Origin of the sequence: Burkholderia sp. MSMB1588 (assembly GCF_001546925.1) — a bacterium.
Classification (GTDB): Bacteria; Pseudomonadota; Gammaproteobacteria; order Burkholderiales; family Burkholderiaceae; genus Burkholderia; species Burkholderia humptydooensis.
Window position 1 is genome coordinate 1 of sequence record NZ_LNJS01000004.1, and the last position, 115,343, is coordinate 115,343.

Genomic DNA, 115,343 nt, shown 5'->3' on the forward strand with positions numbered 1-115,343 from the left:
ATGATGACGTTCTTCACGCCGGCCGATCACGACGCAGCCGTGCAGGCCATGCTCGCGCACCCCGATATCGGCAGCCGCCACCTGCGCGGCCGGATGAGCGGCATCAAGCGGCGCGCCCGGGCCCGCGCGGTGATCGCCTTCATCCACGCGATCGCCCCGCCCCCGCCCGATACCACGATCACCACGACGCGGCAGCTGATGCGCGTGCTGTTCGGCCACGCGGTCTCGGTCAACGACCTGCACCGGTACTTCGCGACACCGGGGCGTCGGGCGAACGATCGGGCCGACCGTGAGGCGCTGGCCGCCTGGCTGGCGGTCCACCAGGAACGGCTGGCGGCCGACGCCGAGGCCCGGATGCTCGAGCTGGAGAGCGCCTGGCAGCGGTTCACGGCGGCAGCCGCGGAGGCGGCCGGCGAGATCCGCACCGCCAGCCGGCCCGAACGGCACGGCAACGCGTAGGCGGTCATGGCCCATGCTGTACAGAGATATATCTTTATACAGCATGGGAAAGTCCATGAAAAACCCGGCCGGGGCCGGGTTGCGGAAGCATTTGCATGATCAAGCTGGCTGTCTTGGCATGCCGATAATGGGAGTGAGCGGCATGGACGATGCGCCAGAAAAAACCGGCCAGAGTCGGATCACGCTTGGTGCCGAAGCGCCGTTCAATGGTCCACGATCACAAAGACCACCGGCGGCCAGCGGACCTCGCGCTCCAGTCCGGTCACCGCAACCTGCATCGTGGCGGGATTCCATGGACGTGACCCCGAGTCGCTCACTCTCCCCTCCCCTAGGTTCACCCAGAGCTCGGCCGAGCCCCGCTTGAGCGTCACGCTGCGCAGCACCGCCTTGCCCTGCAAAGCGGCGCGATTGCCGCTCGATACGCCCACGCTGCTCGGGCCGACCAGCACCTGGATAACCTGGTTGGGATGCACCGCCTCGAGGGCCTCTACCTCGGCCTTGAGCCGTTCACGTACGGCACGATTTCTCCTGTTTGGTCGGTAGCCCGAGTTTGCCGACGGCGCCCTGGCCGGATCTCCCTGCGCGTTCGGGCTCGCGTTACGTCGCAGGGCGCAACCAGTTTTCGACTGGCAGCCCCGCGACCCGAGTAAATTCCGCCGTATTGTCGGTGACCAGGACGGCGTCCACGGCCAGCGCATGCGCGGCGATTAGCATGTCGTTGGCGCCGATCAACTGGCCTTGCTTCTCGAGCTCGGCCCGCAACCGGCCGTAGCAACGGTCTGCGTCAGGCTGCAGCGGCAACACGGTCAAGCTCGCGAGCAGTTGCTCGACGCGCTGCGCGAGCGTCGACGATCCGCGCTTCCAGACGCCAAACCGGAGTTCCGCGGCCACGATGATCGAGGTGCACACTTGTTCGGGCGGTGTTTCTCCGATGCGGGCGGCGCATGCGCCGCGCGGGTCTCGGATCACGTTCGACAAAATGTTAGTGTCGAGCAGATACAGCGTCATTCGATGTCGACCGGTTCAGCCGGCAGGTTATCGATATCGGGAAAGGTTTCGTCCAGCGGGGTCCATTGGGCGAACAGCTCACGCAGGGGCGCGGCCTCCACGGGCTCGATAATCAAGCGCCGGCCTTCCCGGTGGATAGTGACTTCCGAGACCGGTAGCTCGAACTCGCGCGGGATCCGCACGGCCTGGCTTCGCCCATTGCGAAACAGGCGCGCGTGGCGGGTGTCATGAGTTGGCATGGGAGTGGCTCCTAATCGGATTGCATATGCCACAGCATATACACACTGAAGTGAATTCGCAAACAGCTGCCGCAATGTCACCGCTACTGGCCCGCCTACGCTGCGCTGGTCGCCTAGTTCGCACGGCGGTCGCTGCTGGTGCCAACCCAGTCAGGGATTGTGACCCACCCGGACCACCGAGTGCGCCGTGGCGACCGCTAAGGAGTCGACGCGGTTCGCTACGGACTGGCGCGCAGCGATTGAACCGCATTTAATTGGGGGCCGTTATATTCTGGCGTGGAAGACGATCCCTTCAACCATCTGTCGGAGTTTTGTGTCTGAAGCGCCCCCGAAAACAGCCAGCCTCTGTATTGGCTCCACATCCCGCTGGCCGCGCCCCGCGGCCATCTTCTTGGTCGTGCGTATGAGCACGGGCCCGAGCCTCAGCCTGTCTCCGTACTGGGTAAGCGGACCGTATTACATACCCGTAAGCCGTTTCCGCAGCCACACGCGGCCGTCAGCTCGTCGGCGGTTCACCAGTGGCTTCTTTTCGATCCGATGCCTTCGGCCGAAGCCGAGGCGCTGTACAAAGAGTTCATCACGAAATTGCCTGTGTTGTCCCTACGCATGAGCGCATCGTTCAGGATCGGCCCGTGGACCGACCTGAGCGTCGCCCGCCAGGACACCTACAACGGCCCAATGCCGACGCTGATTGCAGCTGAACATGTGCCGGCCCCCTTGTGGGCGGAGACGTCGATCAGTAACAGCAAGGTCGGAGGGAGGCTTGGCTGGATAGTTGTCCGGTGGTCGAAGACCCTCGCTTGATCGCTGCCCTTGAGCTGTACGTCAGTGCAAATGATGATTCGATGGCCTGTTCCCAGTTCTTGACGTACCTCACTATCCTCGACTCGCTTGCCGAGCAGTGGCCGCGCGAAGCAGCCGCAATCCAGTGGATTGAAGACCGGCTGAAGGATGCCGCTGTCGTCGCTGATCGGGGGTTGGGCGACGCGCTGAGGAATCTCAAGAGGATTTACCACAGTAAAGCGGTCCGCGAGTTGGTAGGCCGTGCCGCAATTGCTAAGGGTCTGGATACCGCCACCACGAAAGCTCTAATGAAGAAGGCGGGTGATCTCTACACAGTGCGGTCGCAGTTGTCGCACGCGGGGAACACCGACATTCCCGATGTACAGTAGTCTGCGAGGAACCTAGCCGAAGTCGTCCTCAACCAGGCGGTCCTGCAGCCGTCTCTTCTCGACGTCCCGATGGATTCGGACGCCAGCACCGCGACTTAAGGCTGCGGGCATCCGCCTGAATGTGAGGGTGATCGAGCATTCGCATAGTCGCTCACGCGCTCAAGCACTATAGCGTTCTCATTAACCCTGGTGTCCCCAATGGGGACACCAATTACCCCCTCGCAAAGCGTGTGTCCCCATTGGGGACACGGAACCGCTAGTAAAAAAGCCCGCGCGCGGCGGGCTTGTGTGAGGGACTCAGTCTGGCTCAGAAAATAGCTGTGAAATAAGCGCCCGTATCTTCTCTTCCTTTTCCGTCGTCAGCATCCTCGCTTTGATCTTCACCGTAAAGTTGCCTGCGTCCCGCGTGATCGAGCCAGCCTGGCTCTTTCCCGCAAAAATCTTTTCGATCGTTCGATCGCTCACGGCACCTGCCTTACCGTCATTCTCGATTGCGAGCTTAATTGCGTTCGCAAGCTTCGTCTGATCGAGCTCACCAGCAACCACCTGTGCCCATAGCTCCCCGGCAATCTCGAATGCGCGCCCCTCACGATTTCGTAGTACCGCAACAACATCCTCGGCCGCATGGGCGCCAAGTAGGCGAGGCTGAAGATCGAGATCCTTGATAACGAATTCGGGCAAATCGCCGAAGGCTAAATACCGATAGAGCTCCGAACGAGAAATCCCGAGCGCCTCCGCCATACGCTTCCGGTTCGGAAATTCCTTCTCTGTGTTCCGGATAGAGCGCGCAATCTCGTAGTCGGTCAGACCGTCTCGAACGACGTTTTCGACCAATGCGAGCACCGCCATATCTCCGTCCGAGACGTCGGCGATCACCGCCTTGATCGCTTCTTTCCCGATCATCTTGTGCGCACGCCACCGTCGCTCGCCAGCCACGATTTGATAGCCCGACACCACCTTACGAACGACAATCGGTTCAATCAGACCCGACTCGCGGATTGATTCCGCGAGCTCGGTGAGCTTCGCCTCATTGAAAATCCGGCGAGGCTGCCACGGATTGGGCACGATATCCGCGACAGGCAACTCGTGCGAAGTGGTGCTCCGCTCAAGCTCCAAGATACGCGCCTGCGCGGTCGCCAGTGCCCCCGCCATTCCAGGAGCAGTTCTTGGGGTAGCGGGCTTCTCCGGTTGCTCTGTGAGCTCAATGTCCTTGGCCGCACGCAGACCCGCCGTCTTGCTCATCATCCGTTCTCGCAGATTACTCATGCCTCCGCCCTCCAACGTGCGACCGACTGATTGTCGATCCATTTACAGTGGTCCATCAACGGTTGTTTCACGCGCGCCAAGGTCTTCGCGACGCCATCCGATCTCGAGAGATCGAAGACCGTCGACAGGGCAAGCGCCCCATTGCTCATCACTGAGCTAGCGGGAATTTCGGTTGCCGAAAGCCAGTCGCCGTATGCCCGCTGAGCCCACACTCGGACCGCCGGCGCAGACGACACCGCCCCGTAGTCCACCTTCGAGAGCAATACGGAAATGAAGTCATAAGTCTTGTCGAGCTCATGGTCAACAAAGCCCGCTGCAATCTCGGAAAACAGCGACCAGAACGACACCGAAGAGATGAAATCTAGACTTTCCGGAACCAGAGGCATGACCATCGCGTCGGCAGCCATGAGCCCGTTCAGCGTTAAATAAGACAGGGACGGAGCAGTGTCGAGGATGATGTAGTCGTACTCAGAACGAAGTGGCTCGATACCGCGACGAAGAACTGACCAGAATTCGTACTCGGGATTCTCCTTCTGAGCTGTCGGCAGGTGGAACTCTGCATCATGCAAATAGTTGTGTGCGGGAATGACGTCGATCCCATCCCAGTAGGTCGATTGGACCATTGAGGCGAGCCCCCCCTCAATGGAAGGATCGTAGATAAATGGAAGCACTGTGTCTTCCCACGTCACATCCTTCTCTGCGTACAACCCACAAAGCTCCGATAGGGAGGCTTGGGGATCGAGATCAATGACGAGGACCCGGCGACCACGCAAGCTAAGTGCCTGCGCCTCGCACATCGTGATTGTCGTCTTAGTCGAACCGCCCTTGAAGTTTGCCGTGATCAGGACCCGGCCGCGATGCTTACCCTTCCCAGTCACGAGCGCGGTCTGAAAGATGTTCGAAGCCTTCTGTACCCATATGCGTGCTTCAGCCAACGTGAAGATGCGAGCACGTCCCGAACCATGCGCTTCGCCAGGAGGCAATTCACCGCCTCCCTTCGTTGCCATGTAGTTGATCTTCTGGCGATCAAGGCCACACATCTCGCTCAATTCGCCGATCGTAAATACCGGCGGATTTTTGCGGGGCCGCGGCGCCAAGATGTCCTCACGAAGCTCGTCGGTCATCACGGACAATCGCTTTGCGAACTCGCCGAGTTGAGATAGCTTCACCTGCCGCTCGACAGCGGGCAACTCGCTCACTTTCATTAGATGCTTCCTCTTGAGTTCAATGGTGAGGTGTTTTTTCTACGCTCACCGCAGATTTATACGGTTCTGCAGTTTTCCAACATGAACCGTAGAATACCCGCTAGACCGAAGAATGGCTATGTAATTCGCGTCTGGATCCGAATATCCGCCAGCTTGGCTCCAAATCCCGGCGCTCGTGGGCTTTTTGAGCCGTCCAACGGCACGAGGGCGGCTCACGGTGAGGTGAATTGTGGGGCGACCCGCAGACGTAACGCCTTGCTTGCCGCGCCATAACGCACAGTTTTCCTCACCTTGGGCCGCCGATGTTGGAGGCAAGTTGTCCGCGCTAAGACGGCCGCACAATACACCTCACCATCGATTGCGGTATGTAGACCTCGCTAACCCTTGAAAGATCAGGTAGCGCAGGTCTTCAGGTCTGTGCCGCACTCGCTCGCCCAGCCTGGCTCTTTTCTAGTACGGGAGGCGTTCTTGTTTGCCCGGTTAGTTGTTGTTGTAGTTAAACAAAACCCACCAACCACAAACAGCGCGACTGCATTCGTTATAAATCAATGCCTTGGGCACGCAAGGTGAGGGATTATGTGCTGAAGGCGCTGTGGATTGAGAGTCAAGGTGAGAAGAAGTCCACAGAATGGTGAGAGAAATTGGCGGCTATGGTGAGGTGTTTGGGCGGAATGGTGAGGGGAATGGGCTCAAAGGTGAGGTGATCTGTGGGTCTTCCATGGCGAAGGTGAGGTTGTATGTGTTGACAGGTCACTTTGTCACCGGTACCTTACGCGCCAATATGACAAATGCAGCGTGATGGCGGAGGACGGCATGGCGGAAAGAGGGCAATTGGCGACGTCTCAGCAGTTGGCGCTTGCCCTGTTCGACGATGCGTCGGCCGAAGGGCTGCCGGTCGATAGCGCTCGGTCAGACATTGGTTTTTCCCGCAATAACGTCCTCATTCGTATCGTCGACCTAGGCGTGGCCGCCCGCCGCTTGATCGACGCAGCATACTTCATTGTCGCCTACGACGACCGGCCCCGTGACCTCTACGACGTGGAGCTGGACTATTTCAAATGGCTCATGCGCTACTCGAGCCGCAACAACACTCACCTGGAGCAGGTAATCACCGAGGCGCAAAAAGCCCTTATTCAAGCGACGGCACCGGCGGAGCCAGACGGTGAACGGCCCTTCGGCTCAACACAACTGATCGGCCGGATCTCCTACCAGGGCGGCCGCTTTCAATTCCGTGTTCCGCCCGATCTGATTGGAATTATCCGAGGGAAGGGTAAGTCGCACTGGTTGAGCCTGCGTATCACCTCGATGTTCACCTTGTCCTATGCACGCGTGATGTACGACCACTTGCTGCCGCACGCAGACGAAGGACAGACCGACTGGATCCCGCTTGATGAACTGCGTGGATGGCAGGGAGAGATGGGCGCGAATGCGCAGGTGTTCAAGTACTTTAAACGGGACTGGCTCGAACCCGCAGTGCAGCAGATCAACGAGGTTTCTGACCTCTCGTTGGCGTACGAAACGCGGAACCTGCCGGGCTCGCGAAAAATTGGCAGTCTCCGATTCCGTATGAGCCGCAAAGATCTCGCCGAGCGGGTGCTGCATACGCACGAGCACGCAAAGGAGATTTATCAAACTCTAAAGCAAGAGTTTGGCCTTTCGACAGCGCAGTTCAATCAGATCGTTGGCGATCGAGACACCTACACCGATGAACGTCTCGAGCAAGCGATCGACCGTACTCGCTTCAGCTTGAAGTTGGGCAAGGTGACGAAGAGTCCGGCAGGCTTTTTCATGAAGGCCCTCAAGGAAGGTTGGGCGGTCTCCGATGCTGAGCGCGAGATGGTGCAAGTTCAGCAGTCCTTCATCGAGCGTGAGCAACAAGAGACTGAAGCGAAGGCGCAAGCTCAAAGCCGTATGGCACTGCAGGCCGCGGCACAGGAGGTGAGCGCGCAGGAACGGATGGGCGAGGAAGTTCGGCAGGGCTGGGACGCATATGAGGCCGCGACGCCGGAGCAAAGAGAGGATTGGCGTCGAAACTACAAACGCTCACCAGCAGCGAAGCTCACGCTGCGTCGCTTGAGTATCGATCCGATGGCCGACTTGAATGAGGCCTCGCTCTCGCAACATGAGGCTCTCCGAGCAGCATTCTCCCTCTACGTTTTTATGCAAACGCGCGCGATCCGTGCAAACGCCGGCTAAGGGCGCGGTGAAGGTAAGGGATAGCCGAAGCCGTAGAGCGCAACAAATGTGTCAATCCAGAATCCCCGCGGCGTAAGGAAGTTGCCTCTCGGATTGACAGTTTTATTTCCGGTCCGAACGAAAGAAAAGTGTCACTTCGCCTGAGTTCGGATTGAACTTGTCAACTCGCATCGCCGGCCGCTTCGCGGCTCCGAGAGGGTTCAAGGCTTGTATAACGTACATTTCTAACGCTAGACAATACGTTTTGCGACGGCTCGTGGACAGCTATCCACGAAAATTCATATGATCGCCGCTAAACAGCCCGGACGGGTCCTGGCCGCCGGGCCGGTCGTCGGCCCGCCCGCGGCCGGCCGGGCATCGGCTGCGCCATTCAGACCAGTCAGGAAGTCGTTGATTCGATGGGCGATTGTTTGAGGGGCAGACCGCTAACCCTTGTCGCGCCGAGGCCACTCTACCCCGGGAAACGGCACGACAATCACTGGGCCTTACCCATTGGCGGCTTTGCGCGGTCGCCCACCCTTGCGTCCGTTCTCGCGCGCGGCATTCGCCTTTGCAGCGCTGCGCGCGCGTCCGCCGGCCATGCCGAGTTCGCGCGCCATCCAGTTCTTCGAACCGAAGACCCCTTGCAGCAGCGCCGGCACGTAGATGTCGGCGTCGAGCCGCGGCCAGTGCAGACCAAGCCCGGCCGGGCTGATCTCGATGAGCGCCAGATCCTCGGGCGTCGCACCGCTCAGGCCTTCGGCCAGTGCCGCCGGAAAGGCAATCTGCACGCCCGTGTTCAGCTTCACCACCACGCGGGCGCTGCGGCGATCGTAGCGGGCCGCCACGGCATAGCCGTGCTCGCGCAGCGCGTGCATTCGCGCCTGCGCTTGCTCGAATTCGCGATCAGTAACGGCCATGAAGGTCTCTCCATTCATTGCAAAGGGCGAGGAGGACGTCCGTGAGGGTAGCCTCGATGCGCGTGACCTCGGTTCGGCTGAAGCCGTAGCTCTCACGCAACCGGGGCGGGCCATCGGGGCAATGCAGGACGAACACCGCTTCGCCGTCCGCTCCTCTGACGTGGACATGCGCGGGTCGATGATCGTTCGGGTAGATGACCACGCGCAGGCCATCGAAGCGGTGTACGGTCGGCATGACGTCATTTTACACAAACCCAACCGCCTGGGATAGGCGCCGTGCCGATCCAATCAGCCCCGAGTTGACACCTGCGGAGAAGCGCGCCGGTGACGACTTTAATTCGCTTGCCCAACCATATGATTTTTACGAATTTTTCCAAGCCGACCCTCGCTGGGCCTGCCAGTTGACATCTTTATTTCGGAAACGGTGACGACTTTATTTTGGTCTACGCGAACAGCTCGGTGAACAGCGGCTGCTGGACACTCACCACCATGTCGTGCGCGACGTTCGCGAGCAGCACCGAGCAGATCACGATCCAGACGGTCGCGCGCCTCGCGCGCGACGAAGAACGGCACCGCGCACGCGAGCCCGACGAGCGCGCCGGCGATGTAGACGCGGCGCAGCCCGAAGCGGTCGGCGAGCCACGCGAAGCACGGGATCGTCACGCCGCTCAGCGCGCCGGTGAGCAGGCCGATGTTCAGGAACAGATCGCGCGACATGCCGAGGTTCGACGTCGAATAGCTGAGCGCGAACGCGGTGACGATATACATCGTGAACAGCTCGGCGAGACGCAGCGCGACGATGTAGACGAACGCCTTCAGATGACGGGTGAGCGCCTCGCGCACCGGCAGCTTCAGCCGGCGGCGGCCGTGCTCGACCTGCTCGACGAATGCCTGCGATCCGTCCATGCTCGCGCGCACCCACAGGCCGATCAGCACGAGTCAAGCGCCAGCCCGGCGAGATCTTCTTCGAGATCGTCCAGCGGCAGGGGCATCAAGGTTTCGGCGAGGGCAATCTGCGCGCGCTCGCGCGAGGCACGGCGCGCGCGGTTGGCGTCTGCGGCTGCCGCGCTCAGACCGAGCGCGGCAGCGGCGCGCAGGCGTCGCCCGGCGCGCCGTTCAGCGTGCGCGCGAGCGTATCGGCGAAATCGCCGATGCACGCGCTGTTCAGCAGCAGGTGCGGCGCGATGTCCGCGCAGAGGCGGTGCTGGAGCTGCGCGACCACGCGCTGCGCGGCCTGGAGCGAGCCGCCGATCGACAGGAACGCGTCGTTCATCGCGGCGTCCGGGCGATCGAGCACGGCCCGCACGACGGCGAGCACCGCGTGGTCGATACGCTGGACGTGCGGAACTTCGACGTGGGGCGTCATGGTCTTCCTCCGAAGAAAAAACGGGGAGCGGCGGCTCCCCGTGGGCGGTTTTCCGTCTTCGCGCCGCGGCCGTGCCGGGCTCGCGCCGGATTACGCGCCGGCGTGGCGCACGAACGGCACGCCGCGCGCGTTGCGTTCGACCCGGCGGTTGTGCCGGAAGCCGTCCTCGCCCGACACGAGCACGACGCCGTACTTGTCGAGCTTCACTTCGCTGCCGTATTCGCTGACGGTATCGGTATCCGGATAGATCTGGACCGCTGCGGGCACGTATCGGCATGCGTAGCCGAGGCGGGTGCGATCCTTCGTCGAGTTCGGGAACGACGAGTGCATCAGCGTCGACCAGAAGATCACGAACTCGCCCGGCTTCATCTTGATCGACACCGCGTTGCGCTCGTCCGGCTTCCAGTCCGGGTCCTTCTGCAGGCTGCGGTAGTCGTAGCCGAAGAAGCCGCGCTTGATGCCGTCCTTCTCGAGCGCGTTGATGTTCGTCGGATCGAAGGTCATCTTCTTCGATTCGTCGTAGAACATTTCCTCATGCGTGCCGGGCATGAAGCGCAGGCAGCCGTTTTCTTCATCGCAATCGGTGAACGCGGTCCACACCGTCACCGCGCCGCCGAAGCGGCCGTCGCCGGGCCACACCACCTGCGGCTTGCCCGACGCGTGCGCGAACGTGTCGGCCTGGTGCCAGTCGGTGCCTTCGTCGCCGGGGTATTTCGGGAACATCTCCGAGCGCCAGCAGATGAGGTCCGGGCCCAGGATCGCATTGAGCTTGTGGACGATCTCCGCGCGCATGATGTGCTCGCTCAGCAGATTCACGTCCAGATGCCGGTCGTAGTTCGCGATCGGGCTGTTCGGCGGCAGCTCGTAGATCGCGTATTCGCGGTCGAACAGTTGCGCGCGGATCTGCCGGTAGCGCTCGCGCGCTTCGTCCTCCGAATAGAGTTTGAACGGTCCGATGTAGCCCTGCTCGCGGAAGCGGGCGATTTCGTCGGGCGTCAGCTTGAATTGCGACATGGTGTTGTTCCTCTGGATCCTGGTTGTGGCTCGTTTGGCCTGTTCGTGCTTGCGCTCGTGCGCGTGTCGAGCGGCCGGCGCCGGCGCGATGCGCGGGCATGCCGTCGCGCGCCGCTGCGCCGCGTCGCTCGTCACGACGCGGCGGCCGCGGCCTCCCGATAAACCTGCGACCACCCTTGAACGGTGGGCGCCGCCATCAGCTTGCTCGTCGGCACCTGGCGCTGCACCAGTTGCTCGATCTGGATCTGCAGCTCGACGATCGTGAGCGAGCTCACGCCGCGCTCGAAGAAATCTTCGTCAGACTGAAGATCGGGAATCCCGAGCACGCTGCGGCAGGTGTTGTGAATCGTTTCGGTGATGTCTATCGTGTGGGTCATGGCTTCTATATGAACGCGTCCCGTTTGCAACAGTTTTCGTGTGTTTTAACGGACAGGATGGGCTGCAGCTCTATATCCGGCCTTGTTGCAGCCGGTCCTGCCGCTGCGGGCCCCTATGAAATACGCTGACTCGCACCTCATTCTCCTGGCGAGCTTTCGGAGCTCTTCAAGCCATTCAGGTTTAGCGAGTCCCGGTCCTACCTGATTTGTCATCACACTCGATTGCTGCGCAACCTTTCGACGTTCACCCTGTGTTAAGCGTTGATCTTTCTACTCTTGCGTGAGCCACTCAAGCTGGCTTCACGCTCACGTAGTCCTTCCGGTACGGCCGGTCATGAGCGAGCACCGCCCAGATCGTCCGCGCCATCTTGTTGGCCAGCGCCACGATCACCCCATTCGCTGGCCGCCGTTTCTTCATCTGCTCGACCCACGGGCCGGGCTCCTTCGCATGACTCAACACGCTTCGCGCGCCGTGAATCAGCAGTGTTCGCAGATAGGTGTCGCCGCGCCGGCTGATCCCGTGCAGGTTCACCTTGCCGCCCGAGCCGGTCTGCTTCGGTACCAGGCCGGCCCACGCCGCAAACTCGCGCCCCGAACTGAATGCCTTCGGATCGCCCATCATCGCCACCGCCGCTGTTGCCGTCAGCAGCCCCACGCCGGGAATCTCGCTGATCGCCGCAACCGCTTCATCCTCCTTCTTCCATTCACGCATCCGGCGTTCGATCTCGGCGATCTGCCCGTCCAGCCTCGCCAACCCGCTCCACTGCTCCCGCGACGTATCGATCAGCGCCGCCGGCAGGCGCTCCGCGAGCCGGTCAAGTGCCGCCGGGATGGCCTTGTCCAGTTTCGCTCGCCCCCGGCTCATCACCTCGCCGTATTCCGTCAGTAACCCGCGCAGTCCGTTGCCCTGCATCGTGCGGAACTTCACCAACTGCTCGCGCATCCGGTGCAGCGCCAGCATCGCCTGCTGCATTTCCGTCTTCATCGCCACCGGCTTGCCCGGCTGCTGCACCGCCAGCCAGATCGCCCGCGCGTCCGCCGCATCATTCTTGTTGCGGATGTTGAATGCCTTCACGAACTCCGCTGGCATCAGCCTGACCTCATGACCCAGCCGCGTCAGTTCCCGCGCCCAGTGGTGTGCGCCGCCGCACGCCTCCATCCCAATCAGGCACCGCGCACGGTTCGCGAAGTGCTCCAGAAACTTCGCCCGCTTGATCGGCTTGTTGACGATCTCTCCGCTGCCCTGAGCGACGTAATGCACCTGGAACACGTTCTTGGCGATATCTACGCCCACTGCCATACTGTTCATCGTGGATCCTCCGGTTGCCGGGAAATGCGTGCATTTTCCACTTGGGCACTTCGATGCCGTTGGCCCGTGAGGATCCACCCACTTCCTCTGCTCTCACGGTTTCGGGTGGGACGCGTTCATTTCAATTCTCCGAGGGTCGAGGTCTCGCTGACCGGCAGCCGGTGGCGATCGAGCTTGCCGTTCGCGTTGAGCGGGATGTGCTGGAAAATCCGGATGTCGTCGGGAATCTGGAACGGCGGCACGCGCTTGGCCAGTTCGCGGCGAACGTAGGCCTTCATGTCCGGTTCGGCGCGGCCGGATTGGACAATCGCGCTGAGGCGCTTCTCGCCGGTCGCTTCTTCGGATACCTTGACGAGCGCCTCCTCGACGCCGGGAATGCCGGCGAGGACGGATTGCAGCTCGTCGAGCGACACGCGGTAGCCGCGTATCTTCACGAGCAGGTCGCTGCGGCCGAGGAACTCGATCACGCCGTCCGCCCGGCGCCGCGCGCGGTCGCCGGTGCGATAGAGCCGGCTGCCCGTCGCCGGGCAGTCGACGAACGCGGCGCGCGTCGCGTCGGGCGCGTTCAGGTAGCCGAGCGCGACGCCGAGGCCGCTTGCGCACAGCTCGCCTTCTTCGCCGTCAGGCACCTCGCGCAGCGCGGCGTCGAGAATGCGAACGTCGGTGCCCGCGATCGGCCGGCCGATCGGCACCGTACCGGTCGGCCGCCGGTCGGCCGTCATCACGTGGCAGCACGTGAACGTCGTGTTCTCGGTCGGGCCGTAGCCGTTGATGACGGTGATCGACGGGAACGCGTCGAACACCGCGCCGATCGCGGCGGCGCTCAGCACGTCGCCGCCCGCGAGCACGACGCGCAGCCCCGCCAGCATGCCGACGAAGCGCCGCGCGACCAGATGGAACAGCCCCGCGGTGAGCCACATCACGCTTACTTGTTCGCGCGCGATGAGCCGGCTGACGGCGTTCGGATCGAACGTGGCGTCCTCGTAGATCGCGAGCCGCGCGCCGTTGAGCAGCGCGCCCCAGATCTCGAACGTCGATGCGTCGAACGTGATCGGCGAGAGCAGCAGCAGCGTGTCCTCGCGCGTGATCCGGATATAGTTCGTTTCCCTGACGAGCCGCGCGACGCCGCGGTGCGCGACGATCACGCCCTTCGGCCGGCCGGTGCTGCCGGAGGTGAACATCACGTACACCGGCGTTTCCCCGTCGTGCCCCGCATCGACTTCGGGCCCCTCGTCATCGCGTGCGGCCGACAGATCGTCAGCGTCGATCACGCACAGCGCGCCGCCGCGAAACGCCGCGGCGTCGGCCGCGCGCGCGAGCGCGTGCCGCGCGCCGCTGTCGCTCGCATAGCCGCGCTTGATCGCGTCGGAATACGCGGGATCGACCGGCACGAACGCCGCGCCGGTCTTCATGATCGCGAGCATCGCGATCACCGCGTCGACCGAGCGCGGCAGGCAGAGCAGGACCCGGTCGCGCGGCCGCACGCCGCTGTCGAGGAGGCGTCGGGCCAGGCGGTTCGCGCATCGTTCGAGCTCGCCGTACGTGAGGCGCGTGTCACCGCTCGAGAGCGCGAGCGCTTCGGGCGCAAGGCGGGCTTGCGAAGTGAACAGACGATTGACGCTGGTTGAGGTCACGGATTCTCTCGCGTTCGGGAAGGCTAATGCCCGCCGGGCCGGGGGCGATGGCGTTCGGCGTCGGCCGCTCACGAATGGCGCAGCGCGCCGGCGGCCGAATCGGCGGCCGGCTCGATGTCGAGCGCTTGGAGCGTGATGTCGTCCACTTCGATCCAGCACGCGAACACCGGCTTGCCTTCGATCAGCCGCGGCGGACCCGCGCGGTGAATATGGACTTTCAGACGGTTGAGCAGCCGCTCGACCGCGAGCGGCGAAACGGTGATCAGCCGTTTCACGCCGGCCGCCTGCGCAAAGCGGACGATTTTCGCGAGCAGGATGCGCGTATTGCGGTGAGCCTGCCGCAGCGCGTCCGGCCCTCCGGAGAGGATCGACGACGAAAATCGCGAGATTTCCCACACGTGCGCCGAGCAGGGCGGCGCCGCGTCGCCCATCAGATCGGGGAACACCTCGCCGAGCAGGTAGGGCCTCGTCGTGGGCAGCAGGCGAGCGCATCCGCAGATATCGCCGGACTCCGTTTTGCCGACCACGTAAATCGTATCGGGACGATCGAATTGATCGATCTCGAGCCCATCGACCAACGGCAATGGCCAGCCGAGTTTCTCGATGAATATCGCCCGACGATAATTGCCGAGTGCTGCCTTGACGGTGGAATCCAGTCGCGCAGCGCTTATGACGGTCGTATCGATCATGTGTGCGTACTCTCTTTAGATGCGCACATTAGAGACGATGTGAGAATTTTGCAAAACTACGATTTTCTACAGGTTTCGAATTTCAATCATGAATCAGCGGGACGAGCAATCCGCGCCAATCGAATTTGGTCAGCCAATCCAATAGACATTGCCGGGTATTTGCCGGGCCGACGTCATAGCCTTTGGCGCTGATAATCATCAGATTCGATGTCAGGCTGTCCGGGACGATTCGCCAAATCTTCTCGACGTCGACGAACCACGACCAGCCGAGCGTCGTCGGCGCGGCCCCGTGCGCGTCGATCCATTCGCAATAGCCGGCGCGCAGCGCGCAAGTGCCGAGGTCCCAGAGCTCGGAGAGGATCTGATCGTCCGCGGCCGCGCAGATCGGCGCGAGCGACACGCGCGCCAGTTGCGGCAGCGACAGGCGAACGTATCCGTCCCGGTCGGCGGCCGCCGGTGCGGATGAAGCCGGAGCTAGGCGTTGGGCCACGTAATACCTCCTTCCGACGCGCGGGGTGCGGTGCATTGCCTGCCCGCGCCGGTGGTTGAATGAGCGGCGAGCTGCCGCGCATGCGCGGCGGCCGCGGCATACCGGGACACAAGCCCGCGCGGCGTGCCGCGGACATCGGCGCCGCGGCGCGAACGTGACGGAACGGCGTCCATGCCGCATCGTGGCGGGCGTGAATGACGGACGGACATATCGCGTGACGCCGATCGGCCCGGCGTAGCGCGGCGGCAATGTCGTCAATGCGGTGGCAATGCGGCGATAAAGCGTTTTGTTCGGCGGATTCTGCCTAATCGATGATCGATGCGCAAGCAATTAATTGCGTCTGAAATGCGGTCCGCGCGGAATTGAACTGGCATTCGGCGAGACGGTTTTCATGGGAATACGATATGAATTCATGGCGTAACGCGCCGCTATCCGTATTGCTTTAACCAATCTCCATTCTGGCGTTTCACGATGTTCGATATAAAAGAAGCCGACCGACTATCAGATTTGATAGTTGTTCCGGCCGAGGCTTTGCATTGTACTGACGCGGCTTTGGCGGCCGAATGTCGGCCGGGACACGAACGCTGTCGGATCGCCCGCCATCATGCCGGTCGAGCCGAGGAGGATCCGGATGGTTATGTGGTTATTGCAGCTCGCGGCGATCATCGCCGCGTGCGCCTGCTTCGGTTGGCTCGCGCAACGCGTCGGGCAAGCGAAAGTGGTCGGCGAGCTGGCCGCGGGCATCGTGCTCGGCCCAGCCGTGCTCGGCGCGATCGATTCGAACTTTCATGCGATGATCTTCGGCCCCGCCGCGTCGTCGGGCATGGCGCAACTGGGCGAGGTCGGCGTGATCGCGCTGATGTTCCAGATCGGGCTGCACATGAATCTCGGCGGCGCGCCGACGCTGCGTTCGCTGAGGAAGATGCCGCCCGCGGTGGTGGTGGCCGGAATCGGCATGCTGCTGCCGCTGGCGGGCGGCATGGCGATCGGCTATCTGTCGCACGACGCGCTCGCGCCGCGAATCGCCGCGTGGCCTTACGTGCTGTTCTGCGGCGTCGCGCTGTCGGTCTCCGCGCTGCCGGTGATGGCGAGAATCGTCATCGACATGGAGCTCGTCGATGCGCCGCCGTCGCTGCTCGCATTGTCGGCCGCGATGCTGACCGACCTCGCGGGCTGGATCATGCTCGCGTTCGTCTCGGCCATCGCCGTCGCCGGCGCGGATGCCGCGGGGCCGTCGCATATCGTCGTCGGCATCGCCGCGTTCCTGCTGCTGGCGAAGCTCGCCGCGCGGTTCGTCGTCACGCCGCTCGCCGCCGATGCGGCGAAGCGGGCGTCGCCCGCGAGGCTGATGAGCGTCGTCGTGCCGTACGTGCTGGCTTGCGCGTGGGCGACCACGGCGATCGGCGTGCACAGCGCGTTCGGCGCGCTGCTCGCCGCCGTGATGCTGCGCGGCGTGCCGGGGCTGCAGGCGCAATGGGAGCGCCAGATGGAAGGCTTCGTGAACGCGGTGCTGCTGCCCGTGTTCTTCGTCCATTCGGGACTGCGCGTCACCTTCGACAGCTTCGACGGCGCCTCGCCGTGGCTGTGGCTCGTGCCGTTCCTGTGCGTCGCGTTCGTCGGCAAGTTCGGCGGCGCGTATCTCGGCGCGCGCCTCTGCGGAATGAACCGGGGCGACGCGGCGCTCGTCGGCTCGCTGATGAACACGCGCGGGCTCGTCGAGCTGGTCGTGCTGTCGGCGGGGCTGCAGATCCATGCGCTGTCGCAAAGCGCCTATGCGGTGCTTCTGCTCGTCGCGCTGACGACGACGGCGATGACGACGCCGTTCGTCCGGTTGTGGCGGCGCGCGGTATTGCGCCCCGCCTGACGCCGCGACGCTCGGTTGCGGCGGCCCCTCATCCTGAACGGCTTTCTCACATGAACAGAAGATCGATCATCGCCGACGACGGGCGCGAGCTGAACGCGTTCGTCGCCTGCGCCCATCCCGATGCGCCGGTTGTCGTGGTCGTGCTGCCGTTCGGCGCGCGGCACGCGATGCTGAACGGGTTCTACGACGCGCTTCGGTCCCGCTTCACCGTCGTGACGTGGGAGTCGCGATTCGTGCTGGACGTCGAGCGCGACGACGACGAGGCCGGCATCGCCGCGCTGACGCACGCGCGCGATCTGGCGAGCGTCATTCGGGCGACGGCGCGACGCGGGCGGCACGACCCCGTCGACGTGATCGCCTATTGCTCGGGCGCCGGTGTCGCGCTGCTGGCGGCGCAGCATTATCCGGACGCGATTTCGCGCCTCGTGCTCGTGAGCGGCGAATATCTGTTGCCGGCTTCGGTCGCCGCGCAGACCGACATCCAGCGCCAGATGGACATCTTCCTGTCGCTGGCGGCGAAGAGCCGTTCGGTCGCCGGCTCGATTCAGGAGAAGATCGCCGCGGCGCAGGAGCGCGGGCAGACCGGGTTTCATACGCATCTGCGCGAGCCGTTTTCGTCGGCGCTGCATCTGCACCGGTATGGGATCAACTACCTCGCGTACCGCGGCGTCGACCTCAGGGAGGTGGCGAGGCAGGTCGCGCATCCGGCGCTGTCGATCGTGTCGACGGCGGACATGCACGTCGATCCGGCCGGATCGCTCGACATATCCCGCCTGTTGCGTCGTTGCGCGCGCAACGTTTGCGTGACGGGCGATCACTACGAAATCTGCCGGGGCAATGCCGATATCGTCGACAGCGTCGTCGCGTTCCTGGTCACCGGCGAGGCGACGCTTCGCGAGGCGCTCTGATGCGGATTCGGAATGTTCCGATCGAATGAGCGTGCGAGCCGGCCGGGTCCGGCACGCGCGAAGCGCGGGGGGCGTTCGGGGGCGAGGCCGAGGTCGCGGTCGTCATGACGAGGCCGTCACAGCATCCCCATCAACGCGGCCTTGGCCACGGCCTGTATCTTGTTCGTGGAGCCCAGCTTGGAGACGATATTCTTCACGTGAAAATTGACGGTGCTCTCCGAGATGCTGAGAATCAGCGCGATTTCGTACGCTGTCTTTCCGTCGGCGGTCCATTTCAGCACATCGGTCTCGCGGCGCGTGAGGTCCGGATCGAACTCGTCGGCGGCAGGCAGGAACGGCGCCATCGACGCATGAGCGACATTGGCGAGCCAGTGCACGATGCTCTCGTTGCGAAGCTTCTCCGCGGTGTCGATCGGGCCCTGCGTTCTCGACAGCGACAGCACGCCGATCGCGCCGTCCGCGCCCCGCGACGCGGACGACCAGCCGTGGGCGATGCCGAACGACAGCGCCTCCGCCCAGAATGCGCTTTTCGATGCGTTGGCGGGCGCGCTCCAGGTCACGGGCCGGTCGCTGCCGAGCGCGGCCTTCACCGCGCCGTCGACGTTTGCGAATCGCGCTTCGATATAGCGTTCCTGCCATCGGGCGGGATAGTTGGACACCATGAGAATCTGTGGATTGCTGATCGGAAAGGGGCGGCGCATGCCGTAGGCGGCATATTCGTAGCCGAGCGTCGCGGCCGCGCGGGTCAAGACGGAAATGACGTGCTTTGGGTTCTCACTGCGGGAAAATTCGTTTAGCCAAAATTGAAGAAAGTCGTGCATCTCCATATCCTCGCATTGAAATACTGAGAAAAAACAGTATTCAGATGCCGACCTCGATGAAGGTCTGCAGTCCGGTGTGGATTATTTTTGGTTCACTCTGGTGGTGAAATGATGTCGGGGGGAGAAGAGGGTCTCCATCCCGACTGCGAAGATATTGCCACAACAATTACGGTTTTGAGCACTCCTGTGCATTGATCGGGTATCCGATAATTTTCCAAATTAATTGTTGGAATTTTCGGAGATGTTCCGATTTGCAGCCCGTGACGACTAATTTGAGGGGTAAACATTTTACTAGTCCGGTTAGGCGAAAAAATGACGCATGCCGCAACAATTCTGTGTATTTTTTGTGAGCCTCGACGCGCGATCGCCGCACGGCCGCGGTCATTCGCCCCGGCCGCGCGGATGCGCCCGACGCGTCCGGCCGAGTGATCGAAGGCTGAGGGAGACTCGCGGGCGACTTCGGCGGCAGCGGCCGCACCGGGCTTTCATGTCCGCCGGGCCGCTCGCCGCTGGAGGCGCCGGAGACGACGCACCGGCGGCGAGCTCCGGGATGAGGCGGCTAGCGGTCTATCCGGCAGTGCCGCAGCAGCGCGTCGAGGCTCGGCGCGCGGCCACGGAAGGCGACGAACGAGTCGAGCGCGGGCCGGCTGCCGCCCGGCTCGAGCACTTCCTTCCGATAGCGCATGCCGGCTTCGCGCTTGCCCGCGTCCGCGCGCTCGGCGCAGGCTTCCTCGACGGCCGCATACGCATCGGCCGCGAGCACCTGCGCCCATTGATAGCTGTAATAGGTCGCCGCATAACCGCCGGAGAAGATGTGGCTGAATGTGTTCGCGCTTCGCGCCCGCCGATCTAGCGGCGTAAATTCATATTTTTGATAAATTTCATGCATCGTGTTTTGCATTGAATTGACTGATTCTATTGATTCGCCGGAATGCAAAGCGATATCGAGCATCGACAGCGCGATCTGATGGGCCATTTCAATGCCCTGGTTGAAATGACGCGCCGCGAGCATGCGCTCGAACATCGCGTCCGGTAATGGCTCGCCGGTGTCGACATGGGCGCTGAGCGTGGAAACGACCTCCGGATCCCAGCAGAAGTGCTCCATGAATTGCGACGGAAATTCGATTGCATCCCATTCGATGCCGTTCGTGCCGGATATCGCGCTTTCGGCCACGCCGGTCAGCATATGGTGGAGACAGTGGCCCATTTCATGGAACAGCGTCACGACCTGATCGAACGCGAAGCACGCGGGCATGCCGGCGGCGGGCGCGGCCACGTTGCACATCAGATAGGCGACGGGCGTGCGTATCGCGCCGTCGGCGCCGGTGCCGCGCGAGCGGCCGCTCGCCGCCCACGCGCCTTCGCGTTTTCCGTCGCGCGCATACAGATCGAGGTAGAGATGCGCGACGGGTTCGCCGCGCAGGGTCTGGAGCCGGTATCGGCGCACGTCCTGATGCCACACGCTGCCTTCGTCGGCGCGGATCCGGATGTCGAACAGCGTTTCGACGAGCGCGAATAGCCCGCGCAACACCGCGTGTTCGGGGAAATAGCGGCGAACGTCCTGCGTCGAAACCCCGAAGCACCGCTCGCGCATGCGCTCGGCGACGAACGCGATGTCCCAGGGCTGCACGTCGGCGAGGCCCAGCTCGCCGCGCGCGAACGATTGCAGCGCCTGCCACTCGAGGCTCGCCTTAGGGCTCACTCGCCGATGAAGGCGCTCGAGAAACGCGCGCGCGCGCGCCGGGGTGCGCGCCATCTTGTGTTCGAGCGACATCTGAGCAAAATCGCGATAGCCGAGCAGCGCGGCTTCCTCGCGCCGCAGTTTCAGAATTTCCGCCATGACGGGCGCGTTGTCCCGCTGCGCGGCGTCGTTCGCGCCCGCCGCGTCGAATTCCGACGCGCGAGTCGAGCGCGCCCGATACATTTCCTCGCGCAACGCGCGGCGCGTCGAGAACTGCATGACCGGCTGGTAGGACGCGAAATCCAGCGTGAATTCGAAGCCCTCGGCCGCGCGTCGGGCGGCCGCCGCGCGCGCGTAGTCGGGGATGCCGTCGAGCTCCTCGTCTGTCGTCACGATGCGCGCGAACGCGCGGGTGGCGTCGGCGATGTTGTCCTGGTACACGGCGGCGAGCTGCGCGATGCGCTCGCGCAGCTCGTTCAGCCGCGCTCTCGGGCCCGGCGGCAATTCGGCGCCGGCGAGCCGGGCGTCGCGTATCAGGTTCCGCACGACCTGGCGCCGCTCGGGCGAGAGGGCGCGAAAGCCTGCCGACGCGGCGACCGCGCGATAGCGATCGAGCAGCGCGCCGTTTTGCCGAAAGCGCGACAGCGCCGCTGACACCCGTCCCGCACACGCTCCGTACGCGGCGCGCAACGGCGCGCAATCGCGCACCGATACGAGATGCGCGACGGCGCCCCACGCATAGTCGAGCGATTCGAGCGCGAGACTCACCGGCTCAATCACATTGACCCAATTCGGCGACAAATTTTTTGCGCTGGCACGCGATATCGCGTTATCGAGATCAATCAGAAGCGCGTCGATGGCGGGGCGCACATGGAAATCGCGAATTGATTCAAAGCGGGGTAATTGAGAACGATCCAGAAGGGGATTGGCTAATGTTATCTGTGTCACGAATCCGCTCCTCTTTCAATGTCACTGAACGATAGCGATGATTGTATGAAGACGCAAGGAGTGCGATACGTTGCTTTACCTATTAGTTCTTGCAGTTACTGATGCGAAGGGGCCAAGTTATGCTTTTCGCGAAATAATTCAACGAATTCAATAGCCGGAATTCGATTTCGTCACGCAAACTTCAGGAATGCCGCATGCTCCAAGCTGTCAATGACACATTGCCGCTCACGAACAGCCAGATGGCAATGTGGTTGCAATGGAAATACGCGCCTGACGACCCCGCCTATAACAATCCGCTGCTTTTCGAGCTCGACGGAGATATCGATGTCGAGCGGTTAAAAGATGCATTTGCCGCGGTGGCCGATGCGCATCCGGCCATTCGCATGCGCTTTATCGAGCGCGCGGGCGTGCCGCTTCAATACGGCGCATCGCATCCGCACGGGCCGCTCGAATTCATCGATCTGTCGGACGTCGAACCCGCGGCGCGCGCGCCGCGGATCGACGCCGCAATCGGCGCCTGCCTGCTCGAACCGTTCGATTTGCTAACCGAGCCCGTCTACCGGTTCGTGCTGGTGAGGACTCGGCCGCGCGGCTATCTGCTGGCGCTGAACATCCACCACATCTGCGTGGACGGCGCATCGGCGCTGATCCTGCTGGACGACATCTCGTCCGCCTACGCCGATCCCGCCGCTTACGCGGCCGCGTCGGCCGCGCGCACGGGCGAGGGGTTCGGCGACGTGCTGGAGGTTGAGCGGCGGCGCTGGGCGGACGGCGTTCATGCGCAGGCCGAAGCGGCGTGGCGCGCGCATCTGGCCGATCGGGTGTGCAGCGTCGAGTTCGGCAAGCTCGCCTTCGACGGCGAGCGTGCGGCGGGCGGCGGCGCGGGGCAATATCGATGGACGCTGCCCGATACGCTGCCGGCGAAGATCAAGGCCGTCAACCGCCTGACGCGAACGACGCCGTTCGTCATCCTGATGAGCGCGTTCGGCGTGCTGCTGCACCGCTATCTGCAGCAGGACGCGCTCGCGATCGCCTATCCGGTCGATACGCGGCCTTCCGGGTTTGCGCGGATTTTCGGCTCGTTCATCAATTTCGTGCCGGCGTTCGTCGACGTCTCGCCGGACCTGACGGCCGGCGCGCTCTTCGACAAGGTGCGCGAGCAGCGGCGCCAAACGAAGGCGATCGCGGATTTTCCGCAGGTCGATCTGATGCGGCTCGCGCGGCGAACCCTGGCTGACGCGGCTTCGCCGTGCCTCAACGTGGCGCTCGTGCCCGCGCGTTTCGCGCTCGATTCGCTGAAGCTCGGCGGCGTGCGCGTCGAGCAGCGGCACTTTTTCACCGGTGCGGCGAAGCAGGATCTGGCGCTGCTTTACGACGGCGACGAGACGCTGAGCCTGATCCTCGAATACCGGCACGGCTTGCTGAACGAAGCGATCGCGCGCCGGATGGCGAGCGACTTCAACGTCATCGTCGAGCGGATCGTCGAGCGGCCGGATCTGCGCCTCGGCGATCTGACGCTGTCGGATCACCGCGCGTTCGCCGAGCGCTACGCGACGCTCGCCGACGCGGCGCCCCGCACGCCGGCCCTCGAGGCGATCGAGCGCGAATGGCGCGAGCAGCCCGAGCGAATCGTCGCCGGCGAGCCGGGCAACGCGGTGTCCGCCCGGCAGTTGCTCGATGCGTCGAACCGCGTCGCGCGCCGGCTCGCGGCGGCGAACGTGAAGCCGGGCGAGCGCGTCGGCGTGCGGATGGACCGCGGCGGGGCGCTGCTGGCGGCGCTCGTCGGCATCTGGAAGCGCGGCGCGGTGTACGTGCCGCTGCCGACGGATCTGCCGGGTGCGCGCCGCGTGCACATCGCGGACGACGCGCAGCTTGCGGCGTGCCTGCATCGGGCCGAACCGGCCGACCCGACGCCGCGCGACCTCGTGCTGGCCGACGACATCTTCGATGCATCGGACGCCGAAGCGCTCGCCGACGTCGCCGTCGATCCGGACAGCGTCGCATATCTGATCTACACGTCGGGCTCCACCGGCGCGCCGAAAGGCGTCGAGGTGACGCATCGCAATGTCGCGAGCTTCCTGCTCGCGATGGCGCGCGCGCTGCCGATGGGCCGCGACGATCGCCTGCTCGCGACGACGACGATCGGCTTCGACATCTCGCTGCTCGAGTTGCTGCTGCCGCCGACGGTCGGCGCGGCGGTCATCGCGTGCCCGGAGCACATGCGCATCGATGCGAAGGCGCTCGAACGCGTGATCGCCGACGAGCGCGTCACGTGGCTGCAGGGCACGCCGTCGTTCTTCAACGTGCTGCGCGCGGGCGGCTGGCGCGGCGACAAGCGCCTGAACATTCTGTGCGGCGGCGAGCCGATCGACGCGTCGACCTACGGCTTCCTGCGCGAGACGTGCGCGGCGGTCTGGCAGGTCTATGGCCCGACCGAAGCGACGATCTGGTCGACGATCGCGGGGCCCGACGCGGATGGCGTCGAGGGGCTGGGCGAGCCACTTCGCAATACGACGCTTCATCTGCTGGACGCGCACGGCCAGCAGGTGCCGCGCTTCAGCAAGGGCGAGATCTGCATCGGCGGACACGGCGTCGCGCGCGGCTATCGCCATCGCGCCGCATTGAGCGCGGAGCGCTTCGTGCACGTGGCCGGCGCCGGCCGCGTCTATCGGACCGGCGACTTCGCGTTTCGCGATGCGCACGACCGACTGCGCTTTCTCGGGCGCGAGGACGGACAGGTCAAGATCCGCGGCTTTCGGGTCGAGCTCGGAGAAATCGAACGGCAGATCGAAGCGCTCGGCGGGGTTCGGAAAGCCGTCGTGCTCGTGCAGCGCGCGACGGCCGCCGAGCCGACGCTGATCGCATGGTGCGAGCCGCATGCGGGCCGCGCGCTCGATGCCGATGCGCTGCGGGCGGCGCTCGCCGATGCGCTGCCCGCCTACATGACGCCCGCGCGGATCGAGCGGATCGATGCGTGGCCGCTCAACGCGAACGGCAAGATCGATCGCGGCGTGCTCGCCGAGCGCGCGAGCGCGCCCACGCGCGCGCCGCAGGCGCCGCCGCTTGAGCCGCGCGATTCGGTCGATCCGCTCGTGCCGACGTTGCAGGCGATCTACGCGGACGTGCTGCATCTCGATACGGTCGACCCTCGCGCGACGCTGATGTCGCTCGGCGGCCATTCGCTATCCGCTGTGCGGATCATCGCGCGGATCCAGCAGCAACTGAAGGTCGACGTCGGCCTGGAAACGTTCATGGCGAATTCGAGCGTCATCGGATTGATCGGCAGCCTGCGAGCGTCGGACATGCCGGCCGACGGCGGTAGCGGCGGCGAAGTCACGCCCGGCGGCGACGAGCGTTCGTCGCCGCCCGAAGCGGCGCACGCGGCCTCACGCATGAGCGATACCGCGCGCCGGCCCGCGACAGCGGCGAGTGCCACGCCCCCGTCGGAGTCGAACGCCGCATCCGGCTCCGCGCCGCACGTATCGCCGCGGACGCTGCAGCCGTCGGCGAGCGAAAAGGCGCTGTACTTCCTCGACAGCGTTTCGGCGGTGAGGCAGACGTACAACATCCCGGTGGGGCTGCATTTCCCGGAGGGCGTGAACGCCGACGCGCTCGAGCGCGCGCTGCGCCACGTGCTCGACACGCACGGCGCGCTGCGCGCGGCGTTCGAGCCGACCGCCGACGGACTGGTCAAGCGCATGGTTCCGACGCCCGCCGGCACGCTGATCGCGCGCCACGCGCCGACCGATCTCGCGACGCTTGTGCAGACGTTGAACCGGATGCTGCGCGAGCCGTTCGAGCTGCACGAAGGGCCGCTGATGCGCGCGCATCATTTTCCCCTGGAGGAGGGTGGCGCGGCGGTGTTCTATCTGTTTCACCACATCATCGTGGACGGGATCGGCTGCGGCAATTTCCTGAGGGAACTGGCGGGCGCGTACGAGGCGCTGGTCGGCGGCATGGAGCCCGGCGGCGACGGCGCGTCGTCGGGCGACGGCAACGACAACAGCAACGGCGATCGTCCGACGAACGCCGCCGCGCGCGTCGACGAACTCATCGAGCGATTCGGCATCGTCGATCGCGTGCTGAACCTGCCGTATCGCGCGCCGTTCCCCGAAGTGCGCACGCTCGCGGGCGACAGCCTTCCGCTCGAGATTTCCGCCGGCTTGCGCGCCGAGCTCGACGAATATTCGCGCGCCGCGGGCGTGCCGCTCGCGACGCTCTTCCTGAGCGCGTTCGTGCTGACGCTGCATCGCCTGAGCGGCGATCGAACCGTCAACGTCGGGCTGGCGACGATGAACCGCACGCCCGAGACGCTCGGCAAGATCGGCCTCTATACGAACACGATCGTGCTGCCGGTCGACATCGAGCCGGCAGACCGCCTGGGCGACTTCGTCGACCGGGTGACGGCTGCGCTGTTCTCGATCTACGGCTATGCCGACGTGCCGTTCGAGGAAGTCGCGGGCCGCCTCGTCGAGTATGCGTCGCTCGGCCGAACCCCGGTTTTTCAGGCCTTTTTCAACTTCATCGATCGCTCGATGTACGCGTTCTCGATGGCGGGGCTGCCGGTGCGGGAGATTGCGCTGCGCCCGACCGGCTCGAAGTTCGAGCTGTCGCTCGAAGTCAACGATTTCCGCACGCACACGCAAGTCTTCTTCGAATACAGCAAGGACGTGTTCGACGAGGCACTTGTCAGCGATATCGCGTCCGAATTCGTCCGCAGCCTGCTGGCCTGCGTGCGCTCGCCGGGCGACGCGGTCGAGCGGTTCGCCCTGACCACGCAATCTTGAGGAAAACATGGAACAGGTAGCACTGATTGGATCCAGACTGCGGCTGCCCGGCGCCGATACCGTCGATGCGTTCTGGCAGAACGTTCTGGCCGGCCGGGATTGCATCGATTCGTTGTCCGACGCGCAGCTGCTCGCGGCGGACGTCGATTCCGCGTTGTCGGGCCTGCCCGATTACGTGAAGCGCGCGGGCGTGCTCGCCGACGTCGACCGGTTCGATTACCGCTTCTTCGGTTACACGTTCCGGGAAGCGCAGGCGATCGACCCGCAGCAGCGCGTGCTGCTCACGCTCGCGCATCAACTGCTCGAGCAGGTCGGCGCGCCGAGCCGGGACGTCGGCGTCTACACGTCGGTCGGTTTCCCGCATTATCTGCTGAACAACCTGAGCACTCAGCCGCCGGGCCGGGTCGCGCTGTCGGACGTGGTGTTCGGCAACAGCGGCGATTGCGCGTCCACCCGCATCGCGTACAAGCTCGATCTGCACGGCCCGGCGATGTCGATCCAGTCGGGATGCTCGTCCGCGCTGATCGCGCTGCACAACGCGCGGATCGCGATTCTCACCGGGCAGTGCCGGATGGCGCTCGTCGGCGCGGCCGCCATCCGCACGCCGCAAATGGAAGGCTATCTGTACCAGCGCGACGGCGTGCTCGCGAAGGACGGCGTTTGCCGGCCGTTCGACGCGCGCGCGTCTGGCACCGTGTTCACGAACGGCGCGGTGGTGCTCGCGTTGAAGGCGCTGTCCGCCGCGCAGCGCGACGGGGACGACATCATCGGCGTCATTCGCGGCTCGGCGATCAACAACGACGGCCAGCGCAAATCGGGCTACACGGCGCCGAGCGTCGCCGGGCAGAGCGAGGCGATTCGGCGTGCGTACGAACGCAGCGGGATCGGGCCGGAGACGATCGGCTACGTCGAGACGCATGGCACGGGCACGGCGCTCGGCGATCCGATCGAGATTCAGGCGCTGAAGGACGCATACGGTGGCGATGCCGGCGCGGGCGGGGGCGCGCGCTGCGCGCTCGGCTCGACGAAGGCGAACATCGGGCACACGGACGTCGCGGCAGGGCTCGCGGGCGTGCTCAAGGCGGCGTTGTGCGTGAAGCACGCGGTCAAGCCGCCGCTCGCCGGGTTCGAGCGCGCGAACCCGAATCTGCCGCTCGACGGCTCGCCGTTCTATATTCCGAGCACGCCCGAGCCCTGGCCGAACGCCGAAGGCCAGCCGCGCCGCGCGGCGGTCAGCGCGCTCGGCGTCGGCGGCAGCAACGCGCACGTGATTCTCGAGCAGGCGCCGCAGCGGGATTTGTCGCGGTGCGTCGACACGGGGCCGCTGTTGATGTCCGCGCAAACGCCGCACGCGCTCGACGCGCTTGATGCGCAATACGACGATGCGCTCGCGCGGCAAGCGCTGCCGCGCGGTGATGCGCGCTACACATCGCAACTGTTCCATCGGCATCTGCCGGAGAAGCGGGCGTTCGTGTTCGACGCCTCGGGCGGGCGGCGCCGCGTCGCGCCGTCGGGCGACTGGCGTCACGCACATGCGGCGTTGCTGTTTCCCGGCCAGGGCACGCAGTATGCGGGCATGGGCCGCGCGCTCTACGTGCGCGGCGGGCAGTTCCGCGCGACGTTCGACGATTGCGCGGACCGCTTCGTGCGCGAAGGCTGCGCGGACCCGCGCGAGCTGCTGAATGCGGACGATGCGCGCATTCGCGACACGGCGGTTCTGCAGCCCTACCTGTTCACGCTCGAATATGCATTGGGCGCGACGCTGCTGGCGATGCGATTGCCCGTCGCGGCGGCGATCGGCCACAGCCTCGGCGAATACGTCGCGGCGACGCTCGCCGGCGTGTTCGATCTGGCCGACGCGATCGCGATCGTCGCGATCCGCGCACGCATCATGAGCCGCGCGCCGCGCGGCGCGATGCTCGCGGTGCTGGCCGAAGAAGTGCGGGTCACGGCGTTCCTCGACGAAGCGCTGTCGCTGTGCGCGGTCAACAGCGATACGTCGTGCGTCGTCGGCGGCACCGAGCAGGCGATCGACGCGCTCGCCGCGCGGCTCGCCGGCGCCGGGCTCGCATCGGTGAGATTGCAGACGTCGCACGCGTTTCATTCGCACCTGATGGAGGCGAGCAGCCGCGAATTCGCGGCGGCGTTCGACGGCGTGCCGCTGCGCGCGCCGCGCTTTCCGATCGTCTCCAATCTCGACGGGCGCGCCGACTTGTCGGAGCGCTTCGCGACGGCCGGTTATTGGGTCGATCACCTGCGTCGTCCGGTTCGCTTCAACGACGGCCTCGCGACGCTGGCTTCGCTCGTGCCGTTCGGCGCGTGGGTCGAGGCGGGGCCCGGCAAGTCGATCGCCAACACGCTCGCGCGGATGCCTCTCACCGAGGTGGCCTGCCTGTCGACGATGCTGCCCGGCAGCGAGACGGCGCTGTTCGACACGCTGGCCGCGCAATGCTGGGCGAACGGCATCGAGATCGATTGGACGCCGCTCTACGGCGACACGCGCGGCAACGTCGTGCCGCTCGTGCCGCATCCGCTCAACGAGATCTCGTGCTGGATCGACGCGCCGGCGAAGCGGGCCGTCGCCGACGAGGCGCCCGAATACGAGAAGCAGGGCGACATCGATCAATGGTTCTACGAATACGACTGGGCGCCCGTGCAGCCGGACGGCGAAGCCGCGCCGGAGCATGCGGCGGCGCGGGCGCCGATCGCCGATTCGGTTCTGCTGATCGGCGACGCGAGCCGCGATGCCGCGCGGCTCGCCGAGCGTGTCGCGCAGGATGCCGAATCGTTTTTCGTCGTGGACGGCGCGCATCCGCAGGCACTGGACGGGGCGCTCGCGACGGTCGCGGCGCAGGCCGCGGCGAAGCGCGTGCGCATTTCGCGCGTGTTGATCGTCGTGCCGTCGCGGCGCGGCGGCGCGGATACGCAGGCGGACGGGACGCGCGACGAATCCGGCCGCGCGCTCGATGCGATGCTCGCGATGCAACGCACGTTCGATGCGCTGCGCAACGCGCTGCCGGGCAAGCTCGACGTCGCGCTGATCGCGTTTTCCGGCGCGCGCGGCGACGGCGGCGAGCCGTCGGTCGCGAGCGCATGGATCGACAGCTTCGCGACCGTCGTGCATCAGGAATTCTCGCGGGTGGTCTGCCGCGCGGTTCATGTCGATGCCGCGTCCGCCGCGGGCGAGGCCGACGATGCCGCCGCGCGCCGGTGCACGATCGATTCGCTCGCCCACGCGTGCCTGCGCCATCCCGGCCGGTTCCTTCGGATTCGGGACGGCCGGTTGATCGAGCGCGGGCTCAAGCGTGGCGGCGCGCGCGCGGCGAACGCGTACCCCGCGCCCGATGTGCCCGACGCGACGCCGAAGTCGCCCCGAACCGTGCTGGTGGTCGGCGGCGCGGGGAACGTCGGGATGATCTACGCGACGTTCTTCTCGACGGTCGTCGGCGCGGACGTCGCGATCGTCAGCCGCCGCGCGAGCGCGTTCGCCGACTCGCTGCGCGATCCGTCGGCCGCGACGGACCGCGCGCTGCGCCGCCGCAAGGCGCTGTACGAACGCATGGTCGCGGCCGGCGGGCGGATCATGTTCGTCGATGCCGACGCCACCGATCCGCGGCAGCTCGAGCGCGCCGCGCGATCGGTCGCCGACGCGTTCGGCTCGCTCGATCTCGTCGTCCATGCGGCGGGCGCGCCCGCCGACATGCACTACCGGACGTTCGACGATACCGACGTCGCCTACCTGGATGCGCTCGTCTCGCCGAAGCTCGACGTATGCGCGAACCTGCACGCGCTGACTCGCTCGCTGCGCATTGCGCGCGTGATGATCGTGTCGTCGATTTCGGCCACGCTCGGCGGGATCGGGCTGTACGGCTACGCGGCGTCCCATTCGTTGCTGAACGCGTATGCGCAATCGGCGAGCAGCGCGGCGTGCCGCTGGACCGTGATCGACTGGGACGCGTGGGAGTTCTTCAAGGACACCCGCGACGAGGCGAACGACGACGTGGGCATCGATCACTACGCGATCAGCGAGCAGGAGGGGTTGTCGGTGCTCGAGCGTCTTCACGCGCTCGGCTGGCCCGCGCACATCGTCGTCGCGAGCGGCGACCTGATCCAGCGCTATCGCAACTGGGTGCTGTCCGAGCGCGACGACACGCTCGCCGCGGCGCAGATCGTCGCGCCGCGCCCGCTGCTGAAGGACGAGCTGGTCGCGCCGCGCACCGGCACCGAGGCGGCGCTCGCGAAGCTGTGGAGCGAGTGCATCGGCGTCGAGCCGGTCGGCGTGCGCGACAACTTCTTCGAGCTGGGCGGCCATTCGCTGATTGCGCTGAAGCTCGTCGACCGGATCAATCAGACGCTCGACTGGGATCTGTCGGCGGTCGACATGTTCAAGTTCCCGACGATCGAACGCCTGGCCGACGCGAACGCGGCGCACGCGCCCGACGACGCGGGCGATGCCGGCGCACCGGACGGCGCGGGTCACGATGCGCGCGACGACGCCCCGCACCCGCCGCCGGCGCAGCCCGATGCGGGCGCGCATGCGGATCGGCGTCGCCGCCACTACTACCAAAGCAGAAAACACAGCATGGAGTCGAAAAGTGAATAATCTTGACGTCGCGATCATCGGGATGAGCGGTGCGTTTCCGGGCGCCTCCGATGTCCGGGAATTCTGGCGCAATCTCGAGGCCGGCCGTTGTTCGCTGGAGCGCTACACCGAGCAGGAACTGCTCGACGCCGGTGTCGATCCCGCGCATCTGAAGTCGCCGCAGTACGTGCCCGTCGGCGGGCGCATGCGCGACATCGAATGCTTCGACAATGAGTTCTTCGGCATCAGCAATCACGACGCGCGGCTGATGGACCCGCAGCAGCGCGTGTTCCTGCAACTCGCATGGCATGCGTTCGAAGACGCGGGCTTCGTGCCGGGCGCGCATCCCGGGCGCGTCGGCGTGTATGCGGGCGTGAGCCTGAACAGCTACCTGCACACGATCGTGTTCCGGTCCGACGAGGTCGATCTCGACCGCGACGGCCAGAGCATCCTGTTCGGCAATCTGAGCGACTATCTGACGACGCGGCTGTCCTATCTGCTCGACCTCAAAGGGCCGAGCGTCAACATCCAGACCGCGTGCTCGACATCGCTCGTTGCGATCCACGAGGCGTGCCAGGGCCTGCTGAGCTACCAGGCGGACGTCGCGCTCGCGGGCGCGTGCTCGATCAACGTGCCGAACACGCGCGGCTACCTCTACAGCCAGGACAGCTTCTTCTCGCCGGACGGCCGGGTGCGCGCGTTCGACGAACAGGCGGCGGGCACGGTGTTCAGCAACGGCGCCGGGCTCGTCGTGCTCAAGCGCCTGGAGGATGCGCTGCGCGACGGCGATCAGATCTACGCGGTGCTGAAGGCGAGCGCGGTCAACAACGACGGCTCCGACAAGGTCGGCTACGCGGCGCCGAGCGTGTCCGGGCAGAGCGCGGTGATCCGCGATGCGCTGCACGCGTGCGAGATCCGCCCCGAGCAGATCCAGTATGTCGAGACGCACGGCACGGGCACGTCGCTCGGCGATCCGATCGAGATCGCCGCGCTCACGCAGGCGTACGCGGGCGAGCGACGGCGCGGCGCGGCCATGCGGCACGCGACGTGCGCGATCGGTTCGGTGAAGACGAACATCGGGCATATCGACGTGGCGGCGGGCGTCGCCGGCGTGATCAAGACCGCGCTCGCGCTGCGGCACAAGACCCTGCCCGCGTCGCTCGGCTTCGAGAAGGCGAACCCGCGGCTCGGCCTCGAGAGCGGCCCGTTCTACGTCAACGACCGCACGCGGCCGTGGGCGTCAGATACGCCGCGCGTCGCGGCCGTGAGCAGCTTCGGCATCGGCGGCACGAACGCGCACGCGATCCTCGAGGAGGCGCCCGCGCGGGAGCCGCTGCCGGCGGCGAAGTCCGCCTACTGCCTGACGCTGTCGGCGCGCACCGCGTCCTCGCTGGAGGCGCTGCGCGCGAGCTATCTGATGTTTCTGAACGGCGGCGATCTGCCGGCGTTCGCGGATCTCTGCTTCACGTCGAACGTCGGGCGCAAGCCGTTCGCGCATCGGATCGCCATCGCGGCGAGCGACGCGGCGGACGCCGCGCGGCAACTCGCGGCCGCGGCGGCGACGGCGAGCGACGGACAGCCGCATCGGATCGTGGTGAGCGCGCAGGCGGACGACGCGAATGCGACGTGGCAGGCGATCTGCGGCGGCGACTTTGATCCGCGCGAGCCGCTGTTCGAGGCCGCCGATCGCTTCAGCGCCGCGGAGCGGGTGGCGGCGTACGCGGTCCTGCTCGTCGCGCAACTGCGGCGGCTCGGGCTCGCCGCCGCGTTGCAGCGGCCCGCGCAGCTGCCGGAGAGCCTCGTCGAGCGGCTCGCGCCGCAGCAAGACGATCCGCTGCGCCTGCTGATCGCGGAGCCGCCCATCGAAGCCGCGCAGTCCGACTATCCGCTGACGCTGTCCGCCGCGTGCGAGCTGCGCATCGGCTCGGCCATCCGCGCGCTGGGCGCGCCGTCGCTGCGGGGGCGCTTCGTCGCGGAGCTGCTCGCGGCCGGCTGGGCGGCCGGCGTGCCGGTGGACTGGGCGTCGTTCCACGCGGACGAGGCGCGGCGCAAGACGTCGCTGCCGGCGTACGCGTTCGCGAAAAAGGTGCTGTGGCTGTCGACCGCGACCGAGGCCGAGCGGCGCAACCGCAAGATCGAAGACATCGGCCAGTGGTTCTACAAGCCGACGTGGCGCGAAACCGCTGCGCTCGCCGCGCGCACCCGGCGTGCGGACGAACTGGCCGATGCGAACGTGCTCGTCTTCAGCGCCGACCGGCTCCATCGGCTGAAAGCGGGCTGGGCGCTGGCCGCGCAATGCCTGTATGTCGTGCCGGGCGCCGAATTCGGCCAGTTGAGCGATGACACCTATTGCATCGATCCCGCCTCCGAGGACGATTACCAGCGCCTGATCGAGGCGCTCGTCGCGCGCGGACGTCTGCCGCGCCACGTCGTGCATGCGTGGCTCGCGGCCGAGGCCGCGTGGGACGGCACGCCGGCGAACTTCGCGAACTGCCAGGCGCTCGGGCTGTTCAGCCTGATTTTCTTCGCACGATCGCTGAACCGCGTGACGGTCGGCGGCGCCGCGTGCTCGATCGTCGTCGCCGCGTCGCAGATGGCCGCGCTCACGCCGCAGGAGGCCGTGAACCCGGACAAGGCGACGGTGCTCGGCATCAGCCGGACGTTGCAGAAGGAGTATCCGCTCATCGATTGCCGGGTCGTCGACATCGCGGCGCACGAGCTGTTCGACGCGACCGACTCGGCGATGCAGCTCGGCCTCGAATTTCTCGCGCCGCTCACGCCCGATAACGAAATCGTCGCGCTGCGCGGCGGGCGCCGCTGGCAGACGGCGTATCAGCGCTTCGCGGTGCCGGCCAGATGCGAGCCGCAGGTCCGCGCGTCCGGCGTCTACGTGATCTTCGGCGGGCTCGGCGAGCTCGGGCTGAACGTCGCCGGCTATCTCGCGAGCCGCGCGCCGTGCACGCTGCTGCTCGTCAATTCGAAGCGCTTCGTCGCGCGCGACGAGTGGGCGGCATGGATCGACGAGCACGGCGCCGATCACCCGTACTCGAAGAAGATCGGGAAGATTCGCGAGATGGAGCAGGCGGGCGCGACGGTGCTCGTGCAGCAATGCGACGTCGCGGACGCGGCGCGCGTTCACGCGGTGCTCGACGAAGCGCGCGAGCGGCATGGCGAGATCCATAGCGTGATCCACGCGGCGGGCCGCGTCGAGAACGGCATGATCGACAACAAGGACGTGCGCCACTTCGCGACGGTGTTCGAGGCGAAGGTCTACGGCACGTACAACCTGCTGTCGTACCTGAAGCGGCACCCGGTGACGAAGGTCATTCTCTGCTCGAGCATGAACTCGATCATCGGCGGCCTCGGGCAGATCGACAACGCGGCGGCCAACGCGTTCGTCGACGCGCTCGCGCAAACTCCGCTCGCGGCGTCGCTCGGCGACATCTGCTCGACCAACTGGGGCGCGGTCAACGCCGAGCGGCTCACGCGCCCGAACGTGCTGCCGCAGTTCGCGGACCTGAGCCGCGAGCACATGCGCAACCACATGACCGAGCGCGAGATCGCGGCGGTCTACGACCGGATCCTGCACTGGAACTTCGGCCCGCGCCTCGTCATCTCGACGATCGATTTCGATTCGGTGCTCGAGCACTGGGGCGAAGTGAGCAAGGTCACCGAGCTCGCGCGGCTGCGCCACGTCGCGGCGGAGGCGGGCGAGCGCGCGCCGGAGGACGACGGCTACGCGTATCGGTCGGAACTGCATCGGTTCGTCGAGACGAGCTGGGCGCGCATTCTCGGCGTCGCGCACGTCGACTGGGACGGCGTGCTGCTCGAGCTGGGCGCGCATTCGTTGAGCGCGGTTCAGTTCGTATCGATGATCAAGGATCGCTACGACGTCAGCCTGCACGCGATGATCATCTATGAGATCCGGACGTTGGGACTGCTGGTCGAGCACATCGAAACGAAGCTGCTCGAGAAGGCCGCTCAGCTTGAAGTCAGCCAATAACGCCATGAACCCGACTGTCGAATTTGATGGAGCACAGCCATGACCCATTCTGTTTTCGCCCGGTTCGAGCAAGTGTGCCGCAGCAGTGCGCAAGCGGTCGCGCTGGAGAGCGTCGAGCACCGTCTCACGTACGCGCAGTTGCATGACCGGGTCGCGTCGATCGGCGCGCGTCTCGCCGCGGCGGGCGTCACGCCCGGCACGCTGGTCGGCATCTTCCTGCCGCGCGACGTGCGGCTGCCGGCCGCGCTTCTGGCGTCGCTCGGAAGCGGCGCCGTATACGTGCCGCTCACCGAGAAGTATCCGCCCGAGCGCCTGCGCGAGATCATCGAGACGCACGGCATCGAGCACGTCGTCACGACCGAGGCGCTCGCCTCGCAGTTGCCCGCGTCGTGCGGCAAGATCGTGCTGCCCGCCGAGGGTTCGGAGACGGCCGGCCTGCGGCCCGCCGGCGAGCGTGCCGACTGGCGGCCCGCGGGCGAGCGAGCGCAGAACGCGCCCGTCTACGTCGTGTTCACGTCCGGCTCGACGGGCACGCCGAAGGGCGTGCTGATCGGCGAGCGCAATCTCGGCAATCTGATCGACTGGTACGCGGTGTCCTTTAGCGCCGAGCAGCGGCGCTCGGTGCTCGCGTCGACGCAGATCACGTTCGACCTGTCGGTGTTCGAGCTGATCTGCACGCTCTGCACGGGCAGCAAGATCGTGATCGTCGAGAACGTGCTGCAGTTGCTCGACGAAGGCGCGCCGTGCGACGTGAGCCTGATCAACACGGTGCCGTCGGCGGCGCGCGAGCTGGTGCGCCACCGCAAGTTCCCGGCGGCCGCGCGCGTCGTGAATCTGGCGGGCGAGGCGCTGTATCAGGATCTCGTCGACGACATCTACGAGGCCGCGCCGCAGCTCGAGCAGGTGTTCAATCTGTACGGCCCGTCCGAGGACACGACGTACTCGACGGGCCATGCGGTGCCGCGCGGCGGCGCGAGCCGCACGGTCAGCATCGGCCGCTCGCTGCCGGGCAAGCGCGTGCACATCCTGTCCGACGCGCTGACGCCCGTCGCGCCGGGCGAGGTCGGCGAAATCTGCCTGAGCGGCGAAGGCGTCGCGCTCGGCTATCTGAACGACGCGAAGCTGACGGCCGAGAAATTTCCGACGATCGGGCACGGCCCGCTCGCCGGCGAGCGCATCTACCGCACGGGCGACCTCGGCAGCATCGACGGCGACGGCCTGCTGCGCTATCTCGGGCGCGCGGACCGGCAGGTGAAGGTGCGCGGCGTGCGCATCGAGCCCGGCGAGGTCGAGGTCGCGCTGCGCAGCATCGACGGCATCGCGGATGCGGCGGTGGTGAAGATCGTCGATGCGGCGAACAACGATCAGCTCGTCGCGCTCGTGGTCGCGCAGCCGTCGTGCCCGGCCGAGCACGCGATCCTGGACCGGCTGCAGACGCTGATCCCGGCGTTCATGGTGCCGTCGCGCGTGGAGCGTATCGACGCGATTCCGCTGAACGGCAACGGCAAGACCGATCGCACGAAGCTCGAGCAGATCGCCGGCGCGCTGTTCGGCGCGGCGCCGCCCGCCGACGACATTCAGGTGCGCGTCGCGGAGATCGTCGCCAAGCTGATGTCGCGAACCGACGTGGCGGCCGATGCCGATTTCTTCCGGATCGGCGGCAACTCGCTGCTGAGCGCGCAGCTCACGTTCATGCTGCAGAAGCAGTTCTCGGTGACGCTCAGCATTGCCGACGTGTTTCGCCATCGGACGATCGGCGCGCTCGCGGCGATCATTCGCGAACGAACCCAAAAGGCCGCGCAGACGGCGCCTGCGGCTGCCGGCCAACAGCCGGCGGCGGTGCAATCGACCTCCGGCGGCGCAGGCGCCGAGCAGCCGTTGGTGTTCGCCACGCCCGCGCAACGCGGGATCTGGCTGCTCGAAAACAGCCCCGGCGGCCGGGCGGTGTCGAACGCGCCGCTCGTGTTCGAGTATGCGGGCACGCTCGAGCGCGCGCTGCTCGAGCGGTGCGTGACGCAACTGCTCGAGCGCCATGCGATCCTGCGCAGCAACTATGTGTGGGAGGACGGCAGTCTGCGGATCAAGTGCAACGCGCACGTGCCGTTTCGCGTCGAGACGGTCGATCTCGGTTCGCTGGCGCCCGACGCGCAGCAGGCGAAGGCGCGCGAGCTGGTCGCGCGGGAAGTCATGCGCCCGTTCGATCTGCGCCGCGATCCGATGCTGCGCGTGACCGACATCGCGTTCGGCGAGCGCGCGGGCCAACTGGTGTTCGTGTTCCATCACATCGCGGTCGACGATCGGGCGCTGAACATCGTGTTCTCCGAATTGCAGCGGCTCTACGCCGCGGGCGGCGACCCGGCGGCGATCGGCGCCGCGCCGGCCCGGCAGTTCGCCGATTACGCGGCGGCGTCGCGCGAGGCGAGCGCGCGGCTCGGCGAGCATCTCGATTACTGGCGGCACAAGCTGGCCGATTACCGCGGCGCGACGCCGTATCTGGTCGACCCGCAGGTGAAGCCCGCCGCGCGCTTCGCCGGACGGCTGCACTTGCATGGCGTGGCGCAGCACGTGAGCCGGCAGCTCGACGCGGCCGCCGCGCGCCGCGGGCTCACGCCGTTCGCGCTGTTCGCGGCCGCCGTGGCGTGCATCGTGCACCGGGCGTCCGGCAGCGACGACGTGACGATCGGCACGTTCTTCTCGAATCGCGATCATTTCCAGGACAACGATCTCGTCGGCTTCTTCGTCAACACGCTGCCGCTGCGCGTGCGGATCGACGCCGGCTGGGACGTCGATCAGCTCGCGCAGGCGATGTCGGCGACGCTCGCGCAAGCGCATTCGCACCGCGACGCGACGACCGAAGACGTGTTCGACGCGTTGCAGGTCAACAACGCGCTGCGCCGCGCGGCATTGCGCGTGATGGTCAACCTCGAGCCGGAGCAGGCGGAGGTGCTGACGATGGGCGCGCTGAGCGCGCGCCGGATGCTGCTCGACCGGCATGTCGCGAAGTATGACCTGTTGTTCTCGCTGCGCAAGGAGGACGGCGACTATCGCGTGCTCGTCGAATACAACACGGAGCTCTACGACGGCGACGTCATTGCGGGCGTCTGCGCCAATCTCGACCGCTCGCTCGCGGCGCTGACAGGCACGGCGAGCGAGCGGCTCGACGCGATCGCGCTGCCGAATCCGCTCGAGCGCGGCGCGCCGGGCGACGCCGCCGCCGGCCCGGCCGATGCCGATGCGCCGGCGGCCGCGGCGGCCGATATCGATCTGCGCGAGGTGGTGCGCGACATCTGGGCGAGCGAGGTCGGCCACCGGACGTTCGGCGACGACGACAACTTCTTCGACGTCGGCGGCAGCTCGCTCAAGATCATGACGGTCTACGAGAAGCTGTCGAACTTCCTGAAGCGTCACGGCATCGAGAAGGAAATCGACATCGTCGACCTGTTCGAGCACGTGAGCGTCGCGGCGCTGACCGATTTCCTCGGAGCCTTGATCGAACATGACGCAATCGCACAGTGACACGGGCGCGCATGCGGCCGGCGCGCCGGAAGCCGGCCCGATGGACATCGCGATCGTCGGCCTGAGCGCGCGCGTGCCCGGCGCGGGCGACGCCGACGCGCTGTGGTCGCTGCTGATGTCGGGCGGCGACGGGCTCACGACGTTCGAGCCGCACGCGCTCACGGCCGAGCTCACGCAACTGAACGATGTCGAGCGCGCGCGCTACGTTGCGCGGCGCGGCGTGCTCGACGGCATCGAAGCGTTCGACGCGGGCTTCTTCAACCTGTCGGCGGCGGAGGCGACGCTGCTCGATCCGCAGCATCGCGTGCTGATGGAACTGGTGTGGGAGGCGCTCGAGGACGCGGGCGCGGCCGATTGCGCGGGGCGCCGCGTCGGCGTGTTCACGACGTCGGGCCTGAGCCATTACCTGATCAAGCACCTGCTGCCCGATCCGTCGATCGGCGAGCGGCACGGGCAGTTGCAGTTGCTGATGCTCAACGACAAGGATTTTCTCGCGACCCGCATCGCGTACTTCCTGAATGTGCACGGGCCGGCCGTCAACGTGCAGACCGGATGCTCGAGCTCGCTCGTCGCGCTGCACTACGCGTGCCTGTCGCTGCTGCGGCGCGATTGCGAAATGGCCGTCGTCGGCGGCGTGTCGATCGCGCTGCCGCAGCAGTCGGGCTATGTGTTCTCGGAGAACATGATCGGCTCGCGCGACGGCTTTTGCCGCGCGTTCGACAGCGACGCGTCGGGCACGGTGCGCGGCAACGGCGCGTGTGCGGTCGTGCTCAAGCCGCTCGCCGACGCGCTCGCGAACCGCGATCCGGTATGGGCGGTGATCAAGGGCACGGCGCTCAACAACGACGGGCGCGACAAGGTCGGGTTCACCGCGCCGAGCCCGAAGTGGCAGGCCGACGTGATCGACGCCGTCTATCGCCGAAGCGGCGTCGCGCCCGACGATGTCGATTTCGTCGAGGCGCACGGCACGGGCACGCCGCTCGGCGATCCGATCGAGGCGAGGGCGATCAATCAGGTGTTCGCGGGCGCGCGGCGGCCGCGCTATCTCGGCGCGCTGAAGACGCAGATCGGGCACCTCGACACGGCGGCCGGCCTCGCCGGGCTGATCAAGCTGTGCATGTCGCTGCGAAACGGCGTGATTCCGCCGACCGCGCACTTCCGTACGCTCAATCCGCGTATCTCGTTCGACGATTCGCGGTTCACGATCAACACCGAACCCGTCGCGTGGCCGAGGCGCGATGCGCCGCGCTACGCGGCGCTCAGCTCGTTCGGCATCGGCGGCACCAACGCGCACGTGGTCGTCGCGGACGGGCCGGCCGACGTGCGGCGAGCCGGGGCGCCGTGCGACGAATGGGCGTCAAGCGCGCAGCGCGGCCCGCATCTGATCGTCGTGTCCGCGAAGAGCGCCGCTTCGCTCGCTGCGCTCACGCGCGCCTACGCGGACGAGATCGCAGCGCTCGACGACGCGGCGCTCGCCGATTTCGCGTACTCGACGCGCGTCGGCCGCCGCGGCTTCGAGCATCGGCTGGCCGTTTGCGCCGACGATCGCGAAAGCGCGGTCGCGCGGCTGCGCGCGGCGCGTGCGCGCTTCAGCGCGAAGCCGATCGCCGGCGTGAGCGTCGCCGCGGCCGACGCGCACGCCGTCGCCGCGCATCTCGGCGTCACGCCGCCCGACGGCGCGTCGCGCGCGATCGACGCGATCGCCGTGCGGCTCGCCGAGTGGGGCATCGCGATCGACGCGGGCTCGGCGGTGCGGCTCGGCGCCGCCGACGGCCGGCTGCACGTCGCCGCGCCCGGCGCGCCGTCCGAGACGATCGACGCCGCGACGCCCGGCGCGATCGACTACTATCTGCAGGCGGCGCTGTGGTGCGCGGGCGTGGCGGTCGATTTCGGCCGCGAAGCCGCGCGTGAAGCTGCCGGCGCGGTTGCCGGTGAAATCGGCGGAGACGCCCGGGAAAAGGCCCGCGCGCCCGCGCGCAGAAGAATCCGGATTCCGACCTACCGGTTCGACCGGCGGCGGCACTGGATCGACGCGCCGGGCGAGCGGCGCGGCGACGGCCGCGACAGCGGGCCCGGCGCCGCCGCCGCACCGGAGACGGCCGCGTCCGAGGCGCGGCCGCGCAAGCCGCCCGCCGAGCAGCCGACGAGCCTCGTCGCGCTCGAGGCGGCTCTGCTGTCGCACTGGCGCAGCCTGTTGGGACTGCCGACGCTGCGCAGCACCGACAACGTCTTCGAGCAAGGCGCGGATTCGCTGACGGTCGCGCAGTTCGTCGCGCAACTGAGCGCGGAGCGTGCGCTGCCCGTGCACGTCGTCGATTGCTACAGCGAGCCGAGCGTGGGCGGCCAGGCGCGCCTCGTCGGCGCGCGCATCGGGCTGGGCGGCCGCGTCGCGGCAGCCGCGCAAGCGAGCGCGCCGGCGCCCGAAGTCGAGAGATTTGACAACCTTTAAAGCGAGATTGCAGTGACGAGCCAATATTTCCTCAAGAAGAACGTCAAGATCGAGCCGCTGGTCAACCGCTGGCACGCCAATCCATGGCTCGTGTATCCGCCGACGGCGGCTTATCTGATGCGGCATCACCTCGAGATCATGACGTCGTTCGTCAAGCACGCGGCGCTGCACGAGAAGGCGGCCGCAAGCCGGAAGATTCGCGGCGGCCCGTTCGTGCAGGGGCTCAACGCGCAGGACGTGCCGGCGATGGAGGCGCTGATCGAGACCACGCGGCGCGACGGCGCGCATCTGTTCGGGCTCGCCGACGACCTCGACGCGCTCGGCGCGACGCTCGGCGCCGCCGACGGCCACAGCCTCGTTCCGTTCTACGAGCAGGTGCCGCAGCGCTTGCGCGGGATGGTGGAGCTCGCGTATCAGGCGGGCAACCGCGCGTACGCGCGGCTGATGGAGGGGCTGTACTACGACGCATACGATACGAGCGCGCTGCAGTCGTTCGCGCTCGCGCCGCTGTGGGACGACAGCCGGCCGTTCTGCCTCAGCACGCCGCGGCTCGACACGAGCGACGACGTGTTGCTCGACATCCCGTTCGCGGACCCGCTCGCGGTCGCGCTGACGGCGTCGCGCCGCAACGGGCTCACGCCCGCGCAATTCGAGGCGCTGCTCGATCGCCGCTCGAAGGGCACGCGCGCCGACGCGGTGGCCGCGCTGTTCTCGGACACCGCGCCGCCGCGCGGCGCGTCCGATGCGCACGAGCCGCGCGTGCGCTACTTCGGTCACGCCTGCGTGCTCGTGCAGACCGGCTCGGAGAACCTGCTGTTCGATCCGCTGATCGGCTACCCGTTTCCCGGACAATCGCCGCGCTTCACGTTCGACGATTTGCCCGACGTGATCGACTACGTCGTGATCACCCATTCGCATCACGATCACTTCGTGCTCGAGACGCTGCTGCAGATTCGCGATCGCGTGAAGACGATCGTGGTGCCGCAGAACACGCACGGACAACTGATGGACCCGTCACTCAAGCATACCGCGCACGCGCTCGGGTTCGAGAACGTCATCATGATGAGCGAGTTCGACACGCTCGAGCTCGGCGGCGGCAAGCTGCATGCGGTGCCGTTCCTCGGCGAGCACGGCGACCTCGACATCCGCAGCAAGCTCGGCTTTCTCGTCGAGGCGGGCGATCGGCGCGTGCTGATGGTCGCGGACAGCAACAACCTCGACGACAGGCTCTACGAGCACGTTCGCCGCCGCTACGGCAAGGTCGACCTGCTGTTCATCGGCATGGAGTGCGAGGGCGCGCCGGTGTCGTGGCTGTACGGGCCGATGCTCGACACGAAGCTCGCGCGTTCGATGGACGACAGCCGGCGGCTCAACGGCTCCGGCTCCAGCGCGGGCTTCCGGCTGGCCGAGATCGTCGGCGCGGATCGCGTGTTCATCTATGCGATGGCGCAGGAGCCGTGGCTCACGTTCATCAGCAGCCTCGAATACGACGAGAGCTCGTTCGCGATGCGCGAGGCGAGAAAGATGATCGCCGCGTGCGAGCAGGCGGGCATCGACGCGTGCCTGCTCAACGGCTGCGTCGACATTGCGCTGGGCGCGCGGTGACCGGATGGATCGCGCTCATCGCAGCCCGGCGGGGCCGGTCGACACGCTGCTCGACGGGATGATCGCCAAGAATGCGTATTATCCGCGCCGCATCGGCGGCGCGATGCGCGTGCACACGCTCGGCGATCACGCGGTCGTCAACAGCGGGCTCGCGACCGATACGTTCAACCTCGTCATCAGCCGCGCGGCCGACGGCGCGCAGGCGAATGCGATCGCGCCGATCGCGCGCGATTTCAACGAAGCCGGCTTGCCCGCCGCGTGGTGGACCTGCGGCGAATGGCCGGACGCGGCGTTCGCGCGTGCGCTCGGCGAAGCGGGCTTCGTCGCCGACGAAACGAGCGTCGGGATGCTGGCGGAGCTGGACGCGCTGCCGTGCGTCGCCGCGCCGCGCGGCTTGCGGGTGCGGCAGATCAGCGGGGCGGACGACGTCGCGCGCTTCGGTGCGCTGATCTGCGCGCTGTTCGATCCGCCCGATCCGTTCGTCGATGCGTTCTATCTGCACGTCGCCGCGCTGGAGATCGACACCGCCGAGCCGCTGAAGCTGTTCCTCGGCGAGATCGACGGCTGCGCGGTCAGCACGGCCGCGCTCTATCTCGACGCGGGCACCGCGCACGTGTTCGACGTCAGCACGGCGGCGCACGCGCGACGGCGCGGCTATGCGTGCGCCGTCACCCATTTCGTGCTCGCGCATGCGAGAGACCGGCTCGGCGCGGCCCGCGCGGCGCTGCAGGCGTCGCCGGACGGTCTGAACGTCTATCGGCGTCTCGGCTTTCAGCCGGTGTGCGAGTTTCGCGTGTATTCGAACCGCGCCGCGGTTCTGGAGAGAAGTCATGACCAGCATCCCCGTTAGACTCGATCGGTTTGCGCCGGCCGCCGCCCCGGCCGACCGGGCCGATCCGGCCGCCGCCACGGACGGCGCCCCGGCGGCGGCGTTTCCCGCCACGGCCGCGAAGGCCGCGATCCGCACGCTGGTTGCGCCGTCGCCCGGCGGCGCGCACGTGCTGTGCATCCCGTGGGCGGGCGCGAGCATCGAGCGCTTCTTCGCGTGGAAGCGGCATCTGCCGGCGGGCGTCGGCTTGTCGGGCGTCCAGTTGCCGGGGCGCGGCGCGCGCGCGCACGAGCCGTCGCCGACGGATCTCGTCGCGCTGCTCGACGAGATCGCGGCCGAGTACCTGGCGCTGCCCGACCCGCCGCGCATCCTGTTCGGGCACAGCTTCGGCGCGCTGATCGCGTTCGAGATCGCGACGCGCGTGAGCCGGGCGGCCGGCCAGGCGGGCGGCGATCCGTTCGTGCGGCTCGTCGTGTCGGGGCTGTCCGCGCCGAGCGTGATCGCCGAGGAAGAGCGCATCGCCCATCTCGACGACGACGCGTTCAGCGCGCAAGTGCACGCGCTCAACGGCATGCCGCCCGAGATCGCGCGGAGCCCCGAATCGCTGCGCTATTTCATGACCGTCCTGCGCTGCGATTTCCGGCTGTACGAATCCTATTCGTTCGACGCGGATCGCCCGCCGCTGCGCTGCCCGATCGCCGTGTGCTCCGGCCGCGACGATCCGAGCGTGTCGGAGCACGGGCTGAACGCGTGGGCGGCGCTCACGACGGGCGAGTGCCGGCGTCACGATTTCGACGGCGATCATTTCTTCATCGCGGACCACGCGGCCGCGATGCTGGGCCTCGCGCTGGACGCCGAAAGCACGCTCGCCGACTGAGCGGCGCCGCCTTCCTTTCCTTTTTTCGAATCGTCATTTCCTGTCGACCACGTTCATGAGCGAGACCTCGAAGCGCCATCCTTCCCTCGTGTTGATCCTGATTCCGGTCGTGATGCTCGGCCAGCTCTCGATGGACATGTATCTGCCCGCGCTCGACAGCCTGCGGGCCAGCATGCGCGCGACGGGCAGCGAGCTGCAGCTCACGCTCAGCGCGTTCGTCGTCTCGCTCGGCGTATCGCAGTTCCTCGTCGGCGAGTTCGCGCGCCGCGCGGGGCGAGGGAGCGCGATCCGGATCGCGCTCGTCGGCTTCGTCGGCGCGACGGCCGGTTGCGCGATCACGTCGTCGATCGCGTTCTTTATCGTCTGCCGCGCGGTTCAGGGCATCTCGGCGGCGGTGTGCGTCGCGCTGTCGTACGCGGTGATCGCCGATAACGCGAAGGACAGCCACGAAAGCATGCGCGGGATGACGATGCTCATGGTTGCCTCGACGGTCGCGCCGCTGATCGCGCCGGTCGCGGGCTCGCAGGTGCTGCAGCTCGCCGGCTCGTGGCGGGCCGTCTTCATGCTGCTGCTATGCGTCGCGAGCGCGACGACGCTCGCGTTCTTCACGCAACCGGCCGCGCGCTTCGATGCGCGCGCGTCGGACGCCTCGAAGCCGGCGCGCCAGATCTATCTCGGGATCGCGCGGTCTTCCCGGTTCTGGCGCTACGCGCTGCTTTGCTCGATCGGAACGACGATCAATTTCTGCTTCTTCTCGTTCCTGCCCGGCATCCTGCTGGTTCAGAACGGGCTCACGCAGAACGCGTTTTCCGCCGCGTTCTTCCTGTGCGGGCTGACCGAGATCGCGGGCTCGCTGCTCGCGCCGAGAATCAGCAAGCGCATCGGGCACCCCGCATTGACGGGGCTCGCGTGCGCGTGCTGCGCGCTCGGCGGTTTCGGCGTCGCGTATCTGTCGACGATGCAGGGGGCGGTCGTGCCGATCGTCGTCGCGTTCTCGATCGTCGAGCTGGGAACCGGCATGCTGATCGCGCCGTGCTTCTCGGCGGCGCTGTATCTGTTCCGCTCGGCGTCCAACGAAGCGTCCGCGATCTGCGGGTTCCAGCAATTCATGATCGCCGCCGGCGTCGCCACGTTCGCCGCCGCGATGCAATGGCAATCGTCGTATGCGCTCGGCATCCTGATCGGCGTGGCCGCGCTGCTCGGCGCGGCGCTCGGCTGCACGCTGGCGGGCGGCGCTGCGGCCGACGAGCGAGCCGATGAGCGAGCGGACGAGCGCGTGGCGCGGGTGGCGGCGAATCCGGATTAACGGCGAGGCGCCCGCGCGGGGCGCGCGGCGGCCGTTGGCCGGGCGACGCGCGGGGAAGGACGAAGGCGGCGCGCAACGCCCGCCGTGCAAGCGAGGCGAACGGCGGCGCGATGAAAGAAGCGCGGGAAGGGCGGCGGGCGAAGACGGCGGCGTGGGCCGCCGCCGGCAAGCGGCGAAGCGTCGGCTTCAGGGAATTCGCCTCATCGGGCGATTGCCGGCGGCCGCGTTTGACGCTTGGGATTGGACCGGTACTTACTGATAGAACGGCTTCGGCCCGGACACCATCACGCGCCGCATGATGCGATTGCCGACGGGCGGGTTCGGCGAATTGGTGTGGATCAGCGACGCGTTGTCCCAGATCACGAGGTCTTCGTTCGCGTAGCGATGACGGTAGATGAAATCCTCGTTGCGGCAGTGCGCGAAGATGCGATCGAGAATCTCGTCGCTTTCCTCGGGCGAATAGCCCTCGATCCGGTCGGTGTGCGCCCAGTTGACGAAGATCGAGCGTTGGCGCGTGTGCGGATGGGTGCGCACCGCCGGATGCGAGACGGTCGGCTTGAAATCGTCTTCCGCGATATTGAGATCGAAGCCGATCTTCCTGCATCGCTTCACGAGGCTGCTGTCGAGACTGAAGACCGCACGCTTGCCGTCGATCGCCGCTTTCAGTTCGTCGGGCAGCGTCTCGTATGCGCGGAACATGTTCGCGAACCAGGTATCGCCGTGCGCGTCGGGCACGGATTCGGCATAGAAGAACGTCATTTTCGCCGGGTGCTCGAGATAGCACAGATCCGAATGCCACAGCTCGAACGGCGGCGTCGGATAGCCGACCGGCTTGCCGTCTGACGTCACGTTCGACACGATCGTCATTTCCGGGAACGAGGACGTATTGGTCGTCATCGGGTGCGGCTCGAGCTCGCCGAACGCACCGCACGCGGCGATCTGCTGTTCGCACGACAGGCGCTGGCCGGGAAAGACGAGCAATTGATGTTCGGACAACAAACCGATGACGTCGTCGCGCGCTTGCGGCGACAGCGGCTTCGAAAAATCGATGCCTCGAATCTCTGCGCCGAGCGCAGGGGACAATTTGCGTGAAATCATGCGAATTCCTGTGGTGACGATGTTTGAACGCGATGCGCTTCGATCGGAATCCGAATACGGCGTTATTTTCGATATTCGATCGAAAATCGGATTCCTGATTGAATTAAAGGCATTAAAAAATATCGTCCGGAATACACGCTGTCTAGCTATCAATTATCACAGGTCTTTATCGGAAATCGGCGCGGCATCGAAAATGGACGTGAAGGATGGATATCGGAAACGGTGTGAAATTGATGGTCCGGCGCGGCTGCATTTTTCGGTTGCCGGTTCGCCCGCCGCACGGATCGCACGGTTCGCACCCGCCGCGCGCATTCCGTTTCGAGCGTTTACTTCACACGCGCGTCGCGCTCCGGTTTCAAACGATCGTCGTCCGCTCGAGCGGGAGGTCCGGCTTCCGACCTGCTGGAAAGCGAAATTTCAGGGGAAGCTCAAGCGTCCGATGAAGGGACCGGTCGGTGGCAGGGTTGAGTGGTGGCAATAGGCAATATTTGCCTGATTTTAAAATGCAGAGCAAAAATTACACGAGTGATGGCGTGTGCCGATCACTTGCATATTTTTGAATTCGAAATTGTTCGTAAATTTATTGATAATTCTTATTGAATTTAACTTTGTTTTTTGAGACATTTGCGATGATTGTTGTCTTGTATTTTTTTGCACCATTTCAAGAAAGGATTTCGTTAGAATTTTGTAATGTGTTGAGGGGGCGGGGTGTTGTTGCATAAATCGAGCGTGCGGACGGAGTAGCCCGCATGGTCATGATTTCTTGCAGAGCGAACGGATTGCGGACGAGCGAAGTCCGCAATCCGGTTGATTGCGCCGCCGCGAACCGCGACCTCGGTCGCCTGCGAATCAATGCAACGCGCCCAAAGACGATTGCTCGCGAGCGTCTTGATCCGACACATTGCCTTTTCGACAAGGGGCATCGATGGCATGAGACGTTGCCGACAGCGGTCTACATGCGAGTTGCCAACTACGCGTGCGCGTAGGAACGTCGAGCGTGCGTAGTCGGAAGCATGAGGTTGCCGATATTGTTGCAGCCGTGCGAGCGATCGACGAGGGGGAGTCGACGCGCGTAGTGTGCGAGAAATGGGGCATTTCTCGTTCGACCCTATATGAGTGGCGAGGCTTGTACCGTGATGTGCCGATGGCGGTCGTTGCCCACCTGGAGCAGCTTCGTCGAGAAAATGCCGAGCTCAAGCGACAATTAGGCCGGATCGAACTGGATCGAGCAATATTAATGAAGGCCTTACGACATCAGAACGCGGAATTAACGGCCCGATGCACAATGGCATCCTGGCTGCTCAAACATTGCCGAATCAGCGTGGCTCGGGCTTGTCAGTTAAGTGGGGTATCTCGAACACTGTTTATTTCCCGTTCAGTTCAAGGACATCAATCCCCTGGGGAATGAGCGGGATCTATCATACGCATACCAACTGCCCACCTATGTTTCGGCAAGGCGATGCAATCAAACGGGTAGACGGCGACAATTGTCTTGGCCGGTGGAGCGGTGACGGAGGCAGCGTAGCCGCCGTAGGCACCGCCCCACCAGCGGCGCCGGGCGGAGGGGGTTTTAGGATGGCTGATCGTATTCAAGAAGAAGCGAACAGCCATGACTGGAACCCACGTTACGGACCAGCAGGTCCGCCTTTTTATGAACAAGCGCAAACATCACACTCAGGAAGTCGCCGCGGCGATGGCCGGCATGAGCGTCCGCATGGCGCGGCGAATCGAGCACGGCCCCCATTTGCCGTCGCAGAAACCGGCGCGCACCTGGCGCACCCGTCCCGATCCGTTCGCCGACGTCTGGGAGACCCGACCAAGACACTCGACAGCTTCGACTTCGGCATGGTGCCGATCGTCTCGAAGGCGCACGTGATGGCGCTCGCGACCGGCGATTCGTGGCTCGAGAAAGGTGCGACGATCCTGCTGTTCGGGCCGCCGGGCGGCGGCAAGACGCATCTCGGCTCCGGCATCGGCCATGCGCTGATCAACGCCGGCTACCGCGTGCTGTTTACCCGCACCAGCGTGCTCGTGCAGAAACTGCAGGCGGCCCGCCAGAGCCTCCAGTTGCCGTCGATGCTCGGCAAGCTCGACCGTTTCGATCTGATCATCCTCGATGACCTGTCGTACGTGCGCAAGGACCAGGCTGAGACGAGCGTGCTGTTTGAGCTGATCGCCGAGCGGTATGAGCGGCGCAGTCTCCTGATCACGGCCAACCAGCCGTTCTCAGGCTGGAACGACGTGTTCCCCGACCCGTCGATGACGGTGGCCGCCATCGACCGTCTGGTCCATCACTCGACGATCTTCGAACTGAACGTCGAAAGCTACCGGCGTCGCAGCGCCAGCGACAACAAGCGCACGCGGCGACGTCAATTACCCGACACCGAACCGGAGGAAACGACAACTATGGCCACCTGACGAGCGACAAAATTACCACAGCCGACCGGCCATCATAATTGTCGCTCGACCGGCCAAGGTAGTTGACGATCTACAAACGGGCGCGTTCCGCTGCACGGTAAGGAGGGGCGGCGAATGTTCGGTATGTTGGCGTACGGCTGGGTGATCGGGTCTTGGCTGAACTGCCTTCGCTCAGCACTAACCGGAGCTGCAAAATTGGAGAGCATTAGGGCGTTTGCCGAGCGCGTCGTTGCGGTTTTAAAGTCAGCGGAGGCGCAGCGAAATGTTCAGTCCGTATGTCAGGAATTCCATGTTAGCCGTTCCACCTACTATCGATGGCGAGCCCGGTACGGGGGAATGAGTGTCGATGAGTTGATTCAGACCCGCACGCTTGAACTGGAAAATCGTCGTCTTCGATTACGTATTTGGCGGGCTCGCTTCAATTGTCGGATGCTGCGCATGCTGCTGGTACAGACCGCGGATCGACCGACGCAGACTAAACGAAGACTCTAGCCGCCGAGGTGAGGCGGGACGACGACCACGACCCGGCTGACCGTTCGCTGCGTGGAGCGCCACACCCAGGCGCTCCATCACTGATGACTCGTCGACGTGACAATCTCTACACGCATCACAGCGCATCAGGCCGATGAGGTGGGACGGAATTCGTGGAGGCCAACGAGCGATCTGATTCAGATAGAAGCGCTGCGTGAACGCGACAGGCTATCGGTAGTTCAGACGCGCCTGCGTACGTTGCCGGTTGTAGAAGATTTCGATGTATTCGCTGATCGAGTGGCGCGCCTGCTCGCGGGTGAAGAAGCGTTGATGATAGACCAGTTCGTTCGGTTGCGGTAGGGACGATGGTTACAGTACATGAGCGGACAGTGGCCCAAGCTGGTCCGCTACGTCGAGAACGGTAACTGGCCGATCTCGAACAACCTGTGCGAGAACGCGATCCGGGCCGTTCGCCGTCGGCCGCAAGGGCTGGCTGTTCTCCGATACGGTTGCCGGCGCGCAGGCCAGCGCCAACCTGTACTCCCTCGTCGAGACGTGCAAGGCGAACGGCGTCGAGCCGTATCGCTATCTGGTCTGGCTGTTCACCAGGTTGCCGTTCGCTGCAACCGCCGACGACTACGCCGATCTCATGCCTTGGAGCATGCCTGCCGCCCTCAACCTCTGAGGGGCGTCGTTAAAAGACCGCATACAGTGAATCAGCGTAAGCGATCAGACAAAGACGCCCCTCTATAAATGGAGCTTCTTGGAGAGTCGCTGGCCGTCCCTCAAGAAACCATGTCGCTCATAGAAGTGGTGAGCAGCCGGTCGGTGATCGCCGCTTGTCACTTCCAACTTTACACACCCGACCTGCCTAAACCAGTGTTCTGCAGCGCCAATCAGTGCGCTACCAACTCCGTTTCCCCGATATCGCTCGTCGACGACCATGCTAGTTATGCGCCCGAGATTGCCCGCCGCGTGGAAGAGCGGTAGTGCGTGGAGGCTAATACTACCGATAACTTCTTCTCGCACGGACGCCACAATGATTTTGTCTACCGGGCTCGGAAGCATCGCTTCAACTTTCTCAAGGACTAGCGCTGGAGTTGTCTGGTAGCCGAGTTGCTGCAGCAAGAATGCGGTTGTTGCGTGATCCGATGGTCGCGATTCACGGATGAGAATGTCCGATGACGTCATCGCCTACAGTGCTCCAAGGTAAAAGATCTTCGTAGTCGCTGAGAGTTGTTGCCTTCGGTAACGCCCTAAACAGCGAGACCAGATAGCGATACGGATCAACACCGTTCGCCTTGCACGTCTCGACGAGGGAGTACAGGTTAGCACTGGCCTGCGCGCCGGCGACAGTATCGGAGAACAACCAGCCCTTGCGGCCGACGACGAACGGCCGGATCGCGTTCTCGCACAGGTTGTTCGAGATCGGCCAGTTTCCGTTCTCGACGTAGCGGACCAGCTTGGGCCATTGCCCGCTCATGTATTGCAGCGCCTTGCCAAGCAGACTCGACGGCACAACGCTTGGCAGATGCTCGACCAGTATGCGCTCGATGACGGTGAGCACGCGAGCGCTGTACCGGGCGCGCAGTCGCTGCCGGCGTTCAGCCTTCCACTTCGCGCTGCGCGCCTCGGCCGCAAACAGCTTGCCGATCGGCATCACGAAGCGCGTGGCTAGCAGATCAGGCGAGCGTGCAGCCTTCGGCGCCGACTCCTCGGCCTTGATGAAGCCGCGACGAACGTGTGCCCAGCATCCGAGATGCACGAGCTGGTGATCGTGGGCGATGCCGTTATAGAGTTCGTACCCGTCAGTCATCAGCACGGTGCCGGGTTGCACGCCGACATAGAGCTTCTGCGCATGCTGGGCACCGCGCCCCGGCGAGTACGAGAACATCCGTACCGGTGGCCCTGAGCCGTTGACCTGCGCCCATAGGTAGCTCTTCGCCTGCGGCCTTCGTCCCGGTTCTTTCAGCACTTGGAACGTGGTTTCGTCGCCGTATATCAGGTCTGATTCGAGCAGCGCGTCGCGCATCAGGTTAATCACCGGCTGCGTGGCTAGTCCCACCCGCACCACACTGGCGGCCAGCGTGTTCGACGAGATATCGCCGCCGAAGCGACGCAGCAGTGTGGCCTGACGATACAGCGGCATGCCGTACTGGTACTTGCCAGTGATGATCCACGCCAGCGCGGATTCCGTGAGCAGCCCGCGCGGGACGATGCGCGCCGGTGCGGGCGTGACCTTAATGCCGAGGTCACAGCACGGGCACGCGTACTTGACCCGCTGGTGCTGAACGACACGCACCCGCTCGGGAATCACGTCAAGCTGTTCGCTCGTCTCGACACCGATCTCCACGAGGGCATGGCCGTCGTGCGCGCAGAATCGTTCAGACTCCGGCAATTCGTGCCGCACGACCTCGCGGGGCAGGTTCGGATCGAGTGGTTTGCGCCCGCGTTTTCCTCGCGCGTGGGCGGCGACTAACGTACCGGGCACGTCCTCGCGCGCGGGCGCGTCGGTAGCCGTCGCAAGTGCCTCTGCTTCGTTGAACAGGCCCAGCTGGTCGACATGGCGCGCTTCGCTTGAGGCGCCGAACAATTCGTGCTTGTAGGCCCGCAGCTTCTCTTCGGCCAGATCGCGCTGGGCCGTCACGAGCCGAAGCTCACCGCGCAGCGCATCGCGTTCGACGCTCGCGGCAATCAGCGCCTCGTACTCCTCGGCGCTCAACATGACGGGGTTGTTCGGCATGGCCAATTAGACCATGCCACCCGCGTGGTGTTCAGCTCATCCGCGCGTAATATCGCTGGGGATGCTTCTGGATCACGGCCAGGTCGATGCCGTCGAGCAGCCAGTGCAACTGCTCGGCGCTGAGCATGATCGTGTCGCCTCCGTTCGGCCAGATGAAGCGATCAGCTTCGAGGCGCTTGAGTAGCAACCAGAAGCCGTTGCCGCCCCAGCCAAGAATCTTGATGCGATCGCGACGGCGATTGCCGAAGACGAACAGCGCTGAGGTCATCGGGTTCAGGCGCATCGCCTGTTCGACCAAGATCGACAGCCCGTTGATGCCCATGCGGAAGTCGACCGGATCGCGATGCAGGTAGACCTTCAGCCCTTCGTCGAACCGGAACACGGCAGCCTCCCGAGCATCTGGATCAGCGTCGTGATCTCCTCAAGCCCCGCTTCGCCCAGCTTCAATTCCACCCCGTTGGGCAGGCGCACGTTCAGCGAGAGCGACAGCTTTGCTTCGGGGGTAACGGGCTGCGCCGCCGCCGCGACGACCGGGATAAATGCCGGTGACGAGGCAGGCATGTCGATCACATCGTTGTCTGCTGGCTCCGTCGGCAAATTTGCCGTCTTCTGGCTGCGCTGATAGCGCGTCACCCAACTGCGCAGCAGATTCGGGTTGATTCCGTACTCCATCGCCGTGCGCGCTATCGACACGCCCGGCTGAAGGCATTGCCGGATCAATTCCTCCCGCGCCGCTTCGTCGTACTCGCGGCGACCGTCTCGTTTCTGGCCGATCACCAGCCGCTCATGCAAATCCTGTTTATCGTTCATTGACTCTGATGCCATGTGTCCACGTGGACACGTAGCATCTGTGAGTCACGTGACCGATGCTAGGGCGTCGGTAAATGATCGCTTACGAATCAGCCTCGCCGTGCAATGGCGTCCTTCAAAGAGCGCTTACGAATAAACCGGTCGAGAACCGTTGATTAGTCGGCCCTGAACAATTCGTTTTACTGTGCGGCGGCGTCATGCCGCCGATAGTGCGGCAGTCTCGCCATTGAGCAGGACAGCAAGAATCAAGGCGTAAAAAAGCCGCAGCTTTCTCAGGATCATCCGCAGGTTGTGGCCGGCGCCGCATAGCACCGCATGGATCGCGTCACCCAGTGCGCCTTTAAGCCAATTCCGATCAAGTTTTCCATCTGCCTTCATATGACCGATGGTCGGTTCGATGGCGCTGCGCCGCCTGATCATCGCGCGCAGTGTGCGTGTGATGCCGCGTCGCAGACCGGGGTGGTAGATCTTCACGCCATCGGTCGCGGCCCCCTTGTAGCCACGGTCCACGATGGCAACCTCCGGCGTGACGTCGCTCAAGATCGCCGCTTGCTCCAGCGCTTCAGCCAGCGTGTGGCCGTCGTACGGATTGCCCGGCATCGAACGCGCACCGACCACGAGCCCTTCCTTGTGGGTCGTCGTGATCGACACCTTCACGCCGAACTCGTATGGCTTGCGAGCCTTGCCCTTGGCCAGACACTCAACTTCCGGCGCGTGCAGGGCGTAGACTTTGTTCTTGTCCTTCTGCTTTTGCGACAGAATGCGTTTCGTGCGGGCAACCAACTCCTGCAATGCCGTGCGGCTTTGATCCGTCACCGAGTCGAGCTGCCGTTCGACATCACGCATTACCCGGCCCACCCGCGAGCGCAACGTGCGTAGCGCCTTTCTCATCCGCTTGTATTGCTTCGCGTGCGCGTAACGGCCAATCTGGCTTGCCAGGCGCGGCGCCTCGCGGTTGTAGTTCTGACGCAGTTTCAGGCCGTGCCGTGCCGCGGCCTTCACCAGATGTTCGCGGCACCGCGCCAGCAACCGCGAATCGGTCGGATGCGCGATCGCCTTCTCCATGACCGTCGTGTCGAGGATCACGCGCTTCACGCTTGCAGCCTTGATCACGCCGGCGCGCCTGGCCGCTTCGATCGTCTCGGCCAACAGTTCTTCTACGCCGGCTTTGCCAAGCCGCTTGCGCCAGCGCGTCAGGCTCGACGGATCGATCGGGGGCTCCGTCTGCAAGTACGTTTCGCCGGTGAACACCTGCCAGTACGGGTTCTCCACCCATTGCCAGACCACTTCTTCGTCGGACAGGTCGAATGCGTGCTGCAAATACACCAGGCCGGCGATCAGCCTCGGTGACGTTGCCGGACGACCTTTGCGTGAGACGAAGCTCTCGCTCATCGACCCGCTCAATCGATCCCAGTTGATCAGATTGGCCAAACCGACCAACGGATGCTTCAGGTTGATCTGTTCGCACAACGGTTGCCGGAAGAAATCTCCCTCCGTCACAGGCGTCTTCGGACCCATCCGCACCTCGTCGAAATTTGCAGGATCTAGCCTTTAATATGCCTGCTTCCTGCAATTCCCTCAACAGGGTTACGGCCTAAAAGCCTTGCCGTATAAGGCTCTCAGGATTGTTCAGGACCGACTGATTAGTAACCCTATTGCCACCCGTGGCAACGCTGATTGCGTCGCATCAACACTGGTCATCGAGCCCAACACGGGTTGTCTGAATACTGACAGTACCCATATGCCTTAGTTCAGGATGCTCGTTGCACAGCATTTCATGAGTTTGCCCGTACGCATTTCGAATTGCCTGCACATCGTCAAACGGCGCGTTCGTGTATCCGATCGCCATATTTGCTACACGGTTGTACAGATCCTCGTGCTGAATATCGGTCGTCAGCGGTTCGAAGATCGGCCGACCGATCGACACTGGCATTGCGCCCGACGACGGATTAAATTCGTCGTCTCCGTTTGCCATCGACATGCCGACCGGCACCGTCTCTGCGAACGTGTGGTACCCACCATAGTTCATGAATGCGGCAATGCCGAGCGTTGCTGGCTCGACGACGTCTGCGCGGCCATAGAGCGGTTTGTCGGAAAGCGTGTTGAGCGCGAGTAGCACGTCGCACGTGCCGCCCGATTGCGCGCCGGCTGAAGGCAGCCCGCGCAGGTTCGATTCGACTGCGAACGTTCCGTTCGGCTGCCAGCGGTTCACGCCGACGCCGTGCGGGAACGCGTGCGCGTCGAGTGCCTCAAGGAACGTTCGCTCGGTGCCATCGCTCGCGGTCGCGAATAGGTTCTGGTAAATCTCCATAACCGGATGATCCGGCGCGATCTCCGTCGCAGACATCATGAACGGTCGCTCGGGCAGCCCGCTAGCGCCCGGCTCGATAGGTGCACCCTGCCGCGCGATCCCGTTTATGTTTCCGTAGCTCGCGTCTGCGTGCAATGCTGCGCGCAAACGGGCCTCGACAACAGGATCGCTCGAGGTCACCATTACATTTCCAAAGCCGAGTCCGTGCTGCGCAGCAGATGTATAGATGCCGTTTACTGGCTCACCGTCGATGAGCGGCACACGTTCGCTGCGCATTCGGCTCACCGCGTCGTCGAAGTTCGTCGTACGCGTGCGCTGCGTGAACTGCGCATAGCGGTCGGCAAACTGTTCGGCCACGCCATTGCCAAGCGGCTGCAGCATTTTGCGAATGGCCTCGACATTTTCCGGTGCATCTTTAACCTGCATCAGTTGCCATACCGTTGTGCCGAACGAACTCAGCATCTTGATCCGCGACAGTAGATCCCTTGCGTCGCGCCCTGGCATGTAGCGGCCGTCGTCGCCGATGATCGGGCTGCGCAACTCGGTCATTATCCAGTTGCGGACCCCTTCCGATTCCTTACCAGGCGGTTGCCGGCCAATCTGATCCGACGTCGGCTCGAGCGGATTCGTCAGTGTGCGCTGGAACACCTGACTCATTGACTGCCGTTGCCCCTGAAACATCACCGGCGTGTCCGCAAGCTGACCTTGCGGTGTGAGTACGGATTCGAGCACTGTCGAGAGTGTGTTTCCGAAGCGCTGATACACTCGGCCAACGTCCCCCGGATGATCAAGCATCGCCATGCTAAGCCCAGCCTCAAACAGGCGCCCGTTCGTCAGCGCGAGTTCCTGCGCCTCGTCGAGTCGAATCCCGGCCGCAGTCGACACGAGTCGACTGGCATCGATTTCACCCGCTCCGTTAGAGGCGGACTGAGCAATCTGTTTCAGCTCGCCCCCCTTCACCTCAGCATATAGACGGATCGGTGGGAGGTTCACATTGATACTTGGCATGGTCGCTTCGAGTCTCGGATAAAACAAGTGTCGTCATGTTGCACACCTTCTGCCAAGGGCGCTTTCAAATTTCAATCGTGCTCAGTCCCACCCGCTGCGCGCAAACAACTTGCACAAGCCGCGGCGACAGGGACGTGACCGCTCCTCGACGACCAGATACGTTTTGTTGCGGCGCGGCGGGCCCGAGCGTAAGCGTGTCCCCTGCGGCCGAACAAGCCGTATCGGGGATGCGTCCCTGCAGCGTCGGATCGAAATCGAACTGCTTGCGCGTGCGCAGCATGGGCTCGTGCTTACGAATCAGGGTCGAATTCGACACCATTCGACAGGCGCACATGTAACGAGAGTGCCATCAACGACGTGTCCGGTGGCAGTACAGGGGAAACAGCCAGCACTGTCGATGGCACGGTGACGACAGGGACAAATACCTGCGCTTCACTCACCGGAGCACGATGTGTTGGGCCTGGGATGTCGATTGATACGCCGTCTATCACCAGCGGGTCCGGTCTCGTTGGTGTTTGCAGTGTCTGCTGCTGATGGCGCGAGATCCAGCGGCGCAACTGGTTCGGATTGACGTCGTGCTCCATGGCCGCCCGGGCGATCGATACCTCCGGTTTCAAGCAAAACTCGACCAGCTCCCGGACGGCATCTTCACCAAATTCCCGCCGGCCATCCCGTCTGCGGCCAACTACCAGTCTGCTTCGAAGATCCTGTTTTTCTGTCATCACGGTCTGAGTGCATGTGTCCACGCGGACACTTAGCATCTGACCTTCTGCCTACCATTGGTAGGGCGTCGTTTATTGACGGCTTACGAAGGATTTGGTGGAACACGGTGTGCAGGTTGGCGTGCATCGCATCAAGCGATTGCGCAGAAAGCTTGGATTGCGTTGCAAGCAGAAATGCAAGTGCACGGAATCCTCGCCCGCTGCGGCCATCCGCTCAATACCAGCGTCGTCGAAGGCATCAACAACACCATCAAGGTCATCAAGCGTCGGGCTTACGGGTACCGCGACAACGAATATTTCTTCCTCAAGATCCGCGCCGCCTTCCCCGGAATTCCACGATGAACCAAAAAAAAGCGGTCGAAATGACAGAGCAAACCATTTATTTCCGGAATATAGGATCACAACGTTTGATCGTTTGGTGTGAGAAGGGCTGTTGGGGCACGTGTCTGGTCCCTGCGCATTTCGCGTGAAGACAACTCTATAACATATTGATTCATTGGGAGTTTGGTGCGTGACGTCAAAGGCACCAGGGCACTGCTAGCACGCGGGTATCAGGAGAGGGACGCGTGGCGGAGGTCTGGGTGAGTAACGGTGGCTCAAACATTCCGGAAATACATTGTCCTACCGGATGGGGTCCGAGTTGCCTACGATGATGTGACGATATGGCGGCGCCGATAACCGGTGATCGGCTCATGAGCGCTGGGGCGATCGAATGACGAGGGTGTTTCTGCGAGAGCGGAAGGCTGCCAGGTCGAACGAAGGGACATCTTGCCGGTGATGAAGTGATAGATATGATATGGAGTCCGAGGTAATGCTCCATGTGGAAAGTGAATTGGGTATCGCCGGTGGCGGCCGATGATGAAGAGATGATGACCCGCTGCGCGAGAAGGCGCGGCATTTGAAGAGGAGCGAAAAAACTTCGCCGATATGTAACATCGGCAAGATTTTATAATTGATAATCGAACTTCCCGTCGCCAGTAGATTTATTGTTGTTAAGAGATTTCGTTGTTCGACTCTTCAATAAAAGGTGAATGATATGAAAATCTTTGGCGTGATTGCTATATTGGTTTCCTTGATCTCAGCAAATGCTCAAGCCGCTGCGAACCCGGATTCTCTGAGAGATTCATTCGAGAAGACGTGCCTCGGGAAAGATGTGGATCGAGAGAAGTGCCTTACAGAGGGACAGGATTTTGGAATCTTTAAAACCAATAAACCACCTTATCATTTTCTTTTTATGCCAGTTGTTAGGATCAGTGGGATAGAGTCATCGGAGTTTTGGGATGGTAGCTATCCATCGTGGTTTTCAAACGCGTGGCGATACCGATATTTGGTGGCGGCGCATTTGGGTTCCGGGAGTTTGACGGCAGATAAAATATCAATTGCGATTAATTCAAAACAACGTCGTACGCAGAACCAACTGCATATTCATATGAGTTGCATTGGCCCGGGGGTTTCTGAAAAACTGGATGTAGTAGGAACTGAATGGATGGATGTTAAGATTAAGGATGCATCGGGTTACGAGCATACCTATCATGCTATCCGCATGCCTGGTGCTGATTTGCCGAGTTCGCTGAACTCCATGTTGCTCGATAAATATCCCGATATCCACAAAAAATTCGATCGTCAGGCAATTTTTGCAGCGGAAAATCGCGGTGCCGCAGTTGTGCTTGTTGGTGAGTATGATGAGAATGTTGAATATTCTGGCGCTGCGGAAGATCTTCAGCAGGCGTGTAAGTGATCGGTTTTCTTGCGTCGTGTTTATGTATAGTATAGGCATACTAACAGTGCATTGAGATATTTGTAAATTTATTGAGCGGATATTGAATCCTCTAAAATTCCGTGGGGTGTTAAATGAAGTCACTGCTATGTATATTTTTCTTGATGTTCTTAAGTCAATCATCTTTTGCGGCGACGGATAGCTGTAAGAGTGAGCGGAACAAAGGGGAGGTGGCTCGTTGTCATATTGAGCTTGCCTATAAAAATGCAACTGCTGGCTGTACTCACCCAGACGGGTCGACGGTGATGAGTGGCGCATGTAGTGGAGTTGTAATTCGCGCAACTGATACGAAAACAAAGGATGGTGAGGGGCATCCGGTATGGAGTTATATTGATAGGGGTGGGGTTTCATTTTCTTACTTGCGGATGGATTCGAATTTTAAGAGTTTTGCTTATGGACATGTAAATGGATTCATTATCTATCCTGTTGATCATACGCCTTCAGGGAAAGCGCCGGCAGCGATTAAGTGCGCGTTCCCGTTTGATGGTGATACGGTGAATCGCATCAATCTTAGTGATCGGCTGATGAGTATGTGTGGAATGAATCGGCACTTTGAGGAAAGTAGGCCGTGCAAGGATTTGAGTCCGCAAATTAAAAGTGATCAAGGTTGGTATGGTCATTACAAAAAATTCGCGACTGCGAGTGAGTTTCCAAATGTGCCGAGTTCTGCGGCGCATTCGTGCGGTTTTGTGCTTGACGGAAGTGATAGGGATGGCGTGGATGCATTTAATACATTCATTAATAGTAGAAATTATGCAATTAATGAAAATAACGCAGATGGTGCATATTTCAATGCCGAGAACGAGGTTGTTGTGAAGCAATGGGATTTGAATAAGGTGAGTGATATACCTATCGAGGCATTTTTTTATCAGGCGGGTTCTCCGGAGGGTTTGAAGAGTGCGCAAATTAATCAGATGGATTATTACAAGGCTGCTGGTGATCCGGTGCCGATTATAAAAATTACATTGCCTAATGATAACAAGGGGGCCGCTAAATTCGAGTATAGCGGTGATGATCAGGCAGTTCCTATCCCCTAAGCGTTCCTCCGGAGTCAATGGGGTATTTTTTGACTTTTTCCGGAAATGAATGGGCCTGGCCGATCGATAACGAATGGCCTTCACCGACTTTCGGACATACCCTTTCTGAGGCTTTGGCCGCTCGCCTTAGGGGGCGGTACGGTTGGTCACGCGACAGCGGGGGCTGCCCAGTCCTGGGGGGGCTTGTTTTTAACGTTCGCGGCGCGGATTGAATCAAGTGATTTGGCTTTGATATCGATAAAAAAAGCGGAGGAAATGATCCACCAAACCATCTATTTCCGGAATATGGGGCTACAACATTGCCAGATCGATACGAACAGCCGTACTCGGGCATGTACAGAGCAACTGCGGATCACCCGTAGTGGAAACACATAAGGTATTGATTAATTAGTGGTTTGTAGCATGACGCCAGAGGCGATGAAGGTGCCGTCAGCATCCGGCACAGGCGGGGGAAATAGGCGCGCGGCGGCAACCTGAGTCGGTAAAAGTGCCCGAAAACTCCGGAAATACATTGTCCTACCGGATGGGGTCCGAGTTGCCTACGATGATGTGACGATATGGCGGCGCCGATAACCGGTGATCGGCTCATGAGCGCTGGGGCGATTGAATGATGAGGGTGTTTCTGCGAGAGCGGAAGGCTGCCAGGTCGAACGAAGGGACATCTTGCCGGTGATGAAGTGATAGATATGATATGGAGTCCGAAGTAATGCTCCATATGGAAAGTGAACTGGGTATCGCCGGTGGCGGCCGATGATGAAGAGATGATGACCCGCTGCGCGAGAAGGCGCGGCATTTGAAGAGGAGCAACAAAAATGGCACTCGATCCGAAGACGATGGGCAACACGTATCCGATTCCGACGTACCGGTTTGTGGTATCGGTGGGCAAGGACCAGATGTGCTTTAGCAGCGTGTCGGGCCTGGACCAGTCGGTGCAGCTGGTGAAGTACCAGGACGGCTGCGGCAACCTGTACCAGATGCCGGGTCAGGTGGAGCCGCTGACGATCACGCTCAAGCGTGGGGTGATGCCCAAGCAGAGCCAGCTCTATACGTGGGTGAATTCGATCACGTTCAACCAGGTGGAGAAGAAGGACCTGTCGATCAGCTTGACGAACGAAACGGGCTCGGTGCTGCTGGTGACGTGGAGCGTGATGAATGCGTTTCCGACGAAGTGGACGGGTCCGAGCTTCGACGCAACGAGCAACGAGGTGGCGTTCGAAGAGGTGAGCTTGGCGGCTGACCGGCTGTCGGTGCAGTTCCATTGAGCGGCGCCAGGGTGAGTTGAACGGGATACGGATTGGGAGAGGGAATCATGGCGGATTACAAGGTACCTGGGGTGTATGTGGAGGAGCCGTTCGGGCTGTCGCTGTCGATTCAGACGGGACAGACGGCGGTGCCGGTGTTTGCGTTTGAGACGAAGACGACGTGGGGCGGCGCAATTGGCGACACCGTCAAGGACAGCGTGATTGATCACGCAGGGGTGACGGAGTTCGCGTCGTGGCTGGACGTGACGACGGTGCGGCAGCAGTACTGGAACAAGGCGTACGAGAAGGGACCTGGAGATGAGCAGACAAAGAAGTCGGCTGCCGATGCTGCGGTTGACAAATTCGACCGCGAAGTGGCGACCGATCACCTGTACCAGTCACTGAAGCTGTACTTCCAGAATGGCGGGGGGCACTGCTATATCGCCCCGGTGGAGACGCTCGAGGCTCTGGTGCCGGCGCTGGACGACGTGACGCTGCTGGTGCAGGCGGGGACGGATGTGAAGGTTTTCAGCGGAGAGGTCGGCAAGCTGTGCGGTGTCGGCAAGGCGTGTTTTGCGATCTATGACGGTCCGCAGAACGAACTGGCGAAGCCGGAGGATGTATCGGCTGCTGTACAGACAGAGAATTATCCGGATAACCCATATGCCGCAGTGTACTACCCGTGGCTGACGGTGTCGGGCACGGATGGCAAGCCCCTGGATGTACCGCCCAGCGGTGCAGTGGCGGGCGTGTATGCGCGGGTGGACCGCGAGCGCGGGGTGTGGAAGGCACCGGCGAACGTAGAGATTACCGGCGCGACGCCGAAGTACAAGGTGTCGGACTCGGTGGACGCAGAGTGCAATGTGCCGGCAAAGGGAGGCAAGTCGATCAACGTGATCCGCACGTTCCGAGGCACGGGGCCGCTGATCTGGGGGGCGCGCACGCTGCAGTCGAACCAGGGGACGTGGCGGTATGTCCCTGTGCGACGGCTGTTCAACGCGGCGGAGAAGGACATCAAGACGGCGATGAGCACGGCGCTGTTCGAGCCGAACAGTGCCCCGACGTGGGAGCGCGTGCGTGGTGCGGTGGAGAGCTACGTGCACGGGCTGTGGCAGCAGGGGGCGCTGCAGGGGGACGTGCCGTCACACGCGTACTTCGTGCAGATCGGACTGGGGACCACGATGACACAGGAGGACATCAACAGCGGCAGGATGAAACTGAAGGTGGGGCTGGCAGCGGTGCGGCCGGCGGAATTCATCGTGCTGCAGTTGACGCAGGACGTGGTGCCGGCCTGAGGGCAGGCGAGTTTGGCCGGAGGGCGCCGGTGGGCGCCGCTGTACACACCAGTTTGAGGATGGATCATGAGCGAAACGTATGCGGTGCCAGGTGTATATGTGACGGAGAGCAACGCGCTGGCGTTGAGTATTCAAAGCGGTGAGACGGCGGTGCCGGTATTTGCGGGTTTTTTCAATGCAATTCGTCCGTCCAAGCCTGATGCCCCGCTGGCGTGTGTGCGTATCGAGAGTTGGCTGGACTTTACCCAGCAGTTTGGCCCGTCCGACCGGATCACGATTGATCTCACGAAGAGCACTTGCCATTTGACGTCGTATATGGGCTCGGACAGTGTGCGCCTGTACTTCGACAACGGTGGCGGGCCGTGTTATGTGCTGAGTCTGGATCGCGACCGCACGGAACAATCGCAACACCGTCCTGACGTGATGGCGCAGATTGGACCGGCGATCGAGCAATGCCCGGACATTACGCTGCTGTGCTGGTGCGAGCACATCGACAAGGTAAACAAAAAGATCGATACGGCGGTGTATCAGGAATTGGGAAAGTTGCTGGGCGCGAGCGCGACGTCGGGCGGTAATCGCGGGATGTTTCTGCTGGCCGATGCGGGGGTGGCCGGCGATCCAGCGAAACCCAGCGACTGGACGATCAGTACGTCCTTGTCGGTGGCAGATAAAACGCAAGTGGCGACGTACTTTCCGTCGTTGTTGACAGGTTATGCGCGCGATACGAGCAACTATGTTGATCGTGGGGTGGTGGTAACGAATTTCCCGAATGATCAACTGAAGGAAGTGACGGATGCTCGGGTCACCCTGCGCGACGACAAGATCTCCGCGACGCTCGACGCGCTCAAGGAGAAATCCTCCGAGGAGAGCGTAAGCAAAATTATCGAATCGGTAAACAAGTTACTGGACGCCGATCATCTGCTCAGACTCTCTCAGGAAGCCGACCCGGTGGTCTTGCGCGCGAGCGTGGCGATGGCGGGGGTGTATGCGCGGGTGGATCGGGATCGTGGCGTGTGGAAGGCGCCGGCCAACGTTGGGTTGGTAGGAGTGGAGGATCTGGTTGTATTGGGGTTGAACGGGACTGACGAGTTCGTGCGGCCGATTCGCGTGGACGATGCACTGAACGGGAAACTGGTCGACGCGAAGATCAACGCGATTCGCACGTTCCGCGGCCGAGGGGTGATGGTGTGGGGGGCACGCACGATGGTTGATCCGCACCAAACGAACTGGCTGTATGTGCCGGTGCGACGCCTGTTCAATACGGTGGAGCGGGACGCGCGCGCGGCGCTGCGCACGGTGGTGTTCGAGCCGAACAGTGCGGTGACCTGGGAGTCGGTGCGCTGCGCGCTGGATCACTATCTGAATGCGCTGTGGCGCCAGGGCGCGCTGCAAGGCAACACGCCGACGCAGGCGTACTTCGTGCAGATCGGGCTGGGGAGCACGATGACGCAGGAGGACATCAACGAAGGCAAGATGATTGTCAAGATGGGGCTGGCGGCGGTACGGCCGGCGGAGTTCATCGTGCTGGAGCTGACACAAGACGTGGTGTCTGTCTGACGCATCGACGCGTCGGCAGATGGGTAGGACGGCGCCGCTGCGCGCGCTAACGAGAGGATGAATCATGGACGAAACGTATGCGGTGCCGGGTGTGTATGTGATGGAGAGCAACGCGCTGGCGTTGAGTATTCAAAGCGGCGAGACGGCGGTACCGGTGTTTGTGGGGTTTTTCAATGCAATTCACCCGCCCAAAGCGGAAGCGTCGCTGGCGTGTGTGCGTATTGAGAGCTGGCTGGACTTTACGCAGCAGTTTGGTTCGTCAGAACAGGTGCGTGTCATTGCCGACCAGAACCCGCCGAGTATCGACGCCAAGGCATCCTACGCTAACGTGGGCTCGTACAGCGTGCGCCTGTACTTCGAAAACGGTGGCGGACCGTGTTATGTGCTGGGCCTGAATCGAGAGCAGCTCGATAATCAGAAGGCGCAGATCGGTGCGGCAATTGAGAAGTGTCCGGACATCACGTTGCTGTGTTGGTGTGAGTACACCGACAAGGATTCTATTGTTTATGAGCAATTGGGCACCCTGCTGGGGGCGAGTGCGACATCGGGTGGCAATCGCGGGATGTTCTTGTTGGCCGATGCATGGCAGGAGTCGGGGAAATTTAAGGCGCCACAGGTTACCGAGGTGACGCAGGTTGCGACGTATTTCCCGGCGCTGCAAACGGGTTACGCGCGCACGTACAGTGATCAGGGTGTGACCGTTCAGATTTCCGTTGATCACAAAAAGGCATTCGAGGCATACGTTGCCCGACCGACTGGCGACGTGACGCTGGCCTATATTCGTCAAGTTTTTGAAGACGTCAAGGCAGGCAAACTGCATCGTCGTAAAGTTGGCGAGGATGATGTCGACGTGAACGGAGGTGCGCCGAATTTGGATAAAGACCCGCCTTGGAGAGTTTTGGAGCTTCTCTATTACGGGGTACTGCATGAAGTGCTGACCCCCTACTTAGCGCATTCCGGGCCCGTGATTGTACGCGCGAGCGTGGCGATGGCGGGGGTGTATGCGCGGGTGGATCGGGATCGTGGCGTGTGGAAGGCGCCAGCCAACGTGGGACTGAGCGGGCTAACGGATCTGGTTTCCGTCGAGCCGGGTGGTAAGAGCCCGACGTCGATTCGTGTGGATGACTTGCTGAACGGGAAACTGGTCGACGCGAAGATCAACGCGATTCGCGCGTTCCGAGGCCAGGGGGTGATGGTGTGGGGCGCACGCACAATGGTCGATCCGCATCAAACGAATTGGCTGTATGTGTCGGTCCGACGCTTGTTCAACACGGTGGAGCGGGATGCGCGCGCGGCGCTGCGCACGATGGTGTTTGAACCGAACAGTGCGGTGACCTGGGAGTCGGTGCGCGGCGCGTTGGATCACTACCTGAATGCGCTGTGGCGCCAGGGTGCGCTGCAGGGTGATACGCCGACGCAGGCGTACTTCGTGCAGATCGGACTGGGGAGCACGATGACGCAGGAGGACATCGACCGCGGCAAGATGATCGTCAAGATGGGGCTGGCGGTGGTGCGGCCAGCGGAGTTTATCGTGCTCGAGTTGACACAGGACGTGGTCGCGGCATAACGCCAAGCAGAACGAACAGGAGAGGGTGATGAGCGACGTATATACCGTACCAGGGGTGTCGGTGTCGGAGATCGGCGGACGATCCCTGGCGGTCGTAGCGGGCGAGACGGCGGTGCCTGTGCTGGTGGGGCGGTTCTACGACACGGCGGGCCAGCTGTGTGCGTTGGATGGATGCGAACGGGTTGAGAGCTGGATGGCGTTTGGTCGGCGGTATATGACGGGGCCGTTCGTGATGACGGTAGCGGGGAAATCGCCGGAAACGCGCGCGTCATCTCCGCTTTATCGTAGTGCCGACAGCGTGCGTCTGTATTTCGAGAACGGCGGAGGGCCGTGCTACGTGGTGTCGGTGCCGGAGCCGGAGGATACGAAACGGACTGCGTTGCCGGAGCGGATTCGTGCATGTCCGGAGATCTCGTTGTTGGTGTGGTGCGAGTGTGAAGCAAAGCCGGAAGGTGATCATGCGGTCTACACCGCATTGGGTACCTTGTTGTCGGCGGGCGCGAACAATGCGGGATATTTCCTGTTGACCGACGGCGAGCAGCAAAATGACGGGGGCGTGACGGCACGGTCGACGTCGGTTGCGACGCAGACGGCGGTCTACTACCCGGGGCTGGATGCCGCAGCGACGTCGACGGCGACGGCCTACTTTTCGGGGCTGAGCGCCAGGTTCTGGGGCGCCACGACGCTGACGGCCGAGGTGCTCGAACAAGTCATCGAGCGTAAAGCAATCACGGACCTCGAAGAGTTGGAGAAAGAGTTTGAATCGATTTTTCCATCGCCTCACCGCAATTCTCGCCGGGCAGCCAAGGAGAACGCCCGCGCGCTTGGAGAATTGTTGGTCGCACGCGTTGAAGCACTGACCGAAGACTGGCTGATGATGGACTTGCCGCTACGCACGAGTGTGGCGATGGCGGGAGTGATCGCGCGGGTGGACCGTGAGCGTGGGGTGTGGAAAGCGCCGGCCAACGTGGTGGTGCAGGGCAGTACGCGGGGTTGGCGGACCTGCAAACGGGTGAAGCGGTGCGCGTGGACGATGCGTTGAACACGAAGCTGGTCTATGCCGGGATCAATGCGCTGCGCGCTCTTAGCGGCTTGGGGGGCTGGCATGGGGCGCACGCACGCAGGCGCCGGCGGCGCAGACGGCGTGGCGCTATGTGTCGGTGCGCCGGTTGTGCAACGCGGTGGAGCGTGACCTGCGCGAAATGTTGCGCGCGGTGGTATTTGAGCTCAATAGTGCGGTGACGTGGGAGACGGTGCGCGGTGCGGCGGATCACTACCTCCACGGGTTGTGGCGTCAAGGGGCGCTGCAGGGCGAGGCGGTGGAGCACGCGTATTTCGTATCGATCGGCCCGGGGGTGACGATGCGCGCGGAAGACATCACTGACGGCTGGTTGGTGCTGAAGGTGGGCGTAGCGGCAGTGCGGCCGGCGGAGTTCATCGTACTGGAACTGACGCAAGACGGGATGGCGGGTTAGCGCTTGCTGGACAGCGGCAAGGTGGGGTGGGTGAGGTTAATCCGACAGCCGGTACCCGGTACCGATGGCCGCTGCGGCGGTGAGAGCGGACGGGCAGCGAACACAATGAGGAGAGCAGCGCCATGGGTGAAGGTGCAATGAGTGATCAGGCGTGGCTGGAGCCGGGCGTACGGCTGACGCAGGCGGTGGTACCTGGCGACGGATGGAGTGATGAGTTGCCGAGTGCGGTGCCGGTGTTTATCGGATGGACGGTGCCGCGTAATGATCCGGATACTGCTCACTGGCTGAATGTGGCGTCGTGGGACCAGGTGCAAGCCGAGGCGATGGCGTGGCCGCAGGTGCTGCGCGACACGGTGCAGCATTATTTCGACAACGGGGGAGGGCCCTGCTTTGTGTTGGCGGCCCAGCTGCCCGAGGATCTGGAGGCGTTCAGTTTGTGGTCGACGCTGGTGCAGGAGGCCACTGCCCGAGTGCTGGGCGAACCGACGATCACGCTGGTGGCGGTGCCGCAACTGGCGGGACTGGTCGATTCGCTCGTGAAACCTGGAGAGGTTGGTGCGAAGCTGATTGATGCGTGGAAGCAACTGTTGAGTGCGTGTGCCAGCAGACCGGAGCTGTTTTTTGTGCTGGATGCACCCGCCGAGCCGTCTACTGCACGTGCTTGCTTGGAACTGTTGCGTGGCGAAAAATCGCTGGGCGAGCTGGGGCAGCGCGCGGCGCTGTACGGACCGCATCTGGTGACGGATTACCGTCAACCTGTGCAGGCCGGGGCCAGCGGGGACGAGAAAGGCGGGTTTCGTGTGGTGCCGCCGTGTGGCGCGGTATTGGGCGTGTATGTCCGCACGGATGCGACGTCGGGCGTGTGGAAGGCGCCGGCCAATGAAGCACTCGCGCACGTGGTGAAGCCGCGGGTGCGTGAGACATTGACGAGTGGCTGGTTTGATGTGTCGAAGGTAACGATCAACCTGATCCGCAGCTTTGCGGGGCGTGGCACGCGCGTCTGGGGGGGCCGAACGTTGGACGGGAGAGAGGGGTCGCCGTTTCGTTACGTGCAGGTGCGTCGTGCGCTGACGTGGATCGAGGTGAACCTGAAACAGATTTGCCGGTTTGCCGTGTTCGAGCCCAACCATGAAATCACCTGGTTTCAGTTGCGTGGTCTGTGCGGCGCATGGTTGCGGCGCCTGTGGCTGGATGGGGGGCTCGCCGGTGCGGACGAGGCGGATGCGTATGTGGTGCGGGTGGGCCTGAACACGAGCATGACGGCCACGGATATCGAGGACGGGCGGTTGATCGTCAAGGTCGGGGTCGCGCTGCTTCATGCGGCGGAGTTCATCGAGGTGAAGTTGGTGTTGCAGGTGGGTGAGACACATGCTGGCGAGGCCGATCAAGGGGGGAGCAAATGGGCGTGAATCCGAATCTGTGGGACTTGAAGGTGCCGGATGTAAGAGCACCGGATTTTAATAGTCCATTGATGGCGGCGCCGATGTTGTCGCACCGGTTCGTCGCGACGTTTTTCATCAAAGGAATTCCGAGCCCGTTCGATGTGCGGTTTGCGCGGGTGTCGGGGCTGGGGCGCGAGATGCAGGTGACGGGGTTGCGCGAAGGGGGGGATAACCTCGGGGTGGTCAATCTCGCCGAACGGGTGACGCATGGCACGCTGGTGCTGGAACGTGGCGTGATGGCGGTCTCGCCGGTCACGCTGCTGTTCAATCGGGTGCTGGGGCAGTTCAAGAGCACGTATATCAACGTGGTGATCGTGTTGCTGAACGGGCAGCGGTTGCCGGTCTGTAGCTGGACGGTGACGGAGGCGTTGCCGGTCAAATGGCAGACAGGGAACCTGGATGCGTCGGGCAGCACGGTGTTGGTCGATACGCTGGAGCTGGCGTACCGGGAAATGCACTGGGCCGGGGTGACAGGATGACGCTGGAGATTCGTGAGTTGGTGATCGAAGCGCGGGTGGTCGACGACACGTCATCGAGCCGAGCGGTCGCAGTGGACAAGACGATCAGCGATGCGGAGCGGGCGAAATTGGTCGAGCAGGTAGCGCGCCGGGTCCTGGAGTGGTTGAGCGAACAACGGGAGCGACTGTAATGGGACTGCTCGAACGCGGGTTGGCAAAACTGAAGCTGGAGGCGTACACGTCGGAAGGGCAGGTGTCGAAGCTGGGCTCAATCAAGGCGATGTACAACCCGGAATCGGTGTACCTCGATTACGAGGCGAAATATGGAGATGCCGCGGGTGTCAACCAGCATGAAGAGGTCAGTTGGTACCAGCGAGTTGCTGTGCCAACACTGACGCTGGATTTGATTCTGGATGCACGCGGACCGCGTGGCGGGTCACCGGTCGATGAGCAACTGAGCGATTTGCGTGCGATGTGTTTCACAGTAGGTAGTAAAGCAGAGGCGCCGTATCTGCGGGTGACATGGGGCAAGATGAGCTGGCATGGGCACGGGTACTTTGATGCTCGCGCGGTCTCATTGTCGGTGGCCTATACCTTGTTCGACCGGAATGCCTCGCCGCTGCGTGCGACGGCGAAACTGGTGCTGCGGGCCAAGACGAGCGACGAAATGGCCAAGTTCAAGGCGCTGAAGGAGTCGCCGCAAATGGAAGAAGTCAAGGACAAGATGTCACTACCGCAGACGGTGCCGGACGGGGGGCAAAGCGAGTACCTGGAGCTGGCGGCCCAAAACGACTTGAACCACCTGAGCGATCTGAAGCCGGGCGATACGCTGGTTTACACCAAGAAGTAACGGCACCTGGGGGAGAAGATGAATATCAGATCGTTCAAGAGCCGGATCTCGCAGGTCGCGAAGAAAGTCGAGGACACGGCGACGCAAGCGGTGTCGGACGCGAGCCAGGCGGTATCGGATCAGGTGTCGCAGGCGGCGGGTTCGGCACAAGACGCGTTGGGCGGGTCGTTGAACGGGTGGGCCGACAAGGTGGGGCAGGCCGCCGAGCTGGCTGGCGGGGCGGCCGGTCTGATGGACACGGCAAACAGCATGCGCTCGAAGGGTAGCAAGAGCGCGGCGACGGACGCAGGGGTGCCGGCCGAGGTGGCGGTGCAATTCGGTGGCCAAAAGCTGGACCCGAATAAAGTGATGGTGGAGCGGATCGAGACCCGGCACGCGGTCAACGAAATCCCGTCGGCGACGGTGGTGCTGATCGCGCCGCAGGTGGCGCATGACGATGACGCGACCTTTGACCGGTTGCTTTCGCAGTGCGAGGTGGGGAAAGCGGCGAGCGTGACGGTGAACAAGAAAAAGGTGTTCACGGGGCAGGTGGGAGCAACCGAGATTCGTTCGAGTGAGGAGGGTCGACGTATCAAGGTACGACTTAAACCGAGCTTGCACGGGTTGAAGGCGACAGTGCGCAGTCGGATCTGGAAGCCCGGGCCGGATGCCACGGTGATCAAGCAGGTGCTGGGCGAGCATCAGGTCAAGGCAACGGTCACCCTGGCGGCAGACGAGCCGGCGCAGCGGGCACAGTGGAGCTGCTCGGACTGGCAATTCGTGCGGGCGGTGCTCGGACAGCACGGCGCATGGATGTGGCCGCAAGTGGACGGTAGTGTGAAGGTGCAGGCGCCCAGGCTTGGGGGCAAGACCCATTGGGTCGGGGCCAAGCCAGCGGCGGGTAACGCGACGGCGCTGGATATCGAATGGAAATACTCCGGGCTAGTGCAGCCCAAGGAGCTGGCTGGCAAGAGCTGGGACCTGGCCAAGCAGGCGGCGGTATCGAAAACGGCCAAAGCGGCGACGCTGGGGGAAGGGGGCTTAAGGCCAGCGAGTGTAAAAGCCTCGGGCGGCGCAGGATTGGTGCTGATGATGGGGCAGTGGGAATCGGCGCTGCATCAGGCGGCGGTCGATGGCTGGTTGGCTGCGCAGCATGCGCAGGCGGTGCGTGCGACGCTGACGCTGGTCGGGTGTCAGCCGTATGCGGTGGGTGACACGCTGGAGCTGACTGGATTCGGCGCGCATCTGAACGGCAAGGCGATGATTACGCGTGTCGAGGTGATCTGCGATTTGGAGAGCCGGGTCGGGAAGACGATCGTCGGGGTGGGGCTGGATGAGGAGGCGGCGCTGGCACCGCCGTTGCCAACGCCAGCAGGATTGGTGATGGGCAAGGTGGCGAAGTTTCAGGCGGATCCGAAGAAGGGATGGAACCGATTGCCGGTGACGGTGCCGATGCTGGGGCCGGATATCTTGTGGGCGCGCATGGGGCATGTGTATGCGAGCAAGAACAGTGGTGTGACGTTCTATCCGGAGGCGGACGATGAGGTGGCGCTAGGCTTTGTGGGGGGCGACGCGGTGATTGTGGCGTCGCTGCATAACCCGAAGCTGAGCGCGGCGATCGAGCCGAGTGCGAAGAATGCGAAGAAGGGGATCGTGTTGCGGCATGAGGGCAAGCGCGCGGAGCTGAGCTTTGATCGGGACAAGCACGAGGCAATGTGGGTGGTGGGCGATGACAAGAAGCCGGAGCAGCAGGTGGTGGTGCATCTGGCCAAAGGGGTGGCGGTGACGAACCTGAAAGGGGACGTCAAGATCGATGTGAAGGAGGGGGGCGCGGAGTGGACGACGAAGAAGACCGTGGCGCTGAAGGCCGACGAGAAGGTGACCGTGTCAGGCAAGACCGGGGTGACGGTGGACAGCGACAAGAACGTGGCGTTAGAGGCGAAGGATCGCCTGACCGGCCAGGGCAAGACGAGTGTGACGCTCTCGAGCGAGAAGGGACAGTTGGCGCTCTCGCCGGAGAAGGCGACGCTCTCGGCCAATGAAACGAAGGTGACGGGCACGATGACGGTGACGATCAACGGCAAAGAGGTGGTCAAGGCGGAAGGGGCAAAGGTGTCGCTCAAGGGGGAGGCCGAGGTGAGCATCGGCGCGCCGAAGGTGGCGATCGACGGCACGGCCGAGGCGAGCGTCAAGGCGCTGGAAGTGAAGGTGGAAGGGCAGATGACGGACGTGGGCGGCAGCGGGATCACGAACGTGAAGGGGAGCCTGGTCAACCTGGGCTGACCGAGCTGGATGCGGATGCGAAGGAGTAGATGATGAGCAATCAGGATAACGAACTGACAAGAGTGTACGGCGCGGGCTGGAAGTTTCCGCTGACGTTCGATCTGCAGGGCCCGAGCACCGACCAGGATATTAACGAACGTAGCGCGGTGGTGATGTCGACGGGCGCAGATAACGTCGCGCAGAGTCTGGGGATACTGTTCCAGACGCAGCCGGGCGAGCGGATCATGCGCGCGAGCTATGGCTGTGACATGCAATCGATGGTGTTCGAGAACGTGTCGGAGGGGACGCTGGCGTCATTGCACAGCCGGATCTCGGAAAGCGTGGCGCGCTATGAACCGCGCGCCGAAGGGGTGACCATCGACATGCAGGAAGACCCGCAGCAGGCGGGGAGCTTGCGAATCACGGTGACGTATCGATTGGCGGGGCAGACGCAGCAGGTGTCGGGGACGTTGAACCTACTGGACGGCGCGGGCGGAGGCTGGGACTCATGGGCGACCTTGTAGTGGCGACGGGCGACTTGGTGATCTTCGAGCCGACGTTCGGAAATCGGACTTTGTTGGCGCCGGCGCAGGCGGTGTTGGCTGGCACGGGGCGGTTCATGGTGATGGGCAAGCCCGGTTGTGTGATTACTGACCTTGCGAAGGTGGTGGTGCCCGGGGTGCCGTACACAGCGGGCAACTTTACGATACCGGGTGTCGGAATGGTTCAGTTGGTGATGGCGGGACCGGACCAGGTGGCCAAGAAGGTGCTAAGTGGGCCGCCGGTGCTGCTCAAGGGGGGAGGATGTCAGGCGATGTTCATCCCGACGGCGCCGGCGACGGATCCCTCCTCGGGGGCGCCGGACCCAACAGTCGGTGTGCCGACGCCGGGCAAGGGGCGGTTCGTGGTGACGCAGGTGAAGGTGAAGGCCGCCTGATGCGCCGGGAAGCGAGCCGGGAAGCAGGACGACGATAACACGCGAAGCGAAGAGGACAGCAGCCATGACGGTGGCAAACAAGGAAACGGCGGCGTTCGTGCTGGACGACCGAACGATCGGGACGCGGCTGGATATGTTTCGGGCCTATAGCCGGAGCTTGCCGTATGACAAGTTCGATGGAGGCGGCCCGTGGCCACCGATGGTCACCAACTGGGCACAGGTGCTGCTGGGGTTTGAGGCGGGTGCATGGGATCCGCAATCGCAGGACCACACGAGGATTCAGTCGGCAGCCGATCTGAGCTGGCCGTACGTGCGCGAGCGACTGGTTGCGTGGTATGACGCGCCGGAGCGCGCGGACGGAAGCATGCCGCCGGAGCGCGCGTTTCTGCTGACGCTGCTGGGTTTGCTGGAAACGCCGCAGGCGCTGCTGAATCAACTGCCCGCTCGGTATCGCGATCTGTATTACCGACAGATGCTCGCAGTGTCGCCGCGTAGCGCACAGGCGGACCGGGTCACGGTGCGCTTTGTGCTGGTCGATGGCGTGCGCGAGCAGGTGCTGCCGGCCGGCTTGCAACTGGATGCGGGTCAGGACAGCGCGGGCACGCCCCTGCTGTATGCACTGGACCAACCGTTGGCGGCGAATGCGGCCCGGTTGACGGACTTGCGCTGGGTGGTGCGCGATCCGTGCGTGCCGGGCGGGCGTCGCGCGCGCGTGGTGCTGGATGAGGCGGCCGGGCAACCGTGGCCGGCCCCTGGCGTGCGCTTGTTCGAGGCATCGCCGGCCAAGGCAGGTGAGGCGCCGCGCTCGGACGCGGACCGGGCGGTGGCGAGCGGGCGGATTGTTGGCTCGCCAGTACTGGCGGCCGCTGGGGGCGATCGGCAGTGGATCGTGACGTTCGACAGTGAGCCGGTGGGGCCGCTGCGCATGGCGCTCAGCGTGGCCGATGCGTGGGTTGCGCTCGACTGTACAAAGAACGACGGGACGACATGGACGATCAAGCTGGCAGCCGACGGTCCGGTGCCGAGCGCGGTGACCGCGCTGGACGGTTTGAGCTCGGCGACGCCCTTGCTGCGCGTGACGGACGAGACGGGCGAGCCGGTGCCGGCAATCACAAAACTGGAGTTGACGGTGGCCGGCGCGGTGGGCGTGCATTGTGCGACGGATGACGGCACGACCCTGAGCGGGGGCGGCTTGCCGTTTGGCGAGACGGCGCAGACTGGTAGCGGGCTGAGCCTGATCTCGGCGGAATGGTGGCGGCTGGGGCCGAAGCTGCAGCAGGTGACGGTGACGCCGACGTGGGCGGGATTGCCGCCGGTCTCGTTCCCGCAGTGGTACGGGCCGGACAAGCAACAAAGCGACAAGAATTGGCTGAAGCTGGATCAGGATCTGAATGTCGATCTCAAGAACGGCAAGGCGCTGGATGAGCTAACTGAATGGCCTGCAAACACCCTTGCACACCGGGTAACGAATCAGAGTGTGCAAGATGTGAGCGCACTGATTAGCGCCGATCAGGGCTACCCGGGCAAGCCGACGAACAACAATGCCTTCACGGTGCAGGCCACGCTGGTTCAACAGACGGGGAAGCCTCAGCCTCTGGGAGGCGTGCAAGCGTTGTTTAATGATGACGCGGAAAGAGTACCGGTTGGGAAATTGTTGAGCGTACCGCTGTCGTCGGTCCCGGCGGCCGCGATCGATGCGCCGACGCCGGACGATGACGATCCGGCCAAGTGGCCGTGGCGGGTGCGGGTGGCATTGAGTCAGTCGTTCTTGCAAGCGGCATACGTCGCGCATCAGCAGGCGCCGTCACAGGCCGTGACGTTGCTGACCGAGCAGACGAGCAAGCAGCTGGTGCCGGACACGATCACCACGAAAGACCAGTGCAAGGTCTACAAAATGGTCGACTCTGGTCAAAAGGGGCTGGACGGTAAAGAAATTTTTCTGCCGGCGATGAAGGAGGAAATACTCACCATCGTCACGCCGGTGCCGGTGACGCTGCCCAAGGCGCAGTGGCAGACACCGTATGTGCCGCAATGGACCGGGCTGCAGGTCGATTACAAGGCCTGCGACACCCAGGTGAGCCAACAGGTGATCACGCCGTTCGGTTACGCCGCGCAAGACGACGCGGCGACGCAGGCGCCGGCCGAAGCGGAACTGTATCTGGGTCTGGACGGCATCGAGGCCGAACAATTGTTGAGCATGCACTGGCAACTCATCAGCCCGGCAGCGATGCCACTGGAATGGCAGTACCTGACACCCGGCGAACGGTGGACGCGCTTGCCGGTAATCGACCAGACACAGGGATGGCACACGAGTGGTGGCTGGTCGGTCGATTGGCCGGGTGATGCGAGCCGTACGGCCACGAGCCTGCCGGCGGGCCGGATGTGGTTGCGAGGTCGGGTGCGCCAGCTGGGGCTGCGCGACGCAGACCAGATGGCCTTGGCGACGACGCCGTGGTTGACGGGACTAGCGACCAATACGGTGACGGCCACCCTGGTGGCGCCCGAGACGGTGCAGTCGGATCATTTCGAGGGTGGGTTGCCGGCCCTGCGCGTGACGCAGGCGCTGGGTGCACCGGAGACGGTGCAGCAAGTCGAACAACCGTGGCCGTCGTCGGGGGGGCGGGCGGCGGACACGCGCGCGGTGTTCGAGGCACGCGTGGCGCGACGCCTGCGACACCGCGAGCGTGGCTTGAACAATATCGACCTGACGACCTTGCTTCACGAGCAGTATCCGGGGCTGCGCGAGCTGACGGTGCTGCCGCCCGAGCGCGACGAGAAAGGGGCGCTCAAGCAAACGATCGTGGTGATGCCGGGGCCGAGTCTGAGCGATAGCGCCGACGTGCGGCGCCCGGGATTGAGCGCATCGCACCTGGCGGATCTGGTGACGTGGCTGAAGGCCCGCACCTCGCCGTGGCTGACGCTCGCATGCGTGAATCCGGCGTATGTGCCGATGAACGTGAGCTGGGACGCGGGCTATACCGTGGGGGTGAGTCGCGCAATCGGTTATGCAAAAGCGGAGGCGGCACTGGATGCTGCGTTGGTCCCGTGGGCGGATGCCTCGGACGACGGCACGGTGCAGGCGATCGGCCAGGCGGTGACGCATGAGCGCGTGCGCACGGTATTGCGAACGGTGGCGGAAGTCGCAAATGTGAATGCAGTGTATCTGAATGGTGTATCCGACGCGCATGCCACCGGTGGCGTGCCGGGGATGTCGATCGCACCGAATCAGGTGCCGGTCGTGACGTGCACACCGCTGGAATACACAGGTGTGTCGGTAGCGTGGTTGTGTCCTCAGGCGGGTACTCGCGGACTGATGTTTGGGCAACTGACGATGGTCGGAGATGGCCGGGAGCGCGCGACGGTGCAGGTAACGCTGCCCAAACAGGTCGTCGGTCTGGGGGCAGCGCCGATCGATACGGCGGATGCGGACGTATATCTGATCGATCTCGAGACCGGACAGCGCTTGCCGGGTGATGCGCCGAGTGGTGCCGGTCTGTGGGCGAAGCCGAGTCAGGCGCCGGTTCAATGGGATTCGGCCTGTTATGCGGAGCCACGTGGTGCGGCGCCGTCAATTGATCAGTCGGATATGAGGATCCAGTACTTCGATGTGGGCGCAAGCGCGGGGACAAGTGGCGTACACCGGCTGGGCGTAGCGGTGGGGCTGAAGGTCGACAAGGTACCGGATGTGACGTTGCAGTCGGCCGTGGTGGACGCGTGCGTGACGGTGAACGTACGGTTGGCGTCGACGGCGGCGCTTTGGTTGGATAAGGCGCGGTGGCGTGTAACGTTGGAGAGTCAGCAATCGGTAAGCGCACCGGACAAGTGGAGCGCGACGCTCGAGAAGTATGTGTATGGCATGAAGGATACGCAGTGGCTCGAGAGCGTGCTGAAGTTTGCGGTGCCGGGTGCGATGAGGGCTGGAGTTTTGAAGGACAAAACAGCATGCGAGGTGAAGGATGCCGGGTTGCATCCGATCGCGGGCATAGCGACGCCGCACGGGGTGGTGGGTGGTGCTGACAAGTGCCAGGACGAAGTCGTGTTGTGGTACGTCGATCCGCAGCCGAACCAGGTCTACGGAGTGGATGTGGGCTCGTCGATCGGGCAGGCGAAGTTGGGCAGTGCAGTCAGCTTTACGCCGGATGTGCGCGTGCCGCGACAGCTGGCCGTGTATGCGCTACGGTTGAAGACGGATCAGGACGCAAAAGCAGACAAGACGAAGATTGGTAAAGCGGTGGGTATTGTGTCCGCGACGTGCGCGGTGACGATCGTAGACGCGAGCGCATGGGGGGCGCAGGTAGGGCAATTGCAAACAGAATTGGGTATGGTGCCGACGCTTCAGTTCCAACCCGTGACATGGAAATGCGAGAAAGGGGCCCCCATCTCGATCACGGGGAGTTTACCCGGTAGCGTGACATGTGCGGTGACGCGGTACCTCTTGCGGTCCGACCCGGCGTCCGATCCGTTGCCGGCCTTGTCGCGAAAGGATAAGGATCCGGTGACGCGAGACGCTGCGAAGCGTGCTACTGCAGAGGGCACGTCAGGGAGTGGACTTGTGGTGCTCGGATCCGACACCCTGACGTCGTTGCGGGGGCATAACGACACGATTCATTTGTGGTGGGCGGATCCTGATCCTGACCTGAAACTCGGTTTCGCGAGGGATTCGGCGATTGGCACGATCAAATTTACCAACGACATCACGTTCACTGTGCCGGCCCGTGTATCTGGCAAATGGGCGCTGTATGACATGCAGATCAAGACCGAACGTTCGCCCACTTCCACTGACAGTGATCGGATTGGCGTCAAGTGCGACGATATGGTCACGCAGTTCGGTGCGAGTGTCGCGGTCAGCCAAAATCCGAGTGGCGCATTGACACTTATGCTCGATACATTGAGTTACGGCGCTCCTGAAATCCTGAAGGTGGAATCGTGAACTGGCACCCAGACATTCGCACCTACGGTTGGGTAAAAGCCGGCGATTGCCTGATCGTGGCTTTGCGTCGGCGCAAGGCGACACGATGGGGAACCGGCCGTCAGATGTGGCGTGCTCACACGGCGTTTCATCGGCCGAGTGCCGCGACGCGTCGCGGTCGCGGGCCGCACGTCCATCACGGCATCTATGTCGCTGCAGAGATGGGCGACGTATTCGCGTGCCAGTCGCTCGTCGATCACAGCGTGCTCCCTCCTGGCGCCGCTCGGGGCGTGTGTCCGATGCGACAGGCCAGAGGGCGACGGCTCAGGTGGCGATCAATGGTACACAACAAACGACGGGCGATCCGCGTGACGCGCCCAGGGTGGCTTCGCGTGCCACCGAGGACTCGGGAGAACGAAAGCCATGGCTGATACCAAGATGCGGGCACGGACCACCGCGAACGCGGTGACCGAAACGGTCCTGGAGCAGATTCACTTCGACACGCTGTGGTCGACTGCGCAGGACGCACTGGAAGTCTATGCGGGACAACGCTGGAGCGCGCGCGATGACGCCGATCCCGGTGTAACGTTGCTGCAGGCGTTCAGCTATGGCGTGTCGGACGTCAGCTATCGGCACACGTTGCCGCTGACGGACCTGCTGACCGAGCAGACGCCGCCGCCGAATCCACAAGCGGAGGAAGAGTCACCGCTCATCCATCTGAAGCACGATGACGGGATTTTTGCGCATGAGTTTGGTCCGGAACAGTCGCTGACCAGTAGCCCGGTGACGCTTGATGATTACCGACGGGCGATTCTGGATTTGACCGTGCCGGTGGCGCAGGAGGACCAGAATAAAATTGACACGTTTTGTTTTCGTGACGTGCAGATCGCGCCAGTTGCACCGGGCGACAGCTATGGCTACACCTACGACCCGAATCAGTACGCGTTCCAGTTTTTGTCGGACGCGACGCCTGAGGCGGCCCGCTATCGCGTCTCCGGCCGTTATCGGCTGTGGGTGACCCTCACGCCCGGCGTGCCCGCGCCGGCTGCACAGACCGCACTTCAGAACTATCTGAAAGATCATCGCAATCTGTGCGAGTGGGAGATTGTGCCCGAGCCGTTTGTCGCAGTGGTGCTGCAGCAACCGGCTGTCCAGTTTGTGATCGACGATGACCTGCCGGTGGGCGATCAAATGAATCAAGCGATCGCCCGCGCGATTTGGGCGATCAACCAGGCGCTGCTTCCCGCGCCGCTGCGGCAATCCGCGGCTGATCGCCTGGCGCAAGGTGAGCCGGCCGAACAGGTGTATGCCGGTCCCAAACTCGAGCACGGCTGGATCACGCAGCTGCCACCCCGGCGTCCGGTGGTCGATGGCCAGCTCGGTTTATATACCGTCTCGCTGCAAACGCTGTCGGCTGCCGTAGTGGGGGTGGTGCCGGGAATGAAGGCCGTCCAATGGGCTGGTGCGAAACAAACACCGATTCAAATTCCCGCCAATCAGCAGGTACAGATGTGGGTCAGTGCGGACGGGAAACTGGATCAACCCGGCCAACATATTTCGATCTATAAGCGTGGCCAAAAGGTGAACCCCGATTGGGGAATTGGCCTCGGGGGGGCGTTTGAACAGTTGCGCAAGGATGCACAAAAGGCCGAGCAAGACAGCCTGCGGCAGCTCCCGTACGGCAGATACCGGAATCCAGGGTTCTATCGAACGGTGGGGGCGAGTTTGCCGCCCGTCTATGGCTTGCAACAGGCCGCAGAGGTTTTTGCACCGGGCAAAGACGAGGCCGCGCGCCGCTTGCTACAGTTCCTGAGACCGGTTGAACAACTGCTGGCCAATAGTGCGGATCAGTTGGAGAAACTTCCGAGGCTGTTGGCGTTCGACGGACGGGATCCCAACGCAGGCGTATGGGGCGCAGCCCATTGGCCAAAAAGGGAAGAGGACCCGCTCGCGACAGAGCAATCTCAGCAAGTGTTCGGCTTGGACTTGTTGACTGCGCTGGATTTCGAAAGCATTCATCAGTCACAGGACAATGAAAAAGAACTGGCAATTCTCGATTACCTGCTCGGGTATTTCGGGGAGCGGCGCGCACTGCGGACCCTGGAGGAAAAAAAGCCTGAGCAAGCCACTTCAGCTGTGGAGTTTCGTCTTGTCCAACAGGGTTTCCTGCGTCAAGTGACGCGCCTGGCGTATGACCGTGCGGCGATCAGCATCAGCAAGGTGTCGGCCCTGCAACGCAAGATTGCCGCGCGACTCGGTGTCGGCAGCATGTTGTTTGATGAAATCCTGCAACAGAAGAACGCTCGCTTTCCGCAAGAGGCGCTTCCGTTTTATGTGATTGAGCATCAGGAACTGCTTCCCGGCGCGCCAGCGCCTGGGCTGATACACGCAGGTGCAGATTGGCCGAAAAACCAAACCGTCAAATTGGTATCTATCTCTACAGATGAGAAAGATTTGACACTCGTTTTGGATAATGCTGGGAGTCAGAAGCTTCAGCCAGGGCAGTTGATTGAATTGCAGGCACAAGATCTGGGTGACACGAAGAAATTCATCGAGCCGATTACGGCTATCGTGATTCACAAGGTAGATATTTGTCTGAATAACGACGCCGTTTCCGTTCACATCAATTTGAGCGACCACGTCAGACTGAAGCGCAGTATCAAAATTCTGCAGGACACTGCACACTATATTTGGCATTGGCGGCTCGCACAAACCTGGCTGAAGCGGGTCGTGTACGAGCTGGACTACAGTGATAAGGCGCATCGCGATACAGATCCTCAGGTAGAGCTACGTGTGATCCCTTCATTTCCTGTCGAATTTACGGCGGGGCAGCGCTTTGCATTACGGCCCAAGGTACGCTGGCAGAGTGTTTGGACAACGGCTGACTTGCAAGCCTCGGCCTCATTAAAGGATGTTGTGGTCGAGGTCGTGGCTGCGAATCCGATTCAAGGAACCGTAACGGTGAAATGGATCGCGGATTTGGAAGTTGAGCAAAGAACTACAGACCCGCTGCGGGTCGATCCCGTCAATTTGACAACGACAAAACGGACGAACGCCAATTGGTCGTTGACGACCACTAATCCCAAATATCTCTATGCATGGTCCGTGCCCTATGGAACTGAAAGTTTTTCGTTCACGCTGAGCGTTGTACTGAACCGGGCCTGGTTGGAAGGTAGTGAGAACCCGGCCGAGCTGAGCCGGTGGATCGAGCAGATCGTGCGTGAGGAAATGCCGAGTCATTTGAATTTGCAGATTCATTGGCTGAACGACTTCGGCAACTTTGCAACCAAGTACCGGATATGGCAAAACGACGGCCGTCCAGTGGGCGACCAATCGTACGAACTATTGCGTCTGTTGGGGATTGGCGAACGCCCGGTCGACCAGCGCTCCGGCATTGGTTTTGTTCGTGTCGCGACCCAGGATGAGAGCAAGGCATATACGGACTATGTGAAAGGCATAAAGATCTTGCCCGAGCGCCGTAGTTACCTTCAAAACACAGCTGTCATCTACGTTGAGCAGAAAGCGAATTTAGAAAACGTTATCTGATGAGCTAAATTCAGAATATATCTAAATTTGAATGTCGAGACATTCAGATCAATAGGAGTCCATATCGTGAAAGAAAATAAGTCCGTGGTGATGAGCGAGCTGAGGAAGCACTTTGATGAGTGGCATGTGCCCAGCGATCAGGACTTCGCGGATTTGATTGATGTGGCCGCTCTTTCGTTTCAGCCAGGTAACGGGCTGGCGGGGGGGGATCCGTCAAAGAGTGCTGGTGTGGTCGCCGTGGACAAAATCACCGCCTTGGTAGTCAAGACCGCTGAAAAAGGGGGGCTTTCCGCATCGAGGGACGGCGTGATGGTCGAGGTAAAGGGAGGCGGGTTGAAGCGTGGCCCTCAAGGACAGGTATGTGTCGAGGTTGGCACAGACAAGGGCGTAACCGCTGAAGGTCCCGGTGTTGCCGTTCAAGCCGTCCAGCCGCTGATAGTAAAGGACGTGGTGTCATTGAACATTGACAAGGGGCTGAAGTGGGTGGGTAACACCGTGAGTCTGAATGCGGATGGCAAGAGCGTCGCGCTGAACCCCGAGACGGGAGTGGCTTACGTGAAATGCGCTGAGAACGGTGGTCTGAAAATCGACGACAAAGGAAATCTGACGGTTGATCTGGACAATATTTTGAAATCATCCTGAATCAGGTTGATTGAGTCAATCAAGAGCGCTTGTCCGTTCGGCCAAACAGAAAATTTTGGACGAGGAGAGCCATTATGGCTTACGAAACTATCAATGTAGCGGATTTGAGGAATAAATTTAACGCTGGCGCCACACCGAGCGAGGACGACTACCAAAATCTGATCAGTCTGGCGGCGGTTGGGAGTCGGGCGCTTGGGGCCGATCAAAATAATGCTACTGAGCCGAAACCAGGAAACGGTTTGACGCTCGACGCAGACAGCAAGCTGGCCGTGAAGGAAGGTACCGGGATTCAGGTCAATGCAGATGGCGTGGCCGTGAAAGTGGACAACGCCACGGTGAAGGTCGATGAGACGTCGAAGGCATTGGCCGTGAAACTCAAGACGGACACCAGTGGACTGGATACCACGGGCGGCCTACATGTGAAAACTGGCCCGGGGGTGACGGTCGGTAGTAGCGGCCTGACGATTGCACGGGCGGACAAGAGTGGGCTGTCGGTGGCGAACAATAAATTGAGCGTCGATATTGCTTCCACGAAATCCGGATTGGATTTTAACGAAAGCGGTGCACTGGTGGTGAAGGTCGACCCGGCTGAGGGAAATTTTATTGAGAAAAAAGACGGTGGACTTGCGATCAATGCGGATGGGATCAAAGCGATCGGGGATTTTCTCAAGAATGTGTCAATCAAAGCGCTAGACGCGGCTGATAAAAATACGTCGCACGGTTTCAAGAAAGATGTCGATGAAAAGGCGCAAGATCATAAAAGCATAGAGTATCAGATCTCCGAGAAACTCAATGTCGCCTATGCCGAAGGTTGGAACCTGCAGCAGGCCATGCGGCAGTTGGCGGCGTTGTTGAAGGAATTTAAAAAAAACAACGAGAATAAATTTGTAAAGAATAGTGTTATCTCGCTTTCTGGATTCGATGTATATTTAAATCTATATGCCCGTGGCGGGGCGCCGTATACGAAAAAACAGCTTAAGATGGCATGTGTCGGTGCTGATGGTAGGGCCGCTTGGGTTGAATCGGTTCAGGATCAGAATATTCAAAATATTGATTCAGGCATCTATGCGGTCGTCGGTATTGTAAGCGAAAAAGGATTCCCCGATGAACGCGGCGAGCACTATACGCAGCAAGCCGTAATGGTTGTGGCGGGTAAAGCCGACAAAACTGATGAGCGAGTGATGGCGGTGGTGGGGGGATGGGACTTTAATGGGGACTGGGGTCGAGATGTAGGTGCTTGGCACTATACTCCGACGATCGATCCTTGTCCAGCGTATAACGTTGACAGAGGAGTGCTTGACGTATCAGGTGTAGATATCGATGAGTTTAAATGGGGTGATCTTGTAAAATCAGAATATGTTAAGAATAACTTGAGTGATGCGCTGGTGCAGACTATCGCTAGCACCGATGGAATTGTCAAGACGAATATAGAAAAGAAGGCGTACGATGGAAGTGATTACGGCCGCGAATGGAGGCAGAAGCTAGGTAAGCATGCGTACGATTGGTACGATGAGGCAGGAAAAAAAGCGCTAGCCGCGCTGCGCGGTGAGACGCAGGAGAAAGGGGCTCTCGATTACTTCACGAGTGCCCATACGGGAGAGGATGCTCAGCAGTCGATCGCTTCGGCGGTGAAGGCAATGGTCAGCAAACTTGTTGAAGTTGGATACGCAAAGTGGAGTAATCCCGATAGCAAATGGAGCAACACACAGAAAACTATCGCCTCGGCGCTTGTCGATGCATACAAAGCTGGTTCGAGTGGGCACACGCATTCTGATGAAGAATATAACGATCTAAAAAATGAATTTGATAAATTTAAGATCGACCATAATTACACTAATGAACAGTATGATAAAGCGCGTGGCGATGGTGTTAAGGACGGTCGGGCAGCGGTTCTTGCTGATATTAAAAAAATGCTTAATGATCGTAATCATGATATCCAGTGGAATGAAGGTGGCTCCCACCCTCAGAAATGGACTGTCGGGGTTTTTTCAACTGAGACAAGAGAGTTCACGAAAGGGACTACTGGCTACTACGAAACTACGGAAAGACTTGGTAATGTTCTTACTGAGATCAAAAACATGAATTGATGGGGTGAGATGGTTGAGGTGTAATTGGAGTGGAGAATGGATGGGAGGGGCTCGATCAGAGGCAACATCTGAGTGAACATCGTTACGGTTGGCGCCCGATCGGTGGGATTGGTCCTATTTTGACCTTGTCCCGCTGTCGACGTCCGCACAGCTAGCAGCAAACGTGGTCGATTAGCGCATTGCTAAACGAAGCGTGCATGGGGTGGGTAAATGAAGAATGGGACGAGAATTTACCGGCGCGATCTATGGCCCGCATGAGCGTATGCAACGAGCGGCGCGACACGTCGGGCAACCGACGTGCTGGTCGCTCAGATTAGTAATTCAACGGTGCCGATTCGAGGCACATGTCAAGAATACCTTGATGTAAAGGGGCGATTGTGAAACAGGCCAGCGTGGAACAAATCCGCGTTCATCTGCGCACATCGGGGCGAGAGGCAGAGCCCCTGCAGCGTCGTTGCAGCACGTGGTTCCACGAACATGGACGCGCGCCACTGGCGGCGCTGCTGACGACGTGCGCGCAGGAGCACGAGGCTGGATTGTCGATCGACCGCCTGACGCTCGACGTGGGCGAAATCGCGCTATCGCGCTTTGAAACGGAGATGAGTGAACGAGTAATGACGGCATTGGCAGAACAACTCCGGAGCTATCAGCGGGTTGCCGGAGCAAATGGGGTAAGCGACACAAACGGTACCTGGCCGGAGGCCCTGTACGCGAATGCAAACGACATGCGGCCGAATGCCGGATGGGATGCAACGATGCACACGTCATCCGGCGCGCGCGCGCGGGATGCGTTTGCACAGTTGCTGCGCTATCTGGATACCGGCTATGTGAGTGATTCGCGGCCGTGGTCCACGCGCGAAGCACGCGAGCGCTGGCTGGTGGCGGCACTCGAGGCGAGTGCGTGCGTACCTGCTTCGGATACAACGGCGCCGCCGCAAGTCGAACTGGCGCTGCGCGTGTTGGAGCCACGCGCCCGACAGCGGCTCGTGTCGACGCGGTCCGGCTTGAGCGTGTCGACGTTGATTGGGTGGTTGATTGCCCCGACGCGACTGCCGATTCGAGCCCAACGAGAAGATGCCCGACTGCTGCCACTGGCGGCTCTGATCGCGCTACAACAGCACCCCGAGGCCGCAGCGTATTACGAAGCTGCATTGTCGACCGTGTCGCGCTCGCGTGCGACGTCGATGGCGTCGACGGAAGAACCGCCCGGCACGGACACAGCTGGACTGGCCGAGCCACTTGTCCGGCCCGGGGCTTCGCTCGAATTCGGTCGACCCCAACCGGTTACGAGAGCGGCGTCCAACGAAGCGGAACACGAGCCGGACGAAGCGTCCGCATCGTCGCCCGGCGACCACACGCTCGACACCTGGCTCGACACGCTGCTGCGTACCCCCCTGTCGGCGCCGCTGCGCACGCAATTGCAAGAATGGCTGCTCGAGCCGTCGTGCACCCGTCAGATGATACCGCGGCTGGCTAACCTTTCGGCGCCGGTGCGTCAACGGCTGCGCGCGGTGCTTGGGCTGCCGCTACCGCCTCCGACGCTACATGTCAAGCGCAGCGAGGTGCCGAAAACACCCCCCCGTTTGCCCACGTCGCCAGCGTCACAACCCTCGCCATCGGTGGCCGAGCCGACTGAACCGTGGATCGTCTCCAATGCCGGCCTGGTGTTGCTATGGCCGCTGTTGCCGAAACTGTTCGACACGTTTGGCTGGCTCGACAACGGTCGTTTTGTGGAGGACGCGGTCCGCTGGCAGGCGCACGGCTGTCTGGACTGGCTCGCGTGGGGAGATCTGGAGTTGGCCGAATGGCGCACGCCGTTCACGCGGTTGCTGTGCGGGATCCCGCGGGATGCACCCTTCGAGCCGCAATCGCCCACGCCCGAGCGTCAGGCTGAGCTCGATGCGTGGCTGACCCAGACGTTCGCCGCGCTGCCGACGTTGAATCGCTGCAGCGTCACCGATTTGCGGGCGTTTTTCTTGCAAAGGCCGGGGACGCTGGTGGACGACGAGCACGTGACACTGACGATTGAACCTGACGCGACCGATGTGCTGTTGCACAGCCTGCCGTGGCCACTCACGCAAGTGATGCTGCCGTGGCTGTCGGCGCGGATTGGAGTGAACTGGATATCATGAAAACCGAACTGACCGAATCGTCTAGTGGCACCCCGGATACGGTGCGCACGATGCGCACGAAACCTCGACGCGTCCGACGAGCGCCCGACCCGACATCGACGCCTGCGTCCGAATTCGACATGATCGGGCCATGGCTCGAATACGCGGACCACGTGTTGCAAGGGATGCTGGTGTGGCAGCAACAGCACGCCGAGGATCGCTTCAACATGCAGGGGCTGCTGCAACCGGCGACCGAACCCGACGTGGCCCGCACGCAGCTGCACGGCACGCCATACTGGAGCCGTACCCCGGCGACGGCGCCGTGGCTCGACGCGTGTCAGCGACCGGTTGCCCGCGGGCGGCTGGCTGAGGTGATCGAGCGTTTTGCGCTGACGCCGTTCGAAACCCAGGTGCTGGTGCTTTGCGCGTTGCCGCTGTTTGAACCGCGTTACGGACCGCTGATCGCGTACCTGCAGGGCGACGGGAGTGCATGCTGGCCGGGCATCGAGTTGGCGTTGACGCTGTTTAGCGCGACGCCGATGGAGCGGATCGCGAACCGTCAGGCCTTGTGCTCCCAAACTGGTGCGCTCCTGCGCGCAGGGCTGGTGTACTCAGCGGAGCGCAACGGACGGCGCTCGACGCGCAGTGATGCATATTACCTCCGTCTGGATGAAGCTGTATTCCACTATCTGAGCGGGGGGCCGGCCCAGACGCTGGGGACGGGGCTGGCGGAGGCGGCCACGTGGTGGCAGGCGACGCCGAACGTGACATTGCGCGAAGGGGGCTGGGCGTCGTGCGCAAACGATATCGTACGGGTGTGTTTCGAGGAGAGCGCACACGGTGCCCCGACACTCGTCTTGCTGCAAGGTGGGCATGGCCGCGAGGCACTAATGGGGCAGTTGGCACGCGAGGCGGGACGACCGATGCTGCTATTGGATCTGCGCCTGCTCCCGCAAGACGAAATCGATGCCTGGGCGCTGCTGCGCTCGGCGCTGCGTGCGGCCCGCTTGTATGGGGGCGTGCTGCTGATGCGCGCGCTGTCTGACGGGGCCGCCCGTCACCGCCGGCTGCTGGACGCGCTGGAACCGCATCTCGCTGACCATGGGCAGCCCGTGGTTTGTCTCGTGTCCGAGGAGGAGGCGGGCGACGTGTTTGCCGGGCTGCCGCAACTGCGCATCACGATGCCGCCGCGCGCGCACGAGGACGACGCACAACTGCTACAGGCAAGCGTGGCCGAGCCTGCGCTGGATGGCGACTGGGACTGGGCGGGGCTGCTCAAGCGTACGCGCGTGAATCCCGATCTGTTGGCGCAGACGTGGCGGGAGGCGCAAGGTTACCGGCTGCTGCGTAGCCCGACTGCGGGACTCACGGAGCGCGACTTGCAACAGGCATTGCGTGCGCGTGGGCAGCAGCATTTTGGGCCGCTCGCGCAACGCGTGCAGTCGCGCCGCACGCTCGATGAGCTGATCGTGAACACGAGTTTAGGTGAGCAGTTACGGGAGATCCTGGCGGCGATCCGGCACCGGGACGCGGTGCTGGATCGCGGGTTCGCCCGCAAGGTCGGTTACGGGACCGGGATCAGCGCATTGTTCTACGGCGAGTCGGGCACCGGTAAGTCGATGGCCGCGGAGGTGCTCGCGGGGGAGCTGGGGCTGGATCTGATCCGGGTGGATTTGTCGACGGTCGTGAACAAGTATATCGGCGAGACAGAAAAGAATCTGTCGAAGATTTTTGACCTAGCCGTGGCCGACATCGGCGTGCTGCTGTTTGACGAAGCAGATGCGCTGTTCGGTAAGCGTAGGGAGGTCAAGGACGCACACGACCGGCACGCGAACATCGAGGTGTCATATCTGTTGCAGCGGCTTGAACAGTATCCGGGATTGGTGGTGCTCACGACGAACAACCGGGCGCACCTGGACGACGCATTTACACGGCGGCTGACGTTCATCACGCGCTTCGACACCCCGGATGCGGTGTTGCGCGAGAAGATGTGGCGCGCGATCTGGCCGGCGCAGGTCGCGGTAGACGATGCGGTGGATTTAGCGCTATGGGCGTCGGTGACGGAGCTCACCGGGGCGGGTATTCGGAATGTGGCGCTGCTTGCGAGCTGGCTGGCGGCCGAAGAGAATCGGGCGGTGAATCGCGCGGATATCGAGCGGGCGGTGCGGCGCGAGCTCGGCAAGACGGGGCGGATCATGCCGGCCTTGCCGACGTGAGGATGGCAAGGTGGGTGGGATGCGCGGCATTAGAGCAAACATAGCCGGATTGACGTGCGGTCAGAACAATGAGGACAGGGATCATGACGAAGAGCAATGGTACGGCGTCGAGTGATAAGGCGCTGATCACGCTGAATCAGAATATCGAGAAGGCGCTTAAGCGGTATGTCGACGCCGCGATCGGTATTCGATTTGATATGGTTGATAAGGATAACTTGCCAAGCGATCCAACTATATGTGTGTTTCTATATGATATTCAGGAAGACCTAGAGATGCGGCATGGACAGCCGCGCCACTACCAGGCGACGATGAATCAACTGACACCTCGGCTGGTGCATGTCCGCTGCTGTTATCTGCTGACTTATTGGGAAAAATCGCAAAGCAAACCGGTCCTGTACGACGGACAGCCGGTCGGGGTTGTCAATGACGCGCTCAATGCGCTGCTGAATATGCAGTTGCCTGAGCTGCCGTCGACGTTCGTGCGCGTCATCGCGCCATCGGAACACTTGTCGAGCTTGGGAAATTTTTGGCAATCGCTGGGCGATAAACCACGTCTGTGTCTGAATTTTACGGTGACGATTCCGATCCAGGTCGGGCTGGATCAGCATGAGAAGCTCCCCCCGGTGTTGAGCGCGGAACTGGGGGAGCTAGCCGAACCGTGGGAGCAGTACGACACGGCGTGGCAGTTCAAGCGTGAGGTGGTGAAGCAAGTCATGGCCGAATGTGCGAAAGACACCGAGATTGATTGGGTTTCGGTGCGAACGCAATTGGCGCGTTTGCAGGTGGTGTGCGATTACGGGACCGCTGAGCAGCCACAAGAGCGACCGGTCATTCGTATTTCCGGTCTGCTGGATATGCAGCTGAAAAGTATGGTATCGGAGATTCTCAGTGACGAGTTTTTTTACAAAAAGTGGGAAAATTTTTTGATCGACGGTAATGGAGTAAATATTTGTCAAATAGTCTGACCGAAGCGCTTTATTTGAATCAACGAGTTTGACACGAGGGGGCATCGATTCGGCCGATGTCGTAAGTGAAGTTCATCAGGATCGGTCACAGAGGTGGGGTGCAACCTTCACGGGAAAGGGAGAGAGCATGACGCAGTATGCGGCGCTATGGCAAGCGGCCTCGGAATGGAGTGGACGTGAGTGGCCGCAGTGGGATCTGACGTTGGTGAGCGGGGTGTTGTGTGGTGCGCTGGTGTTTCTGTTACGCAGCCACGAACCGTCATTGCTGCGCAAGGTGCTGTATTTCGGTGTGTCGCTGGTGGGCGGGTTCGCGGTGACGCCAGAAGTACAGGAACACGCGGGCTTGTCCGAATGGCCGGCGGCCTTTTTGTCAGCGGCGGCGGTCGTCACCCTGGCCATCGTGGTGTTGGACTGGTCGGAGAAATCCGTGCCGGCCTTGCTCACGCAGGCGGTGCAGCGTCTCATCGGAGGCGCGCGCGGGCGGGACAACCAGAACGGCGAGGGAAAATGATGGATAGGTTGATCGATTACTTCAATGCATACAGCGTCTGGGATCTGCTGCTGTTGTGGCTCAATGGGGTGCTGGCGACGACGATCTTTTTGATTTTGTTGTTCACCAATAGCGCCGCGACGCCGCTGGGACGCCCGTTGACCCTATACGAACGGGCCGTGCGCTTCGTGCTGACGGCTGCCTATGGTGTGCTGACCGTGCGCGTGTGGGCCGGATGGTACTTCACGCCAGTCGAGCCCACCCATGTGGCAGTCAATATGCTGGTGCTCGTGTTTGTCGCGACGGCCCGTGGGGACGTTGCGGCTATCGTTCGGGCGTTGCAGCAAATCCGGGCAGCCCGTCATGGGGCGCAGGATCCACGCAAGTCGTCGTGACGGAGCCGCTTTCATGGATCAAACAATGTTTGCGCATGCCGCTCAATTGTCCGCGGCATTGGCCGAGCGCTGGTATGGGCCCGTGAGCGCGGCCATGCGTGAATTCGATATTTCGACGCCCGCGCGACAGGCGATGTTCATTGCGCAAATCGGGCATGAGTCGGCGGGTTTTACACGCCTGGTCGAGTCGTTCGATTACTCAGTCAATGGGCTGACCGTGTTTGGCGCGCGTTTATCGCGCGGCGAGCGGACCCAGCTGGGACGGCAGCCGGGCGAGCCCAACGTGCCGCTCGCGCGTCAGCAGGCGATCGCCAACCGGGTGTATGGCGGAAGGTTGGGTAATGGCGAGCCGGAGACGGGGGATGGCTGGCGCTATCGCGGCCGGGGTTTAAAGCAGATCACGTTTGCTGACAACTACTGCGCGTGCGGGCAGGCGCTGGGCGTCGATTTACTGTTACATCCCGAGTGGCTCGAGCAGGACGACTATGCGGCGCGTTCGGCGGGGTGGTTCTGGCATGCACACGATCTGAACCGGTATGCAGATCGCGGCAACTTTGCCGGGACGACGAGGCTGATCAACGGCCCGGCGATGGAAGCCGAACTGCAGCGTGAGGCACGCTGGACGCAGGCGCGGCAGGCGATGAGCGTGTAAGGGCGTGGAACGAAGACTGATAAGGGATGTGCCGGGTTTGGGCAGGCTGGGGAGTGACAAGTGAGTGGAAATACGATGACGGCGATTCAAGTCCTGCTGGGCAGATTGAGCGGCGGTGCGGGGTTCCTGGTGCGTTATTGGAAGGCGGTCGCGACCCTGGCATTAGGCGGCGTCTTGGTCTTGGTGATTGGCACATTCACGATGCAGAGGAACGTAGCATGCCGCGAGGCGGCTAGCGAAGCACACACAATCGAGGCCCATCGTCAGCAGATCGGCCAACTTCAGTCCAGTGTGGTGCAGTTGCAGCAGGCGATCGATCGGAAGAACACAGCAGTTTCGCGTCTTACCGATGAAGCAGCCCGGCGGCCACAAGCAGCGACGTCGGCATAGATGCCAGCGCAACAGGACAGCGAAACGCTGCGTCTGCAAATTTCGCATCGAATGCTAAGAATCGTGATTCATTGTCAAATCTGGGGTATGCGGAAACGGGAAGGATGTGAGAGATGTCGGCGGCGATTGAAGGAAAATATCTCTTTCCCGAGTAATACTTTCCAAAACGAACATCATAAGCGTTACGAAGCGTATGCAGGAAGCGAACAGCATTCAAGCGGTGGAATCGGACATCAAGGGCGCGCCCAGTCTGGATGATCTGATCAAGTGCGGGCGCGGCATATGCTTCGGCAGGCAGTCGAGAGAGATTGGCAGCGATGCTCTAGCAGTTTCGAACGTGAAGGCAATTGACGGCCGGCGAGCGGTCGCCCGCAACGGTTACCTATCGCTGGGCAAGTTTGTCGGGGTCGCGGGCTCGGTGTCCGTTCAAGTGCCAAAGGTCCGCGCGCTCTCTGGATGGGGTGTGAAGCCCAGCTCGGTGATCGTGCCGCCCTACACATGCGTGAGTCGCCGCGCTTGCCGTCGTCGGGGCCTGACTGTATTTGTGCGGGATCCCGACGGGTGACATGAGCGAGGTGCAATCGGAGCTTCTTGACCACCAGGTTATGGGCTTGTCGGCCAATGCCGCAAACCTAATCTGTCAGATGTGAGCTGTAAGTATTCAGGATCAGAAAATCGTGGAAGCGTCAGATTAAGGACATGGTATGAATCTATGTCGAGTAGGATTCCTTATATAAATTGTATGGTACACAATATTGTGTAGCGAACTGATCATAGACAAGAACTAGGCAAGGAGGTCGCTGGCTGCCTTGGTGAAGTTGATTGAGGGAGAAACCATGTTTGGGGCGTTGAGAAGTATTGGGCCATACCTAATTGCTGTAGCGATCGGTGCGTGCCTTGGTGGCGGACTCGCGACGACGATTGGAGAGTGTCGGCTCGCTCAGGAACAGGCGGCGCATGCTCGTGATAACCAGCATCACGCACAAGAGATCAAGGCGATCTCGGATGAGGCGCTGTCTGCGCAGCAGAAGGCATTGTCAGAGCGTGACGCCGCGGCGCAACGAGTCGAAGTTCTGAATACACAACTGATTAAGGAGTCTGAACGGCATGAAGATGAGAACCGCCGTTTGCGCGCTGCTTTGGCAAGCGGCACTGAACGGGTGCGGGTCGCAGTCGCCCATTGTTCAACCAGTAGCAACGGTTTGCCCAAGCCTACCGGCTCCGCCGGCGTGGACGATGGAGGCACCGCCGTCGGAGAGCTCGACCCAGCGGTTGCGCAACGCGTTTTCGGGGTCACCGGAGAGGACCAGTACGAAATCGACAAACTGACGGCGCTGCAAGGTTACGTGTGCGCGATTCGCCCGGACACGCCCGCTTGCCGGACGCCGTGATTTTCGCAAAGCTATGCGGCCGAATCCACAAGGGGACTGATAAGCGCCTGGCACGAGGCGGCTTGATGGCTTGGCTTGGCATGCCAAGTTGGGAGGATCGCGGTGGAGCAAGATTCGATTAAGCAAACCGTGTGTGATGAGCCCGCCTTTCGTTCGGTATGTCTAGGTTTGTACCTTAGTGTGCGAGTACAGTGGCTGCTAGAGAGAGAGAAGCGACATGCATTTGCGAGTCGGGATTCAACCGCACAATTTGCGCTTCCTAATATATTTCGCCTTCCATTCGGTCGCGTATAACGTTGACAAAAAGAAAGGAAAGAAGGAATGCTAAAGGTACTAAGATATGTGCACGCGGCCGAGTTCAGGGTGACGTCTGTGCAGCGAATCAAGAATGGACAAGGCATGAGCGCGATGGCCCGCAAGCTGGGAGTTTCGGCGCAGACGCTGCGCAACTGGGTGAAGGTGGCGTGGGTCAGGCAAGCTGGACGGTGTTTGTGTGCATCGGTCAGGCAACCCTGTGCAATAGGAAAGCGGGGTGTTGGAAGCGGCGATCCTCAGCAGACGCGTCGACGCAGTTGTTGAACAGACTGCGAAAAAGGATTACGCATGGCTGTCTGGTTTCAAGAAGTGCTTTGTCCGATGAGAAATCGGGACGATTATATCCGATCGAATTTGGCATGTCGGATTTTGATATGATCGATTTTCGAAGAATATAAAAGATATGAATTATACTCGACGCCTGATTGCTTGAGCGTCTCAGATGTGAGATGTATAGGGTTGTTCGAGCGAAAGGCAATGATAGATCATATGTATAGTCATGGAGGATTTCGAAAAATCTGATTCACTTGTGCTCACGCCAGAACTGGGAATTTTTTAATTTTATATAGGGCGAATCCCTGAAAGGTGCGGCAGATCAAACGTGCAACGTCCTCATGAGTGTAACAAGATACTTGCAGCATCTCGGTGCGTGGCTGACTCGCGGTGCCTACCACGGAGATGATCGAAATCAAGGTGTTAGCTTTGATGGGCGAGTTAGCCGAATGACTGCTTGAGTGTCCGGGATGGATTCAAAATCATCATGCTCGGAAGAGTCGCTGGGAAGTTTGCTAAACCTGTGGGTACTGCTGTCGCGGGCTATACCATCGATCAATTGCAAAAGAAGAGGAAAGACCAAGCATCATCGGACGTTGACGCGGGTCCCTCTGGGCAACAGCAATCGCAAAGGAAATCGGGGCTGCAGACAGGAAATCAGTACTTGGAGAACAAGGCTAAATCGATGACACCAGGATCGGATGCAAACGTCCTGACTGAGGCCGCGCAGAATCAGGTGTCGAAGCGAGTAGATCTGGGTAACAAAACAGTCAATGTTATCACCAATCCGAGCCAGACTTGCGAGAATCTACAAACCTTTGGTACTGAAACGAGGCAACTGGCCCAGACCGTGTGGGGTGCCCAGCGCATTGCAACAGGTAACGCACAGGTGAGCCCGCACGATGTTGCTTCCGTGTCTAAAGGAGCAGCGATAGATGTAGCCCATAATTCAAAGAGTATAGTTGTAGGCGCCGTAAAGGGATCGTTTGCTGCTGCGACAACTACCGTAGAGATCGGGAGGATCATGCCGATGAAAATCGACTTCGCTTCTTTGAGTACGATCGCCAAGCTCGTGAATTCAAAGCTGTGCCAAAACCTTGGGAGAAGGACCCCGACCTTTGGAGTAGGTACCAGCCAACGTGACAATGCCTTCTTTTGAAAGCCTAGCCATGCGAATTGGAGACTGATATGCTGTATGATCTCACTAGAAGGGGCCGCAGGAGCGTCCCCCTGTCCCGCCTCGGCGATATCAACGAAGAAGAGGTCGAACGAGAAATCGAGCGCGAGACGTCGAACTCGCCTTTGCTCAGGATCAATCAAAACGGCAAACTTCTAAGCGCGGAGTCGGGTGTCAATCTTGACGAAACCCAAGACTCGCTCCTGACCCACAACAAGATATTCGAAGCTAAGATGTCCATGAGTATCATGGACAATCCTGGCAAAATAGGTTCGTATCTCGATCAATATGCCGGCAAGCTCGCCAGGGTTTTTGCGGCGCTCAAGAATGAAGCCAGCGTCCGCGCAATGCCTGTCACATTTGGTGGTAAAGCTATGACGTTGGGCGAGGTGTTTGAGCGAACAACGTTCACGCCACTACGCTCCACATCCGACCAGATTGGCAGAATGTCCGGCGCTGAGACGAGCGATGTCGAATCATGGATACTCGCCTCCCTGAACAAGCCGATTTCGGCTCGAGAATTCAAAGAGTTCCTGACGCGGATAAAACTATTCAGCTCCTTCGGTACGACGGTGTGGCAGCTCCTCACATCGAGCAGCGGCGCAGTCGCAAACAAGGACGCCGTCAACGCCCTACTGGCTAGTGCGGGCTTGAGTGAAAGCAATCACGATCTGCTGACGCCGCGATTTGCTGAATTCAAAAGAAAAACCCGATCACTGATTTTTGACGATATGATTACGCGTGCCCGCAGTGAAAGAATGCCCCTTGTCCAAGGTATGCCCGTGTCGGGTATCTATGAAAATGCCGGTGACTATGGTTTGGGGTTTGGGCAAGTCGTGCAAAAATCCCGCATCGAGGCTGAAACGAGACAGCTGAGAGAGTTGCTGGATGTCGGCGGGAAAAACGCCCAGATCAATGCGATTCCGCGTCAAAATGCACCGATCGGCGATCTCAATCGACCTTTCATGCTCTCGGATAAAGAATTCTCGAATCTACCCGACGAGTACAAACATGTGGGCCTGGCCGAGGATATACAGAACCACATCTTCAATCATGGCGTTGGCATCAATCGCTGGCAACCCTATGGCATTTATGGCACGGACGCCAACCGAAGCGGATACCCGTCAGCTGGCGCGCAATCGGGCGGCACCACGGACGTAATGCTAGCTCTGACGATGCTGGAACTCAAGAATCATTCCATTTACAGTCATGAAAGCAAGGATGCTATTCTCGCCATGACACTGGCAGTTTCTGCCTTTATGAATTTTGGGGGGTATCATACTTTTTCAGAAGTTTTTCCCATTGGTCAGGCGATTGTTGAAAATATTCGTTTCATTCCCGCCGAGGTAGCGAGAAAGTTCAGAACAAGCAGGCTCTACGAAGAGATGATGAGGGTTTATATGAGTTATCTGGATGATGAGGAGTCCGTCAGGGCGCTAAATAAATTTGAAGCCACGCATCGGAAATTGACCCTCCCGCTGAGGCATAAAAACGTGAATAAAGTGGCACCGGACGAATATCAGGGGGAGTACAGCACTGTATTAGCCGCAACTCGATCTGACAGGTAGTCGGGCCGTTAAAGAAGAAGCGGTCAATGTGGAATGAGTGTAAGCGGCTCGGCTGGGCCGTTTCCTCACTCGCGCGCGCGTGAGGCATGATGGTGTTGGCGTGTCGGAGTCCGTATAGATCACGGGGGATCGTTCCACGATCGCCGATCGTGGACACGATCCATCCCAATCTATTCAGATCTACCCGGTTGAGGGTGTAGGCGGGGTGGCCGGCTTCAGTTTGTCGGCCACGTTCCACGGCAGCAATTCGTCGATGCGAGAGATCTTGTGATCAGTGATGTAGGCCAGGACGTATTCCAGATAGGCACGCGGGTTGATCCCGTTGAGCTTGCACGTTTATGCCGTGCACCGAACTATGCCGAGCGGTTCTCCTGGCAACCATCTGCCGGCGTGCGACTGCGGCCGGTTAAGTCTGCATGGGTCGAACTTCCTTCGTAAGCGCCCGGCGAAGGCGTCTTGACGGGAGCGATCGCGGAGGTGATCAAGCGCTAGTCGGTGCCCAGCGATGAGGCAGCAACGCGGCGATGTCGTCGGCACGGTGAGTCGGCAACCGGGTCAAGACGTCTATCAGGTAGGCCAGTGGATCGTGGCCGTTCAACTGCGCTGAACGGATCAACGTCATGATCGCAGCCGCGCGCTTGCCCGCGCGTAGCGATCCGGCGAACAGCCAGTTCGATCGTAAGCGCTCGACATGTACTGTCTGTTCATGAGTGCGCGACACCGGCAATCTGATTCCCATCAGATGTAATGGGAATCAGATTGATGAAGCCAGTGGTGCATGGAAGACAACCGGGATCGAGGAACTACACGAAGGAGTTTCGGGAAGCGGTTGCTGCCGAGGCGAACGATCCGAATCGCTCGATTGCCGAGGTAGCGGGTGCGCACGGCTTGAACGCCAATATGGTCGCGCAGTGGCGAAGAAGCTTACTCGATACGCAGCGTGCACCGTCGGTACCAAACATCGCGCTGCTGCCGGTTGATGTGGTCGATCTGCCTGCGAAAGACGTCCCACACCACGCTCTGCCGCAAACGCGGGATGTGTCGGCGAGCCCGGCGATGCCGCCGAGCTGTGAAATCGAGATCGAGGTCGGCAAACGACGTATTCGTATCCGCGGTGTGTCGCAGGAGTTCGCCGAACAGTATCGAGGGTCGGCCGGGATTCGTGAATATCTGAAGCTTCGGATATTCACGATTACCCACACCGGCAGATTAAGAGTATGCGGTCAATGACCGACGCCCTTCCAATGAAGGGCAGAAGGTCAGAAGCTAAGTGTCCGCGTGGACACATGCACTCAGACCGTGATGAGCGAGAAACAAGACCTTCGTAAGCGCGAATTTCTCCGCACGTAGCGCGACGGATTGAAAGACGTCACGCTTGCGTCCGCAACGACAACTTGCGGACGCAACCATGACTGAAGATGACCTGGCTTTTTTGCCGCTGAAGGTAACGCATATAGATCGGGGCGGCAGGCGGGTGTTTGACCCTGAGGATAAGCGGCGACTGATCGAGGCATGCCGGCGGCCTGGAGTATCGGTATCGGGCATGGCGCTCAAGGCCGGCGTAAACGCGAACCAGTTGCGCAAATGGATTTGCGCACGCACACCAGCGAACGAAGCGGCGCTCGCCGGGCCTGGTAGTGCGGAAACGTCACCGTCAAGGTTCGTGCCGGTCGTTGCGGTTGGGGACACGGCGTCGGTGTTCTCCCGTGCGCCTGCTGCGTCGTTAGCCCCGGATCGTCGCGAGGGATCTCGGGCGTCACTGTGCTCGGCGCCGTCGGCGCGTTTGTCGGCGACGCTGCCCAACGGCGTCATGAGGGTCGGCCGGGATTCGTGAATATCTGAAGCTTCAGATATTCACGAATCCCGGCCGACCCTCGTCATGGTTGAACTCGAATGCTCGGGGCAAGACGGTTCGCTCGTGACGGCGATGATTGCTGCGCTGGGGGCGCACTGATGTTCCGCTTCGACGCCGATCTTCGAATTTACCTGCATCGCGAGCCGATCGACTTCCGCGCCGGACTGAACACGCTGGTGACGATGGTCGAGCAGTCGATGCAGCTTGACCCGCTCGCGCGATCCGTCTTCGCGTTCCACAACCGCAAACGCGATCGCGTGAAGCTTCTGCTTTATGACCGGGCCGGATTCTGGCTCCTGTTGAAACGCCTCGAGGCGGACCGTTTCGTTTGGCCCCGTCGTCAGCAAGCCGTGATTGAACTCACGGCCGAGCAGCTTCACCTGCTGCTCGACGGCGTCGATGTCGACGCGGTACGCCGTCATCCTGCGCGGCAATACTGCCACGCGAGCTGAATTGCGGTATCACCGATGCCCCGCCAAGGGGGCGTCCTTCGAGGCGTTGCGAGTAAACAACGGCCGGCTCGGCTGTTACACATTTGCGTAAACCCACGCGGCGCTGAGCTTCGCTATCGTGGAGCGCATGAAAGCCGCCGATCTGTCGCGATTGCCGCGGGCCGCCAAGGCCTACATCAACGAACTCGAAACTGGTCTCGCCGAACGCGACGCCAGGATCGACGAATTGACCAAGCGCCTGGATGCGCTTGAAGAGCAATATCGTCTCGCGTTGGCCCGTCAGTACGCGCCCAAGAGCGGGAAGCGCCGCGACCGCGTGTTCAACGAGGCCGAAGAGGCAGCCCAAGCGCAGCCGGCCGACGAGGACGACGGCGACGCACTGACGCTGCCCGATACCGGGTTGCCGGAACTCGGTCAGCCTGAACCGCGCAAGCGTGGCCGCAAGCCGCTGCCCGCAGATCTGCCGCGCGAGCGGATCGAGTACGACCTGCCCGAGGACCAGAAGATCTGCCCGTGCTGCAGCAAGGCAATGCATCGGATGGGCGAGGAAATCAGCGAGCAGTTGCACATGGAGGTCAAGGTGTCGGTGCTGCAGCACGCGCGCTTCAAGTACGCGTGTCGCCACTGCGAGCGTCACGGCACGCACACACCGATCGTGGTCGCGCCGATGCCGGCGCAGCCTTTGCCGGGCAGTCATGCGAGTGCATCGATGATCGCCGCCGTCACGGCCGGCAAGTATGTCGACGGCACACCGCTGTATCGGATGGAAGACGTGCTCGCGCGCCCGAATATCGCGGTCAGCCGCAGCACGCTGGCGAACTGGATCATCCGCCCCGCCGAGCTTCACTACAAGCGCCTGTTCGAGGCGCTCAAGAAGATTCTGCTGAGCCAGTGGCTGATCCACGGCGACGAGACCACCGTCCAGGTCCTGAAGGAAACGGGCCGAAACGCGCAGGACACGTCGTATATGTGGGTTTACCGAAGCGCCGAGGACAGCGAGCAGCCGGTGGTGCTGTTCGACTACCAGCCTGGACGTGGCCAGCAGTACCCGAAGGAATTCCTCGGAGACTACGACGGCACGCTGATGACGGACGGCTGGCCCGCGTGGCGGACGGTCAAATCGGCCACGCACCTCGGATGCCTTGCGCATGGACGTCGCCTATTTATGGACGCGCTCAAGGGGCAAAAAAACAAACCCAGCCCCCGCATCACGAAGGCGCTCGAATTCTTCCAGGCGCTGTACCAGGTCGAGGCGCTCGCCAAACAGACGCTGCCCGAGGGCGAAACGCTGGCCGATTACCGGTACCGCTTGCGGCAGCAGCACAGCGTGCCGTTGCTTAGCGCCTTCAAGAGCTGGCTCGACGAGCTCGCGCCAAAGGTGCTGCCCAAGAGCCTGCTGGGCGAGGCGATCGGCTACTGTCTCAGGCAATGGCCGTACCTGAGCCGCTACGTAGAGGACGGCCGGTCCCCAATCGATAACAACGTCATCGAGCGCGACATCCGGCCGTTTGTGACCGGACGAAAGTCGTGGCTCTTTAGCGATACGGTTGACGGCGCGAAAGCGAGCGCGATGGTCTACAGCCTGATGCTCACGTGTCGAGCTTGCGGCGTCGAGCCGCACGCGTATCTGTTGCACGTGCTGACCGAATTGCCGCAGCGCGCACCGGATGCCGATATTAGCGACCTGCTACCGTTCAACTTCGCCCGACAGCAAACCGTTACCGGGTAACCCTGATCGCTACCGCGCTCGGTCGAAGTATTGGTCCCACTGTTCCGAGTCGGGATCGAGTCGGCGCACGATCGCGTCGTCTGCCCGTACGATCAGCCGTTCCAGCATCTGGCGCTTCGTTACCGAGTAACGGCGAGCCAACCGTGTGAGAGCAAGATAGGCTTCCGTGTTCACCCACATATCCAGACGTCGATCACCGTCGCCGTCCTTGCCTGCCGTCTCGCGCCTTGCTCGATAAGCCGCTTGCCGCTGTGCCGTCGTTTGCGCCATCTCCATCCCCCTTCGTTACCCGGTAACTATCGATATGAACCATGTTACCCGGTAACGCGAGGCCTAACGACGTGTGGCAGATTTAGCGCTTACTTCTGAATCGCAGGGTGCGGCGTTGCCCTGGTGGGTCGATCGCAGCCGCGGCCCTGCGCGTCCTACGCTTCTTCGCCGGGCCACCACGGCTTCGCGGCTCGCTCGACGAGGAAGTCGTCAAGATTCTTCCCCTCGAGCCATTTGGGGCGCGGGCCATGGCCGGACCAGGACTTGCCCGACGACGGGTCGTAGTACTTCGCCGGCGCCCGCCGTTTGCGCGATTTCCGGAAGCCCGCTGCGCGCAGCAGTTCGTCTTCCGTGATGCCGTAGAGCGCAACGTGCTCCTGAACGGCGGCCAAATACGCCGCCCGCTCGTCTTTCTTGACGTCCGCGAGACGGATGTTCAATCCGCGCAGTTGTGCCTGAAGGTCTTGTAGTTCAACGATCACGATCGTTACCGAGTTATCTCAATACGGCGGAATGGTACCGGATGATCGGTGCGGTTTTGAAAGTTCGGCGTAGGCCGATCCGGACAGTCGATGATGGCACCCGTAATGTCGGTGCTGGTGAGTGTCGCCAACAACGCGGCGCAGAGCGCTTTCTGGATCCGGATGTTGGTGGCTGCAGCGCGCACGAAATACAGGCGTAGAAACGTCTCGAGGTCAGTGTCGGCGCCATCGCGCCGCACGTACTCGCGGTAGGTAGCCGAGATCTTTGGTCGAGTCGACGATCATGGCGGTCGGCGATGGCAACCTCCTGCAGACTCGGGCGGGGAAAGGGGCGGGGCGCATGGTCGAAGGGCTGGTAGCGATTGACGGTTAGTTGCGTTGATGAAATACCCCCCTTTCTGCTGACATCGCTGCGATGGATAACCGACGTCGTCACGGGCAGCTAGGCGCGCGCACGCGCGCGTTGAGCCGGTGGCCGGCTTGCCGGCCGCCGGTGATTTACGCGCCGTTGCGCCGCGGCGGCCGCCGGCCGTCGAGGCGCTTACGGCCTGCCGGAGGCGAGCGCTCGGGGACCGCGGGTTTGTCCAGACAAGCGGGCGAATGCCCACTTGATTCCTCGCCGGTACGCCGGCGAGGGTGGATTTGCCTAGGTAGTTAGAGATAGCTTGTGATTAAGAGCCGACAATTAACTACGATCAGACCCGACATTTAACCGCCTTTATCCACAGCTTCGTCGCACGACGGCCCGCGCGCGCGGGGCAAATGCCGTGCTTGTCATCGCTCAACACGTCATCTCGGCCGGCAACATGCCGAAAGCGGGCACGCAGACCGTGCGCCACCCTCGCGACAGCGATCGAAAGGTGGTGGTTATGGGGAAGCGAAGATCAGGTGGGCGGTGCTAATTGCCGACGCGCTTCGGCGTAGCAGGCGTCCCGATCCCACTCGGGATGGGTCGATTTGAGCTGAGCGGCGCACAGCATGACGCTGCGCTCGTAATTAGCCAGCCGGCGCACGTGGTCGCGCTCGACAAACCGTTTTGAGGACTTCTCGGGGAGCGATGCCTGGAGCGCGGCCGCGGCCGCACGGCGTTCACGCTTGTGTTGTTGCGCGGCACGCCGCTGTGCACGCAGGTGCGCGCGACTGCGCTCATGTTGTAGCCATACGCTCATGCCGAATGCGGCGAACAGTGCGGGGGGCAGGTATTTGATCGCCGCGAGTCCCTTGTAGCGCTCGCCCGCGGACGACTCCTGCAGCGCACACTGGCGACGGATCTTGGCCAGGCCGGCGGTCTGGAGGTCGCGGAGCGCGCGCTCGGCACGCCGCACACCGAGCCCGGCCTGGTCGGCAAAGAACGGCAGGGTAAGATCGACCCAGCCGGTGGCGGCCGGGATGCCGACACGGAGGGTGGCCAGATCGCAGTATTTGATCATGGCCCGCAGCAGCTGCGCGCACGCGATCCGGCGTTCACTTCGCTGCTGGCGCCGTGAGCCGTTCGCGGCGTTCAGCGCGGGAAGCCAACGTGCCGGCCGATCGAGGTAGCGCTCGAGGCGGAGCGACAAGGTGCGCAGGATCCGTGGCGAATTCGACGGCGCAGGCGCGGGAATGTCCTCTGGCCAAATCCGATCCGGCAACGCGACGTCGCGTGCACGGCCGCGCGGCCGCAGCTGCACGTCGCGCGTCGACGTCGGCGTGCTTGTTGCGCGCTCGCCGTCGATTGCCGGATGGGAGAGGGAGATCGTCACGGGCGCTTAGTTATCGCGTCGTGCCGCTCGACCGATTGCTTAGGAGAATGAAACCGGACGCAGCGCGGGAATACGCGGATAAGCTGATCGTCATGGCAATCGCGATCCATTGAGTGCGTTGTTGATCGCGCTTGACACCAGTTCGTGGCGAACTAGAATGAGGCAGTCCCCTCAGGACCGATGCGTGCCACGAGCCATGTGTCAAGCGTCAGCGGAACCCCCTGTTTGCCGACAGGGGGTTTCTTTTTTTAGAGCGCACGCCTTTGCCGCTCGAGTGCGCCGACGCGTTTGCCGACCACGACGACATTGCGTGGATAGCGCTTGGCGAAGTAGCCTTCCGGGGCGTCGCGATCGCGCAAGTGCAAGCTGAAATCACCGCGAGGGGCAACGCGTGCGGCGAGCCGCACTGCCTCAAACCACGCATTCGCATAGTGGTTCGGACGCGGAGGTGAAGGGAGAAACACCCAATGCACGATCACAGCCAGGCACGTCATGTAGAGGAACGTCGTTGCCAGCGTGTTGACGATTGAGCGGAAGTCATGGGCATTGGCCGTCAGGATCTGATGCAGTCCGTCCGCAAACTCGACGGGGTTCGTGAACCACATCAGCACGCCGAGCCCGAACGCCACCGCTGGCATGAACATGAGCACATTGGTGAGCGCTCGGAAGACGCCTGCGGCGACGTCGGTCCAGATCCGGAGCTTGAAGCGCCACTCCTGAGCGAGCTCGGCCTCGATATTCCGGATCGTGCCTTCCGGAATCTCGCCTACAGGTACGTCGTTCAGGCTGATTTCCCAAACAGTTCCCGCGGTGATATTGACGGTGGCCGGGGGCGTCGACGGTGACTGGCCACGCCGGGAAATCAGCCGATTGATTGCTTCGGAAAGGGGAATCGCCAGAATCGCGGCGAGCAGGACAGCCACGCCATTCTTGAAGTGCGATGCGGCGGCGATTGCGAGAACGATGGCCGCTGCCATCACAAGGGTTGAGTTACGGACGGGACGCATGGTGTTTTCCTCTACGTTAGATGGACGCGTGACCGCCGTCCGTTAGGATTGCTTGCTCAACAAACGGAATCCCGATGAGGTGGCGCAAGACGACGTAGCTCTCGGGTGAAAGCGGGCCGATTTGGACCTGCTCATTGGCGACGAAATACGTGCAACCGTCCGGGCCCAGCGAAACGCGACAGGCCGATCGCTCAAACGTACAGGTTGAGTCGCTCGAGACGACGACCACCAGGCCGTTCGGCGCAGGAGCGAAGCGCGTACTCTCGAGCGTGACCGGCGATGCGGGTGCTGGAGTGCCGCACTGTATGAACTCGGCCTGGCCCGCGGCCATTCGATCATCGACTGGCGATCGGCCGTGATGGTTGGCATGGTTGTCATTTCGTTGCTTCGGTGCGCCCATAGTGGTTCCCAGGTTTCCTCATCGACATGGGTGTCCGGGCGGCTACCACGCATAACCTGCACCCACGCCAGCGGCGACCGCGCCGCGCGTGTTCGTGGAGCCGCTCGCCTTGAAGATCCAGCGACCGGCATACGTGGACAAGCCAACCGCCATCGCCGACTGCCCGGCGTAGCTGCCGCCGCCGATTGCGACCACGCTCGTTCCCGGGACTCGGCGCTTGCGGCAGACTCGCGATCGCGACGGCCGACGCGGTACCGCCATTGGCGTCACGGTGGTCATGCTCGATCTGGTTGCGCACGCTGCCCAACGAGTCGTTGAGCTGTTGAACGTTGACCGCATCGGTCGGCGCGACGCCCGCGGAAACGTTGGTGAGCGTCCGCGTAAGCCCCGTTGCGGCGTTGCCGAACGACACGGTGTGTCGCGCTCAGCGACGGTTCCCGGGCCGAGCGCAACGGCATTGTTCGCCGGGGCGGTGGCGTTGCCGCCGTTGGATGCGCCGATCGTGATCGTGCCGGCCCCCGGTGCACCGCCGGTTTGCTGAACGAGCCCGAGCGCGCCGGCCGCGAGGCTGGTCGATAAGGCGGTCAACGCGGCACCGTTCGCCGCAACACCCGTCGACAGCGACGCGACCGACTGCCCGGTCGATGTCGACAGCAGCGTGGCGTATGTGGACGTGGCCTGGATCGCCTGATACGCCGCGTAGAGCACCGATCCATTCACCGCATCGGTGCTGACGGCCGAGATCGTACCGGCCGCGACGTTCGTGAGCTGCCGCTCGGCGCCGATGGTCCCGAAGCTCACGACGCTTTCAGGGGGGCTGCCCGCAAGGTCGTAGGTCCGCCCGGCGACCGTGACGGGAAGTACCGCGCGCGCCGCGGCTGTGACGAATCCTGCGCCGATGGCCACGTCCCCGGCGTTGACGGCGCCCGCGCCCTGACCAAGCGCGATTGCTGCAAGCACGGTTGCCGATAAGTTTGCGCCCAGCGCGATCGCCGTGGCCGCCGCCGTGGCGCTGGTTCCGACCGCGACCGCACTGGCCTGCGCGACGGCCGTCGTGCCGAGCGCGATCGCATTCACGTCGACAGCGATACCGCCCGCGCCGATCGCGAGCGCATTTTGTCCGAGCGCTTGCTCACCCGAGCCGATCGCGACGGAGTAGTCGCCCACCGCACGCGAGCCGTTTCCGGTGGCGATCGCGCCATCGCCCAGATTGGGGTCGCCGTTCGTCGTGCCGGCGTACGACCCAGTCCACCCATAGGCGATCGCGGCGGCAATCGCGATCGATATCCCCGTCCGCTTTGGCCGACAGATCTTATTCATTACAATCCTCTACACAAAATCGAGAGCCCGGGTCACGGGACATGTGCGCCTGCGCTTGCGCAGGACTTGGATCCCCCTTGCTCCTGTCCTCCGCCAAGATTCCGGGAGCAGGGGGAGGTCTTTCCAAATTGGCGTCACGTTTCAGGGTGAGACCATCACCTCCTCGTTGCGGGACAAGGTCTTCTTCGCCGTTACAACGACGTCGTCTTCCCGCGGCCGAATCGGCAGCAGGCGCGCCGCGTCTGTCGCCCCGCGCGCGCATGCGAGACTCGTCGAGTTCGCTGCGATCGCGCAGAGGCGTTCCCGAGCTCGCTCGGTCTCCGCCCAGAATTCCGGCGTGCTCGAGATCGATGCGATTTCCGAATCGGCATAACGCGCGCCGCGGCGGGCCTCGATGGTCTGCAACGCGCCGTAGACGAACGGGGGTAGCGACTTCAGGGTGACCCGAACAGACGAGCGCGATTCCGCCGACACAGCGGGCGAGTGAAGAGGAGGCAATCCGGTCATGACAGGTACGCCCATCAGCGGTGCCGGGCGAGCGTCAAGCTCCAGCGCAGCGGCTCCGACAGATGTCAGTGCCAACGTCGCGAAGAGCAGGGCGGAAGCTGCTAGGCGTTTCATGTAGTTCTCCACGTAGATGCGACTGTCGCCGCATGAATCAGCGCAAGCGATGCTGCTGCGTACCCGTAATCCCGGACGGCAGGTTGCTTTCCCTAATGAATCCCGTTCCCTTTCCCCCAACAATCTTCAGGTGCTCGACCTCGACCTTCGCGCTATTGATCACCACCTGCGCGACCTGAGCAATCGCCTGCGCACGCTCGATCTCCATCGGCTGTTCCTTGCTCCGCAATTGCGCAAGCGTTTCGAACAGGTGCTTTCGCAGGTCCTCGATCGTGTTCATCGCTTTCTCCGGTTGATGGTTCGGACGACAGTTGCCTTCAGGCGAATCACGCCCTTCAGTTCTTCGGGCAGGTTGTGAATCGAATTGCGCCGCATCAGCTCGACGCGCGGTATGCACTCGAGGTTGGGAAGCGCGATATGGGACCTGTCGCCGTCACGGAAACACACGGCGTGGCCGGGCGGCACCGGACCGTGCACCTGCTCCCAGAGCAGGATGTGTACGGCAACCCAATCGCGTGGCGGATAACCGGTATCGGTAACCTTGCGCTGCAGGTAGCCTTCTTTCGAATAGCGTTCGCTGCCGATGGGCATCCAGTTGCGTGGCTTGCTGCCCTTCTTGAACCGGGTCGCTTCACCGCCCGTGGTAACGCCCTTCTTGCCCTTGTTCCACGGCACGTGGCCCTTCGGGAAGCGACAGCTCGTGCCGCGCGAGCCGTCGAAGCGGCCGGACCCGGCGCTCCCGTAGAAGTCCGGTGATTTTCGGATTCCCAACGCGGCCGCCTTGGCATGGACGGTGTAAACAGCACAATCGAGCACGCGCGCGATCAGCTCGGCTGTCTCGTATGGATAACGCTCGCGCAGGTATTCGATTTCTGCCGGCCACCATTTCTTGCGAGACCGGCGCGGCGAATCGAACTGCGTGGCTCGCTTCATGTCGCTCTCCTCGGGTCTCGACGTTCGCCGGCGTTGGCGCTATCGTCCAGCACGTCGTACGGAAGCCGACCGGCGTGCGATGCCATCAACTTCTTCCAGTTCTCGAGCGGCTCGGGCAGGGCGGGCATAGCAGCCTTGAGCGGCTCCCAAACCCACGAATCGAGCTGGCTTCCCGCCAGGAGGTCGTCGAGCGCGGCCTGATACGCCTCGGTCACCGCCGGCGGCACCAGATACAGCGCGGTCGCGCGCTCGGTGTCCGAGAGCACCGCGGTCGCGAGGGGACGCGTCGACGGCAGGTTGTAACGCAGGCATTTCATGTAACGGCGCGCCGCGATCGCCTTCAGCAGCGTGGATTCGATTTCCGATTCGAACGGAATCCACTGCTCGGTCGTCAACATCAGCGCGACCTCGACGACGGAAGCGATGCCGGCGCGCGAGACGCTCGCGGTCGCGATGGCCACCATATGGGCTTCCTCGTGGACGTTCCACAGCTCCAGTTCGGCCTCGAACCGCTTTTTCAGGCGCTTGTGGACGTCGTCGTCCAGCATCAGCCCGTAGTCGGGCAAGTGCTTCAACACCAGCTTGTGCCCGTAGCGCGACGGAACGATCTCTTTCAGTTCACCGATCGCGAGCATGTAGCGCTGCGCACCATTCGGGGACGTCACAATGCGCGCGATCCGCTCGGTGCGCCGCTGCTGGATCGCATCCTTCTGATCCGCGACGAACGACTCCGGGATGTACAGCAGCTCCGACAGGTCAACGCCCTTGGTGACCTTGTCGGTGGCGGCCTGCAGCAGGTACTTGCGAATCACATACCAACTGCGCTTGCCTTTCATGGCGGGCGACCATCGATTCAGGCCCGCCTGCTCCCAGAGGTAGTGGAGCGTCGCGCGCAACGTCAGCTTCTTCCCGTCGGCCTTGACGCTGTCGGGTTCTTTCTCCGATGGCGCCGGCGCCTGCTTCTGGCCACCCTTGGACATCGCGAAGCCGAACTTCAGCGCGACTTGCCCCGTCTCGAGGTCTTCCTGGATCGCGCTGCCCTCGACGTCGCCCAGGCCCGACAACTCGGGCGGAGGATCGTACGATTCGCAGCCGATCGCGTGCTGGCCACCGGTATCGGGCATGCGCTTGACCAGGAAGCGGTCTTCGAACCGAGCGATATACATCTCGATGCCGGGGTTCTGACACCGGCACAGCGGCCGGATTTTCTTGTCATGCGCGCCCGGCAGGACCGCGAACAGCTCGGGTGTCGCCGCTTCGAAGACCCGCCCGTCAATGTCGTAACTGGCCATCACCGACTCCTTTCAAGGTCCATGCCCGGGCGGTTCTGCTGCAGCTCGCGGGCTTCGTCGTGGGTCAGCACCCTGGTCGTGCCTTGGTCCGAATGCAGCAGCGCCGTCTTCTCGCCCTGGTGGATCTCGCGATCGAGCTTGCCGCGCTCGACCATCACGACCATGTTCTCGGAGATCTGGACGAGGGCGTGCTGTGACGTCTTGGCGACGACATCACCCTGCAGCACACGATCGGGCTCGGGCGTGCGAATCATCAGGTTGCGCTCGCGCGCAACGACGCCCATCACGCGTTGAGACTCGGCGAGCGTCGTGTTGCCGCCCGGGATCTGCCCACGATGAAGCTGCTCGGACAGGCGCCCGAGCGTATCGAAATACTGCTGCTGGCGATCGGCCAACGGGGTGTCCGGTTGCCAGCTTTTGCGCACGTCGGCGAGCTGCCGGTAGGCGCCGTCGAATTCCGGATAACGGGCCAGCGCGGCCACATTAGGACCGTCATCAAACACCTTCGCGCGCTTGTAGATCTCGCTGTGCTCGAACGTGGCGCGATCCTCGCGAGCCGCCTGGAGCCGCTTGGACACGTCGGCGAGATCCTGAGGGCCCACGCCCGGCGTGCGCTCGTTGCGGGCGCGGGTACGCTCGACGATCTCCTCGAGAATCTCGATGTGCGCGCCTCGTTCGCCGTGGGTCAGCAAGCGATCCCGAACGGATTCGAGTGTCCTCGCGGCTTCAGCCGGCGCTTCCGGGCGATCGCCGCCCCGTCCCTTGCCGAGCGACTGCTGCTGGCGATCCCGGTCGCGCTCGCCGTTGTAGACCACGCGGCCGTGACTGTCGTAGATTCGGATGCGATCGGCCAGGCCGTCGCGCTCCAGACGATCAACCGTTGCGGGCAGGCCGCGGTAGGCTGAGTCGTGCTGCTCGCGATTGACCACGCGGCCGGTCTGCCCCTCGGCCGCGAGCTGCTCATAGCGTAGCCGCGCGCGGTCGAAAGAAGGATCCGGGGGCACGGCCATCACGCGCGCCTCGACGGTATAGCCGGCGCGCTGCAGACGCTCCGCGAGGGTCGCGATGTTGTCCGGGTTGCGCATCGTGCCGTCGACGATCAGGTTGCGGCGCTCGTCCTCGGCCCGCTTGGTCAGGCGTGATGCCCACTTGCCGGCCAGCGCCTGCGTCTGGTCCGCTGCTCGCTCGGGATCGGCTTTCGCGAGCGCCCGATACGCGGGGTTGAACTCGCGCATCTGGTCGGCGTCGATCACGACGGCGCCGCCGCGATCGCGTAGCTCGCGTTGTGCCACCCCGGCGAGACCGGCCTTCCCGGAGCCCGGCTGCCCGCCGAGCAGGATCGCCACGGGCTGCTCTTGCCGCTCGGTGGTCTCGATCGCGCGTTGCTCCACGCGACGGTAAATTGCGTCGAGATCCGCATCGTTCAGTTCGCGTGCCATCGTCGCCGCTCCTTAAACGATCGACTCGTCGCGAGCGATGGGGCCGTACTGGCGAATCACCTCCTCGATGCGCTGGTCATCGAACGGAGCGAGGGCGTTGCGCAGATCGACAAGCTCGTCCTGCCGCGCGTGGAGCGCCTCGATGCGCGCCGCGTCCGGCGGATCCTGGCGCATGGCGTCGCCGATGTCTTCCGCGCACTTCGCGATCACGGCGCCGACGATGCCGAGCGCGACGTCGTAGCGGATGATGCTGTGGTTGAACAAACCGTTTTTCATCATGGTCTCCGGGGTTAGTGCATCTCGCAGCCGCGGCAAAGCAGGGCCGGGGCGGTGGACACGTAGGGGGTTCGTTGGGTGCCGGCATCGGTCGACGTGAACCCGGCGCCGTTGGGGGTAGGGGCTGCGCAGCCGACCAGCAGCGTGGCGAGCGCGACGCCGGCCAGGGCGATCGGTCCGCGACGCGCGGTTCGAAGGAAAGGGTTCCGCATGCTTTACCTCATCAAAACAAGATGCCGTAGCCGGTTGCCCGGAATTTCTCGATGACGTCCTGATTCTGGTCGTCACGGAACGACGAGCGGGGCCGTTTGCGCTGCGGGGCATTTGCCGTATTCGCGGCGCTGGCGCCGCTGGCGGGCTGAGCGGCGACCGCGGAGGCGCCGGACGCAGCGGCGGCAGACGCCGTGGTATTTCGGGGAGCGATCAATTCGGACAGCCGCTGCCGCGCGATCGGGATGTCCTGACACGCGGCCAGCGTGAACACGGTGGCGGAGATCGCCGTTGCGGCAACGAGACGGTTCGCCAAACGGCGAAAAGTCACACGATTGGAGGTAAAATGGTTGATAGGCATGCGTTCGTCTCCTGAAGCGATGAGGGGATGACGCCGGACCAACATACCCAGACGCCTGAGACACATCCAGCACAACAGATGAATGGCGTCCGACAGCGGGGGTGGCCATGAAGAACCTGTTCCATGCGCTGTGGCATCCGTTTCTGCATTTCCGCGCGCTGCGCTGGTTTGCGCGGCGCGGACGTTGGTTGCTCGTGATGGTGCCGCTCGCGTTCACGCTCCAGGCTGTGCTGGATTCGATCGGCCACCCGGTGGCAGCAAACGTCGTGTTCGACCTGCTGGTCGTGCGACTGATGATCGTCGTGATTGAGAGCATCTTCAGTATTCCTCGATATCTCGTCGATAAAGGGGTGCCGCTCGTGCCGTCGGATCCGTTTGTCGATCCGATCAGCCGTCAACCGGACTCGGAATACAAGCCATCTGTTTGGTACAACTTCGACACCGGCAAAACTGGCCCTTGGTCTCCGGGATCCATCCGCATCAATTGATCTTCGGCGGCACGTCCTTCTTGTCGTAGTCCTCGCCCGGCTTGAGGCCGACCGCTTCCTTCACGGTGTTGGCGGCCCGCCGGGCGGTGTCGTGCAGATCCCGGCCCTCGTTGGCCGCATTCACTTCCGTCTGCGTGACGCGCCCCTCGCCGAGCGCCCGATCTGGACTCGCGTATCGCTGAACCTCCTTGTCAAAGTCCTGCGCACGCGCGCCCAGGCTCTGCGGTGAGTTGGGCGTGAGCGGCGCGCTGGCATCAGCGCGTGCACCGGCAATCTCCGAGGGCGGCGCCATGTTGGGTTGAACCGGCGTGACCGAGCCAAACCCGGTATCGCGCACCATCGAGTCGAACGTGCGCGCGCGTTCGCCCTCTGGGCGACGACGGGAGCCGTCCGACGCACGGGACGCGGCCCGCCCCGTGTCGTGAGAGCCGTAGCCGGGCGCATCGGGCGTGTACGGACTGCCCCACGTCGGCGTGGAAACGTGCTGGGCTATTGCCTGGTTGTCGAGGTATTGGCCGACCATGCCGACGATCTTGTCCTCGGACTGCAGCACGAACCGGGTCGCGGCCATGTGATTGGCTTGAGCGACCTTCCAGAAGAGCTCGGGGTCGGCCATCATGTTCTCCATCACTTCATGGCGCCGCGAGCTATTGGATGCGGACGAGGTCCGCGCCCCCGACTCGCGCCGGAAGCCGCGCTCACTCTGGCTAGCCGACTCGGACGTCGTGATCCTCGACGCGGTGCGATCGTGGCGATCGCTTTGCGCCGATTGCTCGCCGGTCGTGTTTTGAGCCGTTGCGGAGCCGGTGTGGGAGTACTCGGTGGCGCGAGAGGCAGAATCACTCTCACGATGGCTCTCGTTGAAGGAATGACTTCGGGCTTGGTCTGCGAAGTAGTTTCGGGCGCCACTGACATCGGCACCGAGGTGGGCGTCCATCCCCACGCTGCCGCGAGAGTGCCTCGTCGATCCGGTGCCGGGTGCTTGGCCCGTGGGTTGCGATTCGCCCACCTTGTTCATGGCGTCCGTGATCTGTTGCGGCGACGCCCCCCCTTGTTCCATCGCGCGTCGCACGCGCGCTTGATCGCGCGCGACGTTGTTGCCGCGTGGTTGCCCCGTTGCCCGCCCCGGATTTCCGCTATCGACACTCGCGTCAGCGCCGAGACGCCCGCCCGCACCGGCCCGCAACATGATGCTGTCTTGAGCCTGAACGTTTTGGCCAAACTGCGACTGAATAGTACGATCGCGCCCGACCGACTCATCGTGCGCACTCCGTCCGCTCATGCCGCCACTGTCCGTCACAGCATTTAGCTGGCTCGTGCCCTGACTCGTGCCGCGGTCGGCGGAATGCCCGAAGGTCTCGGCGCCCGAGAGGGAAGTGCCGGTCCGCGATATGTTCGAGCTGCCCGAGAAGTTCGACGTGCCGCTGAACCGCTCATTGCTACGGCCGATCGAGCGTTCGTCGGCCGCGACCATGCTCTGCAGCATGTGTTCCTGGAAGCGATCGAGCGCGGCACGCCCGTTGCTCGACACCCGCAGCGTGCTGCCGTCGGCGAGCTGCATGGCGGTGCTGCCGCTGCTCGACGCGAAGCCGCTATCGAACTTCTGCATCGTGGTGGTGTTCACCGACGACGTGTCGATGCCGGACTGCCCCATGCTGTAGTTGCCGCCCGCGATCGCCGCGCCTGAACGCGCGCCAGCCGAACTGAAACCCGAAATCATCCGGTCGGCCAGCCCGTAGATCTGACCATCGGCCATTCTCACGACCGCGCCGGCAATGAACGGGACGAGCACCACCATGTAGCCGATCATCGCCTGCTCGTCGACGATCGTGGCGTCGAACACGTTGCTCAACTGGAACGGCACGCCGGCCGCGAGCTTGAGCGCGGCGAGCTTGCTGTGGAGGTGGATCAGCGACAGGTGGTTGATGATCGCGAACAGCACCGGCCAGAGGCCGATCCAGACCAGCCCCATGAAGTAGCCGGCGAGCACCCGCTTGGCGGCCTCCGCCGGCACCAGGACCATCAACGTCACCACCACCGGGAAGAGGCCATACAGGATGGCCTCGATCCAGTTGCGCATGTGCGGGATCGTCTCCTGGCCGAGCAGGCTCAGGGTGCTATTCGAGCCGTTCGCCTGGCGCGCCGCTTCCGCCTCGGCGATCAGCGCATTGGTGTCCGCGATCGCGGCCGGGTCGTTGTGCGCGCGCGCCATCGCCGTGCCGGCGTCGCGCCATACGTTGTTGAACATCGCCTGCTTCATCGCGTCCGACGCGGATGCCGATGCGTCGAGCAGCCACGAATAGGACGTCGACACCGTCGACAGGAACATCTGCTGCGCGAGCCCGTCCGAGCTGGCCTGAGGGAACGCCTGGCGACCGTAGAACTGCTGCGCGCTGGTCACCGCGCCGTCGACGCGCGATTTCAGTACCTGCGCAACCGCGACGCACGTGTCCGTCTTGGGCGTGTTGGTCAGCACGTTGTACGTGACGAAGCGCGCCGGGCTCGTGTTGCTGAAGATCGTGTTCCAGGTGTCGGTCCCGGCGACGATCTGATCGGGCGTGATCACCCCGTCGAGGATGTCGTACTTCGTGCACTCCTTGAAGAACTGCATCAGGTCGGCACGCAGGCCAGGATCGCGCACGACGGCCGAATTGACCTGGCGCAGGATCCGGTGACCGAACCCGACGTCGCCTTTCTCGAGCCCCAGATCGTCCGGCACCCCGAACACGGTCTCGTAAGTGCGCGTCAGGTAGTTGAAGACGAGCGAATTCGCCTGCGCGACGCTGGCCAACGCGACGGGGACGTGATCGATGGTCCGCGGCGGCTCGAGGCCGGTGCGATCGACGAGCGCGACGCGCGCGATCGGCAGGTTCAGGATCGTCACGAACATCAGCGCCTGAATGAACCACATCATCAGCTCGAACTGCCGTCCGACGTAGCCGAACAGGCCGATCATCAGCGCGATGATGAATACGAATTTCAGGAGCCCACTGTAGCCGTTGCTCATCATCGTCGCCGCGACCGCGTTCAACACGTAGTACAGCGTGTCGACGTTCCACCAGGTCTGGATCTCGATGCCCATGTGAACCCCGCTAGTTGAGGCTCTTGCCGAACGCGAGCGAGTTGCGCAGCGTCTCGGACAGGTTGGCGTCGACGGCCCGCTCCATCGCCTGCAGTTCGAGCGCGATGTTGTGGGTGCTCACCGTCTGCGAATACGCTTTCATCAGGGCCTGGTGCGCGAGATTCGTGACCCGGTCCATCTGGGGCTGAATCTCCTTGAGCGAATCCGCCTGGGTGGCGTCCGCGAGCGCCATGTACTTGCCGATCGCTTCCTGCAGATCCTTGACGCATCGGCGGATGTACACCTCCGCGTATTTCGCCGCGACCAGGTCGACGTAGGTCGCGATCGCGCCGTCGCTCAACGATGTGTTGCCGTAACGCGTGCCGGTCGCGATCATGCTGTAGACCGGCAGGTCGGTCGTGTTCAGGAACGCGATGACCTGGTCGACGTTGTCGTGGGGCGAGCGATTGGCGATGTGATCCGCGATGCTCGTCATGCGGTTCTCGACCATCGTGTAGAAGCTGTCCGTGCTCAGGTTGTCCGGGTACGGATGCAGACACCCGTCGTCGGTCGTCGTGTCGCACCGCCAGATCGGCACGTTCACCTTGCTTCCCTTGTCGATGGCGCTGCCGATCAGCGTGGCGACGTCGATGTCGGTGGGCATCAGCGGACGGGGGGTCTGTGGCGTGCCCGAATCGGTCGGAAAGATCATCGAGCCGACCAGCGACATCAGAACCATCCGGTCCTCGTCCGTCATCCCGTCGACGTGCTTGAGCGCCTTCCACACCACATTGCCGGTGGGAAGCACGTCCTTGGCCTGGGGGTTGTTGTTCTTGACGGTGTCGATCACGTCGTTCGCCTTGGACTCGTCATCCATCACGTTGGTCCACGCGTCGGTGATGTTTTCGAAGATGTTGCTGTCGACCCCGAAATTCTTGGCGGCGTCCTGTTTGCCGCGGGTCCAGGTGTCGGGCAGGGCGGCATTGACGAGCCCCTTGGCCGCCGTGCACGAATCCATGTTCAGCCGGTTGACCTGCTGCGCGGTCGCGGCGAGCGCCTGCATCACGTTGTCGCACGTCGGACACAGGTTCTGGATCGCCAGCTTGAAGCCATAGCCGAGTGCGTTGGAGCCGATGTTGCGCAGCATCGCGACGAACTGCTCCTTGTTGATGAATGAGAATCCGCCCATGAACAGGTCGATGCCGCCGCAGCCGGCGTTCCACGACGGCGGCGTCATCGACGCGACCTGATAGGTGCGTCGGGGCATACGCATGAAGAGCGAGCCGCCGGAGAACATGTCCATCGTCTGGCCCTGGAGTGC

General features: G+C 62.7%; 90 protein-coding genes and 13 pseudogenes (1 of these 103 running past the window's edge). 56 read left to right on the forward strand and 47 right to left on the reverse strand.

Going from position 1 to position 115,343, the window contains the following annotated elements:
- Window positions 1–459 (forward strand): hypothetical protein (locus WS92_RS29550; protein WP_059929119.1); only part of this gene is annotated, 459 nt, incomplete at its 5' end.
- Window positions 460–662: 203 nt separating this feature from the next.
- On the opposite strand, the gene WS92_RS29555 is transcribed toward WS92_RS29550, so the two are convergent.
- The 3 genes from WS92_RS29555 to WS92_RS29565 form a co-directional block, all read right to left on the reverse strand.
- Window positions 663–932, reverse strand: coding sequence for a hypothetical protein (locus tag WS92_RS29555; RefSeq protein WP_141668119.1), 270 nt, complete (start codon window positions 930–932; stop codon window positions 663–665).
- 124 nt (window positions 933–1,056) lie between these two features.
- The gene (locus tag WS92_RS29560) at window positions 1,057–1,467 is read right to left on the reverse strand and encodes a type II toxin-antitoxin system VapC family toxin (RefSeq protein ID WP_059929127.1); all 411 of its coding nucleotides are present in this window, start codon (window positions 1,465–1,467) and stop codon (window positions 1,057–1,059) included.
- Window positions 1,464–1,706 (reverse strand): antitoxin, encoded by a 243-nt coding sequence (locus tag WS92_RS29565; protein WP_006029598.1) that lies wholly within the window; start codon window positions 1,704–1,706, stop codon window positions 1,464–1,466. The genes WS92_RS29560 and WS92_RS29565 overlap by 4 nt, the downstream gene beginning before the upstream one ends.
- A 537-nt stretch (window positions 1,707–2,243) precedes the next feature.
- Here WS92_RS29565 and WS92_RS29570 point away from each other — a divergent pair.
- Together WS92_RS29570 and WS92_RS29575 are read left to right on the forward strand one after the other, a co-directional pair.
- Window positions 2,244–2,510 carry a hypothetical protein gene (locus tag WS92_RS29570; protein WP_059929130.1) on the forward strand — a complete coding sequence of 89 codons (267 nt, stop codon included), beginning with the start codon at window positions 2,244–2,246 and terminating at the stop codon, window positions 2,508–2,510.
- A complete protein-coding gene (locus WS92_RS29575; protein ID WP_141668120.1) occupies window positions 2,489–2,878 on the forward strand; it encodes a hypothetical protein in 390 nt (129 codons plus the stop codon). Before WS92_RS29570 ends, WS92_RS29575 begins: the two co-directional genes overlap by 22 nt.
- A gap of 297 nt (window positions 2,879–3,175) precedes the next feature.
- Here the strand turns inward: WS92_RS29575 and WS92_RS29580 are convergent, their stop codons facing one another.
- Window positions 3,176–4,144: a ParB/RepB/Spo0J family partition protein gene (locus tag WS92_RS29580; RefSeq protein ID WP_059929136.1), complete on the reverse strand. Its 969-nt coding sequence runs from the start codon at window positions 4,142–4,144 to the stop codon at window positions 3,176–3,178.
- Window positions 4,141–5,349, reverse strand: coding sequence for a ParA family protein (locus tag WS92_RS29585; RefSeq protein WP_059929139.1), 1,209 nt, complete (start codon window positions 5,347–5,349; stop codon window positions 4,141–4,143). Before WS92_RS29585 ends, WS92_RS29580 begins: the two co-directional genes overlap by 4 nt.
- A gap of 813 nt (window positions 5,350–6,162) precedes the next feature.
- Between WS92_RS29585 and WS92_RS29590 the strand changes: the two genes are divergently transcribed.
- Window positions 6,163–7,545 carry a replication initiation protein gene (locus WS92_RS29590; RefSeq protein WP_043283379.1) on the forward strand — a complete coding sequence of 461 codons (1,383 nt, stop codon included), beginning with the start codon at window positions 6,163–6,165 and terminating at the stop codon, window positions 7,543–7,545.
- A gap of 485 nt (window positions 7,546–8,030) precedes the next feature.
- On the opposite strand, the gene WS92_RS29595 is transcribed toward WS92_RS29590, so the two are convergent.
- From WS92_RS29595 to WS92_RS29640, 10 genes and pseudogenes are all read right to left on the reverse strand, one after another.
- On the reverse strand, window positions 8,031–8,444 hold the full coding sequence (locus tag WS92_RS29595) for a DUF2442 domain-containing protein (protein WP_009917079.1): 414 nt from the start codon (window positions 8,442–8,444) through the stop codon (window positions 8,031–8,033).
- Window positions 8,431–8,679: a DUF4160 domain-containing protein gene (locus tag WS92_RS33855; RefSeq protein ID WP_080595245.1), complete on the reverse strand. Its 249-nt coding sequence runs from the start codon at window positions 8,677–8,679 to the stop codon at window positions 8,431–8,433. The genes WS92_RS29595 and WS92_RS33855 overlap by 14 nt, the downstream gene beginning before the upstream one ends.
- Window positions 8,680–8,893: 214 nt before the next feature.
- A pseudogene (locus WS92_RS29605) lies at window positions 8,894–9,383 on the reverse strand (MFS transporter); the annotation flags it as partial.
- 130 nt (window positions 9,384–9,513) lie between these two features.
- On the reverse strand, window positions 9,514–9,810 hold the full coding sequence (locus tag WS92_RS29610) for an acyl carrier protein (RefSeq protein WP_059929142.1): 297 nt from the start codon (window positions 9,808–9,810) through the stop codon (window positions 9,514–9,516).
- Window positions 9,811–9,900: 90 nt separating this feature from the next.
- Window positions 9,901–10,824: a chlorinating enzyme gene (locus WS92_RS29615; RefSeq protein WP_059929145.1), complete on the reverse strand. Its 924-nt coding sequence runs from the start codon at window positions 10,822–10,824 to the stop codon at window positions 9,901–9,903.
- 131 nt (window positions 10,825–10,955) lie between these two features.
- The gene (locus WS92_RS29620) at window positions 10,956–11,201 is read right to left on the reverse strand and encodes an acyl carrier protein (RefSeq protein ID WP_006029280.1); all 246 of its coding nucleotides are present in this window, start codon (window positions 11,199–11,201) and stop codon (window positions 10,956–10,958) included.
- A 289-nt stretch (window positions 11,202–11,490) separates the two neighbouring features.
- Window positions 11,491–12,510 (reverse strand): IS110 family RNA-guided transposase, encoded by a 1,020-nt coding sequence (locus WS92_RS29625; RefSeq protein ID WP_059930353.1) that lies wholly within the window; start codon window positions 12,508–12,510, stop codon window positions 11,491–11,493.
- 116 nt (window positions 12,511–12,626) lie between these two features.
- Window positions 12,627–14,144, reverse strand: a complete 1,518-nt coding sequence (locus WS92_RS29630; RefSeq protein ID WP_059934206.1) for an amino acid adenylation domain-containing protein — start codon at window positions 14,142–14,144, stop codon at window positions 12,627–12,629.
- A 68-nt stretch (window positions 14,145–14,212) separates the two neighbouring features.
- Entirely contained in the window at window positions 14,213–14,833 is a 621-nt protein-coding gene (locus WS92_RS29635) for an N-acylhomoserine lactone synthase (RefSeq protein ID WP_059934204.1), read from the reverse strand.
- An 82-nt stretch (window positions 14,834–14,915) separates the two neighbouring features.
- Window positions 14,916–15,323, reverse strand: coding sequence for a DUF4902 domain-containing protein (locus WS92_RS29640; RefSeq protein WP_059934210.1), 408 nt, complete (start codon window positions 15,321–15,323; stop codon window positions 14,916–14,918).
- A gap of 631 nt (window positions 15,324–15,954) precedes the next feature.
- Between WS92_RS29640 and WS92_RS29645 the strand changes: the two genes are divergently transcribed.
- Together WS92_RS29645 and WS92_RS29650 are read left to right on the forward strand one after the other, a co-directional pair.
- On the forward strand, window positions 15,955–17,187 hold the full coding sequence (locus tag WS92_RS29645; RefSeq protein ID WP_059934203.1) for a cation:proton antiporter: 1,233 nt from the start codon (window positions 15,955–15,957) through the stop codon (window positions 17,185–17,187).
- A gap of 50 nt (window positions 17,188–17,237) precedes the next feature.
- Window positions 17,238–18,095: an alpha/beta fold hydrolase gene (locus WS92_RS29650; RefSeq protein WP_006029275.1), complete on the forward strand. Its 858-nt coding sequence runs from the start codon at window positions 17,238–17,240 to the stop codon at window positions 18,093–18,095.
- 116 nt (window positions 18,096–18,211) lie between these two features.
- On the opposite strand, the gene bpsR2 is transcribed toward WS92_RS29650, so the two are convergent.
- Both bpsR2 and WS92_RS29660 read right to left on the reverse strand, forming a co-directional pair.
- Window positions 18,212–18,916 (reverse strand): N-acyl-homoserine lactone dependent regulator BpsR2, encoded by a 705-nt coding sequence (gene bpsR2 / locus WS92_RS29655; protein WP_082743970.1) that lies wholly within the window; start codon window positions 18,914–18,916, stop codon window positions 18,212–18,214.
- 559 nt (window positions 18,917–19,475) lie between these two features.
- Window positions 19,476–21,545, reverse strand: a complete 2,070-nt coding sequence (locus WS92_RS29660) for a M3 family metallopeptidase (protein ID WP_061083911.1) — start codon at window positions 21,543–21,545, stop codon at window positions 19,476–19,478.
- A 194-nt stretch (window positions 21,546–21,739) separates the two neighbouring features.
- Between WS92_RS29660 and WS92_RS29665 the strand changes: the two genes are divergently transcribed.
- The 9 genes from WS92_RS29665 to WS92_RS29705 are packed head-to-tail and all read left to right on the forward strand — an operon-like array spanning window position 21,740 to window position 45,499.
- Window positions 21,740–26,332, forward strand: a complete 4,593-nt coding sequence (locus WS92_RS29665) for a non-ribosomal peptide synthetase (RefSeq protein ID WP_059934199.1) — start codon at window positions 21,740–21,742, stop codon at window positions 26,330–26,332.
- A 7-nt stretch (window positions 26,333–26,339) separates the two neighbouring features.
- On the forward strand, window positions 26,340–30,935 hold the full coding sequence (locus WS92_RS29670) for a type I polyketide synthase (protein WP_059934197.1): 4,596 nt from the start codon (window positions 26,340–26,342) through the stop codon (window positions 30,933–30,935).
- Window positions 30,928–34,917: an SDR family oxidoreductase gene (locus WS92_RS29675; protein WP_059934195.1), complete on the forward strand. Its 3,990-nt coding sequence runs from the start codon at window positions 30,928–30,930 to the stop codon at window positions 34,915–34,917. Before WS92_RS29670 ends, WS92_RS29675 begins: the two co-directional genes overlap by 8 nt.
- A gap of 39 nt (window positions 34,918–34,956) precedes the next feature.
- Window positions 34,957–38,433, forward strand: a complete 3,477-nt coding sequence (locus WS92_RS29680; RefSeq protein ID WP_059934193.1) for an amino acid adenylation domain-containing protein — start codon at window positions 34,957–34,959, stop codon at window positions 38,431–38,433.
- A complete protein-coding gene (locus WS92_RS29685; RefSeq protein ID WP_059934191.1) occupies window positions 38,414–40,882 on the forward strand; it encodes a beta-ketoacyl synthase N-terminal-like domain-containing protein in 2,469 nt (822 codons plus the stop codon). Before WS92_RS29680 ends, WS92_RS29685 begins: the two co-directional genes overlap by 20 nt.
- Window positions 40,883–40,894: 12 nt before the next feature.
- Window positions 40,895–42,487 (forward strand): MBL fold metallo-hydrolase, encoded by a 1,593-nt coding sequence (locus WS92_RS29690; RefSeq protein WP_059934189.1) that lies wholly within the window; start codon window positions 40,895–40,897, stop codon window positions 42,485–42,487.
- Between the two features lie 4 nt (window positions 42,488–42,491).
- Entirely contained in the window at window positions 42,492–43,337 is an 846-nt protein-coding gene (locus WS92_RS29695; RefSeq protein WP_059934187.1) for a GNAT family N-acetyltransferase, read from the forward strand.
- Window positions 43,318–44,193: a thioesterase II family protein gene (locus tag WS92_RS29700; RefSeq protein ID WP_059934186.1), complete on the forward strand. Its 876-nt coding sequence runs from the start codon at window positions 43,318–43,320 to the stop codon at window positions 44,191–44,193. Before WS92_RS29695 ends, WS92_RS29700 begins: the two co-directional genes overlap by 20 nt.
- A 55-nt stretch (window positions 44,194–44,248) precedes the next feature.
- On the forward strand, window positions 44,249–45,499 hold the full coding sequence (locus WS92_RS29705) for an MFS transporter (RefSeq protein WP_059934184.1): 1,251 nt from the start codon (window positions 44,249–44,251) through the stop codon (window positions 45,497–45,499).
- 252 nt (window positions 45,500–45,751) lie between these two features.
- On the opposite strand, the gene WS92_RS29710 is transcribed toward WS92_RS29705, so the two are convergent.
- The gene (locus tag WS92_RS29710) at window positions 45,752–46,597 is read right to left on the reverse strand and encodes a TauD/TfdA dioxygenase family protein (RefSeq protein WP_059934182.1); all 846 of its coding nucleotides are present in this window, start codon (window positions 46,595–46,597) and stop codon (window positions 45,752–45,754) included.
- Between the two features lie 199 nt (window positions 46,598–46,796).
- Here WS92_RS29710 and WS92_RS37335 point away from each other — a divergent pair.
- Window positions 46,797–46,993, forward strand: a pseudogene (locus tag WS92_RS37335) (hypothetical protein); the annotation flags it as partial.
- A gap of 368 nt (window positions 46,994–47,361) precedes the next feature.
- Here the strand turns inward: WS92_RS37335 and WS92_RS36885 are convergent.
- Window positions 47,362–47,514, reverse strand: a pseudogene (locus WS92_RS36885) (IS5/IS1182 family transposase); the annotation flags it as partial.
- Between the two features lie 734 nt (window positions 47,515–48,248).
- Here WS92_RS36885 and WS92_RS36890 point away from each other — a divergent pair.
- Window positions 48,249–48,389, forward strand: a pseudogene (locus WS92_RS36890) (helix-turn-helix transcriptional regulator); the annotation flags it as partial.
- 20 nt (window positions 48,390–48,409) lie between these two features.
- A pseudogene (gene istB / locus WS92_RS29715) lies at window positions 48,410–49,015 on the forward strand (IS21-like element helper ATPase IstB); the annotation flags it as partial.
- A 699-nt stretch (window positions 49,016–49,714) separates the two neighbouring features.
- Here istB and WS92_RS33895 read toward each other — a convergent pair.
- Window positions 49,715–49,834, reverse strand: a pseudogene (locus tag WS92_RS33895) (IS3 family transposase); the annotation flags it as partial.
- Between the two features lie 12 nt (window positions 49,835–49,846).
- Here WS92_RS33895 and WS92_RS33900 point away from each other — a divergent pair.
- Window positions 49,847–50,171, forward strand: a pseudogene (locus WS92_RS33900) (transposase); the annotation flags it as partial.
- A gap of 62 nt (window positions 50,172–50,233) precedes the next feature.
- Here the strand turns inward: WS92_RS33900 and WS92_RS33905 are convergent.
- From WS92_RS33905 to WS92_RS33915, 8 genes are all read right to left on the reverse strand, one after another.
- On the reverse strand, window positions 50,234–50,677 hold the full coding sequence (locus WS92_RS33905; RefSeq protein ID WP_082743774.1) for a GNAT family N-acetyltransferase: 444 nt from the start codon (window positions 50,675–50,677) through the stop codon (window positions 50,234–50,236).
- Window positions 50,649–52,229 (reverse strand): IS66 family transposase, encoded by a 1,581-nt coding sequence (locus WS92_RS33910; RefSeq protein ID WP_082761082.1) that lies wholly within the window; start codon window positions 52,227–52,229, stop codon window positions 50,649–50,651. Before WS92_RS33910 ends, WS92_RS33905 begins: the two co-directional genes overlap by 29 nt.
- Before the next feature lie 31 nt (window positions 52,230–52,260).
- Window positions 52,261–52,611 (reverse strand): IS66 family insertion sequence element accessory protein TnpB, encoded by a 351-nt coding sequence (tnpB, locus tag WS92_RS29725; RefSeq protein ID WP_061083913.1) that lies wholly within the window; start codon window positions 52,609–52,611, stop codon window positions 52,261–52,263.
- A complete protein-coding gene (locus tag WS92_RS29730) occupies window positions 52,587–53,039 on the reverse strand; it encodes an IS66-like element accessory protein TnpA (protein ID WP_059933741.1) in 453 nt (150 codons plus the stop codon). Before WS92_RS29730 ends, tnpB (WS92_RS29725) begins: the two co-directional genes overlap by 25 nt.
- Before the next feature lie 195 nt (window positions 53,040–53,234).
- Entirely contained in the window at window positions 53,235–54,557 is a 1,323-nt protein-coding gene (locus WS92_RS29735; RefSeq protein WP_059933225.1) for an IS5 family transposase, read from the reverse strand.
- Window positions 54,558–54,726: 169 nt separating this feature from the next.
- Window positions 54,727–56,358, reverse strand: a complete 1,632-nt coding sequence (locus WS92_RS29740; protein ID WP_061083914.1) for a hypothetical protein — start codon at window positions 56,356–56,358, stop codon at window positions 54,727–54,729.
- Window positions 56,359–56,422: 64 nt separating this feature from the next.
- The gene (locus WS92_RS35370) at window positions 56,423–56,638 is read right to left on the reverse strand and encodes a hypothetical protein (protein ID WP_141668121.1); all 216 of its coding nucleotides are present in this window, start codon (window positions 56,636–56,638) and stop codon (window positions 56,423–56,425) included.
- Window positions 56,639–56,648: 10 nt separating this feature from the next.
- A complete protein-coding gene (locus WS92_RS33915; RefSeq protein ID WP_231755848.1) occupies window positions 56,649–57,080 on the reverse strand; it encodes a transposase in 432 nt (143 codons plus the stop codon).
- Window positions 57,081–57,263: 183 nt separating this feature from the next.
- Here WS92_RS33915 and WS92_RS29750 point away from each other — a divergent pair.
- From WS92_RS29750 to WS92_RS29880, 32 genes and pseudogenes are all read left to right on the forward strand, one after another.
- Window positions 57,264–57,422, forward strand: a pseudogene (locus WS92_RS29750) (transposase); the annotation flags it as partial.
- Window positions 57,423–58,116: 694 nt separating this feature from the next.
- Window positions 58,117–58,818, forward strand: coding sequence for a CDP-diacylglycerol diphosphatase (locus WS92_RS33920; protein ID WP_082743474.1), 702 nt, complete (start codon window positions 58,117–58,119; stop codon window positions 58,816–58,818).
- Between the two features lie 113 nt (window positions 58,819–58,931).
- Window positions 58,932–59,894: a hypothetical protein gene (locus tag WS92_RS35375; protein WP_141668122.1), complete on the forward strand. Its 963-nt coding sequence runs from the start codon at window positions 58,932–58,934 to the stop codon at window positions 59,892–59,894.
- 812 nt (window positions 59,895–60,706) lie between these two features.
- A complete protein-coding gene (locus WS92_RS29760; protein WP_059928543.1) occupies window positions 60,707–61,156 on the forward strand; it encodes a phage tail protein in 450 nt (149 codons plus the stop codon).
- 47 nt (window positions 61,157–61,203) lie between these two features.
- A complete protein-coding gene (locus WS92_RS29765) occupies window positions 61,204–62,430 on the forward strand; it encodes a phage tail sheath family protein (protein WP_059928805.1) in 1,227 nt (408 codons plus the stop codon).
- Window positions 62,431–62,496: 66 nt separating this feature from the next.
- Window positions 62,497–63,987, forward strand: a complete 1,491-nt coding sequence (locus WS92_RS29770) for a phage tail sheath family protein (RefSeq protein WP_082743475.1) — start codon at window positions 62,497–62,499, stop codon at window positions 63,985–63,987.
- A 64-nt stretch (window positions 63,988–64,051) separates the two neighbouring features.
- Entirely contained in the window at window positions 64,052–65,554 is a 1,503-nt protein-coding gene (locus WS92_RS29775; RefSeq protein WP_059928549.1) for a phage tail sheath family protein, read from the forward strand.
- A 28-nt stretch (window positions 65,555–65,582) separates the two neighbouring features.
- Window positions 65,583–66,596 carry a hypothetical protein gene (locus WS92_RS29780; RefSeq protein WP_059928552.1) on the forward strand — a complete coding sequence of 338 codons (1,014 nt, stop codon included), beginning with the start codon at window positions 65,583–65,585 and terminating at the stop codon, window positions 66,594–66,596.
- A gap of 139 nt (window positions 66,597–66,735) precedes the next feature.
- Entirely contained in the window at window positions 66,736–67,029 is a 294-nt protein-coding gene (locus WS92_RS29785; protein WP_059928555.1) for a phage tail sheath C-terminal domain-containing protein, read from the forward strand.
- Between the two features lie 122 nt (window positions 67,030–67,151).
- Window positions 67,152–68,438: a phage tail sheath family protein gene (locus WS92_RS29790; RefSeq protein ID WP_082743477.1), complete on the forward strand. Its 1,287-nt coding sequence runs from the start codon at window positions 67,152–67,154 to the stop codon at window positions 68,436–68,438.
- A 62-nt stretch (window positions 68,439–68,500) separates the two neighbouring features.
- Window positions 68,501–68,950, forward strand: coding sequence for a phage tail protein (locus WS92_RS29795; RefSeq protein WP_059928560.1), 450 nt, complete (start codon window positions 68,501–68,503; stop codon window positions 68,948–68,950).
- Window positions 68,947–69,120, forward strand: coding sequence for a DUF5908 family protein (locus WS92_RS36020; protein WP_171845260.1), 174 nt, complete (start codon window positions 68,947–68,949; stop codon window positions 69,118–69,120). The genes WS92_RS29795 and WS92_RS36020 overlap by 4 nt, the downstream gene beginning before the upstream one ends.
- Complete coding sequence (locus WS92_RS29800; protein ID WP_059928563.1) at window positions 69,120–69,779, forward strand: CIS tube protein; 660 nt, start codon at window positions 69,120–69,122, stop codon at window positions 69,777–69,779. The genes WS92_RS36020 and WS92_RS29800 overlap by 1 nt, the downstream gene beginning before the upstream one ends.
- An 18-nt stretch (window positions 69,780–69,797) precedes the next feature.
- On the forward strand, window positions 69,798–72,041 hold the full coding sequence (locus WS92_RS29805) for a contractile injection system protein, VgrG/Pvc8 family (protein ID WP_059928567.1): 2,244 nt from the start codon (window positions 69,798–69,800) through the stop codon (window positions 72,039–72,041).
- A 32-nt stretch (window positions 72,042–72,073) separates the two neighbouring features.
- Window positions 72,074–72,544 carry a GPW/gp25 family protein gene (locus WS92_RS29810; protein ID WP_171845261.1) on the forward strand — a complete coding sequence of 157 codons (471 nt, stop codon included), beginning with the start codon at window positions 72,074–72,076 and terminating at the stop codon, window positions 72,542–72,544.
- On the forward strand, window positions 72,529–72,957 hold the full coding sequence (locus WS92_RS29815; RefSeq protein WP_059928572.1) for a hypothetical protein: 429 nt from the start codon (window positions 72,529–72,531) through the stop codon (window positions 72,955–72,957). The genes WS92_RS29810 and WS92_RS29815 overlap by 16 nt, the downstream gene beginning before the upstream one ends.
- 64 nt (window positions 72,958–73,021) lie before the next feature.
- Complete coding sequence (locus WS92_RS29820; protein ID WP_059928575.1) at window positions 73,022–77,887, forward strand: hypothetical protein; 4,866 nt, start codon at window positions 73,022–73,024, stop codon at window positions 77,885–77,887.
- A 402-nt stretch (window positions 77,888–78,289) separates the two neighbouring features.
- The gene (locus tag WS92_RS29825; RefSeq protein ID WP_059928577.1) at window positions 78,290–81,412 is read left to right on the forward strand and encodes a hypothetical protein; all 3,123 of its coding nucleotides are present in this window, start codon (window positions 78,290–78,292) and stop codon (window positions 81,410–81,412) included.
- Window positions 81,413–81,478: 66 nt separating this feature from the next.
- Complete coding sequence (locus WS92_RS29830; RefSeq protein WP_141668123.1) at window positions 81,479–82,054, forward strand: hypothetical protein; 576 nt, start codon at window positions 81,479–81,481, stop codon at window positions 82,052–82,054.
- Between the two features lie 74 nt (window positions 82,055–82,128).
- A complete protein-coding gene (locus WS92_RS35380) occupies window positions 82,129–84,141 on the forward strand; it encodes a hypothetical protein (RefSeq protein ID WP_141668124.1) in 2,013 nt (670 codons plus the stop codon).
- Window positions 84,142–84,518: 377 nt separating this feature from the next.
- Window positions 84,519–86,273 (forward strand): contractile injection system tape measure protein, encoded by a 1,755-nt coding sequence (locus WS92_RS35385; protein WP_141668125.1) that lies wholly within the window; start codon window positions 84,519–84,521, stop codon window positions 86,271–86,273.
- The gene (locus WS92_RS29840; protein ID WP_082743478.1) at window positions 86,270–88,468 is read left to right on the forward strand and encodes an ATP-binding protein; all 2,199 of its coding nucleotides are present in this window, start codon (window positions 86,270–86,272) and stop codon (window positions 88,466–88,468) included. The genes WS92_RS35385 and WS92_RS29840 overlap by 4 nt, the downstream gene beginning before the upstream one ends.
- Window positions 88,469–88,551: 83 nt before the next feature.
- The gene (locus WS92_RS29845) at window positions 88,552–89,433 is read left to right on the forward strand and encodes a Pvc16 family protein (RefSeq protein WP_171845262.1); all 882 of its coding nucleotides are present in this window, start codon (window positions 88,552–88,554) and stop codon (window positions 89,431–89,433) included.
- 127 nt (window positions 89,434–89,560) lie between these two features.
- Window positions 89,561–89,944 carry a putative holin gene (locus WS92_RS29850; RefSeq protein WP_059928591.1) on the forward strand — a complete coding sequence of 128 codons (384 nt, stop codon included), beginning with the start codon at window positions 89,561–89,563 and terminating at the stop codon, window positions 89,942–89,944.
- Window positions 89,945–89,952: 8 nt separating this feature from the next.
- Complete coding sequence (locus WS92_RS29855; RefSeq protein ID WP_141668126.1) at window positions 89,953–90,318, forward strand: phage holin family protein; 366 nt, start codon at window positions 89,953–89,955, stop codon at window positions 90,316–90,318.
- A gap of 13 nt (window positions 90,319–90,331) precedes the next feature.
- Window positions 90,332–90,970: a glycoside hydrolase family 19 protein gene (locus tag WS92_RS29860; RefSeq protein WP_059928598.1), complete on the forward strand. Its 639-nt coding sequence runs from the start codon at window positions 90,332–90,334 to the stop codon at window positions 90,968–90,970.
- A 75-nt stretch (window positions 90,971–91,045) separates the two neighbouring features.
- A complete protein-coding gene (locus tag WS92_RS29865; protein WP_059928601.1) occupies window positions 91,046–91,360 on the forward strand; it encodes a hypothetical protein in 315 nt (104 codons plus the stop codon).
- Between the two features lie 193 nt (window positions 91,361–91,553).
- Window positions 91,554–91,925, forward strand: a complete 372-nt coding sequence (locus WS92_RS29870; RefSeq protein WP_059928604.1) for a hypothetical protein — start codon at window positions 91,554–91,556, stop codon at window positions 91,923–91,925.
- A gap of 247 nt (window positions 91,926–92,172) precedes the next feature.
- Window positions 92,173–92,751: a lysis system i-spanin subunit Rz gene (locus tag WS92_RS29875; RefSeq protein WP_331457896.1), complete on the forward strand. Its 579-nt coding sequence runs from the start codon at window positions 92,173–92,175 to the stop codon at window positions 92,749–92,751.
- A 321-nt stretch (window positions 92,752–93,072) separates the two neighbouring features.
- Window positions 93,073–93,210: pseudogene (locus tag WS92_RS36895) on the forward strand (helix-turn-helix domain-containing protein); the annotation flags it as partial.
- Between the two features lie 616 nt (window positions 93,211–93,826).
- The gene (locus WS92_RS35395) at window positions 93,827–94,498 is read left to right on the forward strand and encodes a hypothetical protein (RefSeq protein WP_141668128.1); all 672 of its coding nucleotides are present in this window, start codon (window positions 93,827–93,829) and stop codon (window positions 94,496–94,498) included.
- A gap of 29 nt (window positions 94,499–94,527) precedes the next feature.
- A complete protein-coding gene (locus WS92_RS29880; protein WP_059928615.1) occupies window positions 94,528–96,084 on the forward strand; it encodes a hypothetical protein in 1,557 nt (518 codons plus the stop codon).
- Window positions 96,085–96,264: 180 nt separating this feature from the next.
- Here the strand turns inward: WS92_RS29880 and WS92_RS33925 are convergent.
- Window positions 96,265–96,420 (reverse strand): annotated as a pseudogene (locus tag WS92_RS33925) (transposase domain-containing protein); the annotation flags it as partial.
- Between the two features lie 145 nt (window positions 96,421–96,565).
- Window positions 96,566–96,763: pseudogene (locus tag WS92_RS33930) on the reverse strand (transposase domain-containing protein); the annotation flags it as partial.
- Window positions 96,764–96,846: 83 nt separating this feature from the next.
- On the opposite strand from WS92_RS33930, the gene WS92_RS33935 reads away from it, so the two are divergent.
- The 4 genes from WS92_RS33935 (at window position 96,847) to WS92_RS29890 (ending at window position 100,120) form a co-directional block, all read left to right on the forward strand.
- Window positions 96,847–97,314, forward strand: a complete 468-nt coding sequence (locus WS92_RS33935) for a transposase (protein ID WP_171845263.1) — start codon at window positions 96,847–96,849, stop codon at window positions 97,312–97,314.
- Between the two features lie 178 nt (window positions 97,315–97,492).
- A complete protein-coding gene (locus WS92_RS33940; RefSeq protein ID WP_331457895.1) occupies window positions 97,493–97,918 on the forward strand; it encodes an IS66-like element accessory protein TnpA in 426 nt (141 codons plus the stop codon).
- 119 nt (window positions 97,919–98,037) lie between these two features.
- The gene (gene tnpB / locus WS92_RS29885) at window positions 98,038–98,391 is read left to right on the forward strand and encodes an IS66 family insertion sequence element accessory protein TnpB (protein WP_059928618.1); all 354 of its coding nucleotides are present in this window, start codon (window positions 98,038–98,040) and stop codon (window positions 98,389–98,391) included.
- A 127-nt stretch (window positions 98,392–98,518) separates the two neighbouring features.
- Window positions 98,519–100,120 carry an IS66 family transposase gene (locus WS92_RS29890; protein ID WP_059928621.1) on the forward strand — a complete coding sequence of 534 codons (1,602 nt, stop codon included), beginning with the start codon at window positions 98,519–98,521 and terminating at the stop codon, window positions 100,118–100,120.
- A 9-nt stretch (window positions 100,121–100,129) separates the two neighbouring features.
- Here WS92_RS29890 and WS92_RS29895 read toward each other — a convergent pair whose 3' ends face one another.
- The 15 genes and pseudogenes from WS92_RS29895 to WS92_RS29960 all read right to left on the reverse strand — a co-directional run bounded on the left by WS92_RS29895 (window position 100,130) and on the right by WS92_RS29960 (window position 110,473).
- Window positions 100,130–100,396: a hypothetical protein gene (locus WS92_RS29895; RefSeq protein WP_231755852.1), complete on the reverse strand. Its 267-nt coding sequence runs from the start codon at window positions 100,394–100,396 to the stop codon at window positions 100,130–100,132.
- A gap of 149 nt (window positions 100,397–100,545) precedes the next feature.
- A complete protein-coding gene (locus tag WS92_RS29900; RefSeq protein WP_059928624.1) occupies window positions 100,546–100,872 on the reverse strand; it encodes an H-NS histone family protein in 327 nt (108 codons plus the stop codon).
- Between the two features lie 884 nt (window positions 100,873–101,756).
- On the reverse strand, window positions 101,757–102,614 hold the full coding sequence (locus tag WS92_RS29905) for a hypothetical protein (RefSeq protein WP_059928627.1): 858 nt from the start codon (window positions 102,612–102,614) through the stop codon (window positions 101,757–101,759).
- Between the two features lie 248 nt (window positions 102,615–102,862).
- A complete protein-coding gene (locus WS92_RS29910) occupies window positions 102,863–103,621 on the reverse strand; it encodes a hypothetical protein (protein ID WP_231755853.1) in 759 nt (252 codons plus the stop codon).
- A gap of 16 nt (window positions 103,622–103,637) precedes the next feature.
- Window positions 103,638–104,021: a hypothetical protein gene (locus WS92_RS36025; protein ID WP_171845258.1), complete on the reverse strand. Its 384-nt coding sequence runs from the start codon at window positions 104,019–104,021 to the stop codon at window positions 103,638–103,640.
- 42 nt (window positions 104,022–104,063) lie between these two features.
- A complete protein-coding gene (locus WS92_RS37340) occupies window positions 104,064–104,360 on the reverse strand; it encodes a YadA C-terminal domain-containing protein (protein WP_348983771.1) in 297 nt (98 codons plus the stop codon).
- Window positions 104,345–104,433, reverse strand: a pseudogene (locus tag WS92_RS36905) (hypothetical protein); the annotation flags it as partial. The gene WS92_RS37340 and the pseudogene WS92_RS36905, both read right to left, overlap by 16 nt.
- 254 nt (window positions 104,434–104,687) lie before the next feature.
- Window positions 104,688–105,341: pseudogene (locus WS92_RS36910) on the reverse strand (adhesin); the annotation flags it as partial.
- 141 nt (window positions 105,342–105,482) lie between these two features.
- Window positions 105,483–105,962 (reverse strand): hypothetical protein, encoded by a 480-nt coding sequence (locus WS92_RS29925; protein ID WP_141668129.1) that lies wholly within the window; start codon window positions 105,960–105,962, stop codon window positions 105,483–105,485.
- 37 nt (window positions 105,963–105,999) lie between these two features.
- Window positions 106,000–106,242, reverse strand: coding sequence for a hypothetical protein (locus WS92_RS29930; protein WP_059928642.1), 243 nt, complete (start codon window positions 106,240–106,242; stop codon window positions 106,000–106,002).
- Window positions 106,239–106,895, reverse strand: a complete 657-nt coding sequence (locus WS92_RS29935) for an HNH endonuclease signature motif containing protein (RefSeq protein WP_059928645.1) — start codon at window positions 106,893–106,895, stop codon at window positions 106,239–106,241. Before WS92_RS29935 ends, WS92_RS29930 begins: the two co-directional genes overlap by 4 nt.
- Complete coding sequence (locus WS92_RS29940) at window positions 106,892–108,187, reverse strand: DUF1173 domain-containing protein (RefSeq protein WP_059928648.1); 1,296 nt, start codon at window positions 108,185–108,187, stop codon at window positions 106,892–106,894. The genes WS92_RS29935 and WS92_RS29940 overlap by 4 nt, the downstream gene beginning before the upstream one ends.
- Window positions 108,187–109,626 carry a zeta toxin family protein gene (locus tag WS92_RS29945; RefSeq protein WP_059928651.1) on the reverse strand — a complete coding sequence of 480 codons (1,440 nt, stop codon included), beginning with the start codon at window positions 109,624–109,626 and terminating at the stop codon, window positions 108,187–108,189. The genes WS92_RS29940 and WS92_RS29945 overlap by 1 nt, the downstream gene beginning before the upstream one ends.
- Before the next feature lie 12 nt (window positions 109,627–109,638).
- On the reverse strand, window positions 109,639–109,905 hold the full coding sequence (locus WS92_RS29950) for a hypothetical protein (RefSeq protein ID WP_059928654.1): 267 nt from the start codon (window positions 109,903–109,905) through the stop codon (window positions 109,639–109,641).
- A gap of 220 nt (window positions 109,906–110,125) precedes the next feature.
- On the reverse strand, window positions 110,126–110,473 hold the full coding sequence (locus tag WS92_RS29960; protein WP_059928813.1) for a hypothetical protein: 348 nt from the start codon (window positions 110,471–110,473) through the stop codon (window positions 110,126–110,128).
- Window positions 110,474–110,580: 107 nt separating this feature from the next.
- On the opposite strand from WS92_RS29960, the gene WS92_RS29965 reads away from it, so the two are divergent.
- The gene (locus tag WS92_RS29965; protein ID WP_059928816.1) at window positions 110,581–110,961 is read left to right on the forward strand and encodes a hypothetical protein; all 381 of its coding nucleotides are present in this window, start codon (window positions 110,581–110,583) and stop codon (window positions 110,959–110,961) included.
- On the opposite strand, the gene WS92_RS29970 is transcribed toward WS92_RS29965, so the two are convergent.
- Both WS92_RS29970 and WS92_RS29975 read right to left on the reverse strand, forming a co-directional pair.
- Window positions 110,954–114,043, reverse strand: coding sequence for a conjugal transfer protein TraG N-terminal domain-containing protein (locus WS92_RS29970; protein WP_059928661.1), 3,090 nt, complete (start codon window positions 114,041–114,043; stop codon window positions 110,954–110,956). The genes WS92_RS29965 and WS92_RS29970 overlap by 8 nt on opposite strands.
- 10 nt (window positions 114,044–114,053) lie before the next feature.
- A protein-coding gene (locus tag WS92_RS29975) for a conjugal transfer protein TraH (protein WP_059928664.1) crosses the window boundary here: on the reverse strand, window positions 114,054–115,343 show its 3' portion. 180 nt of this gene lie beyond the right edge of the window; 1,290 of the gene's 1,470 nt are visible here — the last part of the coding sequence; the start codon falls outside the window, past its right edge; the stop codon is at window positions 114,054–114,056.

What these genes read in the sequence shown, in the direction of transcription:
- WS92_RS29560 (WP_059929127.1), bottom strand. Translation starts at nt 1,467, where the DNA reads ATGACGCTGTATCTGCTCGACACTAACATTTTGTCGAACGTGATCCGA.
- WS92_RS29565 (WP_006029598.1), bottom strand. Translation starts at nt 1,706, where the DNA reads ATGCCAACTCATGACACCCGCCACGCGCGCCTGTTTCGCAATGGGCGA.
- WS92_RS29570 (WP_059929130.1), top strand. Translation starts at nt 2,244, where the DNA reads ATGCCTTCGGCCGAAGCCGAGGCGCTGTACAAAGAGTTCATCACGAAA.
- WS92_RS29580 (WP_059929136.1), bottom strand. Translation starts at nt 4,144, where the DNA reads ATGAGTAATCTGCGAGAACGGATGATGAGCAAGACGGCGGGTCTGCGT.
- WS92_RS29585 (WP_059929139.1), bottom strand. Translation starts at nt 5,349, where the DNA reads ATGAAAGTGAGCGAGTTGCCCGCTGTCGAGCGGCAGGTGAAGCTATCT.
- WS92_RS29590 (WP_043283379.1), top strand. Translation starts at nt 6,163, where the DNA reads ATGGCGGAAAGAGGGCAATTGGCGACGTCTCAGCAGTTGGCGCTTGCC.
- WS92_RS29595 (WP_009917079.1), bottom strand. Translation starts at nt 8,444, where the DNA reads ATGGCCGTTACTGATCGCGAATTCGAGCAAGCGCAGGCGCGAATGCAC.
- WS92_RS33855 (WP_080595245.1), bottom strand. Translation starts at nt 8,679, where the DNA reads ATGCCGACCGTACACCGCTTCGATGGCCTGCGCGTGGTCATCTACCCG.
- WS92_RS29610 (WP_059929142.1), bottom strand. Translation starts at nt 9,810, where the DNA reads ATGACGCCCCACGTCGAAGTTCCGCACGTCCAGCGTATCGACCACGCG.
- WS92_RS29615 (WP_059929145.1), bottom strand. Translation starts at nt 10,824, where the DNA reads ATGTCGCAATTCAAGCTGACGCCCGACGAAATCGCCCGCTTCCGCGAG.
- WS92_RS29620 (WP_006029280.1), bottom strand. Translation starts at nt 11,201, where the DNA reads ATGACCCACACGATAGACATCACCGAAACGATTCACAACACCTGCCGC.
- WS92_RS29625 (WP_059930353.1), bottom strand. Translation starts at nt 12,510, where the DNA reads ATGAACAGTATGGCAGTGGGCGTAGATATCGCCAAGAACGTGTTCCAG.
- WS92_RS29635 (WP_059934204.1), bottom strand. Translation starts at nt 14,833, where the DNA reads ATGATCGATACGACCGTCATAAGCGCTGCGCGACTGGATTCCACCGTC.
- WS92_RS29645 (WP_059934203.1), top strand. Translation starts at nt 15,955, where the DNA reads ATGGTTATGTGGTTATTGCAGCTCGCGGCGATCATCGCCGCGTGCGCC.
- WS92_RS29650 (WP_006029275.1), top strand. Translation starts at nt 17,238, where the DNA reads ATGAACAGAAGATCGATCATCGCCGACGACGGGCGCGAGCTGAACGCG.
- bpsR2 (WP_082743970.1), bottom strand. Translation starts at nt 18,916, where the DNA reads ATGCACGACTTTCTTCAATTTTGGCTAAACGAATTTTCCCGCAGTGAG.
- WS92_RS29665 (WP_059934199.1), top strand. Translation starts at nt 21,740, where the DNA reads ATGCTCCAAGCTGTCAATGACACATTGCCGCTCACGAACAGCCAGATG.
- WS92_RS29670 (WP_059934197.1), top strand. Translation starts at nt 26,340, where the DNA reads ATGGAACAGGTAGCACTGATTGGATCCAGACTGCGGCTGCCCGGCGCC.
- WS92_RS29680 (WP_059934193.1), top strand. Translation starts at nt 34,957, where the DNA reads ATGACCCATTCTGTTTTCGCCCGGTTCGAGCAAGTGTGCCGCAGCAGT.
- WS92_RS29685 (WP_059934191.1), top strand. Translation starts at nt 38,414, where the DNA reads ATGACGCAATCGCACAGTGACACGGGCGCGCATGCGGCCGGCGCGCCG.
- WS92_RS29695 (WP_059934187.1), top strand. Translation starts at nt 42,492, where the DNA reads ATGGATCGCGCTCATCGCAGCCCGGCGGGGCCGGTCGACACGCTGCTC.
- WS92_RS29700 (WP_059934186.1), top strand. Translation starts at nt 43,318, where the DNA reads ATGACCAGCATCCCCGTTAGACTCGATCGGTTTGCGCCGGCCGCCGCC.
- WS92_RS29705 (WP_059934184.1), top strand. Translation starts at nt 44,249, where the DNA reads ATGAGCGAGACCTCGAAGCGCCATCCTTCCCTCGTGTTGATCCTGATT.
- WS92_RS29710 (WP_059934182.1), bottom strand. Translation starts at nt 46,597, where the DNA reads ATGATTTCACGCAAATTGTCCCCTGCGCTCGGCGCAGAGATTCGAGGC.
- WS92_RS33905 (WP_082743774.1), bottom strand. Translation starts at nt 50,677, where the DNA reads ATGACGTCATCGGACATTCTCATCCGTGAATCGCGACCATCGGATCAC.
- WS92_RS33910 (WP_082761082.1), bottom strand. Translation starts at nt 52,229, where the DNA reads ATGCCGAACAACCCCGTCATGTTGAGCGCCGAGGAGTACGAGGCGCTG.
- WS92_RS29730 (WP_059933741.1), bottom strand. Translation starts at nt 53,039, where the DNA reads ATGAACGATAAACAGGATTTGCATGAGCGGCTGGTGATCGGCCAGAAA.
- WS92_RS29735 (WP_059933225.1), bottom strand. Translation starts at nt 54,557, where the DNA reads ATGGGTCCGAAGACGCCTGTGACGGAGGGAGATTTCTTCCGGCAACCG.
- WS92_RS29740 (WP_061083914.1), bottom strand. Translation starts at nt 56,358, where the DNA reads ATGCCAAGTATCAATGTGAACCTCCCACCGATCCGTCTATATGCTGAG.
- WS92_RS35370 (WP_141668121.1), bottom strand. Translation starts at nt 56,638, where the DNA reads ATGCTGCGCACGCGCAAGCAGTTCGATTTCGATCCGACGCTGCAGGGA.
- WS92_RS33915 (WP_231755848.1), bottom strand. Translation starts at nt 57,080, where the DNA reads ATGACAGAAAAACAGGATCTTCGAAGCAGACTGGTAGTTGGCCGCAGA.
- WS92_RS33920 (WP_082743474.1), top strand. Translation starts at nt 58,117, where the DNA reads ATGAAAATCTTTGGCGTGATTGCTATATTGGTTTCCTTGATCTCAGCA.
- WS92_RS35375 (WP_141668122.1), top strand. Translation starts at nt 58,932, where the DNA reads ATGAAGTCACTGCTATGTATATTTTTCTTGATGTTCTTAAGTCAATCA.
- WS92_RS29760 (WP_059928543.1), top strand. Translation starts at nt 60,707, where the DNA reads ATGGCACTCGATCCGAAGACGATGGGCAACACGTATCCGATTCCGACG.
- WS92_RS29765 (WP_059928805.1), top strand. Translation starts at nt 61,204, where the DNA reads ATGGCGGATTACAAGGTACCTGGGGTGTATGTGGAGGAGCCGTTCGGG.
- WS92_RS29770 (WP_082743475.1), top strand. Translation starts at nt 62,497, where the DNA reads ATGAGCGAAACGTATGCGGTGCCAGGTGTATATGTGACGGAGAGCAAC.
- WS92_RS29775 (WP_059928549.1), top strand. Translation starts at nt 64,052, where the DNA reads ATGGACGAAACGTATGCGGTGCCGGGTGTGTATGTGATGGAGAGCAAC.
- WS92_RS29780 (WP_059928552.1), top strand. Translation starts at nt 65,583, where the DNA reads ATGAGCGACGTATATACCGTACCAGGGGTGTCGGTGTCGGAGATCGGC.
- WS92_RS29790 (WP_082743477.1), top strand. Translation starts at nt 67,152, where the DNA reads ATGGGTGAAGGTGCAATGAGTGATCAGGCGTGGCTGGAGCCGGGCGTA.
- WS92_RS29795 (WP_059928560.1), top strand. Translation starts at nt 68,501, where the DNA reads ATGGCGGCGCCGATGTTGTCGCACCGGTTCGTCGCGACGTTTTTCATC.
- WS92_RS36020 (WP_171845260.1), top strand. Translation starts at nt 68,947, where the DNA reads ATGACGCTGGAGATTCGTGAGTTGGTGATCGAAGCGCGGGTGGTCGAC.
- WS92_RS29800 (WP_059928563.1), top strand. Translation starts at nt 69,120, where the DNA reads ATGGGACTGCTCGAACGCGGGTTGGCAAAACTGAAGCTGGAGGCGTAC.
- WS92_RS29805 (WP_059928567.1), top strand. Translation starts at nt 69,798, where the DNA reads ATGAATATCAGATCGTTCAAGAGCCGGATCTCGCAGGTCGCGAAGAAA.
- WS92_RS29810 (WP_171845261.1), top strand. Translation starts at nt 72,074, where the DNA reads ATGAGCAATCAGGATAACGAACTGACAAGAGTGTACGGCGCGGGCTGG.
- WS92_RS29815 (WP_059928572.1), top strand. Translation starts at nt 72,529, where the DNA reads ATGGGCGACCTTGTAGTGGCGACGGGCGACTTGGTGATCTTCGAGCCG.
- WS92_RS29820 (WP_059928575.1), top strand. Translation starts at nt 73,022, where the DNA reads ATGACGGTGGCAAACAAGGAAACGGCGGCGTTCGTGCTGGACGACCGA.
- WS92_RS29825 (WP_059928577.1), top strand. Translation starts at nt 78,290, where the DNA reads ATGGCTGATACCAAGATGCGGGCACGGACCACCGCGAACGCGGTGACC.
- WS92_RS35380 (WP_141668124.1), top strand. Translation starts at nt 82,129, where the DNA reads ATGGCTTACGAAACTATCAATGTAGCGGATTTGAGGAATAAATTTAAC.
- WS92_RS29840 (WP_082743478.1), top strand. Translation starts at nt 86,270, where the DNA reads ATGAAAACCGAACTGACCGAATCGTCTAGTGGCACCCCGGATACGGTG.
- WS92_RS29845 (WP_171845262.1), top strand. Translation starts at nt 88,552, where the DNA reads ATGACGAAGAGCAATGGTACGGCGTCGAGTGATAAGGCGCTGATCACG.
- WS92_RS29850 (WP_059928591.1), top strand. Translation starts at nt 89,561, where the DNA reads ATGACGCAGTATGCGGCGCTATGGCAAGCGGCCTCGGAATGGAGTGGA.
- WS92_RS29860 (WP_059928598.1), top strand. Translation starts at nt 90,332, where the DNA reads ATGGATCAAACAATGTTTGCGCATGCCGCTCAATTGTCCGCGGCATTG.
- WS92_RS29865 (WP_059928601.1), top strand. Translation starts at nt 91,046, where the DNA reads ATGACGGCGATTCAAGTCCTGCTGGGCAGATTGAGCGGCGGTGCGGGG.
- WS92_RS29870 (WP_059928604.1), top strand. Translation starts at nt 91,554, where the DNA reads ATGCAGGAAGCGAACAGCATTCAAGCGGTGGAATCGGACATCAAGGGC.
- WS92_RS35395 (WP_141668128.1), top strand. Translation starts at nt 93,827, where the DNA reads ATGCTCGGAAGAGTCGCTGGGAAGTTTGCTAAACCTGTGGGTACTGCT.
- WS92_RS29880 (WP_059928615.1), top strand. Translation starts at nt 94,528, where the DNA reads ATGCTGTATGATCTCACTAGAAGGGGCCGCAGGAGCGTCCCCCTGTCC.
- WS92_RS33935 (WP_171845263.1), top strand. Translation starts at nt 96,847, where the DNA reads ATGAAGCCAGTGGTGCATGGAAGACAACCGGGATCGAGGAACTACACG.
- WS92_RS33940 (WP_331457895.1), top strand. Translation starts at nt 97,493, where the DNA reads ATGACTGAAGATGACCTGGCTTTTTTGCCGCTGAAGGTAACGCATATA.
- tnpB (WP_059928618.1), top strand. Translation starts at nt 98,038, where the DNA reads ATGTTCCGCTTCGACGCCGATCTTCGAATTTACCTGCATCGCGAGCCG.
- WS92_RS29890 (WP_059928621.1), top strand. Translation starts at nt 98,519, where the DNA reads ATGAAAGCCGCCGATCTGTCGCGATTGCCGCGGGCCGCCAAGGCCTAC.
- WS92_RS29895 (WP_231755852.1), bottom strand. Translation starts at nt 100,396, where the DNA reads ATGGAGATGGCGCAAACGACGGCACAGCGGCAAGCGGCTTATCGAGCA.
- WS92_RS29910 (WP_231755853.1), bottom strand. Translation starts at nt 103,621, where the DNA reads ATGCGTCCCGTCCGTAACTCAACCCTTGTGATGGCAGCGGCCATCGTT.
- WS92_RS36025 (WP_171845258.1), bottom strand. Translation starts at nt 104,021, where the DNA reads ATGGGCGCACCGAAGCAACGAAATGACAACCATGCCAACCATCACGGC.
- WS92_RS37340 (WP_348983771.1), bottom strand. Translation starts at nt 104,360, where the DNA reads ATGCGGTCAACGTTCAACAGCTCAACGACTCGTTGGGCAGCGTGCGCA.
- WS92_RS29925 (WP_141668129.1), bottom strand. Translation starts at nt 105,962, where the DNA reads ATGAAACGCCTAGCAGCTTCCGCCCTGCTCTTCGCGACGTTGGCACTG.
- WS92_RS29930 (WP_059928642.1), bottom strand. Translation starts at nt 106,242, where the DNA reads ATGAACACGATCGAGGACCTGCGAAAGCACCTGTTCGAAACGCTTGCG.
- WS92_RS29935 (WP_059928645.1), bottom strand. Translation starts at nt 106,895, where the DNA reads ATGAAGCGAGCCACGCAGTTCGATTCGCCGCGCCGGTCTCGCAAGAAA.
- WS92_RS29940 (WP_059928648.1), bottom strand. Translation starts at nt 108,187, where the DNA reads ATGGCCAGTTACGACATTGACGGGCGGGTCTTCGAAGCGGCGACACCC.
- WS92_RS29945 (WP_059928651.1), bottom strand. Translation starts at nt 109,626, where the DNA reads ATGGCACGCGAACTGAACGATGCGGATCTCGACGCAATTTACCGTCGC.
- WS92_RS29950 (WP_059928654.1), bottom strand. Translation starts at nt 109,905, where the DNA reads ATGATGAAAAACGGTTTGTTCAACCACAGCATCATCCGCTACGACGTC.
- WS92_RS29960 (WP_059928813.1), bottom strand. Translation starts at nt 110,473, where the DNA reads ATGCCTATCAACCATTTTACCTCCAATCGTGTGACTTTTCGCCGTTTG.
- WS92_RS29965 (WP_059928816.1), top strand. Translation starts at nt 110,581, where the DNA reads ATGAAGAACCTGTTCCATGCGCTGTGGCATCCGTTTCTGCATTTCCGC.
- WS92_RS29970 (WP_059928661.1), bottom strand. Translation starts at nt 114,043, where the DNA reads ATGGGCATCGAGATCCAGACCTGGTGGAACGTCGACACGCTGTACTAC.